Annotated in this window: 114 protein-coding genes and 1 pseudogene (2 of these 115 running past the window's edge); 61 read left to right on the top strand and 54 right to left on the bottom strand. The window is 59.7% G+C overall.

The genetic code is table 11. The features are described 5' to 3' along the window. The 3 genes from LJ360_RS15290 to tmpT all read right to left on the bottom strand — a co-directional run. A protein-coding gene (locus tag LJ360_RS15290) for a PrkA family serine protein kinase (protein WP_091849991.1) crosses the window boundary here: on the bottom strand, window positions 1-440 show its 5' portion. Its footprint begins 1483 nt before the window's first position; only the first 440 of its 1923 coding nucleotides appear in the window; it begins with the start codon at window positions 438-440; the stop codon falls past the left edge of the window. 347 nt (window positions 441-787) lie between these two features. Then, window positions 788-3145, bottom strand: a complete 2358-nt coding sequence (locus LJ360_RS15285) for a DUF6351 family protein (RefSeq protein ID WP_091849988.1) — start codon at window positions 3143-3145, stop codon at window positions 788-790. 172 nt (window positions 3146-3317) lie between these two features. Further along, window positions 3318-3977, bottom strand: a complete 660-nt coding sequence (gene tmpT, locus LJ360_RS15280) for a thiopurine S-methyltransferase (protein WP_091849986.1) — start codon at window positions 3975-3977, stop codon at window positions 3318-3320. Between the two features lie 58 nt (window positions 3978-4035). Here tmpT and LJ360_RS15275 point away from each other — a divergent pair, with 58 nt between their 5' ends. Beyond that, window positions 4036-4980, top strand: a complete 945-nt coding sequence (locus LJ360_RS15275) for a D-2-hydroxyacid dehydrogenase (RefSeq protein WP_091849984.1) — start codon at window positions 4036-4038, stop codon at window positions 4978-4980. Between the two features lie 139 nt (window positions 4981-5119). Continuing rightward, the gene (locus LJ360_RS15270; RefSeq protein WP_091849982.1) at window positions 5120-6460 is read left to right on the top strand and encodes a YihY/virulence factor BrkB family protein; all 1341 of its coding nucleotides are present in this window, start codon (window positions 5120-5122) and stop codon (window positions 6458-6460) included. Here LJ360_RS15270 and LJ360_RS15265 read toward each other — a convergent pair. The 10 genes from LJ360_RS15265 to LJ360_RS15220 all read right to left on the bottom strand — a co-directional run bounded on the left by LJ360_RS15265 (window position 6425) and on the right by LJ360_RS15220 (window position 17581). Further along, entirely contained in the window at window positions 6425-7471 is a 1047-nt protein-coding gene (locus LJ360_RS15265; RefSeq protein ID WP_091849980.1) for an HDOD domain-containing protein, read from the bottom strand. The genes LJ360_RS15270 and LJ360_RS15265 overlap by 36 nt on opposite strands. A 118-nt stretch (window positions 7472-7589) precedes the next feature. Beyond that, a complete protein-coding gene (locus tag LJ360_RS15260) occupies window positions 7590-8327 on the bottom strand; it encodes a 16S rRNA (uracil(1498)-N(3))-methyltransferase (RefSeq protein ID WP_091849979.1) in 738 nt (245 codons plus the stop codon). A gap of 81 nt (window positions 8328-8408) precedes the next feature. Continuing rightward, a complete protein-coding gene (locus LJ360_RS15255; protein ID WP_091849977.1) occupies window positions 8409-9758 on the bottom strand; it encodes an adenosylmethionine--8-amino-7-oxononanoate transaminase in 1350 nt (449 codons plus the stop codon). Window positions 9759-10320: 562 nt separating this feature from the next. Continuing rightward, window positions 10321-11067 carry an amino acid ABC transporter ATP-binding protein gene (locus LJ360_RS15250; RefSeq protein WP_091849975.1) on the bottom strand — a complete coding sequence of 249 codons (747 nt, stop codon included), beginning with the start codon at window positions 11065-11067 and terminating at the stop codon, window positions 10321-10323. Between the two features lie 11 nt (window positions 11068-11078). Further along, window positions 11079-11750, bottom strand: a complete 672-nt coding sequence (locus LJ360_RS15245) for an amino acid ABC transporter permease (RefSeq protein ID WP_091849973.1) — start codon at window positions 11748-11750, stop codon at window positions 11079-11081. Window positions 11751-11828: 78 nt separating this feature from the next. Continuing rightward, complete coding sequence (locus tag LJ360_RS15240) at window positions 11829-12587, bottom strand: transporter substrate-binding domain-containing protein (protein WP_091849971.1); 759 nt, start codon at window positions 12585-12587, stop codon at window positions 11829-11831. A gap of 140 nt (window positions 12588-12727) precedes the next feature. After that, complete coding sequence (gene metF, locus LJ360_RS15235; RefSeq protein ID WP_091850193.1) at window positions 12728-13597, bottom strand: methylenetetrahydrofolate reductase [NAD(P)H]; 870 nt, start codon at window positions 13595-13597, stop codon at window positions 12728-12730. Between the two features lie 12 nt (window positions 13598-13609). Continuing rightward, window positions 13610-15004, bottom strand: coding sequence for an adenosylhomocysteinase (gene ahcY, locus LJ360_RS15230; RefSeq protein WP_091849969.1), 1395 nt, complete (start codon window positions 15002-15004; stop codon window positions 13610-13612). A 248-nt stretch (window positions 15005-15252) separates the two neighbouring features. Further along, window positions 15253-16443, bottom strand: a complete 1191-nt coding sequence (metK, locus tag LJ360_RS15225) for a methionine adenosyltransferase (RefSeq protein WP_091849967.1) — start codon at window positions 16441-16443, stop codon at window positions 15253-15255. Between the two features lie 127 nt (window positions 16444-16570). Then, window positions 16571-17581 carry an ArsR/SmtB family transcription factor gene (locus LJ360_RS15220; protein ID WP_091849965.1) on the bottom strand — a complete coding sequence of 337 codons (1011 nt, stop codon included), beginning with the start codon at window positions 17579-17581 and terminating at the stop codon, window positions 16571-16573. Window positions 17582-17786: 205 nt separating this feature from the next. Between LJ360_RS15220 and tkt the strand changes: the two genes are divergently transcribed. The 4 genes from tkt to fba all read left to right on the top strand — a co-directional run bounded on the left by tkt (window position 17787) and on the right by fba (window position 23326). Next, window positions 17787-19787 carry a transketolase gene (tkt, locus tag LJ360_RS15215; RefSeq protein WP_091849962.1) on the top strand — a complete coding sequence of 667 codons (2001 nt, stop codon included), beginning with the start codon at window positions 17787-17789 and terminating at the stop codon, window positions 19785-19787. Continuing rightward, window positions 19787-20818: a type I glyceraldehyde-3-phosphate dehydrogenase gene (gene gap / locus LJ360_RS15210; RefSeq protein ID WP_091849960.1), complete on the top strand. Its 1032-nt coding sequence runs from the start codon at window positions 19787-19789 to the stop codon at window positions 20816-20818. Before tkt ends, gap begins: the two co-directional genes overlap by 1 nt. A 101-nt stretch (window positions 20819-20919) precedes the next feature. Continuing rightward, entirely contained in the window at window positions 20920-22080 is a 1161-nt protein-coding gene (locus tag LJ360_RS15205) for a phosphoglycerate kinase (RefSeq protein WP_091849957.1), read from the top strand. 181 nt (window positions 22081-22261) lie between these two features. Continuing rightward, window positions 22262-23326 carry a class II fructose-bisphosphate aldolase gene (gene fba, locus LJ360_RS15200; RefSeq protein WP_264994427.1) on the top strand — a complete coding sequence of 355 codons (1065 nt, stop codon included), beginning with the start codon at window positions 22262-22264 and terminating at the stop codon, window positions 23324-23326. 18 nt (window positions 23327-23344) lie between these two features. Here the strand turns inward: fba and LJ360_RS15195 are convergent, their stop codons facing one another. Then, window positions 23345-23782: a hypothetical protein gene (locus tag LJ360_RS15195; protein ID WP_264994426.1), complete on the bottom strand. Its 438-nt coding sequence runs from the start codon at window positions 23780-23782 to the stop codon at window positions 23345-23347. Here LJ360_RS15195 and LJ360_RS15190 point away from each other — a divergent pair. The 3 genes from LJ360_RS15190 (at window position 23772) to LJ360_RS15180 (ending at window position 26470) form a co-directional block, all read left to right on the top strand. Further along, window positions 23772-25021, top strand: a protein-coding gene (locus LJ360_RS15190) for an IS3 family transposase (protein ID WP_413774371.1) whose coding sequence is annotated in 2 segments (ribosomal slippage) — window positions 23772-24131 and window positions 24134-25021 — 1248 coding nt in all. Because the reading frame shifts where the segments join, the coding sequence is not laid out codon by codon here. The genes LJ360_RS15195 and LJ360_RS15190 overlap by 11 nt on opposite strands. Window positions 25022-25144: 123 nt before the next feature. Further along, window positions 25145-26116 carry a DnaJ C-terminal domain-containing protein gene (locus tag LJ360_RS15185; protein ID WP_091849953.1) on the top strand — a complete coding sequence of 324 codons (972 nt, stop codon included), beginning with the start codon at window positions 25145-25147 and terminating at the stop codon, window positions 26114-26116. 12 nt (window positions 26117-26128) lie between these two features. Then, window positions 26129-26470, top strand: a complete 342-nt coding sequence (locus LJ360_RS15180) for a chaperone modulator CbpM (RefSeq protein WP_091849951.1) — start codon at window positions 26129-26131, stop codon at window positions 26468-26470. 76 nt (window positions 26471-26546) lie between these two features. Here the strand turns inward: LJ360_RS15180 and LJ360_RS15175 are convergent, their stop codons facing one another. Continuing rightward, the gene (locus tag LJ360_RS15175; RefSeq protein WP_143066580.1) at window positions 26547-26723 is read right to left on the bottom strand and encodes a DUF6435 family protein; all 177 of its coding nucleotides are present in this window, start codon (window positions 26721-26723) and stop codon (window positions 26547-26549) included. Window positions 26724-26936: 213 nt separating this feature from the next. On the opposite strand from LJ360_RS15175, the gene LJ360_RS15170 reads away from it, so the two are divergent. From LJ360_RS15170 to LJ360_RS15135, 8 genes are all read left to right on the top strand, one after another. Then, complete coding sequence (locus tag LJ360_RS15170) at window positions 26937-28430, top strand: DUF5666 domain-containing protein (RefSeq protein WP_091849949.1); 1494 nt, start codon at window positions 26937-26939, stop codon at window positions 28428-28430. A 77-nt stretch (window positions 28431-28507) separates the two neighbouring features. Beyond that, window positions 28508-29362 carry a DUF6502 family protein gene (locus LJ360_RS15165; protein ID WP_264994424.1) on the top strand — a complete coding sequence of 285 codons (855 nt, stop codon included), beginning with the start codon at window positions 28508-28510 and terminating at the stop codon, window positions 29360-29362. Between the two features lie 4 nt (window positions 29363-29366). Continuing rightward, on the top strand, window positions 29367-29777 hold the full coding sequence (locus LJ360_RS15160) for a DUF6502 family protein (RefSeq protein ID WP_264994423.1): 411 nt from the start codon (window positions 29367-29369) through the stop codon (window positions 29775-29777). 57 nt (window positions 29778-29834) lie between these two features. After that, window positions 29835-31298, top strand: a complete 1464-nt coding sequence (locus LJ360_RS15155) for a DUF5666 domain-containing protein (RefSeq protein WP_143066578.1) — start codon at window positions 29835-29837, stop codon at window positions 31296-31298. Between the two features lie 115 nt (window positions 31299-31413). Then, on the top strand, window positions 31414-32628 hold the full coding sequence (locus LJ360_RS15150) for an IS256 family transposase (RefSeq protein WP_264996055.1): 1215 nt from the start codon (window positions 31414-31416) through the stop codon (window positions 32626-32628). Window positions 32629-32736: 108 nt separating this feature from the next. Next, window positions 32737-33459: a DsbA family protein gene (locus tag LJ360_RS15145; RefSeq protein WP_091849941.1), complete on the top strand. Its 723-nt coding sequence runs from the start codon at window positions 32737-32739 to the stop codon at window positions 33457-33459. A 137-nt stretch (window positions 33460-33596) separates the two neighbouring features. Beyond that, window positions 33597-34616: a rhodanese-related sulfurtransferase gene (locus LJ360_RS15140; RefSeq protein WP_091849939.1), complete on the top strand. Its 1020-nt coding sequence runs from the start codon at window positions 33597-33599 to the stop codon at window positions 34614-34616. A 25-nt stretch (window positions 34617-34641) separates the two neighbouring features. Further along, on the top strand, window positions 34642-35373 hold the full coding sequence (locus LJ360_RS15135) for a YdiY family protein (protein WP_091849937.1): 732 nt from the start codon (window positions 34642-34644) through the stop codon (window positions 35371-35373). Window positions 35374-35388: 15 nt separating this feature from the next. Here LJ360_RS15135 and LJ360_RS15130 read toward each other — a convergent pair whose 3' ends face one another. The 4 genes from LJ360_RS15130 to LJ360_RS15115 all read right to left on the bottom strand — a co-directional run bounded on the left by LJ360_RS15130 (window position 35389) and on the right by LJ360_RS15115 (window position 40556). Further along, the gene (locus LJ360_RS15130) at window positions 35389-36147 is read right to left on the bottom strand and encodes a substrate-binding periplasmic protein (protein WP_091849935.1); all 759 of its coding nucleotides are present in this window, start codon (window positions 36145-36147) and stop codon (window positions 35389-35391) included. An 81-nt stretch (window positions 36148-36228) separates the two neighbouring features. After that, on the bottom strand, window positions 36229-37176 hold the full coding sequence (locus LJ360_RS15125; RefSeq protein WP_091849933.1) for a YbgA family protein: 948 nt from the start codon (window positions 37174-37176) through the stop codon (window positions 36229-36231). Window positions 37177-37266: 90 nt separating this feature from the next. Beyond that, window positions 37267-39519 carry a glycosyltransferase gene (locus LJ360_RS15120; RefSeq protein WP_091849931.1) on the bottom strand — a complete coding sequence of 751 codons (2253 nt, stop codon included), beginning with the start codon at window positions 39517-39519 and terminating at the stop codon, window positions 37267-37269. Continuing rightward, window positions 39516-40556, bottom strand: coding sequence for a lysylphosphatidylglycerol synthase transmembrane domain-containing protein (locus LJ360_RS15115; RefSeq protein ID WP_091850191.1), 1041 nt, complete (start codon window positions 40554-40556; stop codon window positions 39516-39518). Before LJ360_RS15115 ends, LJ360_RS15120 begins: the two co-directional genes overlap by 4 nt. A gap of 184 nt (window positions 40557-40740) precedes the next feature. Between LJ360_RS15115 and gloA the strand changes: the two genes are divergently transcribed. After that, the gene (gene gloA / locus LJ360_RS15110; protein WP_091849929.1) at window positions 40741-41289 is read left to right on the top strand and encodes a lactoylglutathione lyase; all 549 of its coding nucleotides are present in this window, start codon (window positions 40741-40743) and stop codon (window positions 41287-41289) included. Between the two features lie 13 nt (window positions 41290-41302). On the opposite strand, the gene LJ360_RS15105 is transcribed toward gloA, so the two are convergent. From LJ360_RS15105 to LJ360_RS15090, 4 genes are all read right to left on the bottom strand, one after another. Then, window positions 41303-42274: a DMT family transporter gene (locus LJ360_RS15105; protein ID WP_091849927.1), complete on the bottom strand. Its 972-nt coding sequence runs from the start codon at window positions 42272-42274 to the stop codon at window positions 41303-41305. A 233-nt stretch (window positions 42275-42507) separates the two neighbouring features. Continuing rightward, window positions 42508-42804: a ComEA family DNA-binding protein gene (locus LJ360_RS15100; RefSeq protein ID WP_091849925.1), complete on the bottom strand. Its 297-nt coding sequence runs from the start codon at window positions 42802-42804 to the stop codon at window positions 42508-42510. 601 nt (window positions 42805-43405) lie between these two features. Continuing rightward, the gene (locus tag LJ360_RS15095) at window positions 43406-44572 is read right to left on the bottom strand and encodes a GNAT family N-acetyltransferase (RefSeq protein ID WP_091849924.1); all 1167 of its coding nucleotides are present in this window, start codon (window positions 44570-44572) and stop codon (window positions 43406-43408) included. A gap of 86 nt (window positions 44573-44658) precedes the next feature. Continuing rightward, complete coding sequence (locus tag LJ360_RS15090; RefSeq protein WP_143066577.1) at window positions 44659-45006, bottom strand: hypothetical protein; 348 nt, start codon at window positions 45004-45006, stop codon at window positions 44659-44661. 187 nt (window positions 45007-45193) lie between these two features. Here LJ360_RS15090 and LJ360_RS15085 point away from each other — a divergent pair, with 187 nt between their 5' ends. The 6 genes from LJ360_RS15085 (at window position 45194) to LJ360_RS15060 (ending at window position 50219) form a co-directional block, all read left to right on the top strand. Further along, window positions 45194-45898 carry a response regulator transcription factor gene (locus LJ360_RS15085; protein ID WP_091849920.1) on the top strand — a complete coding sequence of 235 codons (705 nt, stop codon included), beginning with the start codon at window positions 45194-45196 and terminating at the stop codon, window positions 45896-45898. A gap of 18 nt (window positions 45899-45916) precedes the next feature. Next, entirely contained in the window at window positions 45917-47287 is a 1371-nt protein-coding gene (locus LJ360_RS15080) for a sensor histidine kinase (RefSeq protein WP_245742515.1), read from the top strand. Next, window positions 47284-47898, top strand: coding sequence for a YigZ family protein (locus LJ360_RS15075; protein WP_091849916.1), 615 nt, complete (start codon window positions 47284-47286; stop codon window positions 47896-47898). Before LJ360_RS15080 ends, LJ360_RS15075 begins: the two co-directional genes overlap by 4 nt. A gap of 81 nt (window positions 47899-47979) precedes the next feature. Further along, the gene (locus LJ360_RS15070) at window positions 47980-48540 is read left to right on the top strand and encodes a DUF4136 domain-containing protein (RefSeq protein WP_091849914.1); all 561 of its coding nucleotides are present in this window, start codon (window positions 47980-47982) and stop codon (window positions 48538-48540) included. Window positions 48541-48602: 62 nt separating this feature from the next. Further along, on the top strand, window positions 48603-48908 hold the full coding sequence (locus tag LJ360_RS15065; protein WP_245742525.1) for a translation initiation factor Sui1: 306 nt from the start codon (window positions 48603-48605) through the stop codon (window positions 48906-48908). Between the two features lie 54 nt (window positions 48909-48962). Further along, on the top strand, window positions 48963-50219 hold the full coding sequence (locus LJ360_RS15060) for a D-amino acid dehydrogenase (protein WP_091849910.1): 1257 nt from the start codon (window positions 48963-48965) through the stop codon (window positions 50217-50219). A 53-nt stretch (window positions 50220-50272) separates the two neighbouring features. On the opposite strand, the gene ispB is transcribed toward LJ360_RS15060, so the two are convergent. Then, window positions 50273-51241, bottom strand: a complete 969-nt coding sequence (gene ispB / locus LJ360_RS15055; RefSeq protein WP_091849908.1) for an octaprenyl diphosphate synthase — start codon at window positions 51239-51241, stop codon at window positions 50273-50275. Between the two features lie 234 nt (window positions 51242-51475). Here ispB and rplU point away from each other — a divergent pair, with 234 nt between their 5' ends. The 5 genes from rplU (at window position 51476) to yeiP (ending at window position 55403) form a co-directional block, all read left to right on the top strand. Then, a complete protein-coding gene (gene rplU / locus LJ360_RS15050; protein WP_091849906.1) occupies window positions 51476-51787 on the top strand; it encodes a 50S ribosomal protein L21 in 312 nt (103 codons plus the stop codon). Between the two features lie 36 nt (window positions 51788-51823). After that, the gene (rpmA, locus tag LJ360_RS15045) at window positions 51824-52084 is read left to right on the top strand and encodes a 50S ribosomal protein L27 (protein WP_091849904.1); all 261 of its coding nucleotides are present in this window, start codon (window positions 51824-51826) and stop codon (window positions 52082-52084) included. A 150-nt stretch (window positions 52085-52234) separates the two neighbouring features. Further along, window positions 52235-53428, top strand: coding sequence for an Obg family GTPase CgtA (gene cgtA, locus LJ360_RS15040; RefSeq protein WP_091849902.1), 1194 nt, complete (start codon window positions 52235-52237; stop codon window positions 53426-53428). Window positions 53429-53457: 29 nt separating this feature from the next. After that, complete coding sequence (proB, locus tag LJ360_RS15035) at window positions 53458-54582, top strand: glutamate 5-kinase (RefSeq protein ID WP_091849900.1); 1125 nt, start codon at window positions 53458-53460, stop codon at window positions 54580-54582. Between the two features lie 254 nt (window positions 54583-54836). Beyond that, window positions 54837-55403, top strand: a complete 567-nt coding sequence (gene yeiP, locus LJ360_RS15030; protein ID WP_091849898.1) for an elongation factor P-like protein YeiP — start codon at window positions 54837-54839, stop codon at window positions 55401-55403. 94 nt (window positions 55404-55497) lie between these two features. Here the strand turns inward: yeiP and LJ360_RS15025 are convergent, their stop codons facing one another. The 4 genes from LJ360_RS15025 to LJ360_RS15010 form a co-directional block, all read right to left on the bottom strand. Next, window positions 55498-56424 carry an alpha/beta hydrolase family protein gene (locus tag LJ360_RS15025; RefSeq protein WP_091849896.1) on the bottom strand — a complete coding sequence of 309 codons (927 nt, stop codon included), beginning with the start codon at window positions 56422-56424 and terminating at the stop codon, window positions 55498-55500. 259 nt (window positions 56425-56683) lie between these two features. Further along, window positions 56684-57388: a deoxyribonuclease V gene (gene nfi / locus LJ360_RS15020; protein WP_091849894.1), complete on the bottom strand. Its 705-nt coding sequence runs from the start codon at window positions 57386-57388 to the stop codon at window positions 56684-56686. 75 nt (window positions 57389-57463) lie between these two features. Further along, window positions 57464-57907, bottom strand: a complete 444-nt coding sequence (locus tag LJ360_RS15015) for a helix-turn-helix domain-containing protein (RefSeq protein ID WP_264994420.1) — start codon at window positions 57905-57907, stop codon at window positions 57464-57466. Next, window positions 57882-58193: a hypothetical protein gene (locus LJ360_RS15010; RefSeq protein ID WP_264994419.1), complete on the bottom strand. Its 312-nt coding sequence runs from the start codon at window positions 58191-58193 to the stop codon at window positions 57882-57884. The genes LJ360_RS15015 and LJ360_RS15010 overlap by 26 nt, the downstream gene beginning before the upstream one ends. Before the next feature lie 285 nt (window positions 58194-58478). On the opposite strand from LJ360_RS15010, the gene LJ360_RS15005 reads away from it, so the two are divergent. Further along, the gene (locus LJ360_RS15005; RefSeq protein ID WP_091849891.1) at window positions 58479-59003 is read left to right on the top strand and encodes a PadR family transcriptional regulator; all 525 of its coding nucleotides are present in this window, start codon (window positions 58479-58481) and stop codon (window positions 59001-59003) included. A gap of 60 nt (window positions 59004-59063) precedes the next feature. Here the strand turns inward: LJ360_RS15005 and LJ360_RS15000 are convergent, their stop codons facing one another. The 3 genes from LJ360_RS15000 to LJ360_RS14990 form a co-directional block, all read right to left on the bottom strand. Continuing rightward, window positions 59064-60059: an NAD(P)H-dependent flavin oxidoreductase gene (locus LJ360_RS15000; RefSeq protein WP_091849889.1), complete on the bottom strand. Its 996-nt coding sequence runs from the start codon at window positions 60057-60059 to the stop codon at window positions 59064-59066. A 188-nt stretch (window positions 60060-60247) separates the two neighbouring features. Continuing rightward, the gene (locus LJ360_RS14995) at window positions 60248-60901 is read right to left on the bottom strand and encodes a DsbA family oxidoreductase (RefSeq protein ID WP_091849888.1); all 654 of its coding nucleotides are present in this window, start codon (window positions 60899-60901) and stop codon (window positions 60248-60250) included. Window positions 60902-60904: 3 nt separating this feature from the next. Further along, window positions 60905-61063: a YqaE/Pmp3 family membrane protein gene (locus LJ360_RS14990; protein ID WP_091849886.1), complete on the bottom strand. Its 159-nt coding sequence runs from the start codon at window positions 61061-61063 to the stop codon at window positions 60905-60907. 244 nt (window positions 61064-61307) lie between these two features. Here LJ360_RS14990 and LJ360_RS14985 point away from each other — a divergent pair, with 244 nt between their 5' ends. Next, window positions 61308-61655 (top strand): DUF488 domain-containing protein, encoded by a 348-nt coding sequence (locus LJ360_RS14985; protein WP_091849884.1) that lies wholly within the window; start codon window positions 61308-61310, stop codon window positions 61653-61655. Window positions 61656-61657: 2 nt separating this feature from the next. Here LJ360_RS14985 and LJ360_RS14980 read toward each other — a convergent pair whose 3' ends face one another. From LJ360_RS14980 to LJ360_RS14960, 5 genes are all read right to left on the bottom strand, one after another. After that, a complete protein-coding gene (locus tag LJ360_RS14980; protein WP_091849882.1) occupies window positions 61658-62275 on the bottom strand; it encodes a LysE family translocator in 618 nt (205 codons plus the stop codon). Window positions 62276-62281: 6 nt separating this feature from the next. After that, window positions 62282-62701 carry a hypothetical protein gene (locus LJ360_RS14975; RefSeq protein WP_091849880.1) on the bottom strand — a complete coding sequence of 140 codons (420 nt, stop codon included), beginning with the start codon at window positions 62699-62701 and terminating at the stop codon, window positions 62282-62284. Between the two features lie 146 nt (window positions 62702-62847). Next, the gene (locus LJ360_RS14970; RefSeq protein ID WP_091849878.1) at window positions 62848-63276 is read right to left on the bottom strand and encodes an organic hydroperoxide resistance protein; all 429 of its coding nucleotides are present in this window, start codon (window positions 63274-63276) and stop codon (window positions 62848-62850) included. A gap of 168 nt (window positions 63277-63444) precedes the next feature. Further along, complete coding sequence (locus LJ360_RS14965; RefSeq protein WP_091849875.1) at window positions 63445-63786, bottom strand: ankyrin repeat domain-containing protein; 342 nt, start codon at window positions 63784-63786, stop codon at window positions 63445-63447. A gap of 25 nt (window positions 63787-63811) precedes the next feature. Further along, window positions 63812-64432: a YqaA family protein gene (locus tag LJ360_RS14960; protein ID WP_091849873.1), complete on the bottom strand. Its 621-nt coding sequence runs from the start codon at window positions 64430-64432 to the stop codon at window positions 63812-63814. A 116-nt stretch (window positions 64433-64548) separates the two neighbouring features. Here LJ360_RS14960 and LJ360_RS14955 point away from each other — a divergent pair, with 116 nt between their 5' ends. Then, complete coding sequence (locus LJ360_RS14955) at window positions 64549-65331, top strand: TSUP family transporter (protein ID WP_091849871.1); 783 nt, start codon at window positions 64549-64551, stop codon at window positions 65329-65331. A gap of 17 nt (window positions 65332-65348) precedes the next feature. Here the strand turns inward: LJ360_RS14955 and LJ360_RS14950 are convergent, their stop codons facing one another. Next, the gene (locus LJ360_RS14950; RefSeq protein WP_091849869.1) at window positions 65349-66410 is read right to left on the bottom strand and encodes a PA0069 family radical SAM protein; all 1062 of its coding nucleotides are present in this window, start codon (window positions 66408-66410) and stop codon (window positions 65349-65351) included. A 72-nt stretch (window positions 66411-66482) separates the two neighbouring features. After that, on the bottom strand, window positions 66483-66758 hold the full coding sequence (locus LJ360_RS14945) for a hypothetical protein (protein WP_091849867.1): 276 nt from the start codon (window positions 66756-66758) through the stop codon (window positions 66483-66485). Between the two features lie 147 nt (window positions 66759-66905). Here LJ360_RS14945 and LJ360_RS14940 point away from each other — a divergent pair, with 147 nt between their 5' ends. Next, on the top strand, window positions 66906-68120 hold the full coding sequence (locus LJ360_RS14940; protein WP_091849865.1) for a serine hydrolase domain-containing protein: 1215 nt from the start codon (window positions 66906-66908) through the stop codon (window positions 68118-68120). 68 nt (window positions 68121-68188) lie between these two features. Here LJ360_RS14940 and LJ360_RS14935 read toward each other — a convergent pair whose 3' ends face one another. Continuing rightward, window positions 68189-68854: a hypothetical protein gene (locus LJ360_RS14935; protein ID WP_091849863.1), complete on the bottom strand. Its 666-nt coding sequence runs from the start codon at window positions 68852-68854 to the stop codon at window positions 68189-68191. Between the two features lie 245 nt (window positions 68855-69099). Beyond that, the gene (locus LJ360_RS14930; protein WP_091849861.1) at window positions 69100-69852 is read right to left on the bottom strand and encodes a Crp/Fnr family transcriptional regulator; all 753 of its coding nucleotides are present in this window, start codon (window positions 69850-69852) and stop codon (window positions 69100-69102) included. Window positions 69853-70163: 311 nt separating this feature from the next. Between LJ360_RS14930 and LJ360_RS14925 the strand changes: the two genes are divergently transcribed. The 3 genes from LJ360_RS14925 to LJ360_RS14915 all read left to right on the top strand — a co-directional run bounded on the left by LJ360_RS14925 (window position 70164) and on the right by LJ360_RS14915 (window position 73187). Next, window positions 70164-71033 carry a response regulator gene (locus tag LJ360_RS14925; RefSeq protein ID WP_091849859.1) on the top strand — a complete coding sequence of 290 codons (870 nt, stop codon included), beginning with the start codon at window positions 70164-70166 and terminating at the stop codon, window positions 71031-71033. A 249-nt stretch (window positions 71034-71282) separates the two neighbouring features. Next, the gene (gene thpD / locus LJ360_RS14920) at window positions 71283-72194 is read left to right on the top strand and encodes an ectoine hydroxylase (protein ID WP_091849857.1); all 912 of its coding nucleotides are present in this window, start codon (window positions 71283-71285) and stop codon (window positions 72192-72194) included. Between the two features lie 81 nt (window positions 72195-72275). Then, on the top strand, window positions 72276-73187 hold the full coding sequence (locus tag LJ360_RS14915) for a diacylglycerol/lipid kinase family protein (RefSeq protein WP_091849855.1): 912 nt from the start codon (window positions 72276-72278) through the stop codon (window positions 73185-73187). Here the strand turns inward: LJ360_RS14915 and LJ360_RS14910 are convergent. Beyond that, window positions 73138-73965, bottom strand: coding sequence for a hypothetical protein (locus tag LJ360_RS14910; protein ID WP_091849853.1), 828 nt, complete (start codon window positions 73963-73965; stop codon window positions 73138-73140). The two genes, LJ360_RS14915 and LJ360_RS14910, sit on opposite strands and share 50 nt — an antisense overlap. A 208-nt stretch (window positions 73966-74173) precedes the next feature. Next, on the bottom strand, window positions 74174-75391 hold the full coding sequence (locus LJ360_RS14905; protein ID WP_091849851.1) for an acyl-CoA dehydrogenase family protein: 1218 nt from the start codon (window positions 75389-75391) through the stop codon (window positions 74174-74176). Window positions 75392-75601: 210 nt separating this feature from the next. On the opposite strand from LJ360_RS14905, the gene gabT reads away from it, so the two are divergent. The 10 genes and pseudogenes from gabT to mtgA all read left to right on the top strand — a co-directional run bounded on the left by gabT (window position 75602) and on the right by mtgA (window position 86148). Further along, window positions 75602-76876 carry a 4-aminobutyrate--2-oxoglutarate transaminase gene (gene gabT, locus LJ360_RS14900; RefSeq protein ID WP_091849849.1) on the top strand — a complete coding sequence of 425 codons (1275 nt, stop codon included), beginning with the start codon at window positions 75602-75604 and terminating at the stop codon, window positions 76874-76876. Between the two features lie 62 nt (window positions 76877-76938). Continuing rightward, a complete protein-coding gene (locus LJ360_RS14895) occupies window positions 76939-77811 on the top strand; it encodes a LysR family transcriptional regulator (RefSeq protein WP_218144788.1) in 873 nt (290 codons plus the stop codon). A 313-nt stretch (window positions 77812-78124) separates the two neighbouring features. Further along, window positions 78125-79198 (top strand): annotated as a pseudogene (locus LJ360_RS14890) (ABC transporter substrate-binding protein); the annotation flags it as partial. A gap of 84 nt (window positions 79199-79282) precedes the next feature. After that, window positions 79283-80335 carry an ABC transporter ATP-binding protein gene (locus tag LJ360_RS14885; RefSeq protein ID WP_091850189.1) on the top strand — a complete coding sequence of 351 codons (1053 nt, stop codon included), beginning with the start codon at window positions 79283-79285 and terminating at the stop codon, window positions 80333-80335. A gap of 20 nt (window positions 80336-80355) precedes the next feature. Next, a complete protein-coding gene (locus tag LJ360_RS14880; protein WP_218144787.1) occupies window positions 80356-81282 on the top strand; it encodes an ABC transporter permease in 927 nt (308 codons plus the stop codon). Continuing rightward, complete coding sequence (locus tag LJ360_RS14875; protein WP_091849841.1) at window positions 81272-82090, top strand: ABC transporter permease; 819 nt, start codon at window positions 81272-81274, stop codon at window positions 82088-82090. Before LJ360_RS14880 ends, LJ360_RS14875 begins: the two co-directional genes overlap by 11 nt. A gap of 30 nt (window positions 82091-82120) precedes the next feature. Next, the gene (locus LJ360_RS14870) at window positions 82121-83584 is read left to right on the top strand and encodes a gamma-aminobutyraldehyde dehydrogenase (protein ID WP_218144786.1); all 1464 of its coding nucleotides are present in this window, start codon (window positions 82121-82123) and stop codon (window positions 83582-83584) included. A gap of 95 nt (window positions 83585-83679) precedes the next feature. Continuing rightward, entirely contained in the window at window positions 83680-84477 is a 798-nt protein-coding gene (locus LJ360_RS14865; protein ID WP_091849839.1) for a thioesterase family protein, read from the top strand. Window positions 84478-84604: 127 nt separating this feature from the next. Further along, window positions 84605-85465: a DUF2059 domain-containing protein gene (locus tag LJ360_RS14860; protein ID WP_143066576.1), complete on the top strand. Its 861-nt coding sequence runs from the start codon at window positions 84605-84607 to the stop codon at window positions 85463-85465. Continuing rightward, a complete protein-coding gene (gene mtgA, locus LJ360_RS14855) occupies window positions 85462-86148 on the top strand; it encodes a monofunctional biosynthetic peptidoglycan transglycosylase (RefSeq protein ID WP_091849835.1) in 687 nt (228 codons plus the stop codon). The genes LJ360_RS14860 and mtgA overlap by 4 nt, the downstream gene beginning before the upstream one ends. On the opposite strand, the gene LJ360_RS14850 is transcribed toward mtgA, so the two are convergent. The 3 genes from LJ360_RS14850 to LJ360_RS14840 form a co-directional block, all read right to left on the bottom strand. Continuing rightward, the gene (locus LJ360_RS14850; RefSeq protein WP_264994418.1) at window positions 86142-86633 is read right to left on the bottom strand and encodes an MgtC/SapB family protein; all 492 of its coding nucleotides are present in this window, start codon (window positions 86631-86633) and stop codon (window positions 86142-86144) included. The genes mtgA and LJ360_RS14850 overlap by 7 nt on opposite strands. 199 nt (window positions 86634-86832) lie before the next feature. Further along, entirely contained in the window at window positions 86833-87411 is a 579-nt protein-coding gene (locus tag LJ360_RS14845; protein ID WP_091849831.1) for an outer membrane beta-barrel protein, read from the bottom strand. A gap of 179 nt (window positions 87412-87590) precedes the next feature. Beyond that, window positions 87591-87761, bottom strand: coding sequence for a hypothetical protein (locus LJ360_RS14840; protein WP_177186019.1), 171 nt, complete (start codon window positions 87759-87761; stop codon window positions 87591-87593). A 233-nt stretch (window positions 87762-87994) separates the two neighbouring features. Here LJ360_RS14840 and alkB point away from each other — a divergent pair, with 233 nt between their 5' ends. Next, window positions 87995-88636, top strand: coding sequence for a DNA oxidative demethylase AlkB (gene alkB, locus LJ360_RS14835; protein ID WP_091849829.1), 642 nt, complete (start codon window positions 87995-87997; stop codon window positions 88634-88636). Here the strand turns inward: alkB and LJ360_RS14830 are convergent, their stop codons facing one another. Together LJ360_RS14830 and LJ360_RS14825 are read right to left on the bottom strand one after the other, a co-directional pair. Further along, window positions 88637-88915, bottom strand: a complete 279-nt coding sequence (locus LJ360_RS14830) for a peptidylprolyl isomerase (RefSeq protein WP_091849827.1) — start codon at window positions 88913-88915, stop codon at window positions 88637-88639. A gap of 146 nt (window positions 88916-89061) precedes the next feature. Then, the gene (locus tag LJ360_RS14825) at window positions 89062-89244 is read right to left on the bottom strand and encodes a hypothetical protein (RefSeq protein WP_091849825.1); all 183 of its coding nucleotides are present in this window, start codon (window positions 89242-89244) and stop codon (window positions 89062-89064) included. A 258-nt stretch (window positions 89245-89502) separates the two neighbouring features. On the opposite strand from LJ360_RS14825, the gene LJ360_RS14820 reads away from it, so the two are divergent. Beyond that, complete coding sequence (locus tag LJ360_RS14820; RefSeq protein ID WP_264994416.1) at window positions 89503-90315, top strand: LysR family transcriptional regulator; 813 nt, start codon at window positions 89503-89505, stop codon at window positions 90313-90315. A 104-nt stretch (window positions 90316-90419) separates the two neighbouring features. Further along, a complete protein-coding gene (locus tag LJ360_RS14815; protein ID WP_245742523.1) occupies window positions 90420-91283 on the top strand; it encodes an NAD-dependent protein deacetylase in 864 nt (287 codons plus the stop codon). A 124-nt stretch (window positions 91284-91407) separates the two neighbouring features. Here LJ360_RS14815 and LJ360_RS14810 read toward each other — a convergent pair whose 3' ends face one another. Together LJ360_RS14810 and LJ360_RS14805 are read right to left on the bottom strand one after the other, a co-directional pair. Next, window positions 91408-93039: a GMC family oxidoreductase N-terminal domain-containing protein gene (locus tag LJ360_RS14810; RefSeq protein WP_264994415.1), complete on the bottom strand. Its 1632-nt coding sequence runs from the start codon at window positions 93037-93039 to the stop codon at window positions 91408-91410. Between the two features lie 145 nt (window positions 93040-93184). Continuing rightward, window positions 93185-94084 carry a hypothetical protein gene (locus LJ360_RS14805; protein ID WP_091849818.1) on the bottom strand — a complete coding sequence of 300 codons (900 nt, stop codon included), beginning with the start codon at window positions 94082-94084 and terminating at the stop codon, window positions 93185-93187. 512 nt (window positions 94085-94596) lie between these two features. Between LJ360_RS14805 and LJ360_RS14800 the strand changes: the two genes are divergently transcribed. The 3 genes from LJ360_RS14800 to LJ360_RS14790 all read left to right on the top strand — a co-directional run bounded on the left by LJ360_RS14800 (window position 94597) and on the right by LJ360_RS14790 (window position 97609). Next, window positions 94597-94971 (top strand): hypothetical protein, encoded by a 375-nt coding sequence (locus LJ360_RS14800; RefSeq protein WP_091849816.1) that lies wholly within the window; start codon window positions 94597-94599, stop codon window positions 94969-94971. 304 nt (window positions 94972-95275) lie between these two features. Continuing rightward, on the top strand, window positions 95276-96358 hold the full coding sequence (gene cfa / locus LJ360_RS14795; RefSeq protein ID WP_413774433.1) for a cyclopropane fatty acyl phospholipid synthase: 1083 nt from the start codon (window positions 95276-95278) through the stop codon (window positions 96356-96358). A 144-nt stretch (window positions 96359-96502) separates the two neighbouring features. After that, window positions 96503-97609 (top strand): acyl-CoA dehydrogenase C-terminal domain-containing protein, encoded by a 1107-nt coding sequence (locus LJ360_RS14790; protein WP_091849812.1) that lies wholly within the window; start codon window positions 96503-96505, stop codon window positions 97607-97609. A 3-nt stretch (window positions 97610-97612) separates the two neighbouring features. On the opposite strand, the gene LJ360_RS14785 is transcribed toward LJ360_RS14790, so the two are convergent. Then, entirely contained in the window at window positions 97613-98410 is a 798-nt protein-coding gene (locus LJ360_RS14785) for an undecaprenyl-diphosphate phosphatase (RefSeq protein ID WP_091849810.1), read from the bottom strand. 107 nt (window positions 98411-98517) lie between these two features. Here LJ360_RS14785 and LJ360_RS14780 point away from each other — a divergent pair, with 107 nt between their 5' ends. Both LJ360_RS14780 and LJ360_RS14775 read left to right on the top strand, forming a co-directional pair. After that, window positions 98518-98760: a hypothetical protein gene (locus LJ360_RS14780; RefSeq protein ID WP_091849808.1), complete on the top strand. Its 243-nt coding sequence runs from the start codon at window positions 98518-98520 to the stop codon at window positions 98758-98760. Window positions 98761-98893: 133 nt separating this feature from the next. Next, window positions 98894-99220 carry a hypothetical protein gene (locus tag LJ360_RS14775; RefSeq protein WP_091849806.1) on the top strand — a complete coding sequence of 109 codons (327 nt, stop codon included), beginning with the start codon at window positions 98894-98896 and terminating at the stop codon, window positions 99218-99220. 113 nt (window positions 99221-99333) lie between these two features. Here the strand turns inward: LJ360_RS14775 and LJ360_RS14770 are convergent, their stop codons facing one another. Next, window positions 99334-101514, bottom strand: coding sequence for a PhoX family protein (locus LJ360_RS14770; protein WP_091849804.1), 2181 nt, complete (start codon window positions 101512-101514; stop codon window positions 99334-99336). Window positions 101515-101818: 304 nt separating this feature from the next. On the opposite strand from LJ360_RS14770, the gene LJ360_RS14765 reads away from it, so the two are divergent. Together LJ360_RS14765 and LJ360_RS14760 are read left to right on the top strand one after the other, a co-directional pair. Beyond that, window positions 101819-103459: a methyl-accepting chemotaxis protein gene (locus LJ360_RS14765; protein WP_091849802.1), complete on the top strand. Its 1641-nt coding sequence runs from the start codon at window positions 101819-101821 to the stop codon at window positions 103457-103459. 55 nt (window positions 103460-103514) lie between these two features. Next, complete coding sequence (locus LJ360_RS14760) at window positions 103515-103889, top strand: DUF4870 family protein (protein ID WP_245742514.1); 375 nt, start codon at window positions 103515-103517, stop codon at window positions 103887-103889. A gap of 11 nt (window positions 103890-103900) precedes the next feature. On the opposite strand, the gene LJ360_RS14755 is transcribed toward LJ360_RS14760, so the two are convergent. After that, window positions 103901-105229 (bottom strand): MFS transporter, encoded by a 1329-nt coding sequence (locus LJ360_RS14755; protein ID WP_413774370.1) that lies wholly within the window; start codon window positions 105227-105229, stop codon window positions 103901-103903. 148 nt (window positions 105230-105377) lie between these two features. Here LJ360_RS14755 and LJ360_RS14750 point away from each other — a divergent pair, with 148 nt between their 5' ends. Beyond that, window positions 105378-106217: a 23S rRNA (adenine(2030)-N(6))-methyltransferase RlmJ gene (locus LJ360_RS14750; RefSeq protein ID WP_091849798.1), complete on the top strand. Its 840-nt coding sequence runs from the start codon at window positions 105378-105380 to the stop codon at window positions 106215-106217. A 20-nt stretch (window positions 106218-106237) separates the two neighbouring features. On the opposite strand, the gene dctP is transcribed toward LJ360_RS14750, so the two are convergent. Next, window positions 106238-107338: a TRAP transporter substrate-binding protein DctP gene (gene dctP / locus LJ360_RS14745; RefSeq protein ID WP_091849796.1), complete on the bottom strand. Its 1101-nt coding sequence runs from the start codon at window positions 107336-107338 to the stop codon at window positions 106238-106240. Window positions 107339-107519: 181 nt separating this feature from the next. Continuing rightward, complete coding sequence (locus LJ360_RS14740) at window positions 107520-107915, bottom strand: DUF4168 domain-containing protein (RefSeq protein WP_091849794.1); 396 nt, start codon at window positions 107913-107915, stop codon at window positions 107520-107522. 225 nt (window positions 107916-108140) lie between these two features. Between LJ360_RS14740 and LJ360_RS14735 the strand changes: the two genes are divergently transcribed. The 4 genes in view from LJ360_RS14735 to LJ360_RS14720 are tightly spaced (each overlapping or abutting the next) and all read left to right on the top strand, a layout consistent with a single transcriptional unit that may run on beyond the window. After that, window positions 108141-109637 carry a HAMP domain-containing histidine kinase gene (locus tag LJ360_RS14735; protein ID WP_264994413.1) on the top strand — a complete coding sequence of 499 codons (1497 nt, stop codon included), beginning with the start codon at window positions 108141-108143 and terminating at the stop codon, window positions 109635-109637. Next, window positions 109634-110200 carry a sigma-54-dependent transcriptional regulator gene (locus tag LJ360_RS14730; protein ID WP_264994412.1) on the top strand — a complete coding sequence of 189 codons (567 nt, stop codon included), beginning with the start codon at window positions 109634-109636 and terminating at the stop codon, window positions 110198-110200. Before LJ360_RS14735 ends, LJ360_RS14730 begins: the two co-directional genes overlap by 4 nt. Next, window positions 110148-111023: a sigma-54 dependent transcriptional regulator gene (locus tag LJ360_RS14725; protein ID WP_320108771.1), complete on the top strand. Its 876-nt coding sequence runs from the start codon at window positions 110148-110150 to the stop codon at window positions 111021-111023. The genes LJ360_RS14730 and LJ360_RS14725 overlap by 53 nt, the downstream gene beginning before the upstream one ends. Then, window positions 111020-111723, top strand: partial view of a DMT family transporter gene (locus tag LJ360_RS14720; protein WP_091849788.1) — the 5' portion only. Its footprint extends 202 nt past the window's final position; only the first 704 of its 906 coding nucleotides appear in the window; the start codon lies at window positions 111020-111022; its stop codon lies beyond the right edge, outside the window. The genes LJ360_RS14725 and LJ360_RS14720 overlap by 4 nt, the downstream gene beginning before the upstream one ends.

The raw sequence follows: 111723 nt of genomic DNA, 5'->3' as shown, positions 1-111723 counted from the left end.
AAGCCCAGGGGCGACTCGTTCACCGGCGAGCCCTTGATGGCGTAGAAGGGCACCTTCTGCATCAGGAACTTGAGCTTCTCTGCCAGGGAGGACTTGCCGCCCCCCACTGGGCCCAGCAGGTAGAGAATCTGCTTCTTCTCTTCCAGGCCCTGGGCTGCATGGCGGAAGAAGGACACGATGTTTTCCACCGCCTCTTCCATGCCATAGAACTCGGAGAATTCCGGGTATCGCTTGATAACCTTGTTGGAAAAGATGCGCGACAGGCGCGGGTCTCTGGATGTGTCGATAAATTCTGGTTCGCCGATCGCCAGCAGCATGCGCTCGGCTGCGGTGGCATAGGCGGCTGGATCGTTCTTGCAGATCTCCAGGTATTCCTCCAGGGAGTACTCTTCTTCCTGGGTCTGGTCATACCGGTCTTTGAAGTGTTGCAGAATGCTCATGGGTGACCCTCGCTTGCTAATGATTCTTCGACTACACGCAAAATTCCCCGTTGTTGGACGCCGCGGGCGGGCGTTTGTGGTTATGGTTGGATGGAAGTCATGAACGCTGTTGGCCGGATATACGACGGAATCCAGGTCCCGGTTTCCGGCGGGCCCTGTTCCGGGCCCTTTCAGTTTCAGCTTAGTCCAGCTTTCAAGCTTTGCAGCTTTGACAGGACAAAATATTGTAGGTTCGTGACAGCAAGCGAAAACTTGTGAGGTGGGCAACGGAAGGGTTGTGAAAGGCGACGAATATGGCCGGTGAGAGGCTAACGGCGATGCAGGCACCGCCGTCAGCAGGGAAGGGCTCAGCCTGCCGGACGTCCCTGGTCCGGAGCCTGGTAGTCACAGACGCCCTGTGGGTAGATCTCTTCCAGGCGTTCAATCTCGCCGGCGCTGAAGCTGACGTCGCCGTAGGTGCCGTCGGCAAGCGCCTCGCTCACCGGCTTCAGGCTGCATTTGAAAATGCTGCCTTCGATCGGGCCACCGGCCTCGATCCGCGAGGTGGTATAGGTCTGGAATTGTTCGGTGCACTCGCCGGCGGCGTTGTCATCCAGGATCCCATTCCAGACGTCGTCCCCGGCCTCGATCAGTGAACCGTCGGTATTGAAACAGGCGTCCACGGCTTCCGCGGGCCGGTTTTCGGCAATGCTCCTGTCGGGATTTTGCTGGATGTTGGTGATCCAGTCATGGAGTACCTCCAGTGCCATCCAGGTCTGGTTGTATTCCTCCAGCGGCTCCGGTTCCGATGGATCCGAAAGGTCCGTGGGACGGGTATCGGTGAACCAGATAACCTGGTTGCCAGCATCCCCCATGCGGTTGATGATGCGCTGGCGGGCGGAGAAGGACTGGTGGCTGTTATGCATGTCCAGTACTTCCTCCAGGTAATGGCGCCAGTCGATGACCGGCATGTTGAGCTCACCATCAAACACCAGGCCCGATGTGTAGGCTGCGTTGATGGCCTCGATATCCGCTTCGGTGCGGGGCGCCGGGGTGACGCCGTCCGGACTGAGCATCATGTTGCGGCGGCTCCAGGGGTCGAAGTTGGCTGGGGTGAAATCACCCAGGTAGGGGAAGCCCTCCTGCACCATGTCATTGGGGTGTTTCCAGCCGCCAATCCGGGCGTTCAGCTTCAGGAACTCTGCCGTGGTGATGTTGCCTTCCACCAGTGCATTGAGTCCGTACTGCACGCCCACGTTGTCATACACGGTACGGGGGTTGCCGTTTTCGTCCAGGCCGTAGATATTGCGGGCGTCGTCATAGTGGGTCCACTGGACGTCATTCATCACTCCGGGTGGCTGCATCAGCTCCTGGTTGCGGGCCTGGCCATAGTTGGGGTTGAGCACCAGGGCCGTCAGACCCCGCCACGCGGGTATGCATTCGGTCATGCCCGGGGCAGTTCCGTAACCCAGGGCTCGCTTGGCGTCAGCAAACGGGTCCAGGTAGTTGTCGGTCGCGTTAAGGCCTACCAGCCAGCTGCGATTGCTTGTGTTCCACCACTTCGGGTTGTCGCCGTCGGTCACGTCCATGTAGTGCTCCAGCAGTTCACAGTCCCCGATGTGAATGACCTGGGTGATCATGTCCGGGTAGGAATACTGGGGTACACCGCCGTCGAGCAGGTCCGGGTGGTTCTGGGAGTAGACATACTGTTGGATACCGCCGCCGGAGCCGCCAATGGCCACGGTATAGTCTGGCACTCCGAAGCGCTTGATGAAGTGTTCCTTCACCATCAAGGCGGTTTCACCGCCCACCTGCAGGTTGTAGTGGCTGCTGGTGCGGGTGCCGGTGGAGTAAATCACCGCATAGCCTTTTTTCAGCACCTCTGGCTCCAGCGAGCGGCCGCTGATGCGCCCCTGACTGTGGCCGATGGCGACGCCCCCTTCGAAATGGAATAGCAGGCGTCCGTTCCAGTTTCCGGTGGAGGCTTCCCAGGGCTCATCTCCTGGCTGGGCCAGGGTGGCAAAGCTGTAGATAAAGCGGTTAATGGTGCCCCGCTCCTGCCGGACGATAAAGTCCACGGTACGGCCGTCCGTCAGGGTGGTGGTGGCCATGTCGGCAGGGCGGGAACCATCGTCGGGCAGGGGCGCCCAGCCGCCGTCTGTGGTGCGGTAGATAAAGGTGACATAGGGTTCGATGGAGCAGTCCTTGCTCAGGCCAACCTGGCTGCCGGATTCATCCAGCACCGGAAAGCCGGTATCGCCGTCGGTATCCACCAGCGGCTGCTTGCCCAGTTCCGTGGTGACGGTGCAGACGAACGGATATTGCTGCGGACCGGAGAAGATCGGCCCGGTGATCGGGTGCGCGGTCAGCTCGACAGAAGCCAGCGGTCCCTGCCGGCGATGGTGCAGCTCAAGCTGATTGTCGCCCTCTATCAGCCCGGAAACCAGAACCTCATGGCCATCGCGGCCGGCACGGATTTCCGGCTCTATAGGCTGGCCGTTCAGCCAGAATTCCAGTTGCCGCAGGCGCGACTTCACGGCAGGCATGGACTTGATGGGGCGATCCTTGAACAACACCTGTACCAGTACATCGTCACCGGACACCTGGTCCGGGGCGCTGGAAAGTACCTTCAGGTCATAGTGGGGGTTGGCTGCATGGCCTGTGGCAGCGAGCCCTGCCAGGAACAGCAGGGCGATCAGGGGCTGAAGCACTCGGTTTGAAAGCATGGTAAAGATCCCTCTTTGTAAGTTTTTGTTACAGGGGTGCCTTCACCAGCATGGTCAAACATGTACAAAAAACAAACGGGCGGAACGGGAAAGACGTTAATTATCAACCGAGGTTCCTGGTCAGGGGCGAGTAATCCACTGAAAAATCGTGGAAAGTTCCCAGACAACGGTTTTAGTATTTTTTGAGATAAAAGACGCTCTCAGTAGCACCGTTTTGCAGGCCCCGGCGCTTGGCAAACGGGTTATCCCGGGCCATTTCCCTGGTGAGGACGTGGTTGATTTCGTAATCCTCGCCATAGAGGTTGTGGACTTCCTCATCGCTGACATTGAACGGCGGCCCCTTCATCTCGTTACTGTCGTAGTCGAGGGTAATCAGCAGTATATGGGTGCCGTCGGGGATGACCGTCGTGAGGTGGTTAACGTAGTCCGTGCGCATCTCCGGGGGCAGGGCGATCAGTGCCGCCCGGTCATAAACCATGCGAATATGGGTCAGGTCTTCTGGCACCAGCTGAAAGAAGTCGCCGCACCAGAGTTCCAGGTCGTCATGGCGAAATCGGGTAAACGGCTCCCCGGGGTGAACCTTTGCTTTTTCCTTTGCTTCCTCGAAGAAGTCCTTGCAGGCAACGTCACTGAGTTCGACCCCAATAACCGGGTGTCCCCGATCGTGTAGCCACCACATATCATGGGCCTTGCCACAAAGGGGGACGAACACGGCATCGGTGCGGTCACCCGCAAACTCCGGCCAGTGGTCATGGAGGTACTTGTTGACCGAACCTTCATGGAAACCGATTTCGCCCTTTGCCCAGCGTGTGTGCCAGAATTCATGTTCCATGCCGCATATCCTCTTGGTGATTCCGGTATCTTCCGAGCATAAAACAGGAGTTATAACAGTGAAAGCTGTATTCCTTGATGCCAGCACCCTGGGCAGCGACGTGTCCCTTGAGCCGATCAAGGCGGTGACCGGACCCTTGACCTGTCACCCCCGCACCACACCTGAGCAGGTGACGGAACGTTTGCAGGGGTTCGATACGGTGCTGGTTAACAAGGTCGTTCTGGGCCGTGAGCACTTTGAGGCCTGTCCAGAGCTTAACACCATCGCGGTGGTCGCCACGGGCCTGAATAACATCGACCTGGAGGCGGCGAGGGACCATGACATCGAGGTACTTAACGTCACCCGTTATGGCCGGTCAACCGTGGCCCAGCACACCATGGCCCTGATTCTTGCGCTAGCGACCCGGCTACTGGACTACGACCGGGATGTGCGCCAGGGTCGATGGGCGCAGAGTAATATGTTTTGCCTGATGGACCACCCCATCATGGAGCTGGAGGGCAAGACCCTTGGCATCATCGGCTATGGTGACCTTGGGCAGGGCGTGGCGGAGCGGGCCCGTGCGTTTGGCATGGACATCCTGCTGGGCTGTCGTCCCGGCCAGGAGCCCGGCGAAGTGGATGGTCATCGCCGCATTCCGCTGGAGGAGTTGCTGCCTCGTGTGGATGTGCTGTCGCTGCATTGCCTGCTTACGGACGAAACCCGGAACCTTGTTGGGGCCTCCGAATTGAGCAAAATGAAAAGCTCTTCGCTGTTGATCAATACCAGTCGTGGCGGCCTTGTGGATGAACAGGCCCTGGCCGACGCACTCCGCGCGGGCACCATTGGCGGTGCCGGATTCGATGTGCTCACCGAAGAGCCACCGCGCAACGGCAACCCGTTGCTGGCGGATGATATCCCCAACCTGATTATCACGCCCCATTCTGCCTGGGCGAGCCGGGAAGCCCGGCAAAGGATCGTGGAGATAACTGCGAGGAATCTGACTGGTATTGAGGGGGCGAAGTGATGCTAGTAGATTTCGCTCAGGCAACATTTTCAGCCATACTCATTATAGTTATCTGAAAACAGTGGTATTCCTTGGTTCGTCGGCAGTGATGTTCAGGCCGGCCAGGAGGAATGCACCAGGCATCCACTAAGGACGTTGCGTGGCTTCATTCCAGTTCAAAGAGCGTTTCAACGCCGCCGAGCGGTGGATACTGTCCAATCCAAACCCGCCTGAGAAATGGCCCTGGACCTGGTTGTACAAGGCAGGCCGGATTACCTATGCGGTGGCGCGGGATATCCTTAGTGGTCAGTTGACCCTCCACGCCATGAGCCTTGTCTACACCACCCTGCTCAGTATCGTGCCGCTGCTGGCGCTGAGCTTCTCGGTGCTCAAGGCCATGGGGGTGCACGAGCGCATTGAACCGTTCCTGTATCAGTTCTTCCAGCCTTTGGGCGAGCAGGGTACGGAGGTCGCCGAGCAGATTCTCAGTTTCGTGGACAATATGAAGGTGGGCGTACTTGGATCGGTGGGCCTGGCGATGCTGGTCTACACCGTCATCGCGCTGGTACAGAAGATCGAGCGCTCCTTCAATATGATCTGGCGGGTGCCGGAGATGCGCTCCCTGGCGCAACGATTCAGCAACTATCTGAGCGTGATCATGATCGGTCCGTTGCTGATGGTTTCCGCTATCGGGATCACCGCGACGATCTTGTCCTCGGCGTTTGTGCAGCGTCTGGTCGAGATCGAACCGTTTGGTACCGCCATCGTTTCGGCCAGCCGGATGACGCCCTTCCTGCTGGTGGTGGCGGCATTTACCTTCGTCTACATCTTTATCCCCAACACCCGGGTGAAACTGCGGTATGCGTTTATCGGCGGCTTGATTGCCGGCGTCACCTGGCAGGCTGCCGGCATGGTCTTCGCGTCCTTCGTGGCGGGGTCCACGCGCTATGCGGCTATTTACTCAAGTTTCGCTATCGGCATCATTCTGCTTATCTGGATCTATATCAACTGGATGATCCTGCTGGCGGGCTCAAGCATTTCCTTCTATTTGCAGAATCCCGGAAACGTCTCCAAGGGTCGTGATGTAGACCCCTCTCCCGAATTGCAGGAGAAAGTGGCGCTGGTGCTGATGTGGCGAGTCTGCAAGCCCTTCAGCGAAGGACGTCCCGCGCCTCAGCAGGAAACCCTGGAGCATGAGATGCGGGTTCCCGGTGAGATCACCCGCCGCATTTCCGACAAGCTGATTCGTAAGGGATTGCTGAACCTCGCGGGTGCTTCCGGTGATTACCTGGTGCCCGGGCGTGCCCTGGAACTGATCCGTGTTGGTGATGTCCTGGCGGCGGTACGAGAAGACGAGGAGGGGGTGTTGGAGAGGCTTCCAGATGTGCTGCCCCCCGAGATGTACCCAACGGTCAGTGCCGACCAGACCAGGACCTTCGCCGAGCTGTTACGGCCTGCTGCTCCTTCAACGGCTGGAGAGCCCCTCGGCGAGAAAGCGTGACAGCATCTGGCGGACCTTTTCCAGCTGTCGTGGTTCCAGGGACATCAGGGCCTGCAGTTCCTCGTCGGCCAGGTTACGCTGGTGGGCGTCCCGCAGGACCTCCCGGGTCCCCAGGGTGATGCCTTCAGTCAGCGGGGCGTCGCCTTCGCCGGGGACGGGGCGCTCTGCCGCAAGCAAAAGGGCATGGTATCGGGGGGGCAGGTTCCAGGCCCTGGCTACCTTCTGGGCAGTCGCCCAGGCGAACCGGTCTATGGCCTCATAGTACATCTGTGGTGTGGCCTGCTGGTCGGGGTAGCGTCGCCGGATAATGGACTGTACTTCCCGTCGCAGGGTGAGGTAGGAGAGCGCGGGCAGCAGCCCGGCCATGAAATAGCTGGTGCTCTCTTCCTTGCGGTTCAGTGCAATCAGTTCGGCAGCCCGGGCGCAGCTCAGGCCCCAGCGCCAGACCCGCTGGGTAAAGGTGGATTCGGTGGAGTTGCGAGCTGCCAGCATGGGGCGCATAACCGAGGCCGAAACGACATTACGAATGCCATCAAGGCCCAGCAGGAAGACCGCCTGGTCAACCGTTTCCACGATCTGGTCGCCGGCCTTGAAAAAGGGACTGTTGGCTACCTGCAGCACCTGGTCAGTCAGCGCGGCATCACTGAGAATAATGCCCGAGACATCTTTCCGGGTGGTCGACTCACTTCCCAGGGTTCGCATCAGGATCGGCAGTGTCAAGGGTTGCCTGGGCAGCTCTTCCAGGCGATTTTGATCCAGCCGATTTTCGATTTCCCGCAGGATCTTGCCGGTGAACGGCGAGGGTGTGCCCAGTTGTCTCGGGCTGCAGTCCAGCAACCAGCAGAACAGGTGATCGTCCAGGCGGTCCCTGGGCTCGCGGCTCTGGTCGGCGTGCGGATCTCCTTGCGGCAGTTTGGCAGAGGATACCCTGGCGTTGCTGTCAGCTCTGTAATCCGTGGCACCGTGGCCCTGGAACAGCCTGGCTCTTATCCAGGAAAAAAGACCTGGCATCCGGTGCTTCTCCTTGAAGATATCTGGATTTTCGGGAAGTTACCGACCCGAATTTTGCTGTCGCAGTATAGTACAGTCACACAACCGGTGCCTGCTACCTGGACGAATGGTTGCAGGCTCATTCCCGGAAGTCGCCCCATAGCCACTGGCATAGGGTAATGGCTGCCACAGGGGCGGTTTCGGTGCGCAGCACCCTCGGCCCCATCGCAGTCGGATGGAAGCCCTGCTCCTGGGCCATGGCAATCTCTGCCGCAGACAGCCCGCCCTCCGGGCCAACCAGTAGCGCGATACCCTGGGCAGGCGGGTGTAGCTGGTCCAGTGCCTGCTCGGTCCGGTGGTGCAGCACCAGCCGCAGGTCACAGTCACGGCTCTGTTCGAACCAGTCGCTCAGGGACGCAAGCGGGGCAATGGTGGGTACCGTAGCGCGCCCGCACTGTTCGGCGGCACTGATCGCCACCTGCTGCCAATGGCGGATGCGCTTGTCTTCCCGGTCGCCCTTGAGGCGGACGTCGCATCGCTCGCTGGTCAGGGGCACGATGGTATCCACCCCCAGTTCAGTGCTCTTCTGAACGGCATAATCCATCCGGTCGCCCTTTGATATCACCTGGCCGAGTACTATCTTCAGGCGAGGCTCGCAGGCACTGGGTTCTTGCCGAAGCACCTTTGCAGTGACCTGCTTCTTGCCAACCTCGTCGAGTTCGGACGGGTAGTTATTGCCATCGCCGTTGAACAGCACCAGCGGCTGGCCAGGCTGCATCCGCAGCACCTTGCCCACATGGTGGGCGGCGTTATCATCGAGGATTACCTTCTGTCCCGCCTGCAAGGGCGCGCTGGTGTGGATTCTGGGATTACGCACAGAGTGAACCTGCCTGGAACGGATACAAGGGCGTCAGGTTACCGAAAACCCGGGCCCTTGCGCCAGTCAGTTACGTCATGGTCAGTCGCGAACGGCGAAGTCGATGCCCTCGGTGGCCACCTGTGCCAGGTGTCGAATCTGCTCCTCAGTGATCACGTAGGGGGGCATGAAGTAAAGCACGTTACCCAGCGGGCGCAGCAGGGCTTCCCGGGTAAGCGAGTGCTGATAGACCCGGATGCCCCGACGCTCCTGCCAGGGGAAGGGCTCCTTGGATTTGCGGTCCTTGACCATTTCAATGGCCATGGTCATGCCGTGCTGGCGGATGTCACCTACGTTGGGATGGTCCGCGAGGTGAGCGACAGACTCCGTCATGCAGCGGGACAGGGCTTTGTTGGCATTGATCACATCGTCATCCCGGAAGATATCCAGGGTCGCCAGGGCGACGGCGCAGCCGATGGGGTTGCCGGTATAGCTATGGCTATGGAGAAAGGCCCGCATGGTTTCGTAGTCGTCGTAGAACGCGTTATACACATTGTCCGTGGTCAGTACGACCGACAGGGGCAGGTAACCGGCGGTTAGCCCCTTGGACAGGCACATGAAGTCCGGGGTAATGCCGGACTGTTCACAGGCGAACAGGGTGCCGGTGCGGCCGAAGCCGACGGCGATTTCATCGGCGATCAGGTGCACGCCGTAACGGTCGCAGGCTTCCCGCAATTTGGTGTGGTAGATGGGGTGGTGCATGCGCATGCCGCCGGCGCACTGGATCAGTGGTTCGACAACCACCGCGCAGATCTCGTCATGCTTTTCGGCCAGCAGTTTGTCCATGGCTTCGAACTGGCGCAGTGCATACTCTTCGTCGGTCTCACCCGGCTCCTTGTTGTAGGCATCGGGGGAGGGTGCAGTGAGTACTTCCATCAGCAACGGCTGGTAAGTGTCCTTGTAGAGCGCTACGTCGCCAAGGGCCAGGGCGCCGAGTGTTTCGCCGTGGTAGCTGTTGGACAGGTTGACGAAGTTCTTCTTGCCGGGCTTACCGTGGTTTTTCCAGTAGTGGTAGCTCATTTTCAGGGCCGCCTCGATGGCGGATGAGCCGTTGTCGGCATAGAAGCATTTGTTCAGTCCTTCCGGCGTGACTTCAATCAGCCTTTCGGAGAGCTCCACCACTGGCTCATGGCTGAAGCCGGCGAGGATGACGTGCTCCAGCTTCTCGATCTGGTCGCGGATGGCGCCGTTGATGCGGGGGTTGGCGTGGCCGAACAGGTTGACCCACCAGGAGCTGACGGCGTCGATATACCGGTTGCCTTCGAAGTCTTCCAGCCAGACGCCTTCGCCTTTCTTGATGGGGATCAGCGGCAGGGATTCGTGGTCCTTCATCTGGGTACAGGGGTGCCAGACGGATTTCAGGTCACGGGCGACCAGGTCGGCATTGCGCATGTTTGGCTCCGGTTCTGTTTGCTTATGGGTGGGTTTGCTCTGTTAACCAAACTGGATAATACAGTTAACAGCCGTTTGTAGGAAGGCTTTGGTTCTTGACCAGTGGCTTCGTGCTCCGACTGATTGGTTTGGCCGAAGACTGGCAGGGTCGGGGGCCGGACGTATGGTGTAGGGGGAATTTTTCCACCGCAATTCAGGGGCCATCCCTGGCACCCGCCTTGCTCCGCGCCATCCATGGCGCTGTTACAAAATTCCCCCTACACCATACATCCGACGGGCCTTTTCGATAACGCGACTGGAGTTAACCGAACTTCTGTGGGGGTTACTGCCAAGCTGAAGGTTGGCGGGGTTGGGGTAAAAAGAACGCCATAGCGGCGGTTTAGTGAGGCAACTCCATCGTATGATCGGAACGGGGGTGGGGGGAGGCTTTCGCAGCAGCGCCATGGATGGCGCGGTGCAAGGTCGGTCCAGGGACGGGCCGTGAATTGCAGCGGAGAAAGCCTCCCCCCGCCACCGGTCCAGCCCCCGAATCCAGAACTCAGACATCGACCAGACAACAGAGTCAGTGCTTCAGAACCCGCGAAAGAAAAGATTGGGTCCGTTCGTTCTGAGGGTTATCAAACACATCCTCAGGCTTGCCTTCCTCCACAACCTGACCCTCGTGGATATAGATCACCCGGTCAGCCACCTCCCGGGCGAAGCCCATCTCATGGGTCACCACCATCATCGTCATACCTTCCTTGGCCAGCTCCCGCATGACATCGAGAACCTCCCCGATCATCTCCGGGTCCAGGGCGGAGGTCGGTTCATCGAACAGCATTAGCCGGGGCTCCATCGCCAAGGCCCGGGCGATGGCCACCCGTTGCTGCTGGCCACCGGAAAGCTGGCTGGGGTATTTCTTGGCCTGGTCAGCAATACCGACCCGTTGCAGCAGCCGTTCTGCCGTCCCGTTGGCCACCACCTGGGGCGTTTTCTTGACCTTCATCGGCGCCAGCATGATGTTCTTCTTCACCGTCAGGTGGGGGAACAGGTTGAACTGCTGAAACACCATGCCGACTTCCTTGCGGATCTCGGTCAGGGATTTCTGGTTGCCACCCTTGGGCGCCAGCGGGTGGCCATCCACCTCCAGCTTGCCGGACTCGAAGGGTTCCAGGCCGTTCACACAACGGATCAGGGTCGACTTGCCGGAACCACTGGCGCCGATAATCACCACCACTTCGCCAGCTTCCACCGTGAGGTCGATGTCCTTCAGCACATGGAGCTTGCCGAAGTACTTGTTCATACCCTGCATTTTGACTATCTGACTCATGCTTCCGCTCCTTAAACCGACGTCAGCCCACGCCGCTCAAGCAAGCGCAGGATCAGTGACAGTGACAGGGTGATCATCAGGTACAGGATCGCCACCACGAAGTAGACCTCGAATGCGGTAAAGGTATTGGCGATGTAAACCTGACCCTGACGTACCAGTTCGCCAACGCCGATCACCGAGAACAGCGAAGTGTCCTTGATGGAGACGATGGCCTGGTTGCCCAGGGGCGGAATCATGCGGCGGAAGGCCTGTGGCCAGACGATGGACCAGAAGGTCTGGGTGCGGGACAGGCCGAGGGAAAGGCCGGCCTCGGTCTGGCCCTTGTCGATGGACTGTACGCCACCGCGAACCACTTCCGAGATATAGGCGCCAGAGTTCAGCGCAATGGCGGCAATACCGGCTGTCAGCGGGTCAATTGGGCCACCAACCAGGTCCGGCAGACCGTAGAAGATGAACAGTACCTGCACCAGGATGGGCGTGCCCCGGAAAACCTCGATATAGGCGGTAGCGGGCCAGCGCAGGAACCAGTGTTTGTTGATGCTCAGCAAGCCGAAAATAATGCCGAGTACAAAGCCGATGGCCAGGCCACCGAAGGAAATCAGCAGGGTGTAGGGAATGCCCTTGAGCAGGAAGGGTATGGAATGGATGGCTGCCTGCCAGTCGAACTGGAACTGAAACTCCACGTTCTGTTTCTCCGTTCAGTCCAATGAAAAGCGCCGGAGCACACGAGCTCCGGCGCGGGTTGCAGTGATAGCGAAGACTTACTTGTCTTCCGGCAGTTCACCAAACCATTTCTTGTAGATCTCGTCGTAGGTGCCGTCTTCTTTCATGGATGCAATGGCGTCGTTGACTTCATCCACCCACTCGCTGCCTTTTTTCAGGGCAATGCCGTACTGCTGGCCTTCGTACAGCGGTCCAACGGTCTTGACCCGGCCTTCACCCTTGGTCTGGGCAAAGTAGCCAACATTGGGGGCATCATAGAAAACAGCGTCGATAGAACGGCTCATCAGGGCCATGTACATGTCGGAGCTGCCGGGATAGGGGGTAACGCCATCGTTATCCTCCAACTCACGGGTCAGGAAGTCATAGCTGGTGCTGCCGATCTTGGTGCCCACCTTCTGGCCTTCCAGGTCTTCGATGGCTGTCACTGAGTCATTGTCTGCACGTACCAGGATGCGCAGGCCGGAATCGTAGTAGGGATCGGAGAAGTCGACGATTTCCTTGCGCTCTTCCGTGATCGTAATGCCGGCAATGGCAATGTCTACGTTGCCGGTCTGCAGGGCAGGGATGATGCCGTTAAAGTCCATGGTCTGCAGGTCATAGTCGAACCCGGCCCGCTCAGCGACTTCAGCAATGACCTCCATATCGAAACCGATCATCTCGCCGGTTTCCTGGTCCATCATCTCGAAGGGAACGAAGCTCGGGTCGGTGACCACTTTCAGGGTTTCAGCGGAGGCGAGGGAGGTTGTCAGCGACAGCGCAGCAGCCACGCCAAGGGGTTTCATCCAGTTGGTTTTCATGGGATCTCCTTTCAGATTAGGGACATACCTGTATCAGGATAGACCATGTAATTGGGCTTTGCAGGTACCTTTGACCAAAGGAGGGCGGGAAAGGGGAGGGAAGGGCGGCCGTCCGGTCGCCCTTCTGAAGGACAGGAGCCTCAGAACGAAATCTTGTCCCGGTTGGCCAGGCCCAGGTTGTTCCAGATGTTCAGGCTGGCCTCGGCCTGGTTGAGGGTATAGAAGTGCAGGCCTGGGGCTCCCTCGGCGAGCAGGCGCTCACACATCCGGGTGACCACTTCTTCGCCGAACTTCCTGATGTTGTCTGAATCATCGCCGTAGGCTTCCAGCTGCTTGCGGATCCAGCGGGGGATTTCCGCGCCACACATATCCGAGAAGCGCACCAGGCTGGAGAAGTTGACGATGGGCATGATGCCCGGCACCACCGGGATGGTGATGTTCATCTTTTCCAGCCGGTCGATGAAATAGAAGTAGCTGTCCGCATTGAAGAAGTACTGGGTAATGGCGCTGTTGGCGCCAGCTTCCACCTTGCGGGCGAAGTTCTTCAGGTCTTCCTCGGCATTGCGGGCCTGGGGGTGGAACTCCGGGTAGGCGGCCACTTCCAGGTTGAAGGTGTCACCGCTGTGCTCGCGGATGAAGGCTACCAGTTCGTTGGCGTAGCGCAGCTCGCCGGAGGCACCCATGCCCGAAGGCAGGTCGCCCCGCAGGGCGACGATGCGGTTGACGCCGCTTTCCCGGTAGATATCCAGCAGCTCGGCAATGCTCTCCCGGGTACCCCCCACGCAGGACAGGTGGGGAGCGGTGGAGATGCCCTGGCTGTGCAGGTTCAGCACCGTTTCAATGGTGCGATCCCGGGTTGAACCGCCGGCGCCGAAGGTGACGGAGAAAAAGTCCGGGTGTACTTCCGCCAGGCGGTCGCGCACGGTTTGGAGCTTTTCCCGGCCCTGGTCCGTCTTGGGCGGGAAAAACTCGAAACTGAAGCGTCGTTTGAATTGCTTCTGGGATTCCATGTCTGTTTCCAATCAGTACTTGTAGCTTTCCGGCTTGTAGGGGCCTTCCACGGGCACGCCGATGTATTTCGCCTGCTCCGGGGTCATCCTGGTAATCACGCCACCGAAGCCTTCCACCATGGCGCGGGCCACTTCCTCGTCCAGCTTCTTGGGCAGGACCTGCACGTAGACGTTGGCCGGCTTGTCGCCCGCGGGCAGGTCGGCAAACTTCTTCTCGAACAGGTGCATCTGGGCCAGTACCTGGTTGGCGAAGGAGCCGTCCATGATCCGAGAGGGGTGACCGGTGGCATTGCCCAGGTTCACCAGGCGGCCTTCGGACAGCAGGATCAGGTGGTCATTGCTGGCCTTGTCGCGGTAAACCACGTGTACCTGCGGCTTGACCTCGTCCCACTCCCAGTTCTTACGCATGTAGGCGGTGTCGATTTCGTTGTCGAAGTGGCCGATGTTGCACACCACGGCGCCGCTCTTGAGGGCCTTGAGCATGTTGGCATCGCACACGTTCATATTGCCGGAGGTGGTTACCAGCAGGTCGGTGTTGCCCAGCAGGTCCCGGTTGATGCTGTCTTCGGAGCCGGTGTTCTCACCATTGATGTACGGGGACACCACTTCAAAGCCGTCCATGCAGGCCTGCATGGCGCAGATAGGATCGGCCTCGGTGACCTTGACGATCATGCCTTCCTGGCGCAGTGAAGCCGCGGAGCCCTTGCCCACGTCACCGTAACCGATGACCAGCGCTTTCTTGCCGGCCAGCAGGTGGTCGGTGGCGCGTTTGATGGCATCGTTGAGGCTGTGACGGCAACCGTACTTGTTGTCGTTCTTGGACTTGGTGACCGCGTCGTTAACGTTGATGGCGGGTACCTTGAGGGTGCCTTCCCGCAACATTTCCTGCAGGCGGTGCACGCCGGTGGTGGTTTCTTCGGTAACGCCGTGGCACTTCTCCAGGACTTCCGGGTACTTGTCGTGGAGCAGGGCGGTGAGGTCGCCGCCGTCGTCCAGGATCAGGTTGGGCTCCCAGCCCGCTACGTCGGCGCCGACGGTGCGTTCGAGGCACCACTCATACTCTTCCTCGGTTTCGCCCTTCCAGGCGAACACGGGGATGCCCCGGGCTGCGATGGCGGCAGCGGCCTGGTCCTGGGTGGAGAAGATGTTGCAGGAAGACCAGCGTACATCGGCGCCCAGTTCGATCAGGGTCTCGATGAGCACAGCGGTCTGGATGGTCATGTGGATGCAGCCCATGATGTTGGCGCCTTTCAGCGGCTGCTCACCCTTGTACTTGTTGCGCAGGGCCATCAGCGCGGGCATTTCGCCCTCGGCGATGTTGATTTCCTTGCGCCCCCAGTCGGCCAGGGTAATATCGCGGACTTTGTAGTCGTCGAAGCTGTTCAGTTGTTCAGCCGGAGTGCTCATGGTGTTCTCCTGTCTGTGTCTTGTTCGGCGACGGCTTCGTGGTGCCGTCGTCGTGCAAATTGAGTTAGGTGGCCCGGAGTTATCGGCGAGCATTCCCTCTCTCCAACGAGGGAGAGGGCCAGGGTGAGGGGGCGCCTGCAGGGCGCTGTAATTAGAACGACGGAGCTGGATTCTCCACCCTCACCCCAACCCTCTCCCTTCAAGGGAGAGGGAGCTGGCGTCCACTCCTTATTACCTTTAGCGAGGCATCAAATACCCGCCGCGTCCTTCAGTGCCGCCGCACGGTCGGTTTTCTCCCAGGGGAACGCAGTAAACGTCTTGCCCCCAACCGTCATCTCGTAGGCTTCACGGCCAAAGTGCCCGTAGGCGGCGGTCTGCTGGTACATGGGGTGCAGCAGGTCCAGCATGTTGGTGATGGCGTAGGGGCGCAGGTCGAAGTGTTCCCTGACCAGCTGGACGATCTTGTCGTCGCTGATCTTGCCGGTGCCGAAGGTGTTCAGGGAGATAGAAGTGGGCTGCGCCACGCCGATGGCGTAGGACACCTGGATCTCGCACTTTTCGGCCAGGCCGGCGGCGACGATGTTCTTGGCCACGTAACGGCCGGCGTAGGCCGCGGAACGGTCCACCTTGGACGGGTCCTTGCCGGAGAAGGCGCCGCCACCGTGGCGGGCCATGCCGCCATAGGTGTCAACGATGATTTTGCGACCGGTGAGGCCGCAGTCGCCAACCGGGCCACCAATGACGAACTTGCCAGTGGGGTTGATGTGGAACTGGGTGTCCTTGTGCAGCAGTTCTGCGGGCAGGGTGTGCTTGACGATCAGTTCCATCACCGCCTCTTTCAGGTCGGCCTGGGTGACGTCTGGATCATGCTGGGTGGACAGTACTACCGCGTCGATGCCCACTACCTTGCCGTCTTCATAGCGGCAGGTCACCTGGCTCTTGGCGTCCGGGCGCAGCCAGGGCAGCAGGCCGCTCTTGCGGGCCTCGGCCTGGCGCTGGACCAGACGATGGGAGAAGGTGATCGGCGCCGGCATCAATACGTCGGTTTCATTGCTGGCGAAGCCGAACATCAGACCCTGGTCACCGGCACCCTGGTCTTCCGGTTTCTGCCGGTCTACACCCTGGGCGATGTCGACCGACTGCTTGCCGATGATGTTGATGACGCCGCAGGTATCACCGTCGTAGCCCACATCGGAGGAGGTGTAGCCGATGTCCTTGATGACGCCACGGACCAGGTCTTCCAGGTCGACCCAGGCGCTGGTGGTGATTTCACCGCCAACAATGGCCACGCCGGTCTTGACCATGGTTTCACAGGCTACGCGGGCGTGGGGGTCGTCTTTCAGGATGGCGTCCAGTACGGCATCGGAGATCTGGTCGGCCAGTTTGTCCGGATGGCCTTCGGAGACCGACTCGGAAGTAAAGATGCTGTAGTCAGACATAGCACAGGCTCCTCTTGAGCTGGCGGGCGGTTTACTGCCCTGTTTTCAGTGTGATGTTCGCTTTGCTTGGCTGTTAACCAATACGGTTCAGATTGGCAACGGATTTTATATCAAAGAATTTTGATATTCATTGCTGTGTTTGGCTTTCCGGCTTGCGGAATTCCCGTACCTGTACCTGGAAGCCATTACGCAGGCCAATAAACAGGGTTTCACCGGTCTCCAGTCCTGCATCGCCGGCCCAGACGTTCAGTTCCTCCGGCTCGAAACCCAGCCACAGGTCGCCGCAGTTTTCCCGCGCCCAGTCCTGGTCATGCCGACGCAGGTCGCTGATCACCAGGTAACCGCCGGGCGACATCAGTTCGCTGGCCTCCAGGAAGATATCCGCCGGGCTGGGCACGTGGTGTAGCACCATGTTGGCCACCACCAGGTCGAAGCGCTCGTTCTTCGGGAGCAGGGTGGCGGTGGTGCCCTCAATCAGCTCCACGTTATCCAGCTTTTCGTCGGCGCAGGTCTGCTGCGCCTTGCGCAGCATGTCGGCAGAGTTATCCACCGCCACCACTCGCAGACAGATACCTGCCAGTACCGGCAGGAAGGCGCCCTCCCCGGGGCCGATTTCCAGGGCCGTTTGCCATTCATGCTGGGCGGCCCGGGCGCGGATCAGGTCTGCGGTGGGTTCCGCGTACAGGTCAAAGGCGGCAATCAGTTCCTGCTGTTCCCGGAACTGGTCTGCATGGCGGGCGAAGAACGCCTGGGACTGGTCCGCGCGCTGGCTGCGGATGTCTTCGATCTTTTCCTGCAGGTGGCCGGCCACCGGTATCCGGTCGATAGTACTGAATACCTGTTGTGCCGCAGAGTCGACGACACCGACCTGGCCCGGAGCCAGGTGCAGCGGTCGGCGATAGAAGATGGCGTTGCCTTCCCGCTGGGGTTCGATCAGCCCGGCCTTGTGCAGCACTTTCAGGTGGTGGCTCATGCCGGACTGGCGGACGTCGAACAGCTGGCTCAGTTCCAGCACTCCAAACGTGTCCCGCCGCAGCACCCGCAGAATTTCCAGGCGCAAGGGATCACCGCAAGCCTTGTAGAGCGGGGCGAGGGCATCGAGGCCAACTGGCAGGGCGGGTGCTTTCATACTGGTCATGGCGGCAAGTCTAGTGGCTGGTTGCGGATTGGGCAATATCTATATCAAAAAATTGATATAGTTTTGGTGGTGGGTTGGCCGGGTTCGGTAATCCCTGCCTTTGTAGCTGCCACGCCGATTTGCCCCGATGGCCACTAATCGGCGAAAATACGCGCCTTCTTTTTTCGTTCGATTATGTTTCCTGACAAATACTGGAGAAACGTCAATGCCGTCCCGTAACGATCTCGCCAACGCCATTCGCGCGCTGAGCATGGATGCGGTTCAGAAAGCCAAGTCCGGCCACCCGGGTGCGCCCATGGGTATGGCGGATATCGCCGAGGTGCTGTGGAATGATTACCTCAGCCACAACCCGGCCAACCCCCAGTGGGCCAACCGTGACCGCTTTGTGCTGTCCAACGGGCATGGCTCCATGCTGCAGTATTCCCTGCTGCACCTGAGCGGGTACGACGTTTCCATTGACGACATCAAGAACTTCCGTCAGCTGCACTCCAAGACGCCTGGTCATCCGGAATACGGCTACACTCCGGGTGTTGAAACCACTACCGGTCCACTGGGGCAGGGTATTGCCAACGCCGTTGGCTTTGCCATTGCGGAAAAGGCCCTGGGTGCCCAGTTCAACCGCCCCGGCCACGACATCGTTGACCACTACACCTACGCGTTCCTGGGCGATGGCTGCCTGATGGAAGGTATCTCCCACGAGGTAGCCTCGCTGGCGAGTACCCTGGGCCTGGGCAAGCTGATCTTCTTCTACGACGATAACGGCATTTCCATTGACGGCGAAGTGGACGGCTGGTTCACCGACGATACTCCTAAGCGCTTTGAATCCTACGGCTGGCAGGTCATCCCGGCGGTGGACGGCCATGATGCCAACGCCATCCGCTCCGCCATCGAAAGCGCCCGCGCAAACACCGACCAGCCTACGCTGATCTGCTGCAAGACCATCATCGGCTTCGGCTCGCCCAACAAGCAGGGCACCGAAAGCTGCCACGGCGCACCGCTGGGCGACGACGAGATCCAGCTGACCCGCGAAAAACTGGGTTGGAACCATGGTCCGTTCGAAGTTCCCGCGGACATCTACGCCGCCTGGAACGCCCGGGAGAAAGGCGCTGCCGCCGAACAGACCTGGAACGAGGCCTTCGCTGCCTATGAGCAGGCCGAGCCTGAGCTGGCCGCCGAGTTCAAGCGCCGTATGAACGGTGACCTGCCGGCAGACTTTGCGGAAAAGGCGGACGCCTACATCCGCGAGTGTCAGGATAAGGGCGAAACCGTTGCCAGCCGCAAGGCCTCCCAGAACACCCTGAACGCCTACGGCCCGTTGCTGCCCGAACTGCTGGGCGGTTCCGCTGACCTGGCCGGCTCCAACCTGACTATCTGGAGCGACAGCAAGGGCCTGACCAAAGATGATGCTTCCGGTAACTACATCTATTACGGTGTGCGGGAGTTCGGCATGGCGGCCATCATGAACGGCATTGCCCTGCACGGTGGTTTCGTGCCCTATGGCGCCACCTTCCTGATCTTCATGGAGTACTGCCGGAACGCAGTGCGTATGGCTGCACTGATGAAGCAGCGCTCCATCTACGTGTTCACCCACGACTCCATCGGCCTGGGTGAAGACGGCCCGACCCACCAGCCCATCGAACAGCTGGCCAGCCTGCGCACCACCCCTAACATGAACACCTGGCGCCCGGCGGATGCGGTTGAATCCGCGGTGGCCTGGAAAGCCGCCCTCCAGCGCAAGGACGGACCTTCTGCCCTGGTCTTCTCACGCCAGGGCCTGCCGCATCAGGAGCGTGACGACAAGCAGTTGGCAGACGTAGCCAAGGGCGGTTACGTCCTTTCTGACGACGGAGGCACCCCGGACCTGATCCTGATCGCCACCGGCTCTGAAGTGGGCCTGGCCCAGGATGCTGCTGGCGCCCTGCGGGAGAAAGGCCACAAGGTCAGGGTGGTTTCCATGCCGTCCACAGAGGTATTTGATGCCCAGAGCGCCCAGTACAAGCAGAAGGTGCTGCCGCTGGATGTGACCAACCGCATTGCCATTGAAGCTGCCATTGAAGACTACTGGTACAAGTATGTGGGCCTGGACGGCCGGGTGATTGGTATGAGCACCTTCGGTGAGTCCGCCCCGGCTGGTGAGCTGTTCCGGGAATTCGGTTTCACCGTCGATAACATCGTCGATACCGCCCTTGAGCTGCTGGATAACTGATGAGCAACGAAGCCCCTGCACGCATTGCCATTAACGGCTATGGCCGCATCGGTCAGTGCGTGCTGCGGGCGCTCTATGAAAATGGCTACCGTGACCGGTTGCAGGTAGTCGCCATCAACGAACTGGCGGACCTGGACACCATTGCCCACCTGACCCGCTATGACTCCACCCACGGACGCTTTCGTGGTGACGTGCAGGCACAGGGTGACCACCTGGTTGTAAACGGCGACGCCATCCGGGTGCTGAGAAGTGCCGAACCCGATGACCTGCCATGGGATGAGCTGAACGTGGACCTGGTTCTGGAGTGTTCCGGCTCGTTCAGTGATCGCGCCACGGCTGAGCGGCACCTGGCAGCGGGCGCCCGTCGACTGCTTTTCTCCCAGCCGGCGGAGCCGGATGTGGATCGCACGGTGGTTTTCGGTGTGAATGACACCAGCCTGGAAGCCGCAGACCGCATCGTGTCGGCGGCCTCCTGCACCACCAACTGCCTGGTGCCGGTGATAAAGGTGCTGGACGAAGCGTTGGGAGTGGAGCAGGGCAGTACCACCACCATCCATGCGGCCATGAACGACCAGCCGGTTATCGACGCCTACCACCACCAGGACCTGCGCCGTACCCGCAGCGCCCTGCACAATATCGTGCCGGTGGACACGGGCCTGTCCCGGGGTATCGAGCGGCTGTTACCGGCAATGAAAGACCGGTTCAGTTCCGTGGCCATGAGGGTGCCCACGTTGAATGTCTCTGCCATCGATATGGTGGTGAACGTGCGCCGTGAAACCTCCGTTGAAGAGGTGAACCGCCTGCTGGCGGATGCCTCGAGAAATGGCCTTAAGGGCGTATTGGGCTATACCGACGAACTGCTGGCCAGCTCCGATTTCAACCACGATGCCCACTCCGGCATCGTCGATGGCGGCCAGACCCGGGTCACCGGCGGGCGAATGGTAAAGGTGCTGTGCTGGTTTGATAACGAATGGGGCTTTGCCAACCGGATGCTGGATGTAGCCCGGTGCTGGTTGGGTAAAAACGATTAATTGGCCACGGAACCCACGCCCGCTCGCCCTGAGCTTGTCGAAGGGCCGTGGATTCCGTGGCAAAAAAGCATTCGAACTCTCAGGAAAATGGAACTGCGATTATGGCCATCAAGAAAATGACTGACCTGAACCTCGCGGGCAAGCGGGTTCTGATTCGTGAAGATCTGAACGTGCCGGTAAAGGACGGCAAGGTCAGCAGCGACGCTCGTATCCGTGCCTCATTGCCCACCATCAAGGCGGCGCGGGATGCCGGAGCGAAAGTCATGCTGATGTCCCACCTGGGCCGTCCGGAAGAAGGCGTTTACGACGAGGCCTCCTCCATGAAGCCGGTGGCCGAGCACCTGACCGGAATGCTGGGTCAGGAAGTTCGCCTGGTCAAGGACTACCTGGACGGTGTCGAGGTAGCCGACGGCGAAGTGGTGCTGTTCGAAAACGTCCGCTTCAATAAAGGTGAGAAAAAAGACAACGAGGCGCTGGCGAAGCAATATGCCGCCCTGTGTGATGTTTACGTAATGGACGCCTTCGGCACCGCCCACCGGGCCCAGGCCTCAACCCACGGTGTCGCCAGGTTCGCCCCGGAAGCCTGCGCGGGCCCGCTGCTGGCTGCGGAGCTGGACGCTTTGGGCAAGGCCCTGGACAACCCGGCCAAGCCGGTGGTCGCCATCGTTGGCGGCTCCAAGGTGTCCACCAAGCTGGATGTGCTGAACGCCCTGGAAAAGGTGTGCGACCAGATCATCGTGGGCGGCGGTATCGCCAACACCTTCCTGGCGGCCGCCGGGCACCCTGTCGGCAAGTCACTGTGTGAGCATGACCTGATCGACACCGCCAAGGACATTGCCTCCCGGGTGGAAATTCCGCTGCCGGTCGATGTTGTGGTGGCTCCGGAGTTTTCCGAAAATGCCACCGCGACGGTGAAGAACATTTCCGACGTGGCCGAGGACGATATGATCCTCGACGTCGGCCCTGAAACCGCCGGCGAATTCGCCCAGTTGCTCAAGAATGCAAAGACCATTCTGTGGAATGGCCCGGTCGGCGTATTCGAATTCGATCAGTTTGGTAATGGCACCAAGGCCCTGGCCCATGCTATTGCTGAGAGCGACGCGTTCTCGCTGGCCGGCGGTGGTGATACCGTGGCGGCGGTTGACAAGTATGGCGTAGCTGACAAGATTTCGTATATCTCCACCGGCGGCGGTGCCTTCCTGGAGTTCGTGGAAGGCAAGACGTTGCCTGCAGTAGCGGTACTGGAAGAGCGCGGCGCCTGATACATAGGTGCGGGAGCCTGGGGGCGGTGAAACTTTCCGGGACACGCCCGTGAATACGTCCCTGTAGGGCTCGACTGCAGCCATCCCTGGCTGCAGACGGTCCCGGAAAGTTCCCCCACCCCCAGTCTCGCTGACCATTGCGGATGACCTAAAAGACACAGACCTATCAAGGAGAAAACACATGGCCCTGATTTCGATGCGGCAACTTCTGGATCATGCCGCCGAGCATGGTTACGGTGTGCCCGCTTTTAACGTGAACAACCTGGAACAGATGCGAGCCATCATGGAAGCGGCGGACAAGACCGACTCCCCGGTGATTGTCCAGGCCTCTGCCGGTGCCCGCAAATACGCCGGTGCCCCCTTCCTGCGCCACCTGATCCTGGCGGCAGTGGAAGAGTTTCCCCACATTCCGGTGGTTATGCACCAGGACCATGGCACCAGCCCGGCGGTGTGCCAGCGCTCCATCCAGCTCGGCTTCAGCTCGGTGATGATGGACGGCTCCCTGGGTGAAGACGGCAAGACCCCCACCGACTATGAATACAACGTGGATGTCACCCGGCGTACCGTGGACATGGCCCACGCCTGTGGCGTGTCCGTTGAAGGTGAGCTGGGCTGCCTCGGCTCCCTGGAAACCGGCATGGCCGGCGAGGAAGACGGTATCGGCGCCGAAGGCAAGCTGGACCACGACAAGCTGCTGACCGATCCGGAAGAAGCCGCTGACTTCGTCAAGAAGACCCACGTGGATGCCCTGGCTATCGCCATCGGCACCAGCCACGGCGCCTACAAGTTTACCCGCCCGCCCACCGGCGACATCCTGGCCATTGAGCGGATCAAGGAAATCCACGCCCGCATCCCGGACACCCACCTGGTCATGCATGGCTCCAGTTCCGTGCCCCAGGAATGGCTGGAGATCATCAACCAGTACGGTGGTGAGATCCCGGAAACCTATGGGGTTCCTGTCGAGGAAATCGTCGAGGGCATCAAGCACGGCGTTCGCAAGGTGAATATCGACACTGACCTGCGCCTGGCCAGCACCGGCGCGGTCCGTCGCTTCCTGGCCGAGAACAAGGCCGAGTTTGACCCGCGCAAGTTCCTCAAGGAAACCATGAAGGCGATGACCGAGGTCTGCGTGGCCCGTTATGAAGCCTTTGGCACCGCCGGTAATGCGAGCAAGATCAAGCCGATCAACCTGGAAAGGATGTTCGAGCGTTACGAGGCTGGCGAGCTGGACCCGAAGGTCAAGTAAGTCCTGCGCACCAGTCGCTCAGTCCACCTGGAATGTCAGGGTGCTGAGTACTTCCGCCGGCGGTGGATTCATTGCTGCCGCCGTGCGGAACTGACTGATAGCCTCATGATCTCCATGGATGGCGTTAACGAACGTCGGGCGGATGCTCTGGTAGTAGAGCGTTGCCTCGACGGATAACGGCAACTCGGCACCTGCCGGCAAAGCCAGTCGGTAACCCACCGTATCAGACCCCGACCCGCCCGTATTGAAGTTGCCATCCCCCTCAACCCCGGCAGGCTGTGCGTACGCGGGGGCTCCTTCGTTTACAAATCCCGCTGGCGGAATGCGGTTGTCTTTCAGGGCGTCGGACGCGTACAGGAGTATGTGGGTTATATCGCCGGTGGTGGTTTCCAGGACGGTTTCGTATGTCCCGTCCTGAAATACGTTGTCATCTGGAGATGCACAGATGGACAACATCACTCCCACCCGCAAGAAGCGCACGCAGCGTGATTACAACCTCGGCTTTAAATTAGCGGTTGTTGATCAGGTCGAAAAAGGCGAGCTCACCTACAAACAGGCGCAAAAGACCTACGGTATCCAGGGTCGCAGTACGGTTCTCACGTGGCTTCGGAAGCATGGTAAATTGGACTGGTCCTTGCCCAGGAGCTCGCCCATGAACCGATCCCAGGAAACGCCCGAGCAGAAGATAAAGCGACTGGAAAAAGAGCTGGAAGATGAGCGTCTTCGCAACCTCCTGCTCAATGAAATGGTCGATATCATGGATCGGGATTACGGAGCCGGCCTGCGAAAAAAGTATTTATCCAAGGAGCGCGCACGCTGCAAGCAAAAGGCAAAGTGAGCCTGAGCAAAAGCTGTTCGCTCTTTGGAGTATCACGCCAGGGGATTTATCAACGTCTTCAGCGGCGGAGAATGCGTCAGATTCAACTGGAGCCGGTTAAAGCTCTTGTGCAGCAGATTCGAAAACGATTGCCACGATTAGGAACACGCAAGCTGTATTATCTGCTGCACGAAGAATTTCAAGCCCTTGGCATCAAGCTTGGCCGAGATGGTTTGTTTGATTACCTTCGTCAGCACCAGTTACTGGTCCGCCCGAAGAAAAACTATACGAAAACAACCAACAGCCGCCATTGGATGAGGAAGCATCCTAACCTGCTGGCAGGATGTGAGCTGCATCGCCCGGAGCAGGTCTTCGTGAGCGATATCACCTACGTTGAAACAGGTGAGGGGGTGCATTATCTATCCCTGATTACGGATGCCTTCTCACGCAAGATCGTGGGCCATAACCTCAGCCATGAAATGAAAGCTTCCGATACCGTGGCCGCGTTGAACCAGGCAGTCCGTCACCGTATGACCGATCAGCCCCTCATACATCATTCGGATCGAGGCCTCCAATATTGCTCTTCTCTGTACCAAAGCGTGCTACGGAAACATCAGATTCGGCCATCGATGACCGATGGGTATGATTGCTACCAGAACGCTCTTGCTGAACGGATCAACGGCATCCTCAAGCAAGAGTTTCTTATCAACCGATGTCGAACCTTTGCCGAGTTGGGTGTACTGATCAAGGAGTCCATTGCTGCCTATAATACCTACAGGCCACACCTCAGTCTCGGCATGAAAACGCCCCAAGAGGTGCATGAAAAAGCCAGCAACCCTAGGCCGCTGGCTTCAACAAAAACCGTCAACGTATATTAGGACGGGTCAGCTGGCGGGCAGGCTCCCGGCGATGACAGCATGCCGGGCTGACTTGTAATTTCGGGATTCGCGTCAAATATAGTTAGTTAGAGATTTTTTTACGATAAGGCGTGAGGAAAATCAATGGACTTCAAGGACTACTACGCCGTACTCGGTGTGAGCGAGTCGGCCTCTCCCGAAGAGATCAAGAAGGCCTACCGCAAGTTGGCGCGGAAGTATCACCCGGATGTCAGCAAGGAAGAAGACGCTGATGCAAAGTTCAAGGACGTGGGTGAGGCCTACGAGGTTCTCAAGGACCCGGAGAAGCGGGCCGAATACGACCAGTTGCGCAAGTATGGCGCCCGGGGTGATGGTTCCTTCGAGCCACCACCTGGCTGGCAGAGCGCGTCCGGATTTGGCGGTGGCGGTTATACCGAGGCCGATGCCAGCCAGTTCAGTGACTTCTTCGAGGAAATCTTCGGTGGAGGACGGCGCGCCGGCGGCTTCAGCGGAGCAGGGTTTGGCGGTTTCCGCCAGGATACCCGCAGCCGGGGGGAAGACGTGCATGCCCGCCTGGCGCTGTTCCTGGAGGAGGCCTACCATGGTTGTGAGAAGCAGGTTCAGTTTACCGTCCATGAGGTGGACGACCACGGACGCATCGTCGCCAGGCCAAAAACCCTGAAGGTGAAGATTCCCGCCGGCATGCGGGATGGCCAGCATATTCGCCTGAAAGGCCAGGGCGCTCCCGGTATCGGTGGTGGTGACAATGGCGACCTGTTTATTGAAGTGGAGCTGGCACCCCACCCGATGTTCACCGTGGAGGGGCGGGACCTGTTGCTGACCGTGCCGATCGCACCCTGGGAGGCCGCGCTGGGCGCCAGCGTTACCGTGCCGGTCGTGGGGGGTAAGGTCAACCTGAAGGTTCCCAAAGGCTCCAACAGCGGTCGCAAACTGCGGCTTAAGGGCAAGGGTCTGCCCGGGAAGCATCCGGGTGACCAGATCGTGGTGCTGCAGGTGGTGATGCCGGAGCAGCACAGCGAAGAAGCCGAGAAACTCTACCAGCAACTGGCGGAAGCCGAACAGCATTTCAATCCGCGCAGCAAACTGCATGTGTGAGAGGGGGACAGGATGACAACCAGGGATACCATCATCACCGTAGAGCTGGATGACCCGGCAGGCACCTTCACTCTGCGGGAGATCTGTGAGCGCGGGGAATGCCACGCGGAATTTGTGATCAAGCTGGTGAGCTACGGGGTCATTTCACCCGTGAACGACACACCGGACACGGGCGACTGGGCCTTTGACCTGCAGGCACTGGCACGGTTACGCAAAGCCCAGCGCCTGCAGCGGGACCTGAAAATCAACCTGCCGGGCCTGGCCATGTCCCTTGACCTGCTGGACGAAGTCCGCGACATGCGCAGGGAAGTGGATCGGCTGAACCGCCTGCTGGCGCATTTTATCGCCGACTGACATCACCTCCGCTAAATGGCAGGGGCGACCGGGCGGTTGCCCCTTGCCTCCTGGCAGCGCCTCCCTGACTGTTGAATCACCCCTGCTTCTTTTCCAGCGCCTGGATCTGGGCATAGAGGGCTTCGGCCTCTTCCATCAGGTTCGAGTGCGTCCGCAAATCCCCGTTTCGTTGTGCGTGCAGTGCCTTTTCGAGCTTGTCGTTATAGGTTTTCTGCAGTTTTTTCTTTGGATCGCCCTTCAGAAATCCCAACATTTTTCCGTTCCATTTTTGCCGTGTGTTCAGGTTTTTACGTGGCCTGGCCCGTGAGGTTCACAAAAACTTCACCGTTGCCTACTGGACTTTTCATTAATTGGGATTAAAATCCCAAAATATTAATTGGGAAAAAAGTCCCAAAAACGGAGCAAGCGTCACCGCACCGGACAGTCCAGACCGATGAGAACGGTCAAGCACGCAATGGAGAGAGCAATGAAACGCAACAAACTGACAGTCGCAGTAAAAGCCCTGCTGATCGGAACCGTCGCCGGCTCCCTGGTGGCCTGTGGAGGAGGTGGTAGCTCCAGTTCCGACTCCGGCGATACCACCAGCGAAACCAGTGCCACTGCCAGCGGCACCAGCGTGGGGCCGGTTTCCGGCTTTGGCAGCGTCTACGTCAACGGCACCTACTTCAATACCGATGACCTTGGCGGCAGCATCACCAGTGATGACGGGCTCAGCCGTGAAGCCGAGCTGGAAAAGGGCATGATCCTGCAGGTGAAGGCCGACTGGGATGACGACCGTAATGAAGGCCGGGCCCGCAGTGTGGAATACGACGACACCCTTCGTGGTGCCCTGACCGCGTTCAGCTGGGATGAGGTCGAGAACACCGGCTCGCTGACGGTGGCTGGTCAGACCGTCCTGCTGGATGGGCGCACCGTGATCAAGGCTGGCGATGATCTGGCGACCGTGGCCGGTGCGCCTGGCAGCTACCGGGTGCGGGTGAGTGCCTGGCGTCAGGGGGATGGCAGCTTCCTGGCAAGCTTTGTCGGCATTCGGCCGGTGGCGGAGCGGTTTATAGACGATGACGATCGTGAGACAGAAATCGAGGGGCTGATTGCGGACCTGGACCGGGACGCCCAGACGTTTACCATCAACGGTCTGGTGGTGAACTATGGCCTGGCCGAGTTCGATGACGACCTCGATAGCGCCGAAGACCTTCGTGATGGCCTGGTGGTGGAAGTTGAGGGCTACCTTGATAACGGCGTACTTATGGCCCGGGAGATTGAAGGCGAAGACGATTGGTTCGATGACGACGATGATGTGGAGATCTCCGGTGCCATTGCCGGTGATTACGACACCAGCGCCCGCCGGTTTATTCTCAACGGCGTGACTGTCCAGGTGGACAGCGATACCGAGTTTGATGACGGGCTGCGCGAGGACCAGTTGTCCGATGGCCTGTTCGTGAAGGTCGAGGGTGAGTATCGCGGCGGCCTGCTTTACGCGGAGGAGATTGAGCCCCAGGACGGCGACGCGGAGCTGGAAGGCGTGATCGACTCGGTCAACCTTGCGGAGAACCGTATGCAGGTATCCGGTGTGACGGTGGCCATTTCCATCAACACCCTCATTGAGGACGATGATGATGACGATGCCCGCAGCCGCACACAGGACCTGGAGTCGCTGGCGCAGGGCCAGTATGTGGAAATCGAGGGGCGCCAGCGCTCTGACAGTTCCGGCAGCTACCTGGAAGCCTTCAAGATCGAGCGTGAAGACGACGATGACGATGACTTCGAAGTGGAGGGCCGGGTGGATGAGACCACCAGTGATACGCTCAGTATCATGGGCCTGACCCTGAATCGGGGCGACGTCAGTTTCAGCGGCATTTCTGCCGGAAGCCGGGTCGAGATTGAGTTTAACGGCTCGCCGGGCAGTTACGTAATCACTGCCATCGAGCTCGAAGACGACGACGATGACAGTGATGATTGATGGCATTGGATAATTGAGGGGCCTTTCACGGCCCCTCGCTGGTACTACCCCCTTATCTGGGAATACAATCCCAAGCCATGTCAGATCATACTCCCGGGCCACTTCACAGCGCCCTCTATCGAATCCTCCGGCCCCTGGTCCGTCTGCTGCTCCGCAATGGGGTGCCTTTCGGTGACTTTGCCGAGCTCGCGCGGAGAGCCTATATCGAGACCGCACTGAAGGATTTTCCGGAGCGAGGCCGGAAGATGACTGATTCGCGGGCGGCTGTGCTTACCGGTCTTACGCGCAAGGAGGTCAAGCGTCAGCGTGAGATTCTCTCTGGCCAGCCCCTCGAGCCCCGTCAGAATCGCCAGGGAAACCGGGCATCCCGGGTGGTTGCGGGCTGGGTGCATGACCCCCGTTTCCAGGATGCGGTTGGCCACCCTGCAGTGCTCACCCTGGATGGTAGCGCCGGCTTCGCCGAGCTGGTTCGCCTTTACAGTGGTGACATGACTCCCAGGGCCGTACTGGACGAACTTCTGCGGGTCGGTGTTGTGGCCTGGAAGGCGGAGGAGGGCGGAATGGTTGAACTCCGCAAGCGGGCCTATGTGCCAGCCGGTGATGATAGTGAGATGCTCCATATCTTTGGCGAGGACGTATCTGACCTTGTTGCCACCATTGATTACAACCTGGTGAGCGCCCGCCAGGGTCGGCAGCCCCTGTTTCAGCGAACACTGACCTACGACAATATCCCGGCGGAGGTCATTCAGGAGTGGCGGACACTGGCGGGTCGTCAGTCCCAGCAGTTGCTGGAGCAACTGGACGGCTGGTTGGGACCAAGGGACCAGGATGTCAGCCGAAACGGGGAAAAAACGCCGCTAGAGCCGTCCGTACAGGCATCAGTGTCTTCTACTTTGAAGATCCGATTCAGGGCGGTCCGGACGAGGGGATAACGGAATGAACATGGTTTCGGCACTGGGGCGTGAGGTATCAACCCGCTGGCAGATTACCGGCCTGGTACAGGCGCTGGTTTCACGGAGCGCCTGTAACGTTATTGCAACCTGGCTTCGCGACGATCGCTTCCTTGATGCGGGCGGTGAGCCCTCCATGCTGCTCATCAGCGGCGATGATGGTCCGAAGTTCGAAGAGTTGGTGCATGGTGTAGACGTTCAGCTGGATGTTGACGATGTCCTGTCCGAACTCACCAAGCTGGGTCTGGTGGAGAAGGTTCACACCGGCCGGGTGATGCTTCGGCGTAGCGCCTATTGCCCCGCCAGCGCCGGCTCCATTGAACGCGCCCGTTCTGAACGGGCGCCCAGGGCATGCTGTTTCGTCGTTACACCGATGTTGACCCTGAGAAATAAATAGCCAGAGACAAGAGAAACAAGAAGGATAAGTCCATGAAAGTTCGTCCAGGTAGTCGCATTGCTGCCATCTCATTGCTATCAGCAACGTTATCGCTGGTGGCCTGCGGTGGGGCTGGCGGGGGTTCTTCTGTTGGGGGGGGACATTGCTGATGGCGGTATCCGCGGTACCGGGTCCAGCGTCGGGCCGGTGTCCGGTTTTGGCAGTGTGTTTGTCAATGGCATCCGGTTTATCACCGAGAACCTGGGCATTGATGACTTTGACGGTGAACCCGGTGTTCCGGTGGAAGCAGACCTTGAAAAAGGAATGATCCTGCAGATTCGTGGCGAATGGCAGGACGATGGCGAGGGCCAGGCCGAACTGGTTCGGTATGACGATACTCTCCGTGGGCCGGTGACCTCTGTGACTCAGCCCTGGGACGATGTCATACGTGAAGGGCGTATCGAGGTCATGGGCTTTGAAGTCATCCTTGACCGTCTGACACAGAGTACGCTGGCGGACCTGGCCACGATCGTCGTCGGCCAGGAGCTGAGAGTCAGTGGCTGGCTGCAGGCTGACGGCAGTTTCCGGGCAAGCTATGTGGGGCCGGTGTCTCCCGGCGATCACGCCCAGGAAATCGAGGGCTACCTTTCCGTCACCGGTGAAGAAGGCAACGAGCGCTACTTTGTCGATGGCCTGGAGTTGCAGATTCCCTCAGGGGCTGTATGTGACGAACTGGCGCTCGCTGACGGTACGCCGGTGGACGCCGAAGGCGAATACTCCGGCGGCGCAGCGTTTATCGTCAGCAATATCTGTAATGGCCCGACGGCATTCCTGGATGAATCCCTTGATGAGGATGTGCAGGTCGCGGGCGTGGTAACCGAACTGTTCGCAGGCGAATTCGCCAATGGCCGTTTCTCGCTGAATGGTATTCGGGTCACTACTGATGCCAATACCGAAGTCGATGACCTGGCACCATCCGACATCCTGCCCGGCGTTCTGTTACAGGTAGAGGGGCGTTACGTTAACGACAACGGTGTACTGACCCTGCAGGCCGAAGAAATTGAGTACCGTGACGCTGATGCGGGAGTTGAAGGACTGCTCGATGGCGTTGATGGCGATGTCCTGACGGTTGGCGGTGTGGAAATTCGCCAGACGCCGTTCACAATCCGTGAGGACGATGACGACGATGATGAGGGCTGCCCTGAGGTTATCGGCCCGGACCTGGTGGGCCGGGTTGAGCTTGAAGTGGCAGGCATCCAGCGTTCCGATGAGGGGTACCTGGAAGCTCTGGAAATTGAGTGTGAAGGTGAGGTGGATGACTCCGGTTATGAGCTGGAGGGGCGCATTGACGCCCTCAACAAGGACCCCGGTTCGGAAAGTCTGACCATTCTCGGGGTCGTGCTCCGAATTGATGCGGACACCGAGTTTGATGATGTGGAATTTGCTGACCTGAGTGAAAATGACCGTGTCGAGATCGACTATTCCGGTGATGGCAGTGGCGGCTATATTGCCGAAGAGATCGAACTGGAAGAAGACGATTGATGTATCGGGGTGTGCGGGAATTTCCGGGGTAGTTGTCCTGGAGCCTGTAAACCAAATTGTGTAACTGCCCACGACTGAGTAATCTTTTCAAAAGGATACCATCGTGGGTACACAATTGGACCAAGAAAAACTCAAAGCCATGGCCGCCGAGCTGGCCAAGGACATTAAGTCCGAAAAAGATCTCGGAGCCCTCACGCAGCAACTGGTCAAGCTGACCGTCGAGACCGCACTCAATGCTGAACTGGATGAGCACCTCGGATACGAGAAGCACGCTCCTGAAGGTCGTGGCACTGGCAACAGTCGCAATGGCTATTCTGCCAAGCGCCTGAAGGGCCAGCACGGGGAAGTTTCCATCCAGTCTCCCCGTGATCGGGAAGGCTCATTTGAGCCTCAGTTCGTCCGTAAGGGTCAGTCTCGGCTGACCCAGATGGATGATCAAATCTTGGCATTGTATGCCAAGGGATTGAGCACACGAGACATCGTAGATGCCTTCAAAGAGATGTACGACGCGGACATCTCGGCAACACTGGTTTCCAAGGTGACGGAGCGTGTGATCGATCAGGTTCATGAGTGGCAGAATCGCCCTGTTGATCCGATCTACCCCATCGTCTATCTGGACTGCATCGTTCTGAAAATTCGTCAGGACAAGAGGGTAATCAACAAGTCCCTATACCTGGCCCTGGGTATCAACATGGAGGGCCAGAAAGAGTTGCTGGGCCTCTGGCTGGCCGAGACCGAGGGTGCGAAGTTCTGGCTATCGGTACTGACGGAACTGAAGAACCGTGGTTTGGAGGACATCCTGATCGCCTGTGTCGATGGCCTCAAAGGGTTCCCGGATGCCATTGCCGCTGAGTACCCCCAAACCAAGGTGCAACTGTGCATCGTGCACATGGTTCGCAACTCGCTGCGCTACGTGTCCTGGAAGGACTACAAGGCCGTGACGGCCGATCTGAAGCAAATCTATCAGTCCGCCACGGAACATGAGGCCCGGCAGGCACTGGAGGCCTTTGGAGAGCGCTGGGACAGCCAATACCCACAGATCTCTCGCTCCTGGCAAAGCCACTGGGATAACCTGATCACCATCTTCGAGTACCCGCCGGCGATCCGGAAGGTGATCTACACCACCAATGCCATCGAGTCGCTGAACAGTGTTATTCGAAAGGCGACCAAGCGCCGGAAGCTGTTCCCCTCCGATGACTCAGCACTGAAAGTGGCCTTCCTGGCGATCCAGCAGGCCTCGAAGAAATGGACCATGCCGATCCGTGATTGGAAGCCGGCATTGAATCGCTTTATTATCGAATTCGGTGACCGCCTGGACGGCCACCTGTAATGGGGTGGGCAGTTACACAGATTTGTTTACAGGCTCTTGTCCTGCCGTGACAAACGCCCCACAATAACGACCCTGAAACTACCGTCCATACATTTACGGGGACCATCCATGGGTGAAGCCAAGCGTCGTCAGCAAACGGGGAGCCCCTCACCTCGCAAACGCTCCCGCATGGGCCTGGTGTTTACCGGGCTGGTGATTATTGCCGTGGCTGTCGTGGCGGTACTTTATTACCTTACCCAGCCATCACTGACCGGGCCGGGGGAATTGCCCGATGTGGCTGAAGACACCCCGGCCTTTCCGTCCCAACTCGACCGCTATGGCGTATCTGTCGGATCCGACGATGCTGAAGTGGTGGTGCGGGAGTTCGCGGACTATCAGTGTCCCGCCTGCGCCCGCTTTGCGAACGCCGGTCAGCGCCTCAAGGAAGAATATGTAGACTCTGGCGAGGTGCGCTTTGTCTTTTTCGACCTGCCCCTGCCGCAGCATACCCACGCCATGGCCGCAGCCATGGCGGCGCGCTGTGCCGGTGACCAGGACGGCTACTGGGCCATGCATGACCGACTGTTTGAAGAACAGTCGAACTGGGAGTCCCTGTCAGACGCCTCCGGGCAGTTCTCTGACTACGCGGACGACCTTGGCCTGGATACCCGCCGCTTCAACCGTTGCATGGAGTCAGAGTTGCACCGGGAAGCTGTCGAGGAAAGCCGCCAGGTGGCCAGGCAGCTACAGGTCGCCAGTACACCAACGGTACTGGTGAACAATATTCCCCTGAACCGCCCGGGCTGGGAGCAGTTGTCCGCCGTCGTTGAGCGGGAACTGAACGAACAGTAATGCCCGCCACCCCGACCGGATTGGTTTTCATTTCCCGGTTTGGTTAAAATTCGCCCGCCAATAACGATGCCGGCCTTTGTCGGCATCGTGCTGAACCACCATGCTCCGGATTTACGATCCGGCCCGCAGGAGTCACCATGTCCCAGACTGTTGTTGTCTGCGCACTTTACAAGTTCGCAGAGCTGAACGATTACCGTGATTTACGCCAGCCGTTGCTGGACCTGATGCTGGCAAAGGATGTCCATGGCACCTTGCTGCTCGCCCGTGAGGGTATCAACGGCACCATTGCCGGTAGCCGTGAGGGCATCGATGCCATCAAGGAATGGCTTGGCCAGGACGAGCGTTTCGGCGGTATTGACTACAAGGAGTCTTTCGTCGATATCCAGCCTTTCAAGCGCACCAAGGTCAAGCTCAAGAAAGAGATCGTCACCATGGGCGTTGAGGGAATAGACCCCAAGCGCACCGTAGGCACCTATGTGGAGCCCCGGGAATGGAATGACCTCATCTCTGACCCGGATGTGTTGCTGATTGACACCCGCAACCAGTACGAGGTGGAAATTGGCACCTTCGAGCGGGCTGTGAATCCCGCCACCGATTCGTTCCGGGAATTCCCGCAGTACGTGAAGGAAAACCTGGACCCGGGTAAGCACCGCAAGGTCGCCATGTTCTGCACCGGCGGTATTCGCTGCGAGAAGTCCACCGCCTTCCTTAAGGAACAGGGCTTCGAGGAGGTTTACCACCTCAAGGGCGGTATCCTGAATTACCTGGAGTCCGTGCCCGAAGAGAACAGCCTGTGGCGCGGTGAGTGCTTTGTGTTCGATGACCGGGTGACCGTCAATCACCAGCTGGAACGCGGCCAGTACGACCAGTGCCATGCCTGCCGTCGCCCCATTACGGAAGACGATAAACAGCGCCCGGAATACGAGCGTGGTGTCAGCTGTCCCCAGTGCATTGATACCGTGACGGAAGAGCAACGGGCCCGGTTTGCCGAGCGAGAGCGCCAGGTGCGCCTGGCCCGGGAACGGGGGGAGGCCCACGTTGGCGGGGAGGCTGCGCGGATTATTGCTGAGCGAAAGGCCCGCAAGAAAGCCGAACGCGCCCGCCAGGCTGCCCGCAGTGCGCGGGGAGAACAGTGCCGCAAAAAGGCCTCTGCCTGAACCGGAACCTGACAACGGAGAACCCATGACTCGCATTACCCGCACCGCGGCCCTTGTCGCCCTCGCCATGCCCCTGGCGGCCACTGCCCAGGACAGTAACTGGGAAGGCGAGGCGGAGCTTGGCCTGCTGGTGACTACCGGTAACTCGGAAGAGACCAACCTGAAGGGCCGGCTGGGCCTGGTGCACGAAACCGAAAGCTGGCGCAATATCGGGGAGTTCCGTTCTGCCTACACCGAAGCGGAGGATGAAACCACTGCGGAGCGTTACCGTGCCGAGGCAGAGACGGACTACAAGTTCTCCGAGAACCAGTTCTGGTTTCTCCGGGGCTTCTGGGAGAATGACCGGTTCTCCGGCTATGACTTCCGTTCCTCGGCGACCACCGGTTACGGTCACCGGGTCTGGGAGTTGGGTGACGACTCTTTCCTGGACCTGTCGGCGGGTGTTGGTTACCGGTTCAACAAACTGGAAGAGCCCGATGATGACGGTAACCGGGACGAGGACGAAGCCATCGCCCGGTTGGCGGGACAGTTCGACTTCGCCCTTTCCGACAATGCCCTGTTCCGTCAGAAGCTCGCCTCGGAGATTGGCCTGGATGAGAACAACGTGATTACCGAGTCTGAAACCTCGGTTCAGGCCAGCGTGATCGGTGATCTTTCCCTGAAGCTCGCTTACCGGGTGACCCATGTTTCCGACGCGCCGCCGGACTCGGAAGACACCGACACCGAAACCTCCCTGTCACTTTTGTACGGTTTCTGAGGACGGCCCAGGCACTTACTGATAGGCGCGAATAATACGGTCCAGCTCTCCGCTGGACCGCAGCCGCTGAAGTTCCTGATTGATCCGGGGTACCAGTGCCTGGTGCCGGGGCGGAAACATCAGGCGAAAACCCACTTCATCCAGGCGAATGGGCGCTTCGCGGATGCTGTCCCCCCAGGGGACGTTCTTCAGGGTCCAGTAACCGGCATGGAGATTACTGATAGCACCCGTGAACCGGGTTCTGCCGTCGTAAAGACGTCGCAGCATCGGCTCCTGATCCTGCACCGGTATTAACGATACCGCCTCCTGCTGCAATCGCTCTGCCAGCCAGGGATAATGGAAGCCCAGCCGCCCGAGCAAGGTGCCCTCCAGGTCCTCTACGGCATCAATCTTTCGATCACTGTCCCGGTGCACAAAAAGGGCATCGCGGGTCATCATGACCGGATCGGAGAAGACGAACGCTTGCGGGTCATCGACCCACTCCATGGCCCGCATGGTGACATCCACGTGACCGGAAAGGAGCAGGCTTTCACTACGTTTGGGCGGCACCTGAACGGCCAGCAGCTCCACCTGGAAACGGTCGGCAATCGCGGAGAGCACATCCCAGAAAATCCCGGAGACGCGACCGTCCCCGTGCACAATGGTAAACGGGGGATGGCCCCCGGTACTGACGTTGAAGGCAAGGGTTTCCGGCATGCTGGCAGGGACGGCGTCGTCACTTACAGCAGTTTGCGCGCCCAGCAACATCAGCAGGGCGATCACACAGTGGCGCATGGTTGTCCGGTTCCGCTCAGTGAGGGAGCTTCAGCATATAGTTCACAATGTGAATTTTCCAGTTCTGAGAAAAAGAATTATTCAGATCCGGTTCCTCAGCCCCAGGTCGTCCGGATAAGGCGAAAGGTAGTGTTGCTGGTCCAGGTAGCTGATGGGCTCCCGGCGCTGGGCCATACGAAGCAGCGTCATGGGTACGATCAACGGCACCTCGCCCCGGTGGTAGGCTTCCACCTGTTCCATCAACACCTTGCGGTCCGCATCGCCCATTGAATCCCGCAGGTAGCCCATCAGGTGCTGCATAGCGTTGACGTGGGAGCCGCGGCTGACGCGCTTGGTCATGGCCTCCATGAAGCGGTGAATGTAGCGGTCGGCGATGGTGGTGAGAGGCTCGGATTTCAGGTCACCCAGCATGGGGCCAAGCTGCCGGTAAATCTGTTCGGAGTGGGCCAGCAACTGGAACTTGTGGCGGGTATGGAACTCGATCAGGGCCTGGGGGGTGAGTCGCTCTCCGGCCACATTCTGCATCCAGTCGTCGTAGGCGAAGACCCGCTCGATGAAGTTCTCCCGCAGCTGGTCGTCATTGAGGCGTCCCTCCTCCTCAACTGGCATCAGGGGGTAGGTGCGGATCAGTGCCTCGGCAAACATGCCACGGCCGTCCCGGTGGACCACGTTGCCATCGCTGTTATGGACGCGGATGCGCTCCATCCCGCAGGAGGGGGACTTGGCCATCAGGATATAGCCCCGCAAATCGGCCAGTGAGCCCATGACCCGGTCGATAAAACCCTGCATCTCTGCGGTATGGTCGGTACCTTTTTTGACCTCGACCAGCCGTAGCCCGTCGTCGCTTTCCCGCAGGTGAATGGCCGGCCGGGGTACGCCGAGTCCGGCTTCCAGTTCCGGGCAAAGGGAGCGGAATTCAAAGTAACGGGACAGTACCTCGGTACAGTAACGGGAGTGTTTATGACCGCCGTCGTGGCGGACTTCCTTCCCCAGCAGGCAGGTGCTGATACCGACGGGAATCTTGCTCATTGTGCGGCACTCCACTGGAACGATGAATGACGCCCGGGTTGGGGCCTTACCTGAGTCAGTATACGGCATATGGCCGGGAGTCGATGACCCTCAGTCGACCTCTTTATGTGCCCGGATGAAACGGTGCTCCCGGGCTTCCGCGTCGCGGGCAGCCAATACGTAGGCATAGATTTCCCGCACGTTGCCGGAGAACTTCTCAATCGAATAGTCCCGGGCAAAGGCCCGGGCGTTGTCGGACAGTTGCTGGCGCAGGGCGTCATCTTCCAGAAGGGCTGTCACCCGCTGGCACCAGAGTTCCCTGCGCTCCGGGGTCTTGTAACCATTCTGACCATGTTGCACGACATCGTCGATTCCACTGGAACGCACTGCCACCACCGGCAGCCCTGCGGCCATGGCCTCGAGGATTACCATGCCCTGGGTTTCGGACTTCGAGGCGAACAGGAAGGCGTCCCCCAGTTGATACCAGGTGGCCATCTCGTCCGGGGGCACGGCGCCGACAAGGGTCATGCAGTCGGCCATGCCCAGCTCATCAACCCGGGCCTGCAGGCGCTCCCGCTGGTGGCCGTCACCGATCATCAGGAAATGGAACGGGCGAGACGTGTCTTGTTTGACCTCTTTCAGTGACTCGATCATGAAATCGATATTCTTCTCATTGGACAGGCGGGCAACGCTGACCAGCACCAGGGTGTCTTCCGGCAGCTCAAGCCTCTTCCTCAACGCCTCCACCTCCTCGTCATCGACCTGCTGGAAGCGCTCGTAATCGATACCCGTAGGCTGTACATAAGTGGGCGTCTTTACCCCGATCATGCGCAGGTATTCTTCCGTGGAGTAGGTGGGCACGATCACGCCGTCACAGAAGTTGGCAAAGCGCCGGATCAGGGCGTGGGAAATCAGGTTCCGGAACAGCAGGCCGGGCAGGGGCACGAAGTGGGCGTAGTGCTCCAGGCGGGTGTGGTAGGTGTAGATAACCGGCACATTGAGCAACCTGGCCATGAACACACCCAGTGACCCGAGCCAGAACGGGTGATGCACGTGGATCACGTCTGGCCGGAATGCCCGCACCTGGCGCCGGATACGGCTCAGGAAGATGTTGGCCATGCGGAATTCACGCCGTGCCCCCATGGAAAGTAGCGAAGGCACCCGGAGTACGTGGGACTCCTCTGCAGGCTGGTCCTGGTAGGTGGGTGCAACCACCAGGACCTTATCCCCCAGTTTGGCAAGGCCCTTTCTCAGTCGCTCTATGGAGATCGGTACCCCGCCGATAAAGGGCAGGTAGTTGTTGGTAAACATCACCACCCGCATGGGATTTTCCAGCCACGGAGTGGGGTCCAGGTCATAGTTTGGGTAATAGTCCCGTCCACGAAAGACCACGGTGTAGAGTTTGATGGCAAGAATGGCCAGTACCGCCACCAGCAATACAAAGTTCAGAAAGCCGGTGTAGAACAGGGAGTAGATAAAGAACCACAGGCTCTCCAGGTGACGCAGCACCGGGTGCTGCCGGGTCTCCACCGGCTGCATGTCGACTTCGATTCCCTGGTCGCCCACCGTCACCATCAGGTAGTGATAAAAACTGTCGTCGGTGTTCAGGACCAGGCCGCCCGCCCCTCCGGTAGTGATAAAACGGGTGCCGTCTTCGACCCGGTCAGACCAGGTGGCGACATTGGCGGAGAACACCAGGTCCACTCCATGCTGGCGGAACAGATCCAGCAGGGCCCGGCGGAAAGGTTCCGGTTGCAGGTAGTCGTCCTCGTCATCCAGTAACAGCGAATCCCCGGTGGCGAATAGCGGGTGGCCCACGAAAACGATGCGGTGCTCAGAGCTGTCCTCGGCCAGCAGGTCATGGAGCCAGCGGACCTGCCAGCGCCAGGGGGTCTTCCCGGTACTGTCCAGGAAGATAAGACGGGAATCCGCCACCCGGAAACTGAAGTAATGGGGGCCAAAGTGCTCATAGTAGCGGTAACTGCCGAAGGTGCTGTGCTCGTTCTCGCCGAAAGTGAGCAGCCAGGGAATCTCCAGCTTCCCGAGGGTGCCATAGAGGGCCTGGTACTTGTCCTCGCCGCCGTTGCTGACCGCATTACCGGCGGAGACCAGGAAACGGGCATCGCTGCGGTTGATCCGGGGCAGGATGCGGTTCTCGAACATGCCCACGGAGTTGTTGATATTGCCAACCACGGCAAAGCGGTAGGGGGCATCCGTGATGGTACCGGTAATCGCCTCGACCTGGTTGGTATGAACCCCTTCGAATTCCGGCAGGAAATAGTTCAGGTAGGCCTTGTAGCCCAGCAACAGCAGGACCACGGTGACGTTGAGGTAGAAGAGCAGTTTGAGGGGATTGCGGATCATTCTCTGCGACTCCGTGCCAGGTCCCTCTGCAGCAGTATGAGCCCGATCAGCATGCCAAGGTAGATGGTGACTGTCCGCCAGGCAATGGTTACCAGCACCAGGTGGCTACCCCCCAGTATGTCCCGGAAGAAGCTGCCGAATACGCCTTCGGAGATGCCCGATGCACCGGGTGTAGGCGAAAAGTACATGATGAAGGTGGTAACCACCAGCAGGCCAAGGTTATTCAGCCAGGAGACGTCATACCCCAGTCCGGTGATCAGCAGCCAGGGAAAGCTGAACAGGCTGACCAGGAACAGGGCCGTAAACAAGACGGACAGAAACACCCAGCGGCGATCTCCCCTGAGGTAATAGCCGAAGCTACGGGCAAACCGCATCATTTCGCGGCGGGCCCTGAACTGCCAGCGACGGTGGCGCCTGGGACTGATCAGGTTCCAGCGTTCCAGCAGGGTCAGGGCGCCTGTCAGTGGCGGAATCAGCCAGCGGGTACGAAACAGGACCACGGCAAAGAACGCCAGGTAAAGTGTTATCAGAACCGCCAGCACCCAGCTGACCTGGCCCAGTAAAGGCTGACCCTGTAGCGCAGGCAGGGTGACCAGGAAAACAGGGGTCAGGGAGAAAATGAACACAATGGCGAGGATGGTACGAATCGTGGTTGCCGCAGTGGCAAAGCCCAGGGGCACGCCCTCGCGCTGTAAATACCATATCTGGGCAAAGCCACCGCCAGTGGCCATTGGTGTGACGTTGGAAAAGAAGATGTTGATAAACACCAGGCGGGCGATAGCCCCGGGCCTGACCCTGTAACCCAGGGCACGGAGGGTGGCGTACAGGCGAAGACCGTCGCATGTGAAATAGATTAGCAGCAGTGAGCCCACTGTGGCCAGTGTCCAGGGAGTAATCAGCCGGCCATCAAAGGTTACATCCCGGTCAGCAAATTGCTGATGGACGACCCATAGTCCCGCGCCTGTCAGAAACAGGAACAGCAACGTGAACAGAACAAGCCGGCGACCGGATGTGGAAGGCTGTTGCGGGTTTGCCATGGAGTCCTGGGGCCCGGGGTTGAAGAGGTCACAGTGTATCCCCCCGGGTCCGGCGTATACCAGCGCGAGTAACTGGACCGTGAGCAGTTGCATCTGAACCATGGCGGCCGGGGTTGAAATCCGGTCATGTCGCGCGCAGGTATATAGGTTGATCCGTACTCAAACCCATAACCGGAGTAAACCCATGCCCCGACATTTTGAGCAGGCACCCGGCCTGCATGATTCAGTGGTGCCGGAAACCGAAGGCTACGTGTTCAACCAGACCATGCTGCGTATCAAGGACCCCGAACGGTCCATGGATTTCTATACCCGGGTGATGGGTATGCGGCTGGTGCGCAAGCTGGACTTTCCGGAAATGAAGTTCACCCTCTATTTCCTGGCCTACCTGGATGAACGCCAGGCCCAGATGGTGCCAGCGGACGATGGCCACCGCACCACCTTTATCTTCGGTCGTGAAGCCATGCTGGAGTTGACCCACAACTGGGGCACAGAGGGTGACGACGACTTCCGCTATCACAACGGCAACGACGAGCCCCAGGGGTTTGGCCACATCGGGGTAGCAGTGCCGGACGTCTACGCCGCCTGTGAGCGCTTCGAGAAACTGGGTGTCGACTTCGTAAAGCGTCCCGATGACGGCAAGATGAAGGGGCTGGCCTTTATCAAGGACCCGGACGGCTACTGGATCGAGATTCTCCAGCCCAACATGATGGAGAAGCAGCGCAAGGAAGGTTGAACCGACACTCCAGCTATTTCCGGCCCGGACAGCGTGGCGCCTGCCGGGCCGCAGATTTGTCCCTGACTGCTGGCTTTGAGCGGCTACTGATCGATGCCACGATCACCGCCAGGGTCAGGATCAAGGCACCGGCAATGCCGGTAGGACCAAGTATTTCATCCAGGACAAGCCACGCCAGCAAGGCGACGAACAGTGGCTCCAGGGTCACGATAATGCTCGACAGCGTTGCCGGCGTGGTTTGCATGCCGGTAAAGAAACACAGGTAACCCACGCAGGTTGGTACTACTCCGATATAGCCCACCATCAGCCAGTCCGTAAGTCCCAAGGTTTCCAGGCCGGTAAACCCTCCACTCAGCCAGACCGTGGGCAGCAGCAACAGCGCGGCTACCAGGAAACAGACAAAGGCCGTCGTAAAGACCGGTGTGCCGGCCGAGTTGTAACGACTCGTGAGTGTAAACCCGGTGTAGACCGCTGCCGCCAGCAGTGCCATGAGAATCCCTGCCAGGCGCAGGGTGCCGGCGGTATCCATGTCGCTGATAACCAGCATGCCTGTTCCGGCGATGGCCGCTATCAGAGCCAGCATTGTAACCAGTCGCGGTTTTTCGCCCAGCAGGGGGGCGGCGAGTATGGCCACCAGCACTGGTGGCAGGCACAGGGAAATCAGCGTAGCAATGCCTGCACCGGTCAGGTCGACGGCCAGCAGGTAGCTACCCTGGTAGAACGCCTGGAAGAGGCCCAGCCCGCCCAGCACAAGTAAGGCTGCAGGCGTCAGTGCGGGCCAGATTCGGGTTCGCTCACCCTTTGTCGAATGCTGGTCCAGCTCTCGCTTCATAAGCAGCCAGAAAAATGGCAGCGCCACCAGCAGTCGCAGCAGGCCGAGGGTGAGCGGTTGCAGTTCCGTGTCCGAGAACAGGAACTTGGCAACAATGCCAGTGGTCGCCCAAAGCAGCGAGGCGAAAGCGATCAGAAGCGCGCCCCGAATCATCGAGCGCCCCTTGCCAAGGGTACCCGCTGATTCCGGGTCTTACCGGCAGCAGGTTGCCGGGTAAGGTGCGTGTGGGGGGCGTTAGCCATTTGGGATGTCCGCGAGCAATGAATCAAGGCAACCAACGATAGGGTTCGCTGCAGGCCATGTCCAGATGACGTTGCGATTCGGGGTGGCGGCCAGGCCGGTGTGCCAGCGTCAAAAAAAGCCCCGCTGAAGGCGGGGCAGGGAGGTCAGCGGGTGGTGATGCGTTCGGCATTCTTCTCTACCGTGGCTTCACCGATGCCCCGAACGCGGGTCAGATCGCCCTCTGATTCAAACGGGCCATTGGTGTCGCGGTCAGCGACGATGGCCAATGCCTTGCTTTCACCGATGCCGTCAAGGGCAGTCAGTTCCTCTGCCGTTGCGGTGTTGATGTTGATAACGCTGGCCAGCGGCTTCGCTGGTTCCTCAGCCCAGGCCGGGGCCTGACTGGCAAACAGGCTCAGGGCCAGGATTAATGAAGCAATGATTGTCTGTATCTTTTTCATGGCTGCTGTCTTCAGGTTTGGTTGGCTGTCAATGCAGAACCGACCATTCCGGCACCGGCACCCGAAGCCGGCGTTGCCTCACCACGGAACCATGGCAAGCCACCACAGAAGGTCTGCCAACCATGTACTACGAAAAGGAGGCGCCCGGGCTTGAATTCCGATGATCCGGGAAGCGAAAACGAGGTTTGAAACGGCGAGGTCAGATGGGGACATGGTGCACGGCTGGGGCCACATTCCCTGTGACCCCCTGTCCGCGACCAGACCCGGTGCCGGTTCCTTCGGCACTGCCCGATTCCCTGGGCGTCATCCGTGACGGCATTCCCTTTTGGGCGTCCTTGCTTCGCTGACCTTCCTGGCCGGCGATGGGCGACTCCCTGCCGAATCCGCTGCTACACTCCCTGCAGTAGCCTCTACTCCATGACTACGCTTTCCCTACGTCTGCCAGTTCCTGCATTCCCTTGGTGACTTCCGTGTACAGGAACCATTCTACGCGTCGCTGGTTTGCAGGAAACCAGACATTCCCAACCGCTGGTGTAGGAAAAAGCCTACAGGCTTGTAAGCTGCCGTCTGCCGCTGTGTCTGTTGGCCGTTATTAGCCTCTTTATTCCGGGGGCTGTCGATAGGGGAGGGCATCCAGGGCGGCATGATGATAGTTTTGAACGTCCCGGGCTTCTTCCTCACAGAACTCCGCGACTGCGTCCCGAAAGCCGGAGTGGTCAACGTTGTGCCAAGAGTGGGTCAGAACCGGCTCAAAGCCGCGAACCAGCTTGTGCTCCCCCTGGGCGCCGGCATCGAAACGGGCTAATCCCTCGGCGATCGCCAGGTCGATGCCCTGGTAGTAGCAGGTTTCAAAGTGCAGGTGGTTATAGTCTTCCAGGCAGCCCCAGTAGCGCCCGTACAGGGTCTGGTCGCCAATGATAAAGAGCGCGGCGGCAATGCGCTTGCCGGCCTGCTCTGCCGTTATGATACGAAGCTGCCGGCCCAGGCGACGGGCCAGGTTACGGAAAAACTCCCGGTTCAGGTACGGACGCATGCCGCGCTTGAGGTAGGTGGCATTATAGAAAAGGAAAAAGTCGTCCAGCACTTCCTCCGGTAACGAGTCGCCGGGCCAGTGCTGGAAACCAATGCCCTGTTCAGCCACCTGCCGACGCTCCCGTCGAAGGGATTTGCGCTTGCGGGAGGTGAGCGTGGCCAGGAAGTCTTCGAAGTCGCCGTAGCTGCGATTGTGCCAGTGGAACTGGCAGCCCAGGCGGTGGAGGGCACCGGGTTTGTCCAGCAGGGCCTGGTCCGTTCCATCCGGAAACAGCAGGTGCCAGGAGTGGACCCCAAGCGCAGGCATCAGTGCATCCAGCGCCTGGTGAACCTCGCTGGCGGAAAGGTGACTCCGAATGTCCTCCCTGATCAGCAGACGACGACCCTGGCAGGGGGTGAACGGCACGGCGACAAGCAACTTGGGATAGTAGGCAAGGCCGTGACGTTGCCAGGCGTCCGCCCATGCCCAGTCGAAGACGTACTCCCCCATGGAGTGATATTTCCGGTAGGCAGGCGCTACACCGACCCAGCGACCATCAAGGTAGAACTTCAGGTGGCAGGGTTGCCAGCCGGTTTGCCGACTTACGGCACCACTGGTTTCGAGGGCTTCAAGGAAGTGATAGCTGATCAGCGGGTCTGTGGTGCCGGAGAAGGCTTGCCAGTCATCATGGCCGATGTCGGCAATGCGGTTGACGGTCAGTATGTCGAGGCCACGGGGGGCAGGGCGTGCGGTCATGGGTCTGCCTGAAAAGCATGGCCGCCTCGGGGAGGCGGCCGGGTCAAGGAACGTTGACCTACTTTACGACAGGGAGTGTGTGTTGATCACTCTTCGGACGGTTTTTCGCAGCGCTCCTTCATCTTCTCGAAGCGGCGATCGTGCTTCTGGCGGCGTTCGTCGCGCATTTCGTTCCAGATTTCCCGCTGCTCATCGGTCAGTTGCAGGCGTTCGGCCATCTGTTCATGGCGCTCATTGGCTTTTTCACGGTATTGCTCGCGCTTCTGTTTCCAGTCACCACTTTCGAACTTCTCGCACATCTCGGCGTGGTTTCGTTTGCCACCATAGGCACGGTCATCCTTGCCTTTTTCGCCGGCAAAGGCGATCGGGCTGGCGAGCAAGGCAGCGGAGATTAGGGCAGCGGTAAGGGTGGTGGCTGTTTTGTGTGCTTTCATGGCAGAACTCCCGTTTTCATTCGAGCGGTGCGGCTGTTCCCGCACCCATGTGCTGACCATAATAGGGCGCGGCGTGTAAGTTCCTGTCAGATCATGGTAAAAAATCCGTAAAGAGCGCCCCGGGGCTGCTTCGGTCCGGTGGGTGCTGATATGGTTATTGCCAACACCATTATGGGGAGAGTGCCCGATGCAGAACCGGGTATTACTGGTTGAAGACGATGAAGAGTTGCGTACGCTTCTGGCCCGGTATCTGAACGGGCAGGGGTTCGAGGTACGGGAAGCGGCCAATGGTGGCGATGGCCTGACCCTGGCGGCCGAGGGGCTGACCGACATCGTTGTGCTCGATATCATGCTGCCGGACATGTCCGGCCTTGATGTGCTGAGGGAGCTGCGGGCGCGTAATCACCTCCCTGTTATCCTGCTCACCGCCCGGGGTGATGAGACTGACCGTATTGTGGGCTTCGAAGTCGGAGCCGATGACTACATTCCCAAACCCTGCAACCCCCGGGAGTTGGTGGCCAGGATCCAGGCAGTGCTCAGGCGGGTGGCCTGGGACCACCAGGCGGAAGTTGATGCCGACCGGGTCTTCGGTGACCTGCGGGTAGAGCCGGAGCAGCGTCGGGTCTACCTTCGTGACGACCCGGTGGAGTTGACCGCCACGGAATATGAAGTACTGCAGGTACTCCTGGCCCACGCTGGCAGCGTCGTTCGCAAGACAGACCTGATGCAGTGGGCATTGGGTCGGCGCCTCGCTGCATACGATCGCACCCTGGATATGCATATCAGTAACCTGCGCCGCAAGCTGGGTCCGGAGGAGCCTTCCCGTATCGAAACCGTGCGCGGGCTGGGGTACAGCTACCGTGTCACCGGCCCTGCCCCCTCCGACACTTGATGATTCGCAGGAGTTAACTTGAACACCTCTGGAAAACGTACGGTAATGTTCCCGCTGTTCTGGCGGATTTTCCTGCTGATCTGGCTGGCGCTGGCGGCTGCGGTGGCGCTGAGCAACCTGGTGACCCGGGAGTTGCTGGACCGGGAGCGGGAAGCCATAGAGCAGCTGGAGGGGCTGAGGGACGTGGCTATTGAAGCGGCCCGCCTGCGCCAGGGCGACGATCGTGGCGCTTTCTGGCGCTACCTGCGGGCGAAAGGCGAAGAAATGGACCTGCACCTGATGCTGGTGGACGTGGATCATGCCAGCGAGCAGTTGCCCGATTCAGTAAGGGAGCGAATGCGATCCTGGTACCATCGCAAGCCGGCCGTGGTCGAGGTGAGTGATACCCAGCGGCTGGTGGCATGGCCGCGTTCGGATCGGGAGGGGCGGGTGTCGCCAGCGGTAGCCCGTACCCTTGAGCTCTCCCTGGGGGTCATCCTGCTGACTTTCGCCTGCTGGTGGATCGCCAGGCTGGTTTCCCGTCCCTTGCGTCACATGGAGAGCACTGCCCAGGCCATCGCCGCCGGCGACCTGAGCCTGCGGGTAAACGACCGGATTGCCCGGCGTCGGGATGAGATCGGTCTCACCGCCAGGGCTTTTAACGCCATGACTGAGCGTCTTTGCGAACTGTTGGACCGGCAGAACCAGTTGATGCGGGATATTTCCCACGACCTGAGAACGCCACTGGCAAGGCAGCGCGTGGCCATCGAACTGGCCGCCGACAGCGGCATCGAGCCAGAGTTACTGGACAGCATCCAGCGGCAGAACGAACGGCTGGACGAAATGACCGGGCAGATTCTCACCCTGTACCGGGTTTCCGGCGGTCGTGACGGGCTGGAACGGGAGCCGGTGCAGATCGTGAGGGCCATTAACGATGTCCTTCGGGATGCGGCCGACTACGCAGAACATCAGCGGGTCGACTGCCACTTCGAGGCGGGTCCGGATTGCCACCAGGTGACGGTGCTGGCCAACGGAGAACTGTTACGGCGAGGACTGGACAACATTCTGCAGAACGCCCTGGATTACACGCCGCCGGGCAAGGCTGTGACTATCGGGCTGGTTCGGGAGGGCGACCAGTTATGTTGCTCCATCACGGACCAGGGTCCCGGTGCCCCGGAAGAGATGCTGCCCCACCTGTTTGAGCCCTTCTACCGGGCTGACAAGGCCCGCAGCGGTCGCGGCTGGGGCCTGGGGCTGGCTATCGCCCGGGACATCGTTGCGGCCCATGATGGCCGGATCGATGCCCGAAACGTTGACGGCGGCGGTCTGCAAGTGACCCTGTGGTTGCCAGTGTTCACGGGACCCGACGACCCGGGACTGGGTGAGCGCTTCGGGAGGAGCAGGCTGTGAGCAGGCACTATCCGGTGCCGGCGGGGCCCCTGGAGCGGGAAACGGTCATCAAGAAGAGTCGCTTTATCGCCCGGGTCGCCCCGGTGGAAAACCGCGAACAGGTAAAGGCGCTGGCAGAACAGGCCTGGCAGGATCACCCGGATGCCCGGCATGTCTGCTGGGCCTACCAGGTCGGCCCGCCCGGGTCAGCGGCCGAGGCCGGCATGAACGATGACGGAGAGCCCTCCGGAACGGCCGGAAAACCTATCCTCAACGTGATCCAGCACAAGGACATGGGGGATGTGGCGGTTATCGTGATCCGCTATTTCGGTGGCATCAAGCTCGGTGCGGGTGGCCTGGTACGAGCCTACGCCGGCGCGGCGGAATCGGTGCTCTCCGAGGTTGGCCGGCAGCAGAGCCAGCCCGTGGAGAACCTGGTCGTGTCGCTGCCCTTTGCCATGGAGCAGCCGTTACGGCACTGGTGTAATCAGCATGGGGCCAATCCGTCAGAGCCGACCTATGGCGACGGCGTCACCTTCACCATCATGGTGCCGGTTACCGAGGCAGAAGCCCTGGTGTCCTTCTGCGAGGCCAACCAGCTGAATTACCATACGGAAACGCCCCCGGCATAAACAGCACTGACCAGCCATCACTGACGTATACTGAAGCGAACATGCATTAATGGTGAATACAGCTTAACGGAGAGGCGCACTATGATCCGGTTAGCCAGAGTTCCGCATCTGTTGGCCCTCGTGGCGCTTGGCCTTTTGCTCGGCGGCTGCGCGGCGAAGGTGGTTACCGATTACGACAGCAACGCAGCCTTTGCCAGTTATCAGAGCTGGGCCTTTACGCTGAATGCTGGTGAAGGGTATACCTCCCTTGACGGTAGCCGGGTCGAGGCTGCGATCACCCGGGAGCTGGGGTCCCGGGAACTGAACCAGGTCGATGCCAGTACCGCTGACCTTCTGGTCAGTTATCGCATCGACGAAGTCGAACGCCTGGACACCACCGGTTTTTCCTATGGTCTCGGTTTCGGCAGCGGCCGTTTCGGCTGGGGGCTTGCCACCGCGCCCCCAGTACGCGAGGTTCGCGAGGGGCAGCTGATTGTAGAGCTGGTGGACAGCACTACGGAGCGGGTAGTCTGGCGCGGCGCGAGCAAACGCTACCTGAACGAAAACCAGTCACCGGAAACCCGCCAGGAACTGATTGATGAAGTGGTTGCCGAGATGTTTAACCGGTACCCTCCCGGTAGCAACACTCAGTCCGGCAACTGACAGGAGTTGATGTGAAGAAGCGAGAGTCTGGCGGCCTGGTCTATTCCACAGAACAGGGTCGCATGTGCCCCGATTGCCGCAACCCGCTGGAGGCCTGCACGTGTTCAGAGCAGCCGGCGCCTGCCGGCGATGGCGTGGTTCGGGTCAGCCGGGAAACCAAGGGCCGCAAGGGCAAGGGTGTGACCATCGTAACGGGTATCCCGCTGGCCGGCTCGGAGCTCAAGGCCTTCGCCAAGAAGCTGAAGGCCCGCTGCGGTACCGGCGGCACTGTCAAAGATAACACCATCGAAATACAGGGAGATCAGCGGGATGTCCTGGTCCCGATCCTGCAAGAGCAAGGCTGGACGGTCAAACGGGTGGGTGGCTGAGCCGCCCGCCAGCCGGTCATTCATTGAGTAATCACACAACTCAGGGGAGCGCATATGCACATACTGGTCATGGGCGCCGGTGTGGTAGGCGTCACTTCGGCCTGGTTTTTGCGCCAGGCTGGCCACGATGTGACGGTGGTCGATCGTCAGGGGCGCGCCGGGGTGGAAACCAGCTATGCCAACGGTGGACAGATTTCTGTATCCCACGCCGAGCCCTGGGCAAATCCTTCAGCCCCCCTGAAGGTGCTCAAGTGGCTCAGTCAGCCTGATGCACCCTTGTTGTTCCGGCTCAGGATGGACCCGGCCCAGTGGCTCTGGGGGCTCAAGTTCCTGACCCAGTGCACATCCGGTCGGGCCGCCTGGAACATCCGTCAGATGGTGAACCTGGGTATCTACAGCCGGTCGACGCTACAGGCGTTGCGCACTGAACTAGGGCTGGAATATGACCAGCTGGAGAAGGGCATCCTGCACTTCTACACCAGCGAGAAAGAGTTTGAGGCAGCCCGGGAGCCGACCCGCATCATGCAGGACCTGGGGTGTGACCGGCAGGTTATCGATGCCGACCGGGCCCTGGAGCTTGAGCCAGCCCTGGCACCTATCCGCAACCGCATCGCCGGAGCCACCTACACCCGGGAGGATGAATCCGGGGATGCCCGCAAGTTCACCCAGGCACTGGCCGCGAAGGCTGAGGCAGCCGGGGTCGAGTTCCTCTACGACACCGAGGTTGTGGGCTTTGAGGGTACCCGTGATCGGATCCTGGGCGTCGGCACGATTGATTCGGAGGGGGCCCACCGTACCCTGCGTATGGACAGCTACGTGCTGAGCATGGGCAGCTACAGTGCCCACTTTGCCCGCAAGCTGGGGTTTTCCCTCAATATTTACCCGGCCAAGGGCTACTCTATTACTGCGCCGGTCAAGGACGAGGAGGCCGCCTTCCAGGTCAGCCTGACCGACGACGAATACAAGCTGGTCTATTCGCGCCTGGGAAACCGCTTGCGGGTTGCGGGTACCGCCGAACTCAATGGCTATGACAGGGACCTGAACCTGGTACGCTGCAACGCCATCGTGCGGCGGGCATCTGAAATCATGCCGGATGCCGCTCACTGGGGGCAGTCAGAGTTCTGGACCGGCCTGCGTCCGGCAACTCCGTCGAACGTGCCCTACATAGGCAAAAGCCGGGTCAGCAACCTTTACCTGAACACCGGCCACGGCACTCTGGGCTGGACCCATTCCTGTGGCTCCGCTGCTGCGCTGGCGGATATTGTCAGTGGCCGGACACCGGAACTGGAGTTTGATTTTACCGGGGTGTGACGGGCCCTGTGCGGGCCCGCGATGTCGGCTGACTCCGGGTATATTGGTGTGAGTCAGGACACCCGCTCAACGGCGAGGTCGGCCAGCAGGTCCAGGGCGGTTGTGTGTGCGGATCCAGGGAGCTTTTTGACGCAGGCCTTTGCCAGGGTGGCTTGCTCCCGTGCCCGGGCCATGGTGTATTCCAGGGCCCCTGAGTCGTTGACGATCTCGAGTATCCGGGGCAAGTCGTCCAGGCCACCCTTGCGGATGGCGTTACGGATCTGCTGGCGCTGTTCCTCGCTGCTGTTGGCCATGGCGTGGATCAGGGGCAGAGTTGGCTTGCCTTCGGCCAGGTCATCGCCGACGTTCTTGCCCATGGCGCCGGCATCGCCGGTATAATCCAGGGCGTCATCCACCAGCTGGAAAGCAAGTCCCAGGTGCTTGCCGTAGTCTTTCAGGGCCTGTTCCATCTCCGGATTCGCACCAGCCAGCAGGGCGCCGGTGTGGGAGGCAGCCTCGAACAGCATGGCGGTCTTGTTGTGGATGACTTCCATGTATTTTTCTTCGCTGACGTCCGGGTTTTTCACGTTCATCAGCTGCAGCACTTCGCCTTCCGCAATTACAGCGGTGGCGTGGGACAGTACTTCCATGATGGGCAGACTGCGCAGCTCCACCATCATCTCGAATGCACGGGCGTAGAGGAAATCCCCTACCAGTACGCTCGGCGCATTGCCCCAGCGGGCATTGGCAGTGCTCCGGCCCCGGCGCATGTCCGAGGTATCGACCACATCGTCATGGAGAAGGGTGGCTGTGTGGAGGAACTCGATAACGGCTGCCAGCTTGTGGTGATCGTTGTGGTGGTAGCCGGCGGCCCGGCTGGAAAGCAGTACCAGCAAGGGCCGCAGGCGTTTGCCGCCACTTTCTATAATGTACTGGGCGATCTTTTCCACCAGGGGAACGTCTGAGGAAAGCCGCTTGATGATCAGGTCATTGACGCGGGCAAAGTCGTCCGCGACGGTGTCGTATATGCGCTGGGCAGTCATGCGGCTGTCCGGTCCCCTGAAAAGTGATTTGTCTGGAAAAACAGGCAGGTCGCGGCAATGCTAGGTATTGCCGCCAGCAGTGTCAACTTGACTTGTGTTCAGGCAGCGGTTTTCGTACAATCACGCGCCCCAACTCATCCCAACCTGCGCTCCCTGCTATAGGGTTGCCAAAGCGCTTCCCTTAGAACCAGGTGGATAAGAGCAGGGATGGGTCAATCGCGGAGAAGAGTACCTATGTACGCAGTTATTGTTAGCGGTGGCAAGCAGCACCGTGTGAAGGAAGGCGAAACACTCAAGCTGGAAAAGCTGGAAGTGGAAACCGGTGGTACCGTTGAGTTCGATCGCGTTCTGCTGATTGGTAACGGCGACGACATCAAAGTGGGTGCGCCGGTCGTTGATGGTGCCAAGGTAACTGCCGAGGTGGTTAACCACGGTCGTCACGACAAGGTTCAGATCATCAAGTTCCGTCGTCGCAAGCACCATATGAAGCGTCAGGGCCACCGTCAGTGGTTCACTGAAGTCAAGATCACGGGTATCAAGGGCTGAGGCCTTTGACACACCCCCTGAAAGAGGAGGCTGGTAATGGCTCATAAAAAGGCAGCAGGTAGTACCCGTAACGGTCGCGATTCCGAGTCGAAACGACTTGGCGTCAAGCGCTTCGGCGGTGAGACTGTATCTGCAGGCAGCATCATTGTTCGTCAGCGCGGTACTCGTTTCCACGCTGGTACCAATGTAGGTCTGGGCAAGGATCACACCCTGTTCGCAACAGCGGACGGCCAGGTGAAATTCGAGACCAAGGGTCCCCAGAACCGCAAGTTCGTCAGCATCGTTCCCGCGGCGTAAGTCGCGGTGATGCCCGGCTCTGATATCATCTGATTTCAGGGCTGGCAAAAACCCCGCAAAGCTTTACGGTTTACTGTCTGGCCGAGCCAGAGAGTGAACCCGGGCCTGCGGGGTTTTTTCGTTTATGCGCGAGGCGCAAAGGGTTGAACCATGAAATTTGTAGATGAAGCCACCATTATCGTGGAGGCCGGCAAGGGCGGCCACGGCTGCCTGAGTTTCCGGCGCGAGAAGTACGTGCCCAAGGGCGGCCCGGATGGTGGTGACGGCGGTGACGGCGGTTCCGTCTACCTGGAAGCGGACGACTCTCTCAATACGCTGATTGATTATCGTTTTCAGCGCAAGCACAAGGCGCAGAACGGCCAGCCCGGAGCAGGGCGCAACTGCACAGGTATCAAGGGTGATGACCTGGTCCTGCCCGTGCCGGTTGGCACTACGGTGGTGGACATGGACACCCATGAAGTCCTGGGTGACCTGACCCATGTCGGCCAGCGCCTGAAAGTGGCCCAGGGCGGCTTTCACGGGCTGGGCAACACCCGCTTCAAGTCATCGGTTAACCGTGCCCCACGACAGACCACCAAGGGCTCTGAAGGTGAGGCCCGTAACCTTCGCCTTGAACTGAAAGTGCTGGCGGATGTTGGCTTGCTTGGTATGCCCAATGCAGGCAAGTCCACCTTTATCCGCTCGGTCTCCGCCGCCACGCCAAAGGTGGCCGATTATCCTTTCACCACGCTGGTACCGAACCTGGGTGTGGTGAAGGTGCAGGCCCACCAGAGTTTTGTGATCGCCGATATTCCGGGGCTCATTGAGGGTGCCGCCGAAGGTGCCGGCCTGGGTATCCGCTTCCTGAAGCACCTGGTGCGTACCCGCTTGTTGCTGCACCTTGTGGATGTGGCGCCCTATGACGGTTCCTCCCCGGCCGATGCGGTTCGGGCCATCGAGCATGAACTGGAAAAGTTCAGCGAAACCCTGGCATCCCGGGACCGCTGGCTGGTGCTCAACAAGGTTGACATGGTGGCGGAAGATGAAAGGGACGCCCATTGCCAGGCCATCGTGGATGAACTGGGCTGGGAAGGCCCGGTGTTCTGTATCTCGGCCATCAGTGGCGAAGGTACCCGTGAACTGACCCAGGCTGTGATGCGGTGGATCGAAGAGCGTGCGCGGGAAGAGGCGGACAATCCCGAGCTCGCCGATGAAGAGGCTGAACGCCGTCGACAGATGGATGATGAGGCCCGGGAAGGCATCCAGCAGGAGAAGGCCGCAAGGCGAGCAGCCCGCGAAAACGACGATGATGACGACTTCGACGACGATGATTACGACGTAGAAGTTGTTTACGCCCCGGAATAGCAAGCAGGACCAGGAGCCCCATCATAATCATGACAGAACGAGTGCAGGTGCGCCGCGCCCGGCGCCTGGTGATCAAGATTGGCAGTGCGCTGCTCACCAACGATGGTCGCGGCCTCGATGTGCCTGCGCTTGCCGGTTGGGTAGACCAGATTGCCGAGCTTGTCCGCCACGGTGTGGAAGTGGTCGTGGTGTCCTCCGGTTCCGTGGCGGAGGGCATGACCAGGCTGGGCTGGAGTCAGCGCCCGGAACACCTCCACGAGCTACAGGCCGCCGCTGCGGTTGGTCAAATGGGCCTGGTGCAAACCTGGGAGGCCCAGTTCCGTCGCCATGATATCCACGCGGCCCAGATTCTGCTTACCCACGACGACCTGTCTGATCGGAAACGTTACCTCAACGCCCGCAGTACGCTCCGAACCCTGCTGGATTTCGGTGTGATTCCCATCGTCAACGAGAATGACACGGTCGTTACCGATGAAATCCGTTTTGGTGACAACGACACCCTGGGGGCCCTGGTGGCCAACCTTATCGAGGCAGATGGGCTGATCATTCTTACCGACCAGGACGGCCTTTTTGACAAGGACCCTCGCAAGAACCCGGATGCCCAGCTGGTGGCAGAGCGCCGTGCCGGCGATCCCGAGCTGGATATCATGGCTGGTGGAGGTGCCGGGGCCCTGGGTCGCGGTGGCATGCAAACCAAGCTGCGAGCGGCCCGTCTGGCGGCCCGCTCTGGAGCTTTTACGGTCATCGTGGGTGGTCGGCTTGAAAATGTTATCAGCCGACTGAGGGAAGGTAAGGAAGTGGGTACGCTCCTGTTGCCCGAGCAGGGCCGCATTGCTGCCCGCAAGCAGTGGCTCGCCAGCCACCTGCAGACCCGTGGCAGGATTATGATCGATGATGGCGCGGTACAGGTGCTCTGCAAGGGCGGACGAAGCCTGTTACCCGTTGGCGTAAAAGGTGTATCCGGGCAGTTTCGTCGGGGAGAGATGGTGTCCTGTGTAGATCAGGAAGGACGGGAAGTGGCACGTGGATTGATTAACTACGACGCCGATGAAGCCCGTGCCATTGCCGGGCGTGCCAGCGATCGAATCGTCGATGTGCTCGGCTATGTGTCTGACGAGGAAATGATTCACCGGGACAACCTGGTCATCGTGTAAGTATCGCGAGGAACGCCTGGGCGGTTCCTGCTGGTCAGTAACAGAAAAGCCACAGAGCGAGAGCCCTGTGGCTTTTTTGATGCAGCCACCAGAAGGTATCCGGCGCATCCGGTAGCAGCAGAAAACATTTCGACATGTATTGCGCAAAGTCCTGGTTAGCACGGCGACAGTATGTTCCCCGGTCCGGGACTGTGGGTTTGTCGCCGGTCGTGGTATATAGACGACCTGAAACCACCTGGTAATGAGAGGAACAGATGCCGAAAGCCAGTGAGATCAAAAAGAACCAGGCCATCGAGTACGAGGGAAGTGTTTACTTCGTAAAGGACATTGAGCGTTCTGTGCCCCAGGGGCGGGCAGGGGGCAGTCTGTATCGCATGCGCATGTACGACGTGGTTACCGGGGCCAAGCTGGACGAGACCTTCAAGGATTCGGACATGCTCAACCAGGCAGACCTGGTGCGCCGGCCTGCCACCTTTTCCTATTCCGACGGCGATGAGTTCGTATTTATGGACTCGGAGGACTATACCCAGTACAGCCTCAATCGGGAGGCCATTGCCGACGAATTGTTGTTCATCACAGAGGATACCCAGGGTGTCATGGTGATCCTGCTCAACGATGCGCCGGTGGCGCTGGACCTGCCGCCAACGGTGGACTTGCCCATCGAGGAAACGGACCCGTCAATCAAGGGGGGCTCCGCTACGGCCCGCACCAAGCCGGCGAGGTTGACCACTGGCCTGGTCGTCCAGGTGCCGGAACATATATCTACCGGCGACCGCATCCGCATCAACGTGGAGGAGCGCAAGTTCCTGGGCCGGGCCTGAGAGCGGAAGGGAATGAAAAGGGCCATGGCTCGCCATGGCCCGCTAGGCCGGAAGGACATCCGGCTGCTTGATCAGGTTGTGATAGTGGGTAGCCTCAGTATGGGCAGGTACCCCGGTATTCCGAGATATCCCAGTCGCGCTCGTGGTCCGGGCCGCACAGGAACTGGTTGTAGCGCTGGTCGTTGTCCAGGTGCAGCTTCATCCAGGACACTCCGAACCGGCTCAGGACGTCATTGTAGCTGTTGCCCCCGTTGCCGCAGTAGTGGCTGCCATTGTTAAGCTCCACAAAGGCCTTGTCGGTGGACGATGGGATCGCTTCATAGAACGGGTCAGCATGGCTGCGAACCGGAGCGATAATGTCGGACTCACAGGCAATGATCAGCGTGGGCGTTTCGATATTCCGGAACCGGAAGCTGGACGTATCCCAGGGCGCCAGTGGTATGGCTGCCTGGATGCGGCCCTCTGAGGCGACGCGAAGAGTGCCGCCACCGCCCATGGACCAGCCGATGACACCAAGGCGGTTGGTGTCGATCATGCCGGAAACAGGACTGGAACTACTGCCATTCTGCTCGATCAGGTAGTCCAGGGCATTGTTGATCTGGGTTGCACGGCTGGGGGGCTGGTCAAAGCCACTGTTGGTATCGATGGTCATGACCACGAAGCCATGGGAGGCCAGTTTCGGTCCCCACCACTCTATGGAAGATTCCGCGGAGACAAACCCGGGGATGACCACAACTGCCCCCATCGTACCGCTGGTACCGGTGGGGTAATGAATGGTGCCGCCACCAAAACCACCCACCAGGCTGGAGACTCTGTCAGTGCGGACGCTATATGGCCCACTGGAGGCTTCGAGGAAGGACTCGGTGGGGGCCGGGCCCCGTTCATAACCACAGTTACTGGTGCAGCCGTCATCCCCGCCATCAGAACCACCGCCGCCGGCGGCGAATACAGAAGCGGAGAAAAGCAGTGAAGCTGCGGCCACCACTGACCGCAATGGGTTGCTGGCATAATGATCTGACATAGTGTTTTTCCTGTTGCAGTGCTTTTTTGTGAATTGTTATCGGGTACTGCTTGCTCCCCCGGCCACAGTAGTTCGAGGGGGGCAAGCGGGCTTTCACAAATTGGCACCTCAACGGAAGTGGGTCACGGTTTGGTGGCTGGGGTTTGTCCGAGATTCGCAATATTGCTCAGAGAGGCGGGTCGGGTATCGTATTTCGGGCGCGAGTGTAGAAACTGTAATCAGGTTCCGGGTTGCCTGCGACCCGGGTCGCAGGCATGGCTCATGCAGGCCCGGTCAGGTCCCGGAGTCGCTCCAGCCAGCGCTGACCCCGCGCCGAGGCAACACCATCGGCCCAGCGGGTGGTTTCCGGTAGCCGATACCGGGTCACGCAGGCCATAACGTAGTGAATAGCCGTTGGCAGGCTGACCCGGTGGCCTGGCGAAATGTAAAGGGGTTTCACTCCGACCCGGGTTCGTAGCACAGCGCCGATGACCTCATCCTTGTCTGTCAATGGCACCCAGGCGCCCTTTTTGTCGGGTACCGGGCCATGCTGTCCGGTCAGTCGGCTTTTTCCTACCCCGATGGTTGGCAGTCCGGTGAGGATTCCCGTATGGGATGCCACTCCGAGCCGGCGCGGATGGGCAATGCCCTGACCATCGCAGAGTAACAGGTCTGGCTGCATCCTGAGTTTGTCCAGGGCCTCGAGGATGACCGGGCACTCACGGAACGACAGAAGTCCGGGGATATAGGGCATGGCCACGGGCAGGCGGGCGATGGCATAGTCCAGCGGCTCCAGGTCCTCCAGGCGGAGCACCACGATGGCAGCCCGGGCTGTGTCCCGGTTCTCGAAACCGACATCCACTCCCGCTACCGTCCTTACCTCCGGCAGGTCGTCCTGCTGGATCACCTGGCTGGCCATCTGCGTCTGCAGTTCGATGGCCTGGCGTGGACTGAGTTTGCTCCAGTTTTCCGTGGGGTTTGTCACTGGTGCTCCTTCTCTCTGAACAGTGACACAACAATAGCAGGCTGCGTTTTAGCCTGCAGGGGAGGACTCTCGATCTCAGCTGACCGCGTGCCCTTCCAGCAGTGGAGCGACCAGTTCGATGGCCGAGTCATCCAGTAACGCATCCAGGCAGGGTGGGTGAAGGAACGTGGAAGATGGCGTCAGGCCGTTTACCTGGCGATAACACCTGGACAGGTGCGCGGAGTTCGCGAACCCTCCCAGCAGGGCAGCCTCGGTGACCGAGTATCCCAGGGCCATGATGATAGTGCTGATAAAGACCCGGTAACGGACCCGGTACTGGGTGATCGGTAACCCGGCCTGTTCCTTGAAGAGTTTCTCCAGCCGCGATTCCGACAGCCGGACCTCCCGGGCCAGGTCGGACAGGGCAGGGGCATCATGGAGCGAGGTCCGGATACGACGTGCCACTGCGAGGACTCTCGGGTCGAATTCCCGGAAGGTCAGGTTTTGCAAATGCTCAGGTATGAGGCTGGCCCGGATCATGGCACTTGCGGTACCTGCAGTAATCCCCCCCCTTGTTACGGACGTCCGTCATGGTGGCGATCACCTTGGCCTCATGCGGATGGTGGCAGTATATGCCGTCGCCGACGGGAGCCATGAGACTGGCCAGCGCCGGGTAGGCCTGGGACAGCGGCGGCAGAAGTTCCTGTGTGGTGCGGTAGACCTCCTGGCGACTGCGACAGGTACCAAGAAAGATGACTTCCCGGGCGCGGAGGAGCATCCGGGGTGCTTTGTGGCACTGAGTGGACGGATTATTCTTGTTAGTCATTGTCTTCCTGCCCTGACGGACGCTTTGTCGATTGCCACCTGACCGCCGTAGCTGGACTTTAGTCCACCTTTCGGGAATCGGCTTTCACGATTTGGCACTCAGTTGTAACTGGATCACAGTGATTCCCGGGCGCAAAGGCGGTGAGACGCGATTCGTGGCCGCATCAGGAGTGTGGTGTCATCTTTTCTGGTCGAATTGCCGAGATGGGACACCCGTCATGACAATAATGACCGCGACCAACCCGGGGCCATTGGCGCGGGAGTGCATTGCGGATAGAATCCCGCCATGTCCATTCAACATGCCCTGCTCACCTCGCTTCTTGAGAAACCGTCAACCGGATACCAGCTTGCCCGCCGTTTTGATCGCTCTATCGGTCATTTCTGGCAGGCTACCCATCAGCAGATTTACCGGGAACTTCGACGTATGGCAGCTTCTGGCTGGGTAGAGGTTGAAGAAAAAGGCGACGACGGCACTCGTAAGCGTAAGGTCTACCACGTTCTGGCGGCTGGCCGGGATGAATTGCAGCGATGGGTCGCTGAACCGGGCAGCTCTGGCGAGAGCAACGAGGCGTTGATGGTCAAGCTCAGGGCTGAAGCCGTGCTGGGACCGATCGGCGTTCGGCGGGAACTGGAGCGGCTGATCCGCTGGCACGAGGATCGGCTGGCGACATACCGGGCGATTGAGGCCAGGGACTTTTCCACGGACAACCCGACCCGTGGGCAGCGTCTGCAGCACCAGGTTCTGCGCAAGGGCATATCCGCCGAAGAGGACTGGCTTGGTTGGGCCCGGGAAACCCTGGAAGCACTTTGACCTGATGTAACCCTGACCCGAGGGTCAATTGGGGGCCTGGGCGGCCCCCGGAGTGGGCTGTCAGGCAGGTTCTGTTACAGGTTGGCGGTTAGTTTCCTGCAGGGCGAGCCGCTGCCGTGCTTGCTGGTACTCGGTGATCAGGCGGGTTACCAGAGCGTCTACGTTGCCGACAGTCTTGACGGCGCCAACGCCCTGGCCGGCACCCCAGATATCACGCCACGCCTTGCTCTTGGACTCGCCGCCGGAGCCAAAATTCATCTTGGACGGATCGGATTCCGGCAGCGCCGCGGGGTCGAGGCCTGCGTTCTCGATACTCTTTTTCAGATAGTTGCCGTGTACACCAGTAAACAGGTTGGAGTAGACGATGTCTTCTGCCGTGCTGTCCACGATCATCTGCTTGTAGGCCTGGTCTGCATTGGCCTCCTCAGTGGCAATGAAGGCGGAGCCAATATAGGCCAGGTCGGCACCGGCTGCCTGGGCTGCCAGCACGGCGTTGCCGTTGGCAATGGAACCGGAGAGCAGCAGCGGACCGTCAAACCATTCGCGGATTTCCTGGATCAGGGCAAAGGGTGACTGGGTACCGGCATGGCCACCCGCACCGGCAGCTACTGCGATCAGCCCGTCGGCACCCTTCTCGATAGCCTTGCGGGCAAATCGGTCGTTGATGACGTCGTGGAGCGTAATGCCGCCCCATGCGTGGACCTTCTGGTTCAGGTCCTCACGGGCACCCAGGGAAGTGATGATGATGGGTACCTTGTACTTGGCGCAGAGGTCCAGGTCGTGTTCGAGCCGGTCGTTGGAACGGTGAACAATCTGGTTGACGGCAAAGGGAGCCGCTGGCTTGTCGGGGTTCCGGGCATTGTAGTCCGCCAGCTCGGTGGTGATCCGGTCAAGCCACTCTTCCAGCACATGGGCCGGGCGTGCATTGAGCGAGGGGAAAGACCCCACGATACCGGCCTTGCATTGAGCAATAACCAGGTCGGGGTTGGAAATAATAAACAGGGGGGAGGCAACGGCCGGTAGCGACAGGCCCTTGAGAATATCGGGTAACGACATGACAGCTCCTGACTGACTGAGCCACCGGTGGCGGTTGGTCCGGGCCCGGCGGCAGCGTGAACAAGGGAAACAGGTGGCCGAAGACGCCCGTTACGATGTGTCGCGCGTCTTGGTGCAACCAGTTGCACAAAATTACCAGTGGGTCCTGGCATGTGCAACTGGTTTCATACATGTCGCTTAGTGGATTATCAGGAGTCCCCCTGTGCGGAGGCGGCCTTGCGGAGGTATTGCACCAGCGTGTCGGGCTCCTGGGCGCCGGGCACCATATAGCGTCGATTCAGGACGAATGCCGGCACAGCACTGACCCCGGCCTGCTGCCAATAAGCCTCGTCTTCGCGGACGGCTTCGCCATAACGGTCTGAGGTGAGCACTTCGGTGGCTTCGCTGCCATCCAGGCCGATGCTCTCCGCCCGTGACCGCAGCACGGCAGGATCCGCGATGTTGTCTGCGTGCCCGAAATAGGCATCAAACAGGGCCAGCTTCATGTCTGTCTGCTTGCCATACTCGGCGGCCCATTTCACTAACCTGTGCCCGTCGAAGGTATTGCGGGTATAGCGTTCCTGCATACGGCTGAAATTCAGCCCCAGGCCCTTGGCAATCCCCATCATATCAGCCTGGGCGGCCTCCATTTCAGCAGGGGTGCGGCCGTACTTCCGGGCAAGGGCTTCAAGGATCGGCTGGCCATCACCGGTGGGGTCCGGGTTCAGCTCGAACGCGTGCCAGCGAACGTCGAAAGTCATTTCATCCGCCAGCAACTCCATGGCCTGCGCCAGGCGGGCGTACCCGATGGCGCACCAGGGGCAGGCGATGTCGGAGACGATGTCAATGGTCAGGTGGTTCATGGGTTATTTCTTCGCGATGACCCACACCGCATGCACGATGCCGGGAATATAGCCGAGCAGGGTCAGCAGGATGTTTATCCAGAAATGCTTGCCGATGCCTACCTGGAGGAAAACGCCCAGGGGCGGCAGCAGAATGGCGATCAGGATTCGAATCAGGTCCATGTGGCAGCTCCTTGTTGCGGTGTTCGGATTGACCGGAGTCATGTCCCTGACTCCCGGAAAACCATCCCTGAAGTTACCTATCTTGTAGTGAAGGTTAGCAATAAAACCCCGGGAGGTAATTAAAATTCGGAAACGCCCGTGACGATGGCAGGTCCTGTGATCGACTATGATGAACGGTGAAGCACGCAGAAACTGTGCCCTGCAGGGGCCGCCTGAATGGATCGCAAACCAGGGGAGGAAAGTTATGGCAATCAGACTTGAGCGGGTCTACGACGAGTCCGGTAGCGGTGACTATCGGGTGCTGGTCGACCGGATCTGGCCCAGGGGGATTTCGAAGGAATCGCTTGCCGCTGACGAATGGCTCAGGGAGATTGCGCCGTCATCGAAGCTGCGCAAGGCCTTCCACTCGGGGGACGTGTCCTGGGATGAGTTCCGTCGAAGCTATCTGACTGAACTGAAAGACCACCGGGATACCTTGCGCCCGCTGGCAGAACGGGCGAGCCGCGAGAGCGTCACACTGCTATACAGCGCAAAGGACGACGAGCACAACAACGCGGTGGTACTGAAACAGTACCTCAGCATGCTGGAGTGACGTCAGGCCTTCAGCATGCCGGCGACCAGCCGACCGGCCAGTGCGATAAGCAGCACGCCGAAGAAACGCTCCAGCCAGACCACGTTTCGTTTGAGGCTGGCCAGCAACCGGGGGCTGGAGAACAGCCAGGCCACGATCATATACCAGCCGATGTCGATCACCATGGCGGTGGCTGCATAGGCAAGCTTGGCCAGCAAGGGGGTGTCCGGTCCTACTACCTGGCTGAACAGCGCAATAAAGAATACCGCAACCTTGGGGTTCAGGAACGCCAGCATGAAGCCGTCCTGGGCGGCGCTTGCAGTTGTGGGTACTTCCGGCAACTCTCCAGCGTCGCCTCTCTTCGCTGTAAGGCCCTTGAAGCCGAGCCAGGCCAGGTAGGCTGCGCCGGCCCATTGCAGAGTGGCAAACAGGGTGGGGGATGTGGTGATCACGGCGGCCAGTCCGATAATGCTCAGAAAGGCATAGAGGCCGATACCGATGCCGTGGCTGACGGCCACGATCAAACCATTACCGCGCCCACCGGCCAGTGTCTGCTTCAGAACAAGCGCCAGGGAAGGCCCGGGGGACATGGCGCCAAGGGTGCATATGGTGACGACTGCGAGCCAGGTGGTCAGTGACATGATGTCTTACCTCGTGCCTGCAGCCATTCGGCGAGCGCCCAGCAAGGTCTGGAACACAGCCACGCCGAGTCCCCAGAAACCATTGAGGACCAGGCCGCCAACCCAGGTCTGGGCGGTAACATCGATTTCCTTCAGAGGAAAGACCACCAGCATGGCGACGGCCGTTGGTCCGATGGCCCCCAGAAGGACCATCAGGCCCCAGAACGCGGGGCTGGCCAGTCGTGCCAACAGTGCCCACAGAAGCAACCCCCAGAGCCCCCCGAAAAACCCAAGGGAGATAACTGCAGGCACACCAAACGGGGGCACCGGTGACAGGTTGAAGGGCGGGGCCGGCGTCATACCTGCCATCCAGAACAGGGCAAAGAGACCCTGGTGAAATACCAGTGTTGCGAGAAAACCGCTGATAAAAGCCTTGATCCAGGGCATGGGAACTCCACGAAATAAACCGATAGTTTACTGATTTGGGATAGCCCGTGCATCGTCGGGAAGCGATGAACCGGGAAAGGCGTATCAATAAAAAAGGGCCACGCCGGCTGGCAGTGGCCCTGAAGAGTACAGTTCTTGCTGGTACCTTAGTCGACCCGGGTCAGTGTGACGTCGATGTTGCCACGGGTGGCATTGGAATACGGGCACACCTGGTGAGCCTGTTCTATTAACTGGTTGGCCTGGTCGTTATCCATTCCCGGCAGTGAAATTCGCAGTTCCACCTGAATACCGAAACCGCCATTGGACGGCCCGATACCTACCAGCCCTTCTACGGAAGCATCCTGGGGCATGGGCAGCTTCGCCTTGCCGGCGACGACTTTCATTGCACCAATAAAGCACGCCGAGTAACCGGCTGCGAACAACTGTTCCGGGTTGGTACCCTCGCCCCCGGCACCACCGAGTTCGCGGGGTGTGGTCAGCGCGACATCCAGGGCTCCGTCGGAAGAAACGGCGCGGCCATCACGACCACCGGTCGCTTCAGCCGAAGCGGTGTAGAGCACTTTTTCCAGAGACATGGCAGATCCTTTTTCGTGTCAGGGATTAGTGGTCCGGCGCTGCCTGACGGCTTGCCGGATAGCTGCACTATACCTTCTGGAAAAATTGCACGCAATAAGATTGTGTGCAATGTAATAGTCCCATAGGAGCCCCAGATGGAATCTGGTCAGGTGCACAGAAGGGGCTGGCTACTGCTCCTTTTCCGTCAGCAGTTTGATCATCTCGGAGGCGCCCGTGGCGAGGGCGAGATCCAGCGCCGTGTTGCCATTTACATCGGTGAGGTCCGGGTTCGCGCCACTCTCCAGCAACAGGCGGGCGGTGTCGATATGGCCATTGCGCACCGCCAGAATCAGCAGGCTTTCGCCCTCGCTGGTGCGAACGTCAACCGGTACGCCGGCGTTGAGCAGGGTGGCCAGCACCCCGGTACCTCCGTTTCTGGCCAGCTCAAAGATTCCCTGGGCGAAGGCAATGGCGTCCTTATCCTGTTCACTGTCAGGCTTTTGTGGCTCTGGTGGTTTTGCTCTGCTCATTATTACTCCCGAAAGTTGCTGGCGTTCATGACGCTCCGTCACGGATAAGTGACAGGCCCCAGGCACCTGCCACCAAGAGCGTGATGATGACGGCGGTTTTTACCTTGTGCCGTTCGAAAATGGCCTGTGCCTTGTTCCCGGCCACCAGTACCAGAAGGGCCAATCCGAAATAGCGGATCGCCCGGGAAATGGCCGATGCGACCATGAACAGCGTAAACGAAAAACCGGTGGCGCCTGCGGCAAGCATGGCGATCTGGAACGGTATCGGAATAACGCCAACACTGAGTACAAACCAGAAACCACCGGTTTCCATGCTCTGGCGCACCCGTTCGAACTGTTCCGGTGACGATGCCCATTCCACCAGTTGCGCTCCGATGGCGTCGAAAACGAAGTAACCCACAGCATACCCTGTGGCGGCACCCAGCAGGCAACCCAGCAAGGCAATCCCTGCCAGCAGGAAAAGCTGGTGGCGGCGCGCCTGCATAAGCGGGATCAGTATTGCTTCAAGCGGAATCGGTACGATGATGGACTCCAGGAAGGACGCCAGCCCAAGCCCCCAGAGCGCGTGCCTGGAATAGACCAGTTGGCGGCCAAGTTTATGCAGGCGTGAGATGGTCGTCCGTTTCCTGTATTGCTCGCTGCCCATGGGTCGGCGTCCCTGTCTGGTGGATTGGCCGGGTGGAACCGGAGCCTGTCAGCGCTCGAGAATCCCTGTATGATTTCCACCCGTTTTCGCCGAGTATAACCCGGGAGCTGTATCGGATGTCGTCACTGGCCGCCTACCAATATGTCCTTATTGCGCTGATCTTTGTCTGGAGCGGGTTCGTCCGTTCGGGGCTGGGATTTGGTGGTGCGGTGCTGTCCCTGCCATTCCTGCTGCTGGTCCATGACCAGCCTCTGGTGTTCCTGCCCATTATCGCCGTGCATCTGCTCGTGTTCTCGTCCCTGACGATCTGGCTCAACAACCGCCGGACCAGTGCAGAACGCAGGGCTGGTGAACGCCGGGAGAGTACAGTGGACTGGCGCTACCTGTGGTATCTGCTGGCAGTGATGATGGTGCCGAAGCTGGTTGGCGTGTTCGGACTGATCACCCTGCCGTCACGGGTGCTGAGTGCCATTATCTTTGTCATCGTTGCCATATATGCCCTGTCTTACCTGTTCAACCGACCGTTTCGCAGCAATAGCCGCGTGGTGGATATCATCTTTCTGATGGTGGGTGGCTATATCAGTGGCACATCGCTGATCGGCGCGCCCCTGATCATTGCCGTGGCTGCCCAGCAGGTCGCGAAGGAAAAACTCAGGGATACCCTGTTTGCACTCTGGTTTATCCTGGTCTTCATCAAGCTGGCGGCCTTTATCTGGGCTGATGTCGACCTGCAGCTACTGCACCACCTGTGGTTATTGCCCTGCGCGGCCGTTGGCCATGTGATCGGACTGAAAGTCCATCGGAGGATGTTGCAGGCAGAGACTCCGGTATTTTTCCGGGTACTGGGCGCCGTCTTGTTGACGGTCAGTGCCGCGGGCCTGGTTCAGGCCTTCCTGTAGCGGGCACGTGCCCCGGCTCAGAGTAAGCCCAACTGCTCGCTACCGGGGCGCCTGAACAGGTCGGTCCGCAGGGCTGGCTCGGGTTCACGATTCAGCCCGACAGCCCTCGCTTGCCGGTTGAAACGCTGGCGTATGAGGTCGGCATAGGGGCCTGAACCGGTCATTCGCTTGCCGAATTCACTCTGGTAGCTCTTGCCGCCACGCAGGTCCCGCATCCTCGCCATGACATGATCCGCCCGTTGCGGGAAGTGCCTTTGCAGCCAGTCCTGGAAGAGTTCGTCCAGTTCCAGAGGCAGCCTCAGAAGGATCCAGCTTGCCCGTATGGCCCCTGCCGTGGCGGCCGCTTCCAGAATCCGCTCCAGCTCATGGTCGTTCACGAACGGGATGACCGGCCCCATTATTATGCCGGTAGGGACGCCGGCGGCCGACAGCTCCCGCAAGACTTTCAGTCGGGTTGCCGGGGCGGCGGTACGGGGTTCCATGGTGCGTTTCAGGTTGTTGTCGAGGGTGGTCAGGCTGACACGGACAGAGCAAAGCCGCTGGCTTGCAAGCTCTGACAACAGGTCAAGGTCCCGGAGGATAAGGCCACCCTTGGTGATGATGGATACCGGGTGACGGTATTCAAGCAGGACTTCCAGTAGTTGTCGGGTGATACCGCGCTCGCGCTCGACCGGCTGATAGGCGTCCGTGTTCACCCCCAGGGCAATGGTGGCTGGTCGATAGCCCGGCCTGTCCAGCTCTCGCCGCAACTGATCAGCAGCGTTTGGCTTGGCGATAAGGCGGGTTTCAAAGTCCAGGCCCGGTGAAAGGTCCCAGTAGGCGTGGGTCGGACGTGCAAAGCAGTAGATGCACGCATGCTCGCACCCCCGGTAGGGGTTGATGGACTGGTCGAAAGGCACATCCGGTGACCGATTTCGGCTGATGATAGTACGTACCCTCTCGTCCGTGACTTCGGTGGCAACCGAATCCGGGCACAGGGTGTCTTCGGGGGCCTGGTACCAGCCGTCGTCGACCTGGCGATCAGTTGCAATAGGCTGGAACCGGTTGTGAGGGTTCAGGGCCGTGCCGCGAGTCTTCAATGGAGTCACCGATACTGGTTAAATGTACAGTATTGGCTATCATATCACGGGCGCGGGCCATGACAAGCATGGTCAGCGGGCCTGTTGCTGTTTCAGAAACAGCACAATCGCCGGAGGCAGGTGCGCCACGCCGATGGCTGTCAGAAAGGCCGCCGCCCCGCCGCCTTCTTCCGCGCCCATGTAGACGCCGGTAACGGCCCATCCAAAGGCAACGGCAACCAACGCCAACAGGCCATGCCCCAGCCATCGCCGGGGGCTGGCGGTTACCTGGCGTGCCAGTTGCCAATGGGCGTAGGCGACAACGGCAATCGCCACCACCGTCAGAACCAGTGTGAAAACAAGTCGCATGGGCTTCTCCCCCGGGCATCTATCGCATAAGCTGACTGATCTGAAGTCTACTACCAAAAACAATGAAGCCGCGGCAGCCAGGTTCAAGGTGCCCGATCGGATCGGGCCCGGAACCCGGCCCCGGCCATAATCAACAGGATTACCCCCATGTCAGGAGCCAACGTTGTAGCTGGTCTGTCGCTGGACCGTCTTGAAAATATCAGTCGTCACCTGGATGAGCGCTATATCCGTACCGGCAAGTTCCCCGGTGCGGTAACCCTGGTAGCTCGCCGTGGCGAGATTGCCTGGGTGAAGGCGCAGGGTCTTATGGATATCGAACGGAACAAACCGGCCCGGCGGGATACGGTGTTCCGCATCTACTCCATGACCAAGCCGGTCACCTCCGTTGCCATGATGCAGTTGTACGAACAGGGCCGATTCCTGCTGGATGACCCGGTGCACAAGTACATTCCGTCCTGGAAGCATCTGCGGGTCTACGACAACGGCATCTATCCGAATTTCATTACTCGCCCGGCAACGACCACCATGCGGATCCGGGACCTGTTCACCCATATGTCAGGGCTCACCTACGGCTTTCTCTGCAGGAGTAACGTGGATGCCGCCTACCGGGAGCTGAAACTGGATGGCAGCCGGGACCTGACCCTGGACAAGCTGATTGAACAGCTCGCCGAGATGCCCCTGGAGTTCGATCCCGGCACCGCCTGGAACTATTCGGTGGCCACCGATGTGCTGGGTTACCTCGTGCAATTGTTATCCGGGCAGTCACTGGATGACTATTTCCGTGAGCACATTTTTGAACCGCTGGGTATGAGGGATACAGGTTTCCAGGTCCGGGAAGATCAGATGGACCGCTTTGCGGCCTGCTATCTCTACCAGCCGGGTGACCAGATGGCTCTGCAGGATGACCCGGAAACCTCCCGTTATCGGGAGCGTCCGAATTTCCTGGCTGGTGGGGCAGGCCTGGTATCCACCGTGGATGACTATTTCCGGTTTGCCCAGGCGCTTTGCCAGGGGGGTGAGCTGGATGGCCACCGTATCATTGGTCGCAAGACCCTGGAGTTCATGCGCCTGAATCACCTGCCTGGCAACCAGGACTTGCCCGGACTGTCCATCGGGGCATTCAGTGAGACCCCCTATGAAGGTAACGGATTCGGGTTGGGCTTCTCGGTAAAGACCGATGTGGCCAAGTCCCGGACCAACGGTTCGGTGGGGGAGTATGGTTGGGGGGGGCTGGCCAGCACTAACTTCTTCATAGATCCGGTGGAAGAGCTGGTAATGGTTTTCATGACCCAGTTGATTCCGTCGTCTTCCTACCCGATACGAGAAGAGTTACGGGCGATGATCAATGGGGCCCTGGTCTGATTTCAGGTCGCCACATTCCGGCTTCCCTGAAGGGAAGCGAATGTGGGTAGGCTGTTGTGTCGGCTGTTTCAGCCGGCGCGACCAAACATGCGCTCCAGGAAACCGGCTTCTCGTACGTCAGGTACCGGCAGCTGATGCAGTGATTCAGCCGCTTCCCGCCAGAACCGGGTCGGCTCGTCCAGGCCAGCGACCTGTTGCTTTTCTTCCTGGCTGAAGGAGTTATGGTCACCGGCCAGACCGGATTCCAGCACCGCACTGGTCCAGAGGTAGAGGGTGCCGCGGATGGTTCGGATGACGTCGCAGTAAGCGCTCCGGCTGACATTGATCGCCAGTTCGGCGGTCAGGTTGATCTTCTGCTGCAGTTCCCGCAGGTGCTCCGGGGGCAGGGAAATACGGTGCCCATTGCCCTTCTTGCAGTTCATGCAGATTTTTTCGAGCTCTGCCACGCCCTCGTGAAGGTCCAGGTGGCCAAATTGCTCCAGCTGCTGCTTGTCTACTGGAGCGGGAATCCACCCGTACTGCGGAGAGCGGGCTACAATATGTCCGCTGACATCATGACGATAGGCGGGCAGTTCGGTTTCAGGCGCATATCCCTCGAATTCACGGCGCAGCCAGGCGGCCATGGATCGGTGGCGAAGCATCATCGCAAGGGTGATAGCGGAGGGCATGATGTCAGTGAGTGACTCACTGGCATCGAGAAGGCGTTCCTGAAGGTGATCGACAGGTGCTGACATGATTGACGACTCCCATTCCGGATCAATCGCTGTCCGGGATTTTGTTGTTGTTTCTGGGTAATACCTGGGTTTTGTGTAGCCGGCGTGGTCAGTAACCAGCCATTACTATGACATTAGACCCGGAGCGTCCCGGTGTCTGTTCCAAAAAGTAATGAGCGGGTAACAGTTTGTACAGTATATGATCACCTCAGTCGCATTTTCTGGCTTACTCGTGTAGGTGATGTTTTTATTGGGCGTTTAGGACGTCAGGCCGGGGGTCGGGCACCGATATTTTTGAGCAGGCTCGTCACGTCCTCTTCCAGGTATTCCGGGTCGAAACCGGCGACGTCTTGCAGACCATTCCGGTCCAGGAGAGTGATGCCGTCAGGACCAAGTGTGGTAAGCCCTTCCTGCTTTAGCTCGTTCAGGGTGCGGTTTACGTGGACAGTGCTCAGTCCCAGCGCATCGGCCAGCACGACCTGGGTGAGCGGCAAGTGGTTGCAATCGTCCACATCGACACAGGCCTTGTCGAGGCGGTGTGCCATCTCCAGAAGGAAGTGAGCGACCTTCTCCCGGGCTGATCGGCGTCCCAGGTTTATCAGGCGCTCAACGAGGATGGCCTGGTCCCGTGCTGCGATCAGGAAAAACAGGTTGCACAGGAGGCGGGAGGTGGCAAAGACGTCCGTCAGGCGGTGCTTTGGGAAAGGGCACAGGGTGGCATTCGTGGCGGTAAGCAGGTTCGATACCCTGCGGCGGAACGCAAATTCCCGCAGGCCAACGATGTCACCCGGAACATACAGGTCCAGCACCTGCCTGGATCCATCTTCCATTGTCCTGAAGCTGCAGGCCCAGCCACTGCTGACCGTGTAGAAATGCTCCGACTCCGTACCCTGTTGCCAGATTACCGTACCCCGGGTGAACTCCCGGGGTGATTTCTCCAGCGAGTCCAACAACTCCCGGTCCCTCTGGTCGAGTTCGGCATAGTGTTCAAAGTGGCGAATGATACAGCTGCTGGACATGGGGGCTCCTTGTTTCGGGCTAATTTAAACCTGCCTTTTCCATAATTCTGTAGGCTTAGCGTTTCACTCTCTATTACAAACGGTCCATAATTCAACAAAGGACTACCGGTCAGGCACCTGTCATAACCTATGTTATGTCGTCGCTCATGGCAGGGTGTTAGTTTAAGTGGACCAAAATTCATGGTTTGGACAGGTTGTCTTGCCAGAAGAGTGGCCGCGCCACTGTCAGTCTCCGGTTCAGATAGCACCTCCTGTTTTTTGGGTCACAAAAGGTATCCCCGGATACCCCATGACCGTCTTGGAGGAAAGCAATGGGAATTGCACGCAGAAAAACCGGGTTTGAGTCAGTCAAAGGGGTTGTTGCTCCGCTCAATCTGAAACGGGTGTTGAGGGGCATGCCCCGGTGGCAGGAAGCGCGAAGTTTCCGCTTATTCAGCTACTCGGTAATTGTGGCCTCTGCTGTGGTACCAGCACTGGTCTGGAACAGTCTGACAAGCCCCGGTGACAGCTGGCAGGAGCCTGCGCTTCCTGTTTATGGGCCCTTCGTGCTGATCGGGGGGATCCTGGTGCTCGAAGCTGCGCTCATTCTGTGGGTCAAAATGCTCCAGTTCGGCAATGAACGAGTCCGGCGCCACCGTGAGCGCAGGGCCTCAGCATTTTCACCGGCGGCTGACACGACGCTATCGGCATCCGGTGATCTCCGCCCGGGATCTCCCGTTGAGAGCCATCAACGCGACGGGTGTCCGAGCACCAATATTCCCAGGGTTCTCGTGGTGGACGACGACCCCATCAACAGGATGATTCTGCGTAAACAGTTGTTGCGCCTGGATATCGAGCCGGTCAGTGCGGCGGATGGCATGGAAGCACTGGAAACCGTAAGGGAGGGGACCTGGGACCTGGTCCTTATGGATGGCCAGATGCCGCGGCTGGACGGCCCCGAAACCGCCCATGAGATTCGCCTGCGCGAACTGTTACCCCCCGAGGTGCCGATTATCGGAATTTCCACCAACGACACACCGGAATTCCGCGAACGTTGTCTCCGTGCCGGCATGCAGGCCTGCTATCATAAACCCGTACGCCGCTTTGTAATGGAAAAGCTGGTTGATGTTTATATCCATCAGCGCGTGGCTGAAACACCGGACCATATTGCTGGCCGTACCCTGACTTCCGTCTCTGCCTAGTCTTCGGCTGCCTGGAAGTCCCGCAGGTTCAGCAATTGGCCTGGCGGGACAGTATCCGAGTCAGTCTGAAAAGATGCCTGCCAATTAAGCTTTATTCATTCGGCCCCCTCAACGGCGATGAAAATGGCGTGTCATAACCTGTGTTATGTCTGCCACAAACAGCCGGTGTTACGTTGCCCCACATCCCTGATGGTCTCCCGTCACCTGGAGATCATCTGACATTCATCAGGGCATGTGGAGAGTGTAACCATGTTACAGAGAACCGACTTTTACCCGACCCGGGATGATTTCGTACCCGATCTGTTTCCCCGTCAGGAGCCGGTAATACATAGTACCGGTGTCGCCCGCGAACGCGGTCCGCTGGACCGGGAACAACTGGACCGTTTCGAGAGAGACGGCTTCCTCTGGATGGAGGGTTTCTTTCCGGAGCTGGCGGTTTCGCCCTTCCTGGAAGAACTCCGGCATATGGCCACACGGAACGATATCACGGACCTGGAGCAGGTGGTCATGGACAAGGAGCGACAGGAGATTCGCTCAATCTTCGCCATGCATGAGCTGTCTGATGCCTTTGATCGCATGACCCGCGATCCGAGGTTGCTCGACATGGTCCGCCAGCTACTTGGCTCGGAAGTCTATATCCACCAGTCACGGATCAACAGCAAGGCCGGGTTCTGCGGCAACGGGTTCGATTGGCACTCGGATTTTGAAACCTGGCACAGCGAAGATGGTATGCCTGCGATGAGGGCGGTAAGTGCCTCAATAATGCTGACCGAGAACAATGCCTTTAACGGTCCAGTCATGCTGATTCCGGGATCACACCAGCAGTTTGTGCCTTGTGTCGGGCGAACCCCCGACGAGAACTGGGCAAGCTCGCTGAAACACCAGCAGGTCGGCTTGCCATCCCGGGCTGACATCGAGAAACTTGCTGGCAGCGATGGCATCCAGGCCCCCACCGGACCTGCCGGCTCCCTGCTGCTGTTCGAGTGCAACACGCTGCACGCGTCCAATCGCAATATGTCGCCCTGGCCGAGGGCCAACCTGTTCTTTGTCTATAACAGTGTCGAGAACCGCCTGGCCCAGCCCTTTGCTGGTACCCGCCCACGCCCCTGGTACCTGGCGGAACGGGAGAATACCCGCCCGCTGATCGACCGTCGGTCTTAACGGATTGTCACCTCCCGGGGCAGGGGATGGGTTAACCTGAGGGTTCACCCTGAAATGGTCCACCCGCCCCGGAGGCGCATCATGACGGACTGGCTGCTGGCAAACCCGAAAGCCGGCGATGGCGAACGCAATGCTGACTTCTGGCAGGCACACCTCGCTGAGGTTGGGCTGACCGACTTGAGGTTGTGTGACCTTGACGGCCAGGGCTGGGTTGACTTGCTGGCACCGGGAGACCGCGTACTTGCCGCCGGTGGCGACGGCTCCGTTAACGCAGCGGCCCGGATCTGCCGGGATACTGGCGCAACCCTGGCGGTGTTGCCCTCCGGCACCGCCAATGATTTCTTTCGTAACCTCGGCATTGAGAACAGGCCCGAAGCCATTTGCCAGGCGGTGGCCGCTAACCGCAGTCTTGCGGTGGATGTGGCGGAATATGACGGTGGTATCTTCCTTAACGTGGCCCACGTCGGCCTGGGGACCATGCCGGCAAGGGACGCCAATTCCGACGATGAGACCAAGCAACGGTTCGGGCAACTTAGTTATGGACTGTCCCTTGTTCGCCGGGTTTTTTCCAGGCGTGGTTTCCGTGCCACTGTCTACACCGACCAGGGCACGCTATCGGGGCGCTGGCTGACCATAGCCATTGCCAATGGCACGTATTTCGGTGGCGGCAGTGAGGTACCCAATGCCGGTATCACCACAGGGGAACTGGCTGTAGTTGGTGTCAGGACGGCGTCGATACCCAGCCTTGCCATGGCCTTTGTGCTGACCCGCTTGCTGGGCCGGCCACCAAGGGATAACGATACCGTGGTTGAGGTGCAGAGCCCCTGGTGCCGCATCAGTGCCCGCCGCCCCAAGACAGTAACCGTGGATGGAGATGTGGCTGGGTCCACGCCGTTCAACGCAACCTGCCAGCCGGGAAAGCTCAGGGTGGTCGTCGGGGAGGTCAGTAGTTCGAGTAGGTCTCCGGACGCCAACGCGCAAAATGCTCGCTGAGGGACTCCGGCTCCCGTTCGATATCGGTGGCCTGCAGCTCTGCAGTCAGGCGATGGTCACGGAGCTCCTGTACCAGCAGGTCGAACCCGTCTTCCGGTCGGGGGCGCTGGTTGGCCCGGGGCTGGTTGTCCTTGCGCAGTACCGGAAAGGTTTCCGCCAGCGCCCCGGCGACTTTCAGTAACTGAACCTTATGCGAGCCGTGGTGTAACCAGGCGGTTTCACGGAGCTGTTTCCAGTCAGTGGTGGCGCTGTCGTGAAGCCGGTAGATGATGCCAGTGTTCGCCAGGGTGTCGACTGGTACTACCAGAAGCCGGGCAGTGGGAATACGGCGCTGATCAAACAGGCTGCCACTGCCATACCGGGGTTTTACGGTGAGACCGAGTTCGGGGAACGCCAGGTTCAAATGTTCCATCTGGGCGAGGAAGAAGGCGCCAATACCGGTTTCGATAAACAGGTGGCCCCGCAACGGTTCCTGGTCGAGGAAACGGATGTCTCCGGTTTCCCGGTAGCACTGCCTGCCCAGCATGGGAATCATTTCCCGAACCAGGGCGCTGCGCAGCGCCAGCGGGTGCTCTTTCAGGCGTGGGCTCAGGTCGATGGCGCGGGGGTGGTGGGTCTGGTCGCAGGTGCGCAGCCTCGCCAGGGCCTGGCCGGTATTGCCATAGCGGACGGTAAAGCGGTCTCCGGGGCGCAATGCCTGGTTGAAATAGCGCTCGTTGCACAGATCGAACAGTGCCTTGAGGTCATTGCAGGCGATGGGGTCGGCGCCGAGAGGCATAGCCGTCGTCCTCCGTAGGTCGAGACTGGCTTCCGCTGAGTATAGTGAAGTGTAGTTAATCTTCAGTGGAGGCGCCGTAACAGGGCGTAACGCTTTGTGTCGGCAGGCGCCGGTCGGGTGTCTGTGGGAGGGTCTTCAGGAGCAAATATGCATGCGACGATGCGGATAGCTGAAGGCGCACCGGGGGGCGGTGCGCCTCTGGGCCGTATTACAGGTAGGCTTTCAGCACTTCCTTGGCGATGGCGTTGCGGTGGACCTCATCGGGGCCATCCGCGGTGCGCAGATGACGGGCATAGACCCACATGTCCGCCAGCGGGAAGTCCTCAGTGTAGCCGGCGGCACCGTGAGCCTGGATAGACCAGTCGATGACCCTGAGGGCCATGGCCGGTGCTGCGACCTTGATCATGGCGATCTGCTGCTTCGCCACCTTGTTGCCCACGAGGTCCATCATCTGCGCAGCCTGCAACACCATCAGGCGGGTCTGATCGATGTCGATTCGGCAATCTGCAATGCGTTCACGCCAGACGCCCTGGTCAGACAGCTTCTTGTGGAAGGCTTCCCGGGAGACCAGGCGCTGACACATGATTTCGAAGGCCCTTTCGGCCTGTCCGATGACGCGCATACAGTGATGGATCCGGCCTGGTCCCAGGCGCCCCTGGGCAATTTCGAAGCCGCGGCCTTCACCCAGGATCAGGTTGCTGGCCGGTACCCGGACGTTGTCGAACAGGATCTCCGGATGGCCCTTGGGGGCGTGATAGTAACCGTAGACCGGCATATCCCGGACGATGGTTACCCCCGGGGTGTCCTTGGGGACGATGATCATCGACTGTTGCTTGTGGCGGTCGGCGTTGTCCGGGTCGGACTTGCCCATCACGATAAAGAACCTGGTTTCCTCGCCACAGCCGCCAGTGATAAACCATTTGCGACCGTTAACGACGTACTCGTCACCGTCCCGCTGGATACGGGTTTCAATATTGGTGGCGTCGCTGGAGGCCACGGCGGGCTCCGTCATGGCAAAGGAAGAGCGGATCTTGCCGTCCAGCAGTGGCTGCAGCCAGGTGGCTTTCTGTTCATCACTGCCGTAACGGGCCAGTACTTCCATATTGCCGGTGTCTGGCGCGGCGCAGTTGAAGACTTCGGAAGACCAAAGCACCCTGCCCATGATTTCCGCCAGCGGAGCATACTCCAGGTTGGTCAGGCCAGGGCCGTATTCTTCTTCCGGCAGGAAAAGGTTCCACAGGCCCTGGGCCCGTGCCTTTTCTTTCAGCTCGTCAACGATGGGTACCTTTGCATAGGCATGGCCCCGTTCGCGGTTCTCCTCTTTCTGCTGTTGGTACAGCGCCTCGTTCGGGTAGATGTGCTCTTCCATAAACGCCGTTAACTGTTTGCGCAGGGATTCGACCTTGTCGGAATACTGAAAATCCATTGATGCCTCCGGGCAGTGGATGTTGGTTGAGTGCTGACCACTATGAAAGCGGACAATGGATCAATCAACTGAATTGTTCTGATAGATCAGTATTAGTTTCGTTAATGAAGTGAGGCTGTGTGGGGTTTTCCGGGCGCCGGGGTGGCAAGGAAGGCGCTCCTTCGACCATACTGAGGGAACATCAAACCCTGAACAGATCTGAGGCGAAGCATGACTAACGAAGAACTGCAAAAGCTGAAAGAACGGTATGTGGCCGCCGGTGCTGCCAGCCCGAACGAACAGTTTGCGGATCACGCCCGCAACGCCGAACTGTGGGATGCCAACGGTAAACGCATGATCGATTTTGCCGGTGGTATCGGTGTACTCAATATTGGCCATCGTCATCCCAAAGTGGTTGAAGCGGTCAAGGCCCAGTTGGACAAGCTGATGCACACCTGCCAGACCGTCATGCCCTATGAGGGCTATGTCCGCGTGGCCGAGAAGCTCAGCCAGGTGGCACCGGTTCGCGGTCACTCCAAGGTGATGCTGGCAAACTCCGGTGCGGAAGCCCTGGAAAATGCGGTCAAGATCGCCCGGGCGGCGACCGGCAAGAATAACGTGGTCTGTTTTGATGGTGGTTACCATGGCCGCACCTTCATGACCATGGCCATGAACGGCAAGGTACAGCCCTATGCCACCGACTTTGGCGTGATGCCCGGCATGGTCTTCCGGGCGCCTTTCCCGGTGCCGTACCACGGGGTTTCCGAGGACGAGGCCATCCGAGGCCTGAAAATGGCCCTTAAAACCGATGCCAATCCAAAAGACACTGCTGCTATTGTCATCGAGCCAGTTCTGGGTGAGGGCGGTTTCTATCCGGCCCCGGCCAGCTTCCTGAAGAAGATCCGGGAAATCTGCGACGAGCACGGCATGCTGATGATCGTGGACGAAGTGCAGAGCGGATTCGGGCGCACAGGCAAGCTGTTTGCCATTGAGCACAGCGGTGTAGAGCCGGATATTATCACCATGGCCAAGAGCATGGCGGACGGTATGCCCATCTCTGCCATTGTTGGCACTGACAAGGTGATGGATGCCTCCGGCCCCAACTCCCTCGGTGGCACCTACACTGGCAGCCCCACCGCCTGCGCAGCTGCCCTCGCCGTCATGGAAGTCTTCGAGGAAGAGGACATCCTCGGCAAGAGCCAGGCGCTGGGCGATAAGCTGGGCAAGCGATTTGCCCAATGGCAGGAGAAGTTCGGCCATGTGGACAATGTGCGTAACCTGGGGGCCATGGCCGCTATCGAGCTGGTGACGGACAAGCAGGGCTGCGAACCCCGCGCCGACCTGGCGGCCAAGGTAACCGCCTACGCCAAGGAGCACGGCCTGATCCTGCTCAGCTGTGGCATGTATGGCAACACCATCCGTTTCCTGATGCCTGTGACTATTGAAGATGAGGTGCTGGAGGAAGGTCTTCAGATTGTTGAGGATGCCCTGGCAAGCCTGGCCTGAGGTCCGGCGTACCCGGCACTACCTAAACAGTGAGCTTTTCATTCAGGCAGCTGAGGTACTTCGTGGCGGTGTCAGAGATCGGCTCGGTCTCTGGCGCTGCCCGGGACCTTGCCGTTTCCCAGTCAACGATAACCGAAGCGATCAAAGAGCTGGAAAGTGACCTTGGCGTTGTCCTGCTGGAGCGGCATGCGCGGGGCATGGGGCTGACCCACAAGGGGCATGCCTTCCTTCGCCATGCCAACCGGATTCTGGCCGAGGTGAGCTATGCACGGGGGGTGTTCGCAGAACAGGAGCAGGTGACCGGCACCCTCAATATTGGCGTGACCTCTATTGTGGCCGGCTATGCCTTGCCAGATTTGCTGGCACGTTACCGGCGTGCGTTCAGCGCCACCGGAGTACAGGTAGTAGAGGATGCGCCGGAGTATCTCGAGCACTATCTGCTTAACGGCGAGCTGGATGTCGCAATCCTTATCCTGTCGGCGCTCGAGGAACGGACAGCCCTCAATACGGCGGTTATGGAAACCTCTCCTTTCCGGGCCTGGTTGCCGATGGGGCATCGCCTGGCGAACGGGCCTGAAATTGACCGGGACGTGCTCCTGGAAGATCGCTTTATACTCTTGAATACCGACGAAATCCGCCTGGCAACCGCCGATCTCTGGCATCGCGCTCGCCGCCAACCTCGCATGGCCATGCGTACCTCGTCAGTAGAAGCGGTGAGAAGCCTGGTGGCGACTGGCGCCGGTGTGTCGGTGCTTCCTGACCTTGTTTACCGGCCCTGGTCGCTGGAAGGCGACCGAATCGCTGGCGTCAAGTTGGCATCGCCGTTGCCGCCGGTAGAGGTTGGGCTTGCCTGGCGCCGCGGTGCCAAGCCATCGGACGCCGCGCGGGCCTTTATTGACCTGGCCCTGGAAGAGCCCGTCTCCCGCCATCGTTGATTTCCGGACCTGGTCGTTGCAGGTGTTCGGAAAAATCGAAAGTTTAACTCCCTTGACTGTTCCCTCTCATAAGCCTCCGTAGTTTTACCTATAAATATCGGAAAAATTGATATCTGTTTTCTGATTTTATTTATGGCGATACCTGTGTTGGTTTCTATACTCGAATTGGTAGCCGTCACTCATGTCGTCACAGAAGACATGGTGAGCCCCATAAAACGCGGGAGAAACATCATGAACAAGTTAATGTCGTCGATGCTGACGACCACGTTTTTTCGTTGCAACGGTTGCTTCTGCAGCCGATATGAAAGAGTCGGTTGGTCAGGGTGAAGGTGCGGTGGATATCGTCGCCTGGCCCGGTTACATCGAGCGTGGTGAGACCGACAAGAACTACGACTGGGTCACGGGCTTCGAGAAAGCGACGGGCTGCGAGGTGCGCGTAAAAACAGCGAATACCTCGGATGAAATGGTTGCGCTGATGAACGAGGGTGGTTTTGACCTGGTAACGGCGTCCGGTGATGCGTCGCTGAGGATCATCTACGGTGACCGCGTGCAGCCCATCAACACTGACCTGATCCCGAGCTGGGACACCGTGGATGACCGGCTCAAGGAGGCTCCCTGGCATACGGTCGATGGCGTTCATTACGGCGTGCCCTACCAGTGGGGCGCAAACGTCCTGATGTACAACACCGAAGTATTCGGGGATCAGCCGCCTACAAGCTGGAAGGTTGTATTCGAGGAAATGACCCTGCCGGACGGCAAGTCGAACAAGGGTCGCGTGCAGGCCTTTGATGGGCCGATCTACATTGCGGATGCCGCGCTCTATCTCAAGAAACATCAGCCCGAACTGGGCATCGAGGACCCCTACGAACTGACCCAGGACCAATACTCCGCTGCCCTGGACCTGCTGCGGCAGCAACGCCAGATCGTTGGTCGTTACTGGCATGACGCCTTTGTCCAGATCGATGACTTTACCAACGAGGGCGTGGTTGCATCATCAGCCTGGCCCTTCCAGGCAAACATCCTCAAGGCCCAGGGCGAGCCAGTGGCAACACTGATTCCGGAGGAGGGCGCGACCGGTTGGGCGGATACCACCATGATGCACGTGGATGCCCCGCACCCGAACTGTGCCTATAAATGGATGGAGCATTCACTGAACACCAAGCTGCAGGGTGACCTGGCTTCCTGGTTTGGGTCGGTGCCGGTGGTACTGGCTGCCTGTGAAGATAATGAGTTGCTGGGTGAGAACGGTTGCCAGACCAACGGCCTGGATAACTTCGAAAAGATCAGCTTCTGGCGCACTCCGGTGTCCGCCTGCGGTGACGGCAAACAATGCGTTCCCTATTACCGCTGGGTAACGGACTACATCGCCATTCTGGGCGGTCGCTAAGGCGGGTGTGAGGCGTTTCGCCCCGCCATAGGCGCGGGGCGAAGTACGACAGGAGGCTCCATGGCAACGACGGTTCGGGAAACCATGTACGACACTGAAGGAAGTCAGGTGAACGAGGCAGCCGGTCAGAAAACCTCAGCCGTTGAACTGGCTGGCATCAGTCGGCACTTCGGCAAGGTCAAAGCGGTCGACAGTGTGGATCTGAGTATCCCCGAAGGTGAATTTTTCGGCATGCTTGGCCCTTCCGGCTCCGGCAAGACCACCTGCCTGAGGCTGATTGCGGGGTTTGAGCAACCGACAGCCGGCCATCTGAAGATCTTCGGCCAAACGGTTGACGGGGTGCCTCCCTATCGCCGTGCGGTTAACACCGTCTTCCAGGATTACGCACTGTTCCCGCATATGAATGTGATTGATAACGTGGCCTATGCCCTGACCGTTCGCGGTGTCGGACGCAAGGAAAGGCATCAACAGGCCATGGAAATGCTGGAGTTGGTGCGACTGGAAGAATTCGCCAGGCGACAACCGGCCCAGTTATCCGGGGGGCAGCGTCAGCGGGTTGCCCTGGCCCGGGCCCTGGTTGGAAAGCCGAGGGTTCTGTTACTGGACGAGCCTTTGGGCGCCCTTGACCTGAAACTTCGGGAGCAGATGCAGGTTGAACTCAAGACACTGCAACGTGAGCTGGGTATCACATTTGTATTTGTCACCCACGATCAGGGCGAGGCCCTCTCCATGAGCGACCGGGTGGCGGTTTTCAGCGAAGGTCGCGTGGTGCAGGTCGGTACTCCGGAAGATATCTATGAGCGGCCCGAGCACCGTTTTGTCGCTGATTTTGTTGGCTCCTCCAATATCCTGGAGCCGGCGTTCTGCCAACGTATAGGTGCTCCGGAGGGCTTGTGGAGCCTGCGGCCTGAGAAGATTCAACTCACGGACCAGTCGGTAACCCGGGAGAACAACGTACTCACGGTGTCCGCCGAGGTCAGCCACATGCAGTATCAGGGAGCGGTGCGTCGCTGCGTGCTCTCCGTTGCCGGACACTCCCTTTCGCTGTCTGTGCCGTCAAATGTTGAAAGCCTCGTCGTCGGGCAAACGGTTTATGCCCGGTGGAACCTCGATGACATGCACAGGATGGTATCGTGATGGCGCAGCGCGGTGTCCTCATGAACCAGCCTGCCGACGGCATCCTCGGACGGGTGTCCGACCTGTTTTTCCGCAAGCCGGGACTGTTGCTGCTGATCCTGTTGGGGCCACCCCTTATCTGGATTGGTGTGGTCTATGTTGGCTCGCTGGTGGCTTTGCTGGTGCAAAGCTTCTACTCGATTGATGAGTTTTCCGGTCGTATTGTCCGGGAGTTTACGCTGAAGACCTATGCCGAACTGCTGCGCCCCTCCAATCTGGATATCGTGCTGCGTACGGTCCTGATGGCCGCCTCAGTAACCGTTGTATCGGCCCTGATTGCTTTCCCTATCGCCTATTACGCGGCCCGGTTTGCCCGGGGCTGGGTCAAGGGGTTGTTTTTTATCGCGGTAATGCTCCCGCTCTGGTCCAGCTACCTGGTCCGGGTGTACGCCTGGAAACTGATTCTGGCCAACGAAGGTGTCCTGAACTGGACGGTGGAGAAAGTGGGCCTGACGCCGCTGGTGGACGCGCTGCTATCGATGCCGGTTATCGGTGGTCCCTCCCTGTCTTTCAGCTATATCGGAACGTTCCTGGTGTTTGTCTACCTCTGGTTGCCGTTCATGATCCTGCCAATCCAGGCCGCCCTGGAAAGGGTCCCGGCTTCAATGCTGGAGGCGTCCGGTGACCTGGGCGCACGTCCTGGTCAAACCTTCCGCAAAGTCATCTTCCCGCTGGCCCTGCCCGGCATCGTGGCCGGCTCAATCTTTACGTTTTCACTGACGCTGGGTGACTACATCGCGCCGCAAATTGTCGGTTCTTCCCGGCTGTTCATCGGCCAGGCGGTCTACATGCATCAAGGCACAGCGGGCAATCTGCCGATGGCCGCGGCGTTTTCAATGGTGCCGATTGTGGTGATGGCGATCTATCTGTGGATTGCGAAAAGGATGGGGGCTTTCAATGCGCTTTAAAAGAACACGGTCCGGTGCTTCGCTGAAGCTGAAAATTGGTGCCGTAGCGGGCCTCTTGTTCCTGCATCTGCCGTTGTTGCTGATATTTCTCTACGCCTTTACCACCGAGGAAAAGAGTTACCAGTTTCCGCCGCCAGACTACACGCTGAAATGGTTTGGCGTGGTCTGGGAGCGGCAGGACATCTGGGACGCCTTTGGGCTTTCCCTCAGAATCGCGCTGATCGCAACGGGTGCGGCCATTGTCCTCGGGACCCTGGCTGCGGCGGCGGTGGCCCGGACCCGTTTCTTTGGCCGGGAAGCCGTATCGCTTCTGATCATCCTGCCCATTGCGTTGCCCGGTGTGGTGACCGGTATTGCGTTGCGGTCCGCGTTCGACATCGCCGACATCCCGTTTTCCTTCTGGACCATAGTGCTGGGGCATGCCACGTTTTGTGTGGTGGTCGTCTATAACAATGCCGTTGCACGGTTAAGGCGCACGTCACCTTCTCTGCTGGAGGCCTCCCTGGACCTGGGGGCCAACGGCTTCCAGACGTTCCGCTATGTCTTACTTCCGAACCTGGCGACCGCCTTGCTGGCGGGCGGGATGCTGGCCTTTGCCCTGTCCTTTGACGAGGTCATCGTTACCACGTTCACCGCGGGGCAACAGACGACCCTGCCCATATGGATGCTCAGTGAGCTCGTTCGTCCCAGGCAGCGACCGGTGACCAATGTGGTGGCCGTATTCGTGGTGATTATCACCTTCCTGCCCATTCTCATGGCTTACTACTTCACCCGCGGTGGCGAGGCCACTGCAGGTCATGGCAAGTAGAAACCGCCAAGGCAATCACGGAGATTTCCCATGTCCCAGACAAGTAATGAAAAAAGTACCCAGGCCCTGTATACCCGGTTGCTGATAGGTGGAGACCTGGTGGCGGGCAGGGGCCCGGAAGAGCCCATTCTGAATCCGCGTACTGCCGAGAAAATTATCGGGCTGTCCGAAGCATCGGACGACCAGGTCAACCAGGCCGTTGCGGCTGCCCGGAGGGCTTTTCCGCGCTGGTCCCGAACCACGCCGGGTGAACGTTCGTTACTGCTGCTGAGGCTGGCGGATCGAATTGAGCAACAGGCCGAGACATTTGCCGGGCTGGAGGCGCTCAACTGCGGTAAACCCTTTCACATTGTTCTGGCGGAGGAGATTCCCGCGGTGGTGGACTGTCTGCGATATTTCGCAGGTGCCGCCAGGTGTCTGCAGGGCAGTGCCGCCGGTGAGTACATGGAGGGACATACTTCCATGGTGCGACGGGACCCGGTGGGCGTCATAGGCTCCATCGCACCGTGGAATTACCCGTTGATGATGGCCGCGTGGAAAATCAGCCCGGCCCTGGCCGCCGGCAATACGGTGGTGATCAAGCCTTCCGAACAGACGCCACTGACCAGTTTGTTGCTGGCGGAAGTCGCAGCCGAGGTCCTGCCCGCGGGGGTTCTTAACGTCATCACTGGCCGCGGAGAAAGTGTGGGCACATCACTGGTCAACCACCCGGACGTCGACATGGTCTCCCTGACCGGCGACATCGCGACGGGCAAGAAGATTCTCACCAGTGCGGCCAAGGGGGTCAAACGGACGCACCTGGAACTGGGTGGCAAGGCACCGGTCATTGTCTACGACGATGCGGACCTGGATGAGGTTGTTGAGGGTATCCGAACGTTTGGCTATTTCAACGCTGGCCAGGATTGCACGGCCGCGTGTCGAATCTATGCCGGGGCGGGTATTCATGACCGATTGGTGGAAAAGCTGGCGGATGCTGTGTCGTCCATACGATACAACCAGAACGATGATGATGAAAACGAAATTCCCCCGCTCATTTCAGAGCGTCAGCGGGACCGGGTGGCCAGCTTTGTGGCACGTGCCGCGGAGCAACCCCACATTGATGTGGCTGTAGGTGGTCGCAAGCCTTCAGGGAGTGGTTTTTACTACGAGCCAACATTGATAACCGGCGCCCTTCAGGAGGATGAGATTGTTCGCCGGGAGGTGTTTGGCCCGGTGGTCTCAGTGACCCGTTTCAGTGATGACGATGACGTTGTTGCATGGGCGAATCAGTCAGAGTACGGGTTATCTTCGTCGGTGTGGACCCGTGACGTCAGCCGGGCCATGGATGTTTCGGCACGCCTGCAGTATGGCTGTACCTGGGTAAATTGCCATTTCATGCTGGTCAATGAGATGCCCCATGGGGGCATGAAGCAGTCCGGTTATGGTAAGGATATGTCTATGTATTCCCTGGAAGATTACACCGTGGTGAGACACGTGATGATCAAGCATGGCTGAGCGCTGGCCAGGTCTCTGAACGGTGGATTTATCGATGAACTCGGGTATTCTCATAGGTTCTGATTCATTCCGAACGCTTAGAGAGTGCTGAGTTTATGTCCGATACATCCCGGGAGGCGGTGTTTGTCCGCGACGGAGATCTGTTCGTACCCTCCGAACTGGGCCGCGGCCCCTGGAGTCCCGATGCGCTCCACGGTGGAGCGCCTGCGGCCCTTTTGGCTGGCTATGCCGAAGAGATGGTCGGTGACCCGGAGATGCTGCTCGCCCGCCTGACCATGGAGCTGGTGCGTCCGGTGCCACTAGCGCCCCTGACAGTCACAGCAACCATGGGTAAGGGGCGCTCGGTGCGACGGGTGGAGCTGACCCTGTCTCACAGCGAGACCGTAGTCGCACGGGCAGTAGCGCTTTTCCTGAAGGGGGAAGACCAGGGTATTGAGCCAAGGCTGGAAGGCCATCCATTGTCGGGGCCGGAGCGTTGCCACGAACCTTTCCTGGTGCCCGGTATGGAGCAGGTCACTTCATTTCACTATACCGCCATGGATATCCGGGTGGCCCATGGGCAGACTGTGGGGCCAGGGCCGGCAGCGGCCTGGTTCCGCCTCAAGTACCCGGTCGTAGCTGGCGAAACCGTTTCGCCGGCCATGAGTGCGGTGGCCGCGGCCGACTTTGGTAACGGCCTGAGCTGGATCCTGCCCATTGAGGAGTTCACCTTCGTGAACACGGACCTGACGGTTTATCTGAATCGCCATCCCCGGAGCGAGTGGGTGGCGCTGGACAGCCGGATGACCGTTGAATCCAATGGTATTGGCCTGGTCCGCTCCGATCTCTATGACGAGCAGGGGTTGATTGGGGTGGCGCAGCAGAACCTGTTCGTTCGGGCGCGTAACCGGTGACCCGCACAGGCGGTCCACACCTTTCCGGACCCTGTCCAAACTGTCACTGAAACTGACGCTTCCGACCTTGTTCCGGCCAGTAGGCCGTGGCATAAACAGGGCTCTGATTCACTGGCGGGGCAAGGTCATGCAGAGATTTGAAGGTTTATACGTGGCGACACGTACGGCAAGGCTATACCGGACCATGTTGGTCATGGTGACCCTGCTTGTCTATGGGATGGGCTCACTGGCCCATGCCTCCTCTTCGGCGGAAACCGTTGTTCGCCTTTCCCCTCTGGGAACCATTGCCGAGCAATCCCGGGGGATGATCAAGGCGGGAATCCGTGATGGCCTGATAGCGACCGGACAAGTAGAGCCACTGGTAGCGGAAACCATCGCCGGGTTCGGCAGCAGTGCATTCGATACCCGTCGCATACGGGCCCGGCTGGTCAACGATCTGAACACGGACCTGAACGACCGACAGTTGCAGACGGTGGAGCGCTGGTACGAGTCGGACCTGGGGCAGCGCCTGTCACTGGCGGAAACGGAAGCCGCTATGCCGCCGGCCTGGGAGGCTATGGCAACGGCAGCGCCTGGCCTGCGCAAGCAGTTTGACGGTACCCGGCGTCAGCAGTTGTTTGACCGCTACGATCAGGCAGTGGGTGCCAGCCAGCGTGCGGTGGAAACGGCCCTGGCGGTCCAGCTTCACCTGGCGGAGGCCCTGGCCGCCCTCAGCGAGGGAGACACCGCGGAGTCTGTGAAGGAGCAGGTTCTGGCGAACCGGCCCATGATCGAGCGCCAGGTCGGCGAGCAGGTCTACCTGGCTTATCTTTACATGTACCAGGCATTCTCTGACCAGGAACTGGCAGAATACGTCGGCTTTCTCGAGTCACCTGAAGGCCGGGCTTTTACCGGGAGTGCCAGTAAATCCATCCATGCCGCTATCATTGAGCCGGTTTCCACGGTGGGGAATCAGTTGGTCAGACTGCTGGGGCCCGGGGGCGAATGACGCTACTGAAAGCCGCGTGTCGGTGGGTGGCCTTGCTGTTTCTGGCGGGGCTCCTGCTGATATCCCTGACACTCCTGCTCTTTCGTTACATTAACCCGCCAACCACGGCATTCATTCTTACCTGGCAGATTGAAAACCGCACCGGCGTTGAGCAGGAATGGGTGCCCCTGGAAGACATTTCTCCCTGGATGCCGCTGGCGGTTATTGCCAGTGAGGATCAGCGGTTTCTGGAGCACTGGGGCCTGGACCTGGATGCGATTGCCACGGCCGTCGACGCATTCCGGGAGGGGGATAGCCTGAGGGGAGCCAGCACGATTACACAGCAGACAGCCAAGAACCTGTTTCTGTGGAGTGGTCGAAGTTATTTCCGTAAAGGCTTGGAGGCCGCCCTGGCACTCGGGCTCGAGGGCTTGTGGAGCAAGCGGCGGATTATGGAAGTTTACCTCAATGTGGCAGAGTTCGGGCCGGGGATCTATGGGGTGGAAGCGGCCAGCCGGGCTCATTTCGGGATCAAGGCCTCACAGTTGACTGCGGAGCAGGCCGCCAGGCTTGCCGCAGTGCTTCCGAACCCTCGTGTCTACAATGCTGCTGCACCATCCGACTATATCTGGCGGCGTGTGTCCTGGATTCGTGCTCAGATGGGACAATTGGGGGGGCGGGACCTGGTCCGGCGGTTTTACTGAGAACGACCTCGACGAGCGCCGGTTGGTTCCTCCCGATCGTTCAGTACTTCTTTCTCGAAATGCCCGAGTACCGCGATCGTAATCAACGCAAAGGCCGACAGCAATCCAGCTAACGACAGGTTACCGATACCACTGGCCACACCGACGGCTCCTGCGATCCAGATGGAGGCACCAGTGGTGATGCCCTGCACGCTGCCCCGGGCCTGGATAATGCATCCGGCGCCCAGAAAACCGATGCCGCCAATCACGCCTTCCACGATGCGAGTCGGATCGATACGGGCCGAAGGGTCGCCGGTCGCGGTGGCGAAGAGTATATGCATACCCACCATGACAAACGCGGCTGCCCCCATGGCGACAAGCATGTGAGAGCGTAGCCCCGCTGGCTTGCCCCTGAGCTCCCGTTCGAGCCCCAGCAGGAACCCGAAGCCGGTAGCCACCGACAAGCGGATCAGCATGTCCATGAAAGGCAGTTCAGATGACTCCATGAACCCCTCCAGGTTGGCGCGCTAAAAACGGCCCGACGTCCGGAGACTGTCGGGCCAGAAGTACCTGAGTCAATCATAGTCGCCCTGCGGAATAGCTGCACGTCGAAAGCCCTGAGGGCGGAGCATGCCTTGGCCGGTGACGCCGCCTCGTGCCGCAGAGAGTCTGCACCTGGCTTCCTGCCAGGTGCCGGATGGTCGGTCAGAATGTGTAACGGAGACCAACGCGAGCGGTGTCAAACTCGGGACCGTCGTTGGTCACCTGGCCGTTGAAGTCATCCTCGTCGATATCCACGTTGTAGCGGTTGTACTCCGCAAATGCAGTGAGTGAATGGGTCATCATGAAGTCGACGCCGGCGCCGACAAACGGACTGACCTCGTCATAGGTCTCGTCTTCATCGAAGGCGCTGACTTCCATGTCCGAGGCGAAGGCACCCACCTTGCCATAGATACCAAAGGCCTCGGTGAGGGGCAGGCGGCCCTTGGCTGACAGTGAGAGGCCCTTGAGGTCAGAGCGCACTTCGTCATCACCGAACTTGCCGAAGTCGATGTAGTCCGCCTCCAGGGCGAAGAAAGGATTAAACTGGTAACCGGCGGATACGCCGTACAGATCGCGGTCATCATCGAACTCGCCGCCGTGGGCCTTGTAACCACCATAGCTACCGCTGATAAAGAAGCCGGAATTATCCCGCTCACCAGCGCCCTGGGCCATGGCAACTGGCGTGGCAACCGCAGCAGCGGTAAAAAGAGTCAAACAGGCAACACTGGACTTGATGCGCATAACACAGACCTCCTGGGTCATCTGTTGAATTCATGCTTCCGTTGCGTGTCGGTGTGCTCGACATCACATTATCCAGCGTAAATGAAAATCGGTAGCATCCAAGTTAAAACCTGAATACGCTTTGGTAATGAGGCTTTAATTTGTAGCCTGTTGAATCTGCGTTACTTTCAGCTCCCTGTTCAGCGGCGGTTCATCAACTCGATGGCATCGCCGATGGCCCGCGCCTCCGCTTCCAGTACGCTGGAAAGCAAGGCGTTCCCCTGACGGCGGGCGACGGTCAGTTGCCGCTGTTTGTTCTCGTGGAGGCGCTGGAGCAGGTCAGCCTGCTGCCTGGCAAGTCCCTGGTTCATGATGGTTCTCCGGTCGAACGTCGGTTTCCTTTACAGAACCCGTATCAACGGGGCCTCAGTGAGAGAAAACAGCATATTCCGCGCCATGACATCAAACATGCGCCAGTGATGGGCAGCTCGCTGTTTTACAGCCGTCTGGATGATCTAAAGAGAGACTGGGGGAGCCACCTGGTACCCTGAAGGCGACGATAAAGGGGGTATACTGACCCTGTGCGTCACAAAGGAGGCAATCGGTGCCGGACCTGTTTTCTGACCTGGACAACAACCCGGAATCCCTGGGCCCGGGTACATGGCTGTTCCGCGGTTATGCCCTGGACGTCGCGGATGAACTGCTGCAGGCCATTGGCCGTGTCGCCGAACAGTCACCGTTCCGGCGCATGAAAACCCCCGGAGGTCGTCAGATGTCGGCGGCGATGACCGGCTGCGGCGCCCGTAACTGGGTCACCGATCGTCAGGGCTATCGGTATAGTGAGCTGGATCCTGAGACAGGGCGCCCCTGGCCGACCATGCCGCCCCTGTTAACCCAGCTGGCAGGGGATGCAGCTGCCAGGGCTGGTTACCCGGGGTTCGAGCCGGATGTCTGTCTGGTTAATTGCTATCAACCGGGCGCCCGAATGGGGCTGCACCAGGATCGGGACGAACAGGATTTTCGCTGGCCTGTGGTGTCGGTATCGCTTGGGCTGCCAGCGGTATTTCTGTGGGGAGAATTGCGTCGTAGGGGTTCGCCGGCGAGGCTTCTCCTCGAACACGGGGATGTGCTGGTATGGGGTGGGGAAGACCGCCTCCGATACCATGGTATTGCGCCGGTCGCACATGGCCGGTGTGAGGCCACCGGCCATGTGCGTTACAACCTGACTTTCCGCAGGGCGTGTTAATCAGTTGCGGCTGGTCACTTCCAGCAGATGGTAGCCAAACTGTGTTTTAACCGGGCCGATGACAGTGTTCAGGTCGCTGTTGAAAACCGCCTTGTCAAACTCCGGTACCATCTGGCCAGGGCCGAAGGATCCAAGGTCACCGCCGTTGCGGCCTGACGGGCAACGGGAGTGCTCCCTGGCAACATCCGCAAAGTCCTGACCGTTCTCGATGGCCTGTTTGAGTTCTTCGCACTTCGCTTCTGTTTCTACCAGAATGTGGCGAGCTGTAGCCTGGGTCATGTTCAGTATCCCTGTTCCGTGAATGAGTCCGGAATGCTGCCTTTCCGGAACCCGTCTGGCAAGTCTTTTTGATGCCTGTCAGGGGAGTTCCTGGTGCTTCCTGCATCCCGATTCCCAATCACCACGCCCTGGCAGGCCCGGCACTGTCAGCCAGCCGCAGGGCGGTTCGGGCGAATGTGCAGGGCGATCCAGTGCTGGGCATGGCGGATCCAGCGGGCCACCGCCTTTGCAGTATTCCTGGCAGCCATCCGGGTATAGGCCCGGCGAAGCTCGACGGCATTGTGCAGTACGGTGGAGGGGACGGGATTAACTCTGGCTCGATCTTGCATACGTCTTACCTCCTGGTTGCATGGGTGTATTGCCTGATCGGGGCTGTGCCGCGGAGAAGGTAGTTTCCTGTCCGTCAGCACATGACTATTGTCTGGTTTCTTATGCGCAGTTTAAATACGTTAAACTGCATAGTCCCGTTGCAGATATGCAGTAACAAAAATCAATGACAGGACACCATCGATGGACTGGGATTACCTGAGATATGTACACGCCCTCGCCAATGGCGGGACCTGGCCAGGGCCGGTGAGTTGCTCGGCGTGCATCAGACTACGGTGCTGAGACGACTCGATCAGATGGAGTCTGACCTGGCGACCCGGTTGTTTGAACGAAACCGTGATGGCCTGGCCCTGACTCCGGCCGGTGAACTGGCCTATCGGGAAGCTGAGCGACTGGCGGTGGATGTGGAAAACCTGGAGCGCCGGCTGGCAGGGCAGCAGACGGATCCGGAAGGACGGGTGCGGCTGGCTACGACAGACAGCCTGCTCAATGGGCTACTGGCACCGCTTCTGGGCGAGTTGATAGCGGCCTACCCGGGCCTGGATATCGAGGCAATCACCTGCACCGACGTGGCAGGGCTGACATTGAGGGACGCTGACCTGGTGCTGCGTCCTACCAACCAGCCCCAGGAAACCCTGGTCGGACACCGGGTCGGCAGTATCGAGTCGGCTATCTATGGCAGCCCTGCCTATGTAGAAAGGCACCCCTTCGATGAATCTGACCTGCCAGGCGATCACGTATGGGTAATACCGGATGAAAGCTTTGTTCACCTGGCTACCGGGCGCTGGTACCGCCGTAACCTTCGTCGCGCCGGTTCGACGCTCAGATGCAACAGCCTCTATGGTATGTTCAGCCTGATTCGCAATGGTGGGGGGCTTGGTGTTTTGCCCTGCTACCTGGGAGATCCGGCACCGGAACTGACCCGCCTGTCGGACCCACTGGAAGGCGAGAGCATCGACCTGTGGCTGCTGGCGCACCAGGACCTTCGCAAGATGGCCCGGGTCAGGGTGGCCATGGACTTCCTGGCACAACGCCTCCGTGACCGGCAACGGCAGCTTGAAGGCCAACCCTGACGGGTAACCACTGATTGCCGGGGTGGTACCAACAAACTTTTGCCAGCGCCGACAGACAGGATAGAAGCATGACAGCCCTGCGTCCCTCCAACCGATCCGTACCCATGCCCCGCACCGGGCCAGAGCCCGTGCCTGTGCAGCCGGAACAGGCAGCCGCAGCTCTCGCCGACTTCATCCGGAACCATCCCCGGCTGATGGTTCTGACGGGTGCAGGGATCAGTACAGATTCCGGTATTCCGGATTACCGGGATGCCTCGGGTGCCTGGAAACGCCGGCAACCGGTGCAGCACCAGGCCTTCCTGGCGGATGAGGGGTTGCGACGTCGGTACTGGGGGCGCAGCCTGTTGGGTTGGCCGGTTATGCGAAACGCGACGCCCAACCGCGCCCACGGGTACCTGGCTGAACTGGAGGCCAGGGGACACGTCAGTCTGTTGGTCACCCAGAATGTCGATCGCCTGCACCAGCGTGCCGGGAGTCGCCAGGTGGTGGACCTGCATGGTCGGGCAGACCAGGTCGTGTGCATGGAATGTGGTTATCGCTGCGACCGGGACCAGGTACATGGCTGGTGTACCGATCTGAACCCGGGCTTTCTCCGGTTTCGTGCGAGTGCCGCGCCGGATGGTGATGCTGACCTGGAAGTGGACTTCAGCGGTTTTCGGGTGGCGGACTGTCCCGACTGTCATGGAGTTCTGAAACCGGATGTGGTCTTTTTCGGCGACTATGTGCCGCGGGAACGGGTCAGCCGTGCCCTGGAGTGCCTGCGTTCAGCAGATGGGCTGCTGGTTGTGGGCTCGTCCCTGATGGTCTACTCCGGTCTTCGTTTCTGCCGTTATGGGCGGGACTGGGGAAAACCAATGGCTGCCCTTAACCTGGGGCGAACCCGGGCCGACGATATGCTGGACCTGCGCCTTAATGCGCGGATTACCGAAACCCTGGAGCTTTGCCTCGAGCAGCTGGGCCCACCCTGAAAACACAAAAAAGGCCCGGCAGAAACTGCCGGGCCAAGACGACACTCTGCAAGCAGAGTGTTACCCCCAACGATTGCCGGATTCCCTTCCGGCCTGAGCGACTGGTCCCTGGTCGCTGTGTTCCTCAAATCCCCCGATTGATAACTGCCTGGGTTACCACATCATCGATGGAGCAGATCGGGCTTTCCCGGTCGACCCATGCGTCGCCGCCGAAGTACTGCTGGAAGATCTTCTCGGCAGTCCGGGTAGCCAGTGCCTGGGTGCTCAGGGTTGGGTTCGGGCCGCCCAGGGAGTTGGGCAGGGCCGAGTTATCGGCTATGAACAGACCCTGCACCGCCCGCGCCTCGCAGTTCTCATCCAGCACGGAGTTGCGGGCGCTGTCACCCATGCGCATGGAGGACTGCAGGTGCAGCAGTACAGGTGCCCAGTCGCTGCGAATAATCTTCCTGGCACCGGCAGCCCGCAGGATTTCCGCTGCCCGGGTGGCCAGGTAGTCCCGGTTGCGCTGGGTACGACGTGAGCGACGGCGCTTGTTGATATCCACCCTTGCTACAGGGCCGTGGTCGTCCCGGAATACACGGGAAACGTCTACCTTGTTCTGGTATTCCACGTCGTCGTCGGTCAGCACCAGGATACTCATCTGGCGGTTGATGTCCGACATCACCTCCTTGAGTTCGGTGCCATAGACGCGACCGGAATCGCCGTCCCACGCTCCCTGGCCGCCAATACCGTTGGTGTAGGCGCCACGGATACCACTATCGCTGTTGGTCAGGTTGTTGGCCTGTACCCCTGGTGTATTGGCCGTGTTCTGGATGGCTCCGTAGCCCGGGAAGTCTGCCCGGGACGAGCAGGAGGTGCCCCTGGCGCCGCCGACGTCATGGTCGAAAATGCCGGTCACCCAGTCCAGGGCATGGTCAGTCAGGCCCCGTCCAACCCAGCCATTGGGGTCTGGCAGGTCGCTGTTCATCCACAGTCTTGGATTTTCGATGCAACCGCCGGCCATGACCACGACCCGGGCATCTTCCGAATGAATCTCACCGGTGTTGACGTCTCGCCATTCAACGCCCGTTGCCTTCTGCAACCGACGGCCCCACTGGCGGTCGGAAAGAATGCGGGTGACGTAGGCGTCGCTGATCAGGGTGATCGCCTTGCCGCCGGGCTTCCACAGATCCGCCGTCAGTGCCATGGGCATGTAACTGTTGTCGGTGGAGCGGCGGGCCTTGAGGTTACGTGGAGCTCCCTTGGGCAGCATGCAGCCCTGGAAACAGTGGCCGCACAGAGTACAGCCGCTGGCGTCGGGGTAGTTCAGCTGGGACGGGTCGCTGGTGCGTCCGGCGTTGCCGCCCGGCTGCAGGATCGCGTTCTCCTGGGGGCGGAAGCCGGCATGGGTGATGTCCTTGCCAGTGATCGGACTCAGCCCGGCTGCCTCGGCGGCCTGGAAGAAGGCTTGTTCCTTGGTGCCCATGGCTGCTGTCTGTACTGGCAGGGTTGCTTCCGTCCACTCGTAGTAGCGACGCATTTCGCCGTAACTGAACGGGAATTTGTGACGGGAGTCGTACATGCCGTGATCACGGCCGCGGTAGCCCGCAAACACGCCCGGCATGGCCCGGGGGCTGTTGCCGTAATAGTGCAATGTAGTGCCACCAACACCGGAAACCTGGGAGAAACTTCCGGGGGTGACCAGCTCACGGAACCAGGCTGGCTTGGCAGGATCAGAAGGGCCGAACCGCAGTTTGCCGGTGAGGGAGCTGTTCATGTGGTTTTCAAGGGCAGACCATTGCTGCTCCGGCCTGGCGTGGCGGGCACCCGCTTCGAGTACCAGGACGTCCAGGCCCCGCTCGGCCAGTTCCTTTGCTACTACAGGGCCACCGCCACGGCGCCAATAATGATTACATCACGCATCAGACACTCCTCCGTCCCTGGTAATAACCAATAAAGTCATCGCTGCCGATGCCGCTGGGAGGCGCATCAGGCGCGTACTGGCTGAGTACCCAGCCTAACGGGCGCTGTGCCACTTCGCGGGTCTCGGGGTTGAATACGGCGAACTCGCAGTAACTGCCGAAGCCTGCAATACGCAAGATGAAGGCAACCATGGAAGACAGAACGCCCGGTGTCGCTTCCCGGTAATCCCGGTCAGGGATGTTCCAGGTGATAGCGCGTTTGAGCCAGGAGGATTCACTTTCCAGCTCTTCAAACACCCTGCACTTCTGCTCCCAGCCCAGGTTGGCGAACGGTGACGGGAACGGACCGTCGATGCTGCCTGCAACCCGGGTGGCTGCCAGGTTGACCAGCAGCGCCACCAGCACGGAGTTGGATACTTCGCCTTCCAGGTAGTCGGTAAAGGTGCTATTGAGGTTTTCGAGAAGGTATTCACCGTTCTCACCCACATCTCCGGCGGCCATCTCGGGGATATCCATCGGCTGGATCGCCAGGTAGGTGGCAATCGAAGCCAGCATCTGGCCCATGTAGGAGGCAGGCATGGGCACCAGCAGGTTCGTGCCCCCGGCCAGGTAAAGGTCGGCGCGGGTGGTGATGCCTCCGGGGTAGGGGGTGCTCACTCCCTGGTATTCGGAATAGGGGTCATTGCCGGGAACGCCGAAGGCGATCATGGCGAAGAACGTATCATCCCGTAGTCGGTCAAGGGCAGTGCGAAGCTGCTCTACGGTCCAGTCAACGGGTTCCACGTTCTCCTGTGGATTGTCGCGGCCCCAACGGCCCTTTCCCTTGTCGCGCCCCCAATGGGCGAAAGCCATGCCGGGATTGACGGCAGCGGCAGCGCCGAGCACACCAGAGCCGATCATTAGCTGACGCCTCCCGGAACTGATGGGTGAATTCGTCGATTTGGTTTCGGACACAAGCACCTCCCTCGCGGTTATTCGGGCCCACTGGAGGTGGCTGTGCCGGCCACCGGGCCCTGTTTTTATTGGAGAAACCCTGTTTCTCTTGTGTTGCGGACAAACAACGTTTCTCCGGCGCCGTCGCCGCACTGGCCATGTTCGTCAGCGAGGTAACGGCTTGGGAAATGTTAATGGCTGTTTAAGACAAAACCAGCAAATGTCTCGAAAAATAAGACACGTCTAACACTAATTATTTGCAGTTGAGACCCAGTTTGCATTTGACGGGTCGGGGCGGACAGTGAGGGAACCCGGCTGTCCGGAGGTGGGTTGGTATACGGAACCGGCCGGCACATAGGGCCTTTACAGAAATTTTACGGCATGGGGAACATAGGTTTACATCGGCAGCGGTACGGTGGGGCATGGCTGTAACGGCCAGGCAGTGCAAGCAAGACCTGACCACGAAAAGGAGATCAACCATGAGAAACCTGCTGATTGCTTTGTTGACTATTGGCCTGTTAGGTTCAGCGCCGCTGGCCCTGGCAGACCCGGACCGGAACGAATCCGGCTTCGTCAAGGCCCACGAACGCCATGACGGCTACCTGACCAAGCGAGTATACCGGGACCATCCGGGTCACCGGGGTCGGGGACACGATAAACACCACCATAAAAAAGGGCCGAAGTGGCATCATCGGGATCGTCATCACAGGCATAGCTATCGCGACCACAAGCGCCACTACCGTGACGATTACCCGAGGCACCGGCGTTCCTACCATGACCATGACCATGACCGTCGTGGTTCCTTCTTTGGCATCGCCGATGGGGACCGGGGTGTGCTGATCTGGAAAAACTGACCTTCCTCGCACCGGACCTTCGCCCTGGATAACGGTCAGGCCCAGCAGTCGGTGTAACCTTCTCCGGGCCTGGCCGCCTGGAGGGGCCACCCGAGCGTGATAGAAATTATCTTCCTTTCTGATTGATTGCCTCTAATTTAGAAAATCTGCCAAACCGGTCTATATTTATACAGATAGACAGGTCGACCGTTCTGTCGCAATGGTGCGAGCGGATTTGAGGAGGCAGAATCTCATGGAACTGGCAAAACAGTCTGGCAAAACGTCGCTGCCCGGGCGGACCTCTCTCCAGGACTACCTTCGCGATCTGCTGGCTGAGGCGGATATCCAGGTTGGTGGTGACAGGCCCTGGGACATGCAGGTGAACAACCCCGGCGTGGCCGAGCGCATCTTTACAGAAGGCAGTCTCGGGCTTGGCGAAGGTTACATGGACGGGGACTGGGAGGCCCAGGCCCTTGATGAGTTCATCCACCGGGTATTGCGGGCCCGGTTGCACCGGCAGGTCCGGCCCGCCCGGGTATTACTCCATTACCTGAAATCGCGGCTGCTCAATCGCCAGACCGTGTCCCGCGCGAAGGAGGTGGGCGAACGGCACTACGATCTGGGTAATGATTTCTACCGTGCCATGCTGGATTCCCGCATGACTTATACCTGTGGCTATTGGAAAGACGCCGATACCCTGGAGCAGGCCCAGCAGGCAAAGCTTGACCTGATCTGCCGCAAGCTGCAGCTGGAACCTGGCATGCGGGTGCTGGATATTGGTTGTGGTTGGGGCAGTTTCATGTCCTGGGCAGCGGAACATTATGGCGTGGAGTGTGTAGGGGTTACCATCTCCCGGGAGCAGGCGGACCTGGCCCGGCAGATGTACCCGGACCTGCCCCTGGAGTTCCGGTTGCAGGATTACCGGGATGTGGATGAGACTTTTGACCGTATCGTCAGTATTGGCATGTTCGAGCATGTGGGTAACAAGAATTACCGCACCTATATGGAAGTGGCGCACCGGTGCCTGAAAGAGGGTGGCCTGTTCCTGCTTCACACCATCGGAAAGAACGAGCGGGCGCCCCAGTCAGACCCCTGGATGGACAGGTATATTTTTCCTAACGGGGAACTGCCTTCTGTCGGGCAGATTGGTGATGCGGTGGATAATCTTTTCGTTGTCGAAGACCTTCATAATTTCGGTTCCGACTACGACCGTACCCTGATGGCGTGGTATCGAAACTTCGAAAAGGCCTGGCCTCGTTTTGCCGAAGACCTGGGGGAACGCTTTTTCCGCATGTGGCGCTTTTACCTTCTGTCCTGTGCCGGTGCCTTCCGCGCCCGGGACCTGCAGCTCTGGCAGTGGGTCCTTTCCAAGGGCAACCCCGAGGGGGTCTATGCACGGGTCACCTGACCTGAATTTGCGCTGCTCTATGGAACTGATTGCCGCCCTGTGCGAGTCTGTCCCGCTATTCCGGGAACCTCGTGTTACCAGCCCACGTCGGCAGGGCATGCACAGGCTTCCCGTCCGTGTTTCAGTTTCCAGGGAGTATGACAGATGGTGGCCAGCCCCGTGGCATCCCGCGAGTTCCTGTTTCAGTTGTTCGATGTACTGGATGTCGGTGCCCTGTTGGCGCGCTCCCGCTACCAGGAGCATTCCGGAAACTCGCTGAGAGCTGTGGTGGAAACCTTCAGCCGACTTGCTGAAGGCCGCAGCAGCGCTGGTGACGGGCAGGCTGAGGCACTGGCAGAGGGATCGGTGGGTGTGGTGCCGGAAGTCGTTCTTACCCTGGGTAATGGGCTTTACCAGGCCGATGGCCAGGCAAGCCGCCTGTTCAGAACCCGCTCGGAAGATCTCCTGGCGGTACCCATGTCGGTCATTCTTTCTGCCTGGCAACTGTTTCGTCAAACGCTGGCCGGCGCCGAACGGTCGGAACTGGATGCTGTCGACTCGGTAGACCTCCGTGGTCGGCTGCTGAGCGCCAAGACCCGGTGTGAAGCAGGGTTGGCAATGGTGCTCTACGGGGCTTCGCTGGCCGAGGATGTCCAGAGTCACCCCGATCCGGGGCACCGGGAAACCAGTGAGCGGCTGCTGGCGTTTCTGGAGCCTGTGCTGGCCTGGTGGCCCGGACAGGCAGCCTGGCAGGCCGCCGTATCGCTCGGGGAGGTACCAGCCCGGATACCCGACCCGGTAACCGGCAGCCATTTCGCCCGGGAATTCCTGGGGCAGCGTGTCTGGAGCCATCAGAGCCACGGCTTGCAGCTTTTCCTGCAGACCCTGCAGAAAGACCTTGAAGCGGCGGTTACACAGGACACCCGCCAGTGGGCCCTGTCACTGAGCGAAACGCTGCAACGGGCGGTAAAGGTAACACAGGTACTGGGCAAGGAATTACAGGCTGGTTCGCGGCAGCGGGTGCTAGCCAATGCTGGCCGGTACCTTCATCTGTTTGGTGAGATAGTGGCAGGCTGGATGTGGCTTCGCCTTGCCAACGCCGCAACACTGCGACTTCCGGGGGCCGAACCGGAGGACGAAGCTTTCCTGAGGGGTAAACTGCAAGCGGCCCGTTACTTCTTCCACTGGAGTCTGCCTGAGGTCGCCCAGGACCTGGTGCTGCTGCAGAACCAGGACACAACCTGTCTCGACATGAGGTCGGCCTGGTTCTGAAGCTCAGGCAAAGACGCCGATGAGGATCACGCCCAGTATGATGCGGTAGGCCACGAACGGCATCATGCCGATGCGTTTGATGAATGCCAGGAAGTAGTGGATGCACAGGTAGGCCGATATGCCAGACAGGGCGATGCCGGCGGCCATGGCCCCCCACTGGATGGGCTCCGGGGTTTCCAGCAGTGACCTGATCTGCAGGCCACTGGCCAGCACGATGACCGGGATCGACAGCAGGAATGAAAAACGGGAAGCGGCTTCCCGGTTCATCCCCATGAACAGTGCAGCGGTAATGGTAATGCCGGACCGCGACGTGCCCGGGAACAGCGCCAGCGCCTGGGCACAGCCGATGACCAGCACGTCTTTCCAGTTGATCTGTGCTTCGGTGCGGTCGCCCCGGTGGCGCAGGTCGGCCCAGGCCAGCACTATGCCGAACACAATCAGGCCGGCGGCAAGGTACAGGGGGGATCTCAGAACGGTTTCAATCGTGTCCTTGAAGGCGAGTCCTGCGAGGCCCACTGGAATGGTGCCGAACAGTACCGCCCAGGCGACCCGGGCATCTTCATCTGGCTGGCGGTTTTGCAGGGAACGGAGCCAGCTGCCGGTCATGGCGGCCAGGTCGCGGTGGAAATAGAGTACCACTGCCAGCAGACTGCCAAGGTGCAGGGCTACGTCAAAGGCCAGGCCCTGATCCTCCCACTCAGTCAGTACCGGCACCAGGATCAGGTGAGCGGAGGAGGATACCGGCAGAAATTCGGATATTCCCTGTACCAGGGATAGGATGACGATCTGAAGCCAGTCCATGGTGGATCCTGTGGGCGAAGAGTTTGGGTGGTAGTCTGTCGAAAGCCGGCTATTCTAAACAAAAAGCGATAACAACGAACAGTGAACAGAAGGAGACAGGCAAGGACATGGCCAATCCGAGACCGGTACTCGAAACGTCCCTCCGTGCAAAAATCACCCACTATATGCTTCAGCAGCAAATCATCGAGCTGGTTTACCGGGACTCGTCCGGGCAGGTGCAGGTCGTACATTCACGTATAAGGGACCTGTTCACCCGCCCGGGTGGAGACTTCGTGGCCCTGGACAAGGGTGTGCTGCTGGCGGTCGATCATATCCTGATTATCGATGGCCATAACCTGAACGGTTATTGATTACAGGTAATAATGAGGCAATGCAAAATATACATGTCCTGCCCTAGTATCGGTGGTGATCACACGGTGACTTGAATCACGTTCTGGAATGGAGTCGTGACGCCGTGTTCTCACCAACCAAAAGGGATGACCAATGAAAAAGCTGACGCTGAGTTTCTTCACACTGATGTTGCTTCTGGGACTGGCGGGTTGCAGCGATGACAGCGACGAGGGCGCCGACCTGGACCAGGCGGCCGAGAATGTCGAAGAGATGGCGGAAGATGCAGCCAGTGCTACCGAAGAGACCTTCGAGGATGCAACCGGCACGCAGGAAGGGCCGATAGAGGGCGCCGCAGAGTCTGCTTCTGATACCGCTGATGAAGTGGGTGAGGAAATGCAGGAAGCCGGCGAAGAGATCGATGAGTCCATGGATGAGGCCGGTGAGGAAATGGAAGAAGGTGCAGACGAAATGGTCCAGTAAAACGACCCTGTATCTCTGACTATTGAAAAGGCAGGCACCGGGAGGCGCCTGCCTTTTCCGTTATTCGGATCGGGGATAGCCTGGATGACCACCCCCGATCCTGGCTTGCTCCGTCAAACGGCGATTTCGCCACCGTCTTCGCGGGTGATCACGACAGTGGCTGATCTGGGCCGGCTACCTGCCGCCCCTACCTCGGTCGCGTCCCGCGAGGCTGCCGGCCAGGTGCTGACATCCGTATTGAACAGCTCGGCCGAGCCACCCTCGCCGGGGTGCTGGACATTGACGAACAGTGTTTTTGCATCCGGTGTCAGTGAAATCCCGGTGATCTCACACCCCCGGGGCCCTACGAAGAAGCGCTTGAGCTGGACATCGGTTGCGCTTTGCCCGATCCAGGATTCGACGGTGGACGTCACACCATCGTTGTCCGTCGTCATGACAGTCTTGCGTTCGCCATCGCGCACCGAACCGGGAATGGCCACCAGCATCTGGTTGTTGGTCACATCCGTCAGCGCACCATCATCCGTCTGGATCCAGATAACGCCCCGGTGGTCGATATAGAGGCCGTCCGGGCTAGAGAACTGATTGTCCACTGTCAGGCCAGACAGGTTGTAATCGGTATCACGGTCTGCCGCAGAACCGAACAGGAAGATATCCCACTCGAAGGTCGCTGCGGTGTTGTCGTCACTGGCCTCTTTCCAGCGAATGATATGGCCATTTGAGTTAACGGCGCGGGGGTTGGCCGGATCGGTTTCGTCAGCGGGGCGATTGCTCTGGTTGCCGTTGGTCAGGGTCAGGTACACCTCGCGGTTGATGGGGTGTACGGCGGCCCACTCCGGCCGGTCCATCTTCGTGGCACCCACGTGGTCTGCAGCAAGGCGGGTGGCCACCATGACATCACCCTGGTTACGGAACGGGTAGAGGGGGTTGTTCTCGTCAAGGCCGTTGACACCGTAGCTCAGTTCTTTCCATTCGCCAGTGCCGTCCTCACTGAATACGGCGACGTAGAGTTTGCCGTCGTCCAGGTACTTGTCCCCTGCCGCCAGTCCGAGGGTGGCATCGGCCGGGTCCCAGTTGGCGGTCGAAACATACTTGTAGACGTACTCGCCCCGGGAGTCGTCGCCCGAGTAGAACACCAGGGGCTTGCCTTCAACAGCTGGCGCCGCCCAGACGCCTTCATGGGAAAAACGGCCGAACGCGGTACGCACACGGGGTTTCTGCGCAGGACGGAACGGGTCTATTTCAGTGGCGAAGCCGTGAAGGTTGGCCTCGTTGCGGTAATCGTCCAGCGGAGAGGCCGCGGTGGCGGTCACGTCAAAGCGGGCATAGACATCGTTGCTGCTTGCCGTATCCCACTCGCGATAATTCCATCCCGGACCGATCACGTTGCCATTCAGGCCAATGGCGTAGCGGCTTGCCAGGGTATTCTCGGCGTCACTGCGGTTCGCGGTGTCATCAGTGCGGGTAAAGTAGGCGTACCAGTTCTCCTCAGCAGCAATGTAAGTGCCCCAGGGAGTGTAGCCGTTGGCGCAGTTATTCATGGTACCCCAGCGTTTGATGCCCTGGGGGGAGCTCTTGGTGCGCAGCAGGTCCGAGCCCGCTGCGGGCCCCTTGACGTCCATCTCGGTGAAGATGGTGACCCGGCGGTTGTACTGGGAGTCGCGAACCACTTCCCAGCGGCCATCGACCTTGCGGACTTCAATGCAGGAGACGCCATGGCCATTCATCTCACGGTCCACTTCAATCAGCGGACGGCTGCCGCCATTGTCGGCCGCGCTGGTGACCCCGTTCTCGTGCAGCGTCGCGTCTTCAAGGTTTTCGTGGTTGACGCACAGAATGCCCCGGTCCGAGCGATTCGGGTCGTAACGGCCGTCGTCGGAGATTCCGAAGAACCACATGCCATCGTGCTCATCGCCTGAACGACGGTCAAAGTCCACATCCGTGCCGTTATTGAGGTATTCGGACAGGCCCGCTTCGATCGGGTCGCCCTTGGCATAGAGCACTTCGGCACGGTAGCCCTGAGGCACGATGACACGGTCCTCCAGGGAGGTGGGAACAGAGTCAAAGCCCAGACTTTCGGGGGTTATCGTGGCGGTGCTGGTTTCTCCGGATGCCGCTGTGCCTGATGAGGAACCACCACTACCACAGGCAGACAGCCCCAGCGCGCTGACAACGCCCAGCGTCGCGGCGGACGCGGAGCCTTTCAGCAGGGTCCGTCGGGAAAGCCTGGCGGAAACAATGGTCTCGAAGGCGGGGTTCTGGCTTTTATTACTGTCTTCAACGGGATGATGTCCCATAGTGCGCTCCTTGGTCTCTCTTTACTGCCAGCGCTGCCCGGAAGGGGGAAGGCTGGCAGGCATCGGGTGTCTTGGGTCAGGCAAAGCTTGGCGTGACTTGGTGACAGTTCGTTGACCGGCGCGTTACAGGAAGATAAAAGCATACAGCTGTGCGGGCTGTGGTTACGGAGTCGGATTCGTTCGGGTGAGTGTCAATTGATGTAAATTCCATGTCCCATATCACTAAAGTCGGATTCCCTCGGTGTTACTTTGTCGTATGCTGATTTGAGCAGAATATGATCAAAACAAGAATAGTGAGGACACCATGGGCGTTTTGAACCGGTTTACAGCACTGGCCGGACTGGGTTTGTTGCTGGTTACCTGCGCAACAGCAGGCGTAACGGTCAGGTTTGCAGGCGCGAGCCCATGGCAGGTGTTCGTGGTTACACTGATCGTAGGCCTGTTGTTGGCCCTTGTCTGGTGGTACCGGCTTGTCGTTCCCCATGCGCGGGCGTTAAACCAGCTCTCACGGGGTGAGCTTCCCGATGATCATCCCCTATATCAACGATTCAGCACCCTCCTGGAACAAGCGGCGGCCGGCAGGGCCCTCACAGAGACACTATCGGGCTCGGCGGACCATAATGCCGTTTCTGCTGCCGAAGTGTCCTGGGCAGCTGATCAGCTCAAGCAACGCCTTGATCGACAGGTCACCGAAATACGGCAAATGGCCGACTATGCCAGCCAGGTTACCGAAACGGTCCGCGAAAGTGCCCGCAAGGCAGGAGAGGCGGCGGAAGTGGCCCGGGGAGCCAGTCGTCTGAGTGGGGAAGGGCGTACGGCGCTGGGAACAGCGCTCGGGGATATCCGCCAGGTTTATCAGCAATCAGAGCAGAACCTGAACCTGATTCGCGACCTTGATGGTAAGTCAGACAAGATCCAGGGCGTGACCTCGGTTATCGAGGCCATTGCCGAGCAAACCAACCTGCTTGCCCTGAACGCCGCCATCGAAGCGGCCCGGGCCGGCGAGCAGGGTCGGGGTTTTGCGGTCGTTGCGGATGAGGTACGCCACCTGGCAGCCCGGACCACCGAGGCCACTACGGAGGTGGCCGCTGTGCTGGCGGATATCCGCGAATCCACCGCGCGCATCCTCGCAGGCGTCGAAGAGCTGGCCTATACCGTTGACCGGGGGCTGGAGTCGGTCCAGTCGGTGTCAGGTAACCTTGAGCAGATCGGGGAGCAGGCCGACCTGCTGGAAAGTGAAGTGGACGTCATCGCCGAGGGTGACCGGGAGAACGAGCGCAACCTTGAGCAGATTCTGAAGGGGGTCGAGACACTGCGGGATGAAATGGCCGAAAGTGACCGTGGGGTGGGAGACCTGGCTACCCAGGCTACCCGCCTGATGGACCTTGCGGAGCAGGCCAACGCGGCGTTTGCGGCCAACAGCCAGGCCAGCTATCACCGCTTCTTCTTCGATCAGGCAACCAGTGCCGCGGGAAAGATTGGCGAGCGTTTCGAAGAGGCACTGCGACTGGGCGAGCTGACTGAAGGTCAGTTATTTGACCGAAACCGGCAGCCGGTTGCCAACACCACGCCCACCAAGTACCACAGTGGCTTTGATGCCTTTACCGACAAGGTGCTTCCGGCTATCCAGGAGCCGGTGGTGGCCGCCCACGATGCCCTGGTCTTCGCGATCACTACGGCCCCGGACGGTTATGTGCCTACCCACAACCGGGCCTTTGCCCACGAGCCAACCGGCGACCCCCAGCAGGACCTGGTTCGCAGCCGCAGCAAGCGACTGTTCAATGATCGCACCGGTGCCCGTTGTGGCAGCCATACCGATACCATGCTGCTGCAGACCTATCGACGGGACACCGGTGAGATCATGCATGACCTTTCGGTACCGATATTCGTGAACGGCCGTCACTGGGGTGGTTTCCGTCTTGGCTATCGCCCATCCGGTCATTGAAGTGATTGAGGTACACCCTATACTGGTTGTGCATTCCCAATGACAGGACCGGCCCTTGAACGATCAGGACAGCAATCAGGAATACATACCCGCCCGTCGCCGTGAGCAGCGCTACAGCGACGACCCTCTCTGGAAAATCGTGGTCGTGGTCTACCTGTTGCAGGCCCTGGCCATACCCACCAGTGGCCTGATGGCGGTGGCCGGTGTCATTATCAATTACCTGAAACAGGACGAGGTGCGCACAAGTCCCCTGGATGCCCATTTCCGCTGGCAGATCCGCACCTTCTGGATCGCCCTGTTGTGGGCGGTGATCGGTACCGTGACGACCTTCCTGATTATTGGCTGGTTTATCCTGGTCGGGCTGGCCATCTGGTACATCTACCGGGTGGTACGGGGCGCCCTGGCCCTGAACGATGGCAGGGCGCCTTGATTGCACGTCAATCAGCTTTCTGAACCCGCAGAAACCTCTTCCAGTCGCAGGGCACTGATCGTACCAGCCAGTCCCATCAGTCCCAGGGCCAGGATAACCGCTACCTCAGAGATGATGGAGATCAGGGCAGTCAGGCCACCGGCGGCTAGCAGCAGCAGTCCGATGACCGAGTTGCTGACAGAGGTGTAGTCAGTACGCTTGTTGCCCCCGGCCATATCCACCAGGTAGGTTTTGCGGCCCAGCCTCACGCCCGCATGGGCAATGCTGAGCACAAAGAACGCCAGCGGGTAGAACCACATTCCGCCCACATCATCCCCCGCCGCCAGTGCAATGAGCCCCACCAGCAGGCAGACACCACTGGCAATGGCAGCACCGCGGATCATTACCTGGCGGCTGCTGGCGTCAGCCATCCAGCCCCAGACGCTGGCACTGACGGAACTGGCCAGGCTGCTGGCCAACAGGAACACCCCCAGCAACCAGGCAGAATCTGCCTGGTTCTGGGCCAGTAATACAAAGTAGGGTGAGGCCAGGGCAGAGCAAAGCAGGAGCGCCCGGGTAATCACGAAATGGCGAAATGGCGGGTCATCCCGCAACAGCCCCAGATTACTGATCGCATCCTTGAGGGCATTACCACCACCGCTGGTTTCCCCCTCGTATTCATCGACACTGGCAAACAACAGCCCGGCGATAATCCACAGCCCGCCGGCGAGCAACAGCAACAGGCTGTAGAACAGCATGGACGGGTCGCCCCGGTCCCAGAACAGCAATACCGTCAGGATGACGGTCATGGTTCCGCCCAGGGTGGTTGCCAGGCCCGACAGCCGGCCCCGGCGGCCCTTGGGGATACACTTGCCCTGTACATCCTTCATGGACACAGAGCAGAACCCCCGGGCCAGCGAGAACACCACCAGCGCGGCGACGACAGCACCGCCGGCTGCATACCCCTCGAGGAACCAGACGCTGGCAGCCATGGCCATCACGCTGATGGCCTGGCCGAAGGCTCCCAGGGTCCAGAACCACTTCCGCACAGGCTTGCGGCGAACCCAGGCGCCGATAACCATCTGGGGCAGCATGGACCCGGACTCCCGGATGGGAACCAGCCAGGCTACCAGGCCGGGGGCGCCCACCGCGTTGAGTAGCCAGGCCAGCACGGTTTTTGGGCTGATCAGCAGGTCGCCCAGCTTGGTGAGCACGTTACTGGCAAGGATCAGGAAAAAATTACGGGGAACCTCGCGACAGGCCTCTTCCGGCAGGTCGCTACAAGTTCGCGCATCCTCTTCGTTGGCAATCAGGGCATAGAGCTGCTCGGTGGTGCGGTTGGCATCCGGTTGTCTGCTCAAGGGCAACCTCTCGTGCTGGTGGGTGTCAGTGGCGGTTACATAGGGTACCAGCCCCGGCAGTGCATTCGTATCGGCCCCGGACTTGCCTGACGGCGGCTGAGTGGGGCCTAATGGCCGACTGTATGGTCTGAACCCCGGAGCCCGCTCGATGCTCAGTTATCTCCATGAATTCCACGCCGGTAACTTTGCCGATGTTCACAAGCATGCGTCCCTGATCCTCACGCTTGCCATGATGCAGGCCAAGCCTTCGGCAATCGCCGGCTTTGACACCCATGCGGGCAGCGCGATGTACGACCTGGCCGGTGAACGGGCAAAAAAGACTGGTGAGGCGGAGAGTGGCATCCAGCAGGTCTGGAAACTTCGCCACCGGCTGCAGTCATCGGACTGGTCACCCATGCTGGCGGAACTGGCAAGGCTGAATCCGGGCGAAGGACAACTGTCCCGGTATCCCGGGTCACCGGCATGGTTCGACTGCCTGCAACGGGAGCAGGATTCCCTGACAGCTTTCGAGCTGCATTCCGGCGAGTCCTCGCGACTGCAGGATTGGGCACGGGGGCACCGGGTGACAGTGCAGGCAGGGGATGGCCTGGAGGGGCTGCTGCGTGCACTGCCGCCCAAGGCGCCCCGTTTGCTGGTGCTGGTCGACCCGTCCTATGAAATCAAGGAGGACTATCAGCGGGTAGCGAAGACATTGGCGCAGGCCTGGACCCGTTGCCGCCATGGTGTGTTCCTGGTCTGGTACCCCATGCTCACCAGCGGACAGCACCGAGTGCTTCCAGAGCAGCTTGTGCGCCTGGGTATTCGAAAGACCTGGCACAGTGAGCTGGTACTCAGGCAGCCACCGGAACGCGGCATGACTGGTTCAGGTATGGTGATAATCAACCCGCCCTGGGGCTTCAGTGACCGCTTCGGTGCCATGATGGCCGAAGTATCGGGAGACCAGGGGCTGAACGCCGACCATAAGCAAACCTGGCTGGTTCCTGAGTAAGGCCGAAAAAGCGCGGGGCCTTATGGTTTTATTGCGGGGTCTGGTGCGGAGGCTTCTTCCTGCCCTGCACTTCGCTCAGCTTCACTTAGCCGTTGTATCCGCCCCAGGATTTGCGCCCCCCGTTTCCCGGCCTGCGCCCGGTAGGCGTCGACTGCGGGTCCGGTAGCCTCGTGAAAGCCGGTCCTCTGCTGCTCGTTGAGTGAATGAATGCGGATACGTCCGGATTCACGGAGTTGTTGAAGGCTGCGCTGGTTGTATTCCTGCTGAATCGCATCGATAAACTCCGGCATGCCTTTAATTGCTCCATGGAGCCACTCACGATGAGTGGTGTCGAGGTCCTGATACCACTCGCGATTGCTGACTACGCTGGCGACAAAGCGGGTCGCTGCTGGCAGGGTCATGTGGGACTGAAACTCTTGGAATTGCATTTCGGCGATGGCAAAGGCCGGATTACTCTGCCCATCTACCTGGCCAAGTTGCAAGGCTTCATGCACTTCGCCGTAGGGCAGGGCGACAGGGTCAGCCCCCCAGGCTTCAAAAACAGCGTTGTGCATGGGAGCCGTCATGGTTCGCATGCGCAGTCCGGAGAAGTCCCCGGGTTCAAGTAGCGGCTGGTTGGCGGTCCACGCTATCCAGCCCTCCGGAACCAGTGACATCAACTGTAACCCGGCACTCGCCCAGGCCTGTTCCAGCAAGGAGCCCAGCTCCGGGTCAGACAGGATGGTGCGCGTGGCCTGGTCATCTTCCGGAAACAGGTAAGGCAACAGGAACACACCGGCCTCGGGAACTTTATCAGCTACATGCCCGGGTGATGCAAAGGCCAGGTGAACCCGGCCGTCCCTCACCAGGCCGGTCAGGTGGGGCGAGTTTCCAATGGAACCGTAGGGATATATTTCCACCTGTACCTGGCCGTCGGAAAGTTCCTGTATCCGGCGACGGAACTCCTGTGCCCAGGCGTCCTGAACGCTGCCACCGACTTCTTCCAGTGCGAACCGCCAGGTCTCCGGTTCCGGGTCTCCCGGGAGCAAGCCAGTCATTACTTCATCGTTGTCGCTGCAGGCACCCAGGAACAGGCTGCTGGCCAGTATCACCATCAGTGACCGGGTGGGTACGGCTGTCATCGGATCGTTATCTCCGTCGGGGCTCGGATCGTGCAGTACAGGTTATCCCAGGAGGCTGTACGGAGGAAATCCTCGCGAAAGACAACGTCGTTGTTCGAGCAAAAAAGCCCCGCTCAGGGGCGGGGCAAAATCTGGCAGGAACTTCTGCGTTTGCGCATCGGGTTGCTTGCCAGCTTCCTTGTTACATCAGTGCGTCGACCCGGTTACGAACGCTGGGCTCGCTGTTGTATGCGGTAGCGATAGCGTTGTAGGTGGGGATATCGAGGCCGGCGTCCTCGATCACAGAGACCATTTCGTCATTGGCTTCGATCTGCAGCTCCTGGGCTTCTTCCTGGGAGCCGGCGTCTTCGATCTTTGCCATGTATTCATCACGGATGTCGTTGATGCCGCTCTGTGCTTCCACAAACTTGCGCAGCTCGGCGTCGTCAAAGTCGGTTTCAGCTTCGCCGGACGCGGCCGGGTTAGTGTAGGTGCTCTGGTCGGTTTCCGTCGGCTGGCTCTGGGTCTGGGCGTAGACCGCTGGCGCGCCGGCAAGGAGGGCGATGGATACGGTTGCAGATGTGAGAAGCTTTTTCATGGTCAATCTCCTTGGTCATTGAGTGGGGGTTAGCCCGTTTGGGAACATCTTTGTTTGCTGGGCCAGTGACCAGTCAATTCCTGTGCCAGATCGTCATTCTCGTTTATATCGTTTTAAAATCAATTACCTGGGTGCTTCCTATGATGACAGTCGCTTAATCCGGATTGAGGCATATTGCCACATGTGACATCCTTTTGTGGCATTTGCGCATAGGGAGTTCATTCCATGGGGCGACTTCCGGGCAGCGCCCGCGAGGTATTTCACACGGTAAGGCTGACCCTGCTGCTGAGTATCGTGGTCCCCCTGATGCTGGTGGTCGGGGCGGGTATCTTTTTTTCCGTCAGTGCCATCGAAGATAACCTTGACGAACGTTTGCGGGAAGACCTTGAGCTGGTCGCCCGGGCTGCCAGCGGGCCGCTGGCCAGGGCCATGGAAGATGGCAACGATATCGTCCTGGACGACACCCTCAAATCCATTTTCCGGATCGGGCGTGTGTACGGTGCCTCAGTGTTCGATGCAGACGGGTTGCAGGTTGCCAGTCTCGGTGTGGCAGATACCAGCATCCGTTCCAGTCGCAGTGCCAACCAGGTTATCCAGAGTGGTGAGCGGGGTGGCACGTTTCGCCGGGTGGACGGAGTGTCGGTGTTCTCCCAGTTTACCCCGCTGATTGCCGAAAACGGCCGTATCAACGGCCTTTTGCAGGTCACCCGCAAACGCAGCGACTTTCACCGGCTGGTAGCGTCGGCAAGGGTCTGGGCGGTGGCGCTGTGGTGTGCGGTGCTGGTCGTGGTCAGCCTGGTAGTGGTGTTGGGGCACTATGGCGCAGTGGGCCGTTACGTCAGCCGGCTGGTGGCTGCCATGCAGGGGATGGGGCCCGGCAACTGGCCGATCTACTCACGTGCATCTGGCCCCCGTGAAATCCGGCAGCTCCATGAAGGACTTCGGGACCTCGGTGATCGCATGGCCAGGGCGGAGGAGGAAATCCGTGAACGGGTCGCCCGGGAACGAGAACTCGGTGAGCAGCTGGAGTACCAGGAAAAAGTTGCCATGATCGGCCGTGTTGCCGGTGGCGTCGCCCACGAGCTGGGCGCGCCCCTGAACGTCATCCAGGGTCGTGCATCCATCCTCGCCCGGCAGGGGCTGGGGCCAGACAGTCAGCGACACCTGGATGACATCAACCACCAGGTGCAGCGAATGACGCGGATTATCGAACAGTTGCTGGACTGTTTCCGGCATGTGCCGGATGCACGCCGGCCGGTCGACCTGGCGTCCATGCTGCGGGAACTGGTGACTGGCCTGCGGGAGGATCCTCGCGCCGGAAACGTCCCGGTAACCCTGAATCTGCCGGAGGGTGACGTTTGGGTCAATGCCGAGCCAACCCGGCTGGAACTGGCCTGCCTGAATGTGATCCGCAATGCCTGTGAGGCCGCACGCGGCCAGGTGGTGGTGGCAGTTACCAGGGCTGGTGAGTATTGGGATGTTCAGGTCGATGACGATGGTCCGGGAATTTCCGGGGCGCTTCGGGAGCGTATTTTTGAGCCCTTCTACAGTACACGCCCTGCCGGTGAGGGCACGGGCCTGGGCCTGGCCATGGTGAAGAGTGTTGTCAAGGAACACCAGGGCCGCCTTGTTGTTGCAGACAGCGAACCGGGAGGCTGTCGCATGACCCTGTCCTGGCCCGCCGCTACGCCGCCGTCACCAACCTCTGAGGTAGCTCCATGAAAGCATCGGAAACCCTGCTGCTGATCGAAGATGACGCCAGTCTGCGTACGTTGCTGCAGGAAGAGCTGGCCCTGGACGGGTACCGCATGCTCGTGGCAGCCAACAGTGCAGAGGGTGCTGCGATGGCGCTGGTGGAGGCTCCGGACCTGGTCATCTCCGATCTGCGCCTGCCCGACGGCGATGGCCTGGATGTTCTGCGCAAGCTGCAGGCGGAAGGCCGGGTAGTGCCCTTTGTTATCATCACCGCCTTTGGCACCGTGGACCAGGCCGTAGATGCTTTGCAGGCAGGTGCCGACGATTTCCTGACCAAGCCCTTGTCCACCGAGCATCTGCGTCTGAAGGTGCGACGGTTGCTGGCCCACGCGGCCCTGAGTCATGAGCTGGCTCGCTACCGGTCAGCGTCCGGCGCACCCGCGAACCTGGGCCTGGTGGGTGAAAGTGCCGCCATGGACCGGCTGCGCCGGGAAATTCGCCAGGTTGCGCGTAGCGAGGCCTCCGTGCTGATCAACGGTGAGAGCGGTACTGGCAAGGAGCTCGTCGCCGGCGATCCATCGGGAAAGTGAGCGTAGGGACGGCCCTTTCATTCCGGTGAATTGTGCCGGTATTCCGCCTGAACTGATGGAAAGTGAGTTCTTCGGCCATGAGGCGGGCGCGTTCACCGGCGCCCGCCAGGCGCGCAAGGGCCTGTTTGCCGAGGCCAGTGGTGGCACCCTGCTGCTCGATGAGATCGGAGAGATGCCATTGGCCTTGCAGGCGAAGTTGCTGCGGGTTCTCCAGGAAGGCCAGGTCAAGCCGGTGGGGGCAGAGCGGGAAGAGCCGGTGGATGTCCGCATCGTAGCGGCTACCCATGTAGACCTGATGCAGGCAGTGCGTCAGGGAGAGTTCCGTGAGGACCTGTATTACCGGCTGGAGACGCTGATGCTGACGGTGCCGCCCTTGCGTGAGCGCGGCGATGATGTCGAACTGCTGGCCATGCATTTCCTGCGACAGTCGGCAGACCGGCATCGGCGCGGATTCATGCGTCTCGGGGAGGCGACCCTCAAGACCCTCGCGGACTATCCGTTTCCCGGTAACGTTCGGGAGCTGGCCAGCGCCATGGAGCGGGCGGTGACGTTCTGTGATGGTGAAGTGGTGCAGCCGGAACACCTGCCGGCCCGCATTCGCAAGCGCCAGGCCAGTCTCCCGGGCCAGGGCTGGCCCGGAGTGGCCGGTGGGATACAGGAAGAGCCTACGGCCAGCTGGCCAACCCTCGAAACGCTACAACAACAATACGTCCGCCAGGTGATGGACCGGGTGGATGGAAACAAGCGGCGAGCCGCCCAGATACTCGGGATCAATCGACGGACGCTGTACCGATGGCTGGAACAGCAGGACGAAGCAGGATGAAAGACCAGCGGCTGGCCATGTGGTCCGGGCTTGGGGCGGTATTGTTGTGGTCGACGGTGGCCACCGCGTTCAAGCTGACCCTGGATTATTACACACCGTTGCAGATGCTGTTGATCGCATGCCTGGCATCTGTGGGTGTGCTCGCGGTGCTGCTCGCCGGCCAGGGCCAACTGCGTGCTGCATTCCGGTTGCCAGCCAGGCAGTATGTGCAGTCGCTGGGACTGGGGTTAATCAACCCGTGCATCTATTACCTGCTCCTGTTCGGTGCCTTTGATCGCTTGCCCGCCCAGGAAGCCCAGCCGATCAATTACACCTGGGCGCTGGTGCTGGCCTATCTGTCCGTACCGTTCCTGGGGCACCGGTTGAAAGGTACCGACATACTGGCCGGCCTGGTGTGTTATTCCGGAGTCGTAGTGATTGCTACCAGGGGTAACCTTGCTGACCTCGCTTTCTCGGATCCGCTCGGGGTAACCCTGGCCATCGGCAGCACCCTGGTCTGGGCGAGCTACTGGATCCTGGCGACCCGCGACCGGCGGGATCCGCTCACCGGCCTGTTTCTGAACTTCCTGTTCGGACTGCCGTTCATCGTGGCACTGACCTGGTGGCAGGATGGCCTGCCGCCGCTTGCCAGTGGTGGGTTTATCGGCAGCCTGTACGTGGGGTTGTTCGAGATGGGGTTGGCGTTCGTGCTCTGGTCCCG

Source organism: Marinobacter sp. AN1 (assembly GCF_026013985.1).
In the GTDB taxonomy this organism is placed as follows: Bacteria; Pseudomonadota; Gammaproteobacteria; order Pseudomonadales; family Oleiphilaceae; genus Marinobacter; species Marinobacter segnicrescens.
The sequence above is the reverse complement of the archived record's forward strand: the minus strand, read 5'-3'. Positions and strand labels throughout refer to the sequence as shown.

What these genes read in the sequence shown, in the direction of transcription:
- proB (WP_091849900.1), top strand. Translation starts at nt 53,458, where the DNA reads ATGACAGAACGAGTGCAGGTGCGCCGCGCCCGGCGCCTGGTGATCAAG.
- LJ360_RS15085 (WP_091849920.1), top strand. Translation starts at nt 45,194, where the DNA reads ATGCAGAACCGGGTATTACTGGTTGAAGACGATGAAGAGTTGCGTACG.
- LJ360_RS14910 (WP_091849853.1), bottom strand. Translation starts at nt 73,965, where the DNA reads ATGCCTCTCGGCGCCGACCCCATCGCCTGCAATGACCTCAAGGCACTG.
- LJ360_RS14770 (WP_091849804.1), bottom strand. Translation starts at nt 101,514, where the DNA reads ATGGGACATCATCCCGTTGAAGACAGTAATAAAAGCCAGAACCCCGCC.
- LJ360_RS14730 (WP_264994412.1), top strand. Translation starts at nt 109,634, where the DNA reads ATGAAAGCATCGGAAACCCTGCTGCTGATCGAAGATGACGCCAGTCTG.
- LJ360_RS14965 (WP_091849875.1), bottom strand. Translation starts at nt 63,786, where the DNA reads ATGAGCAGAGCAAAACCACCAGAGCCACAAAAGCCTGACAGTGAACAG.
- gloA (WP_091849929.1), top strand. Translation starts at nt 40,741, where the DNA reads ATGCCCCGACATTTTGAGCAGGCACCCGGCCTGCATGATTCAGTGGTG.
- LJ360_RS15145 (WP_091849941.1), top strand. Translation starts at nt 32,737, where the DNA reads ATGGGTGAAGCCAAGCGTCGTCAGCAAACGGGGAGCCCCTCACCTCGC.
- LJ360_RS14765 (WP_091849802.1), top strand. Translation starts at nt 101,819, where the DNA reads ATGGGCGTTTTGAACCGGTTTACAGCACTGGCCGGACTGGGTTTGTTG.
- LJ360_RS14880 (WP_218144787.1), top strand. Translation starts at nt 80,356, where the DNA reads ATGAACCAGCCTGCCGACGGCATCCTCGGACGGGTGTCCGACCTGTTT.
- fba (WP_264994427.1), top strand. Translation starts at nt 22,262, where the DNA reads ATGGCCCTGATTTCGATGCGGCAACTTCTGGATCATGCCGCCGAGCAT.
- LJ360_RS14970 (WP_091849878.1), bottom strand. Translation starts at nt 63,276, where the DNA reads ATGTCTCTGGAAAAAGTGCTCTACACCGCTTCGGCTGAAGCGACCGGT.
- LJ360_RS14930 (WP_091849861.1), bottom strand. Translation starts at nt 69,852, where the DNA reads ATGTCCAGCAGCTGTATCATTCGCCACTTTGAACACTATGCCGAACTC.
- LJ360_RS14980 (WP_091849882.1), bottom strand. Translation starts at nt 62,275, where the DNA reads ATGTCACTGACCACCTGGCTCGCAGTCGTCACCATATGCACCCTTGGC.
- LJ360_RS14800 (WP_091849816.1), top strand. Translation starts at nt 94,597, where the DNA reads ATGAGAAACCTGCTGATTGCTTTGTTGACTATTGGCCTGTTAGGTTCA.
- LJ360_RS15285 (WP_091849988.1), bottom strand. Translation starts at nt 3,145, where the DNA reads ATGCTTTCAAACCGAGTGCTTCAGCCCCTGATCGCCCTGCTGTTCCTG.
- LJ360_RS15220 (WP_091849965.1), bottom strand. Translation starts at nt 17,581, where the DNA reads ATGACCAGTATGAAAGCACCCGCCCTGCCAGTTGGCCTCGATGCCCTC.
- LJ360_RS14740 (WP_091849794.1), bottom strand. Translation starts at nt 107,915, where the DNA reads ATGAAAAAGCTTCTCACATCTGCAACCGTATCCATCGCCCTCCTTGCC.
- LJ360_RS14780 (WP_091849808.1), top strand. Translation starts at nt 98,518, where the DNA reads ATGGCCAATCCGAGACCGGTACTCGAAACGTCCCTCCGTGCAAAAATC.
- LJ360_RS14845 (WP_091849831.1), bottom strand. Translation starts at nt 87,411, where the DNA reads ATGCGCATCAAGTCCAGTGTTGCCTGTTTGACTCTTTTTACCGCTGCT.
- LJ360_RS15140 (WP_091849939.1), top strand. Translation starts at nt 33,597, where the DNA reads ATGTCCCAGACTGTTGTTGTCTGCGCACTTTACAAGTTCGCAGAGCTG.
- LJ360_RS14785 (WP_091849810.1), bottom strand. Translation starts at nt 98,410, where the DNA reads ATGGACTGGCTTCAGATCGTCATCCTATCCCTGGTACAGGGAATATCC.
- LJ360_RS15185 (WP_091849953.1), top strand. Translation starts at nt 25,145, where the DNA reads ATGGACTTCAAGGACTACTACGCCGTACTCGGTGTGAGCGAGTCGGCC.
- LJ360_RS15255 (WP_091849977.1), bottom strand. Translation starts at nt 9,758, where the DNA reads ATGCGCAATGCCGACCTGGTCGCCCGTGACCTGAAATCCGTCTGGCAC.
- LJ360_RS15015 (WP_264994420.1), bottom strand. Translation starts at nt 57,907, where the DNA reads ATGATCCGGGCCAGCCTCATACCTGAGCATTTGCAAAACCTGACCTTC.
- LJ360_RS14870 (WP_218144786.1), top strand. Translation starts at nt 82,121, where the DNA reads ATGTCCCAGACAAGTAATGAAAAAAGTACCCAGGCCCTGTATACCCGG.
- metK (WP_091849967.1), bottom strand. Translation starts at nt 16,443, where the DNA reads ATGTCTGACTACAGCATCTTTACTTCCGAGTCGGTCTCCGAAGGCCAT.
- tkt (WP_091849962.1), top strand. Translation starts at nt 17,787, where the DNA reads ATGCCGTCCCGTAACGATCTCGCCAACGCCATTCGCGCGCTGAGCATG.
- LJ360_RS15250 (WP_091849975.1), bottom strand. Translation starts at nt 11,067, where the DNA reads ATGAGTCAGATAGTCAAAATGCAGGGTATGAACAAGTACTTCGGCAAG.
- LJ360_RS15060 (WP_091849910.1), top strand. Translation starts at nt 48,963, where the DNA reads ATGCACATACTGGTCATGGGCGCCGGTGTGGTAGGCGTCACTTCGGCC.
- LJ360_RS15180 (WP_091849951.1), top strand. Translation starts at nt 26,129, where the DNA reads ATGACAACCAGGGATACCATCATCACCGTAGAGCTGGATGACCCGGCA.
- metF (WP_091850193.1), bottom strand. Translation starts at nt 13,597, where the DNA reads ATGGAATCCCAGAAGCAATTCAAACGACGCTTCAGTTTCGAGTTTTTC.
- LJ360_RS14905 (WP_091849851.1), bottom strand. Translation starts at nt 75,391, where the DNA reads ATGGATTTTCAGTATTCCGACAAGGTCGAATCCCTGCGCAAACAGTTA.
- LJ360_RS14885 (WP_091850189.1), top strand. Translation starts at nt 79,283, where the DNA reads ATGTACGACACTGAAGGAAGTCAGGTGAACGAGGCAGCCGGTCAGAAA.
- LJ360_RS15090 (WP_143066577.1), bottom strand. Translation starts at nt 45,006, where the DNA reads ATGAAAGCACACAAAACAGCCACCACCCTTACCGCTGCCCTAATCTCC.
- mtgA (WP_091849835.1), top strand. Translation starts at nt 85,462, where the DNA reads ATGACGCTACTGAAAGCCGCGTGTCGGTGGGTGGCCTTGCTGTTTCTG.
- LJ360_RS14805 (WP_091849818.1), bottom strand. Translation starts at nt 94,084, where the DNA reads ATGATCGGCTCTGGTGTGCTCGGCGCTGCCGCTGCCGTCAATCCCGGC.
- LJ360_RS14825 (WP_091849825.1), bottom strand. Translation starts at nt 89,244, where the DNA reads ATGCAAGATCGAGCCAGAGTTAATCCCGTCCCCTCCACCGTACTGCAC.
- LJ360_RS15105 (WP_091849927.1), bottom strand. Translation starts at nt 42,274, where the DNA reads ATGATTCGGGGCGCGCTTCTGATCGCTTTCGCCTCGCTGCTTTGGGCG.
- LJ360_RS14750 (WP_091849798.1), top strand. Translation starts at nt 105,378, where the DNA reads ATGCTCAGTTATCTCCATGAATTCCACGCCGGTAACTTTGCCGATGTT.
- LJ360_RS14940 (WP_091849865.1), top strand. Translation starts at nt 66,906, where the DNA reads ATGTCAGGAGCCAACGTTGTAGCTGGTCTGTCGCTGGACCGTCTTGAA.
- LJ360_RS14775 (WP_091849806.1), top strand. Translation starts at nt 98,894, where the DNA reads ATGAAAAAGCTGACGCTGAGTTTCTTCACACTGATGTTGCTTCTGGGA.
- dctP (WP_091849796.1), bottom strand. Translation starts at nt 107,338, where the DNA reads ATGACAGCCGTACCCACCCGGTCACTGATGGTGATACTGGCCAGCAGC.
- LJ360_RS14790 (WP_091849812.1), top strand. Translation starts at nt 96,503, where the DNA reads ATGGTGGCCAGCCCCGTGGCATCCCGCGAGTTCCTGTTTCAGTTGTTC.
- ispB (WP_091849908.1), bottom strand. Translation starts at nt 51,241, where the DNA reads ATGACTGCCCAGCGCATATACGACACCGTCGCGGACGACTTTGCCCGC.
- LJ360_RS14985 (WP_091849884.1), top strand. Translation starts at nt 61,308, where the DNA reads ATGGCAATCAGACTTGAGCGGGTCTACGACGAGTCCGGTAGCGGTGAC.
- LJ360_RS15010 (WP_264994419.1), bottom strand. Translation starts at nt 58,193, where the DNA reads ATGACTAACAAGAATAATCCGTCCACTCAGTGCCACAAAGCACCCCGG.
- LJ360_RS15175 (WP_143066580.1), bottom strand. Translation starts at nt 26,723, where the DNA reads ATGTTGGGATTTCTGAAGGGCGATCCAAAGAAAAAACTGCAGAAAACC.
- LJ360_RS15135 (WP_091849937.1), top strand. Translation starts at nt 34,642, where the DNA reads ATGACTCGCATTACCCGCACCGCGGCCCTTGTCGCCCTCGCCATGCCC.
- LJ360_RS14875 (WP_091849841.1), top strand. Translation starts at nt 81,272, where the DNA reads ATGCGCTTTAAAAGAACACGGTCCGGTGCTTCGCTGAAGCTGAAAATT.
- LJ360_RS15065 (WP_245742525.1), top strand. Translation starts at nt 48,603, where the DNA reads ATGTGCCCCGATTGCCGCAACCCGCTGGAGGCCTGCACGTGTTCAGAG.
- LJ360_RS14935 (WP_091849863.1), bottom strand. Translation starts at nt 68,854, where the DNA reads ATGTCAGCACCTGTCGATCACCTTCAGGAACGCCTTCTCGATGCCAGT.
- LJ360_RS14850 (WP_264994418.1), bottom strand. Translation starts at nt 86,633, where the DNA reads ATGGAGTCATCTGAACTGCCTTTCATGGACATGCTGATCCGCTTGTCG.
- LJ360_RS14840 (WP_177186019.1), bottom strand. Translation starts at nt 87,761, where the DNA reads ATGAACCAGGGACTTGCCAGGCAGCAGGCTGACCTGCTCCAGCGCCTC.
- LJ360_RS15000 (WP_091849889.1), bottom strand. Translation starts at nt 60,059, where the DNA reads ATGTCGTTACCCGATATTCTCAAGGGCCTGTCGCTACCGGCCGTTGCC.
- LJ360_RS15265 (WP_091849980.1), bottom strand. Translation starts at nt 7,471, where the DNA reads ATGCCAGGTCTTTTTTCCTGGATAAGAGCCAGGCTGTTCCAGGGCCAC.
- LJ360_RS14995 (WP_091849888.1), bottom strand. Translation starts at nt 60,901, where the DNA reads ATGAACCACCTGACCATTGACATCGTCTCCGACATCGCCTGCCCCTGG.
- LJ360_RS15095 (WP_091849924.1), bottom strand. Translation starts at nt 44,572, where the DNA reads ATGACCGCACGCCCTGCCCCCCGTGGCCTCGACATACTGACCGTCAAC.
- LJ360_RS14975 (WP_091849880.1), bottom strand. Translation starts at nt 62,701, where the DNA reads ATGCCCTGGATCAAGGCTTTTATCAGCGGTTTTCTCGCAACACTGGTA.
- LJ360_RS14865 (WP_091849839.1), top strand. Translation starts at nt 83,680, where the DNA reads ATGTCCGATACATCCCGGGAGGCGGTGTTTGTCCGCGACGGAGATCTG.
- LJ360_RS14830 (WP_091849827.1), bottom strand. Translation starts at nt 88,915, where the DNA reads ATGACCCAGGCTACAGCTCGCCACATTCTGGTAGAAACAGAAGCGAAG.
- LJ360_RS14955 (WP_091849871.1), top strand. Translation starts at nt 64,549, where the DNA reads ATGTCGTCACTGGCCGCCTACCAATATGTCCTTATTGCGCTGATCTTT.
- LJ360_RS14925 (WP_091849859.1), top strand. Translation starts at nt 70,164, where the DNA reads ATGGGAATTGCACGCAGAAAAACCGGGTTTGAGTCAGTCAAAGGGGTT.
- LJ360_RS15205 (WP_091849957.1), top strand. Translation starts at nt 20,920, where the DNA reads ATGGCCATCAAGAAAATGACTGACCTGAACCTCGCGGGCAAGCGGGTT.
- LJ360_RS15125 (WP_091849933.1), bottom strand. Translation starts at nt 37,176, where the DNA reads ATGAGCAAGATTCCCGTCGGTATCAGCACCTGCCTGCTGGGGAAGGAA.
- LJ360_RS15160 (WP_264994423.1), top strand. Translation starts at nt 29,367, where the DNA reads ATGAACATGGTTTCGGCACTGGGGCGTGAGGTATCAACCCGCTGGCAG.
- LJ360_RS15240 (WP_091849971.1), bottom strand. Translation starts at nt 12,587, where the DNA reads ATGAAAACCAACTGGATGAAACCCCTTGGCGTGGCTGCTGCGCTGTCG.
- LJ360_RS14735 (WP_264994413.1), top strand. Translation starts at nt 108,141, where the DNA reads ATGGGGCGACTTCCGGGCAGCGCCCGCGAGGTATTTCACACGGTAAGG.
- gabT (WP_091849849.1), top strand. Translation starts at nt 75,602, where the DNA reads ATGACTAACGAAGAACTGCAAAAGCTGAAAGAACGGTATGTGGCCGCC.
- LJ360_RS15115 (WP_091850191.1), bottom strand. Translation starts at nt 40,556, where the DNA reads ATGGCAAACCCGCAACAGCCTTCCACATCCGGTCGCCGGCTTGTTCTG.
- LJ360_RS15070 (WP_091849914.1), top strand. Translation starts at nt 47,980, where the DNA reads ATGATCCGGTTAGCCAGAGTTCCGCATCTGTTGGCCCTCGTGGCGCTT.
- LJ360_RS15195 (WP_264994426.1), bottom strand. Translation starts at nt 23,782, where the DNA reads ATGTTGTCCATCTGTGCATCTCCAGATGACAACGTATTTCAGGACGGG.
- LJ360_RS15025 (WP_091849896.1), bottom strand. Translation starts at nt 56,424, where the DNA reads ATGTCAGATCATTATGCCAGCAACCCATTGCGGTCAGTGGTGGCCGCA.
- thpD (WP_091849857.1), top strand. Translation starts at nt 71,283, where the DNA reads ATGTTACAGAGAACCGACTTTTACCCGACCCGGGATGATTTCGTACCC.
- yeiP (WP_091849898.1), top strand. Translation starts at nt 54,837, where the DNA reads ATGCCGAAAGCCAGTGAGATCAAAAAGAACCAGGCCATCGAGTACGAG.
- LJ360_RS15130 (WP_091849935.1), bottom strand. Translation starts at nt 36,147, where the DNA reads ATGCGCCACTGTGTGATCGCCCTGCTGATGTTGCTGGGCGCGCAAACT.
- LJ360_RS14815 (WP_245742523.1), top strand. Translation starts at nt 90,420, where the DNA reads ATGCCCCGCACCGGGCCAGAGCCCGTGCCTGTGCAGCCGGAACAGGCA.
- LJ360_RS14860 (WP_143066576.1), top strand. Translation starts at nt 84,605, where the DNA reads ATGCAGAGATTTGAAGGTTTATACGTGGCGACACGTACGGCAAGGCTA.
- gap (WP_091849960.1), top strand. Translation starts at nt 19,787, where the DNA reads ATGAGCAACGAAGCCCCTGCACGCATTGCCATTAACGGCTATGGCCGC.
- LJ360_RS15170 (WP_091849949.1), top strand. Translation starts at nt 26,937, where the DNA reads ATGAAACGCAACAAACTGACAGTCGCAGTAAAAGCCCTGCTGATCGGA.
- rpmA (WP_091849904.1), top strand. Translation starts at nt 51,824, where the DNA reads ATGGCTCATAAAAAGGCAGCAGGTAGTACCCGTAACGGTCGCGATTCC.
- LJ360_RS15005 (WP_091849891.1), top strand. Translation starts at nt 58,479, where the DNA reads ATGTCCATTCAACATGCCCTGCTCACCTCGCTTCTTGAGAAACCGTCA.
- LJ360_RS14945 (WP_091849867.1), bottom strand. Translation starts at nt 66,758, where the DNA reads ATGCGACTTGTTTTCACACTGGTTCTGACGGTGGTGGCGATTGCCGTT.
- rplU (WP_091849906.1), top strand. Translation starts at nt 51,476, where the DNA reads ATGTACGCAGTTATTGTTAGCGGTGGCAAGCAGCACCGTGTGAAGGAA.
- LJ360_RS15100 (WP_091849925.1), bottom strand. Translation starts at nt 42,804, where the DNA reads ATGAAAAAGATACAGACAATCATTGCTTCATTAATCCTGGCCCTGAGC.
- LJ360_RS14810 (WP_264994415.1), bottom strand. Translation starts at nt 93,039, where the DNA reads ATGAACAGCTCCCTCACCGGCAAACTGCGGTTCGGCCCTTCTGATCCT.
- LJ360_RS14990 (WP_091849886.1), bottom strand. Translation starts at nt 61,063, where the DNA reads ATGGACCTGATTCGAATCCTGATCGCCATTCTGCTGCCGCCCCTGGGC.
- tmpT (WP_091849986.1), bottom strand. Translation starts at nt 3,977, where the DNA reads ATGGAACATGAATTCTGGCACACACGCTGGGCAAAGGGCGAAATCGGT.
- LJ360_RS15165 (WP_264994424.1), top strand. Translation starts at nt 28,508, where the DNA reads ATGTCAGATCATACTCCCGGGCCACTTCACAGCGCCCTCTATCGAATC.
- LJ360_RS15120 (WP_091849931.1), bottom strand. Translation starts at nt 39,519, where the DNA reads ATGATCCGCAATCCCCTCAAACTGCTCTTCTACCTCAACGTCACCGTG.
- LJ360_RS14915 (WP_091849855.1), top strand. Translation starts at nt 72,276, where the DNA reads ATGACGGACTGGCTGCTGGCAAACCCGAAAGCCGGCGATGGCGAACGC.
- ahcY (WP_091849969.1), bottom strand. Translation starts at nt 15,004, where the DNA reads ATGAGCACTCCGGCTGAACAACTGAACAGCTTCGACGACTACAAAGTC.
- LJ360_RS14960 (WP_091849873.1), bottom strand. Translation starts at nt 64,432, where the DNA reads ATGGGCAGCGAGCAATACAGGAAACGGACGACCATCTCACGCCTGCAT.
- cgtA (WP_091849902.1), top strand. Translation starts at nt 52,235, where the DNA reads ATGAAATTTGTAGATGAAGCCACCATTATCGTGGAGGCCGGCAAGGGC.